Source organism: Pseudomonas sp. NBRC 111132, from assembly GCF_001320565.1.
GTDB lineage: Bacteria > Pseudomonadota > Gammaproteobacteria > Pseudomonadales > Pseudomonadaceae > Aquipseudomonas > Aquipseudomonas putida_P.
Genome location: NZ_BCBI01000022.1, coordinates 1 through 85,351, shown reverse-complemented (window position 1 = coordinate 85,351; position 85,351 = coordinate 1). Strand labels below are relative to the sequence as shown.

Annotated in this window: 75 protein-coding genes, 5 tRNA genes and 3 pseudogenes; 33 read left to right on the top strand and 50 right to left on the bottom strand. The window is 61.8% G+C overall.

The window, feature by feature from the left end:
* Nucleotides 1-69: 69 nt before the first annotated feature.
* From APH35_RS13110 to dapA, 5 genes are all read right to left on the bottom strand, one after another.
* A tRNA-Ser gene (locus APH35_RS13110) sits at nucleotides 70-159 on the bottom strand.
* 91 nt (nucleotides 160-250) lie between these two features.
* Nucleotides 251-961: a phosphoribosylaminoimidazolesuccinocarboxamide synthase gene (purC, locus tag APH35_RS13105; RefSeq protein WP_012273747.1), complete on the bottom strand. Its 711-nt coding sequence runs from the start codon at nucleotides 959-961 to the stop codon at nucleotides 251-253.
* A gap of 30 nt (nucleotides 962-991) precedes the next feature.
* Complete coding sequence (locus APH35_RS13100; RefSeq protein WP_012273748.1) at nucleotides 992-1,750, bottom strand: MBL fold metallo-hydrolase; 759 nt, start codon at nucleotides 1,748-1,750, stop codon at nucleotides 992-994.
* Nucleotides 1,751-2,872 carry an outer membrane protein assembly factor BamC gene (bamC, locus tag APH35_RS13095; RefSeq protein WP_012273749.1) on the bottom strand — a complete coding sequence of 374 codons (1,122 nt, stop codon included), beginning with the start codon at nucleotides 2,870-2,872 and terminating at the stop codon, nucleotides 1,751-1,753. It abuts the gene before it with no gap.
* Nucleotides 2,873-2,887: 15 nt separating this feature from the next.
* On the bottom strand, nucleotides 2,888-3,775 hold the full coding sequence (dapA, locus tag APH35_RS13090) for a 4-hydroxy-tetrahydrodipicolinate synthase (RefSeq protein WP_012273750.1): 888 nt from the start codon (nucleotides 3,773-3,775) through the stop codon (nucleotides 2,888-2,890).
* A gap of 259 nt (nucleotides 3,776-4,034) precedes the next feature.
* On the opposite strand from dapA, the gene APH35_RS13085 reads away from it, so the two are divergent.
* Both APH35_RS13085 and APH35_RS13080 read left to right on the top strand, forming a co-directional pair.
* Nucleotides 4,035-4,595, top strand: coding sequence for a glycine cleavage system protein R (locus APH35_RS13085; RefSeq protein ID WP_003254741.1), 561 nt, complete (start codon nucleotides 4,035-4,037; stop codon nucleotides 4,593-4,595).
* Nucleotides 4,596-4,606: 11 nt separating this feature from the next.
* Nucleotides 4,607-5,080 carry a peroxiredoxin gene (locus APH35_RS13080; RefSeq protein ID WP_060514943.1) on the top strand — a complete coding sequence of 158 codons (474 nt, stop codon included), beginning with the start codon at nucleotides 4,607-4,609 and terminating at the stop codon, nucleotides 5,078-5,080.
* A gap of 35 nt (nucleotides 5,081-5,115) precedes the next feature.
* Here APH35_RS13080 and APH35_RS13075 read toward each other — a convergent pair whose 3' ends face one another.
* Both APH35_RS13075 and APH35_RS13070 read right to left on the bottom strand, forming a co-directional pair.
* Entirely contained in the window at nucleotides 5,116-6,186 is a 1,071-nt protein-coding gene (locus APH35_RS13075; protein ID WP_012273751.1) for an AI-2E family transporter, read from the bottom strand.
* 20 nt (nucleotides 6,187-6,206) lie between these two features.
* The gene (locus tag APH35_RS13070) at nucleotides 6,207-6,446 is read right to left on the bottom strand and encodes a sulfurtransferase TusA family protein (RefSeq protein ID WP_012273752.1); all 240 of its coding nucleotides are present in this window, start codon (nucleotides 6,444-6,446) and stop codon (nucleotides 6,207-6,209) included.
* Nucleotides 6,447-6,567: 121 nt separating this feature from the next.
* Here APH35_RS13070 and APH35_RS13065 point away from each other — a divergent pair, with 121 nt between their 5' ends.
* A complete protein-coding gene (locus APH35_RS13065) occupies nucleotides 6,568-8,004 on the top strand; it encodes a M48 family metalloprotease (RefSeq protein WP_012273753.1) in 1,437 nt (478 codons plus the stop codon).
* 31 nt (nucleotides 8,005-8,035) lie between these two features.
* On the opposite strand, the gene nadA is transcribed toward APH35_RS13065, so the two are convergent.
* Nucleotides 8,036-9,094, bottom strand: a complete 1,059-nt coding sequence (nadA, locus tag APH35_RS13060; protein WP_012273754.1) for a quinolinate synthase NadA — start codon at nucleotides 9,092-9,094, stop codon at nucleotides 8,036-8,038.
* Between the two features lie 235 nt (nucleotides 9,095-9,329).
* Entirely contained in the window at nucleotides 9,330-10,838 is a 1,509-nt protein-coding gene (locus APH35_RS13055; RefSeq protein WP_060514942.1) for a YdgA family protein, read from the bottom strand.
* A 444-nt stretch (nucleotides 10,839-11,282) separates the two neighbouring features.
* Between APH35_RS13055 and APH35_RS13050 the strand changes: the two genes are divergently transcribed.
* The 4 genes and pseudogenes from APH35_RS13050 to APH35_RS13040 all read left to right on the top strand — a co-directional run bounded on the left by APH35_RS13050 (nucleotide 11,283) and on the right by APH35_RS13040 (nucleotide 15,810).
* Nucleotides 11,283-12,635, top strand: coding sequence for an APC family permease (locus APH35_RS13050; protein WP_012273756.1), 1,353 nt, complete (start codon nucleotides 11,283-11,285; stop codon nucleotides 12,633-12,635).
* Nucleotides 12,636-12,701: 66 nt separating this feature from the next.
* Nucleotides 12,702-13,910: pseudogene (locus APH35_RS29730) on the top strand (PDC sensor domain-containing protein); the annotation flags it as partial.
* 102 nt (nucleotides 13,911-14,012) lie between these two features.
* A complete protein-coding gene (locus APH35_RS29725; protein WP_370739335.1) occupies nucleotides 14,013-14,768 on the top strand; it encodes a methyl-accepting chemotaxis protein in 756 nt (251 codons plus the stop codon).
* Between the two features lie 82 nt (nucleotides 14,769-14,850).
* Nucleotides 14,851-15,810 carry a cation diffusion facilitator family transporter gene (locus tag APH35_RS13040; protein ID WP_012273758.1) on the top strand — a complete coding sequence of 320 codons (960 nt, stop codon included), beginning with the start codon at nucleotides 14,851-14,853 and terminating at the stop codon, nucleotides 15,808-15,810.
* Between the two features lie 74 nt (nucleotides 15,811-15,884).
* On the opposite strand, the gene APH35_RS13035 is transcribed toward APH35_RS13040, so the two are convergent.
* From APH35_RS13035 to APH35_RS12950, 18 genes are all read right to left on the bottom strand, one after another.
* Nucleotides 15,885-15,960 (bottom strand) — tRNA-Lys (locus APH35_RS13035).
* Nucleotides 15,961-16,009: 49 nt separating this feature from the next.
* Nucleotides 16,010-16,714, bottom strand: a complete 705-nt coding sequence (gene queC, locus APH35_RS13030; protein WP_071984792.1) for a 7-cyano-7-deazaguanine synthase QueC — start codon at nucleotides 16,712-16,714, stop codon at nucleotides 16,010-16,012.
* The gene (gene queE / locus APH35_RS13025; protein WP_060514945.1) at nucleotides 16,714-17,361 is read right to left on the bottom strand and encodes a 7-carboxy-7-deazaguanine synthase QueE; all 648 of its coding nucleotides are present in this window, start codon (nucleotides 17,359-17,361) and stop codon (nucleotides 16,714-16,716) included. Before queE ends, queC begins: the two co-directional genes overlap by 1 nt.
* A gap of 167 nt (nucleotides 17,362-17,528) precedes the next feature.
* Nucleotides 17,529-18,335 carry a tol-pal system protein YbgF gene (ybgF, locus tag APH35_RS13020; RefSeq protein ID WP_012273761.1) on the bottom strand — a complete coding sequence of 269 codons (807 nt, stop codon included), beginning with the start codon at nucleotides 18,333-18,335 and terminating at the stop codon, nucleotides 17,529-17,531.
* 6 nt (nucleotides 18,336-18,341) lie between these two features.
* Nucleotides 18,342-18,842, bottom strand: a complete 501-nt coding sequence (pal, locus tag APH35_RS13015; protein WP_012273762.1) for a peptidoglycan-associated lipoprotein Pal — start codon at nucleotides 18,840-18,842, stop codon at nucleotides 18,342-18,344.
* A 54-nt stretch (nucleotides 18,843-18,896) separates the two neighbouring features.
* Complete coding sequence (gene tolB, locus APH35_RS13010; RefSeq protein WP_012273763.1) at nucleotides 18,897-20,168, bottom strand: Tol-Pal system beta propeller repeat protein TolB; 1,272 nt, start codon at nucleotides 20,166-20,168, stop codon at nucleotides 18,897-18,899.
* A 26-nt stretch (nucleotides 20,169-20,194) separates the two neighbouring features.
* Nucleotides 20,195-21,313: a cell envelope integrity protein TolA gene (gene tolA, locus APH35_RS13005; RefSeq protein ID WP_012273764.1), complete on the bottom strand. Its 1,119-nt coding sequence runs from the start codon at nucleotides 21,311-21,313 to the stop codon at nucleotides 20,195-20,197.
* Nucleotides 21,313-21,765, bottom strand: a complete 453-nt coding sequence (gene tolR / locus APH35_RS13000) for a protein TolR (protein WP_012273765.1) — start codon at nucleotides 21,763-21,765, stop codon at nucleotides 21,313-21,315. Before tolR ends, tolA begins: the two co-directional genes overlap by 1 nt.
* Before the next feature lie 14 nt (nucleotides 21,766-21,779).
* Complete coding sequence (gene tolQ / locus APH35_RS12995) at nucleotides 21,780-22,475, bottom strand: protein TolQ (protein WP_010952367.1); 696 nt, start codon at nucleotides 22,473-22,475, stop codon at nucleotides 21,780-21,782.
* A gap of 2 nt (nucleotides 22,476-22,477) precedes the next feature.
* On the bottom strand, nucleotides 22,478-22,930 hold the full coding sequence (gene ybgC / locus APH35_RS12990) for a tol-pal system-associated acyl-CoA thioesterase (protein ID WP_012273766.1): 453 nt from the start codon (nucleotides 22,928-22,930) through the stop codon (nucleotides 22,478-22,480).
* A 125-nt stretch (nucleotides 22,931-23,055) separates the two neighbouring features.
* Nucleotides 23,056-24,102, bottom strand: coding sequence for a Holliday junction branch migration DNA helicase RuvB (ruvB, locus tag APH35_RS12985; RefSeq protein WP_012273767.1), 1,047 nt, complete (start codon nucleotides 24,100-24,102; stop codon nucleotides 23,056-23,058).
* Complete coding sequence (gene ruvA / locus APH35_RS12980; RefSeq protein WP_012273768.1) at nucleotides 24,099-24,716, bottom strand: Holliday junction branch migration protein RuvA; 618 nt, start codon at nucleotides 24,714-24,716, stop codon at nucleotides 24,099-24,101. The genes ruvB and ruvA overlap by 4 nt, the downstream gene beginning before the upstream one ends.
* Nucleotides 24,717-24,825: 109 nt before the next feature.
* The gene (gene ruvC / locus APH35_RS12975; RefSeq protein ID WP_012273769.1) at nucleotides 24,826-25,350 is read right to left on the bottom strand and encodes a crossover junction endodeoxyribonuclease RuvC; all 525 of its coding nucleotides are present in this window, start codon (nucleotides 25,348-25,350) and stop codon (nucleotides 24,826-24,828) included.
* Nucleotides 25,351-25,476: 126 nt separating this feature from the next.
* Nucleotides 25,477-26,223: a YebC/PmpR family DNA-binding transcriptional regulator gene (locus tag APH35_RS12970; RefSeq protein ID WP_060514940.1), complete on the bottom strand. Its 747-nt coding sequence runs from the start codon at nucleotides 26,221-26,223 to the stop codon at nucleotides 25,477-25,479.
* A 114-nt stretch (nucleotides 26,224-26,337) separates the two neighbouring features.
* Entirely contained in the window at nucleotides 26,338-28,113 is a 1,776-nt protein-coding gene (gene aspS / locus APH35_RS12965; RefSeq protein WP_012273771.1) for an aspartate--tRNA ligase, read from the bottom strand.
* Nucleotides 28,114-28,206: 93 nt separating this feature from the next.
* Nucleotides 28,207-28,428 carry an FmdB family zinc ribbon protein gene (locus APH35_RS12960; RefSeq protein WP_012273772.1) on the bottom strand — a complete coding sequence of 74 codons (222 nt, stop codon included), beginning with the start codon at nucleotides 28,426-28,428 and terminating at the stop codon, nucleotides 28,207-28,209.
* Nucleotides 28,429-28,520: 92 nt separating this feature from the next.
* The gene (locus tag APH35_RS12955; RefSeq protein WP_060492656.1) at nucleotides 28,521-28,850 is read right to left on the bottom strand and encodes a ribbon-helix-helix domain-containing protein; all 330 of its coding nucleotides are present in this window, start codon (nucleotides 28,848-28,850) and stop codon (nucleotides 28,521-28,523) included.
* A 137-nt stretch (nucleotides 28,851-28,987) separates the two neighbouring features.
* Nucleotides 28,988-29,461, bottom strand: a complete 474-nt coding sequence (locus tag APH35_RS12950; RefSeq protein WP_003254783.1) for a Dps family protein — start codon at nucleotides 29,459-29,461, stop codon at nucleotides 28,988-28,990.
* A gap of 281 nt (nucleotides 29,462-29,742) precedes the next feature.
* Between APH35_RS12950 and APH35_RS29580 the strand changes: the two genes are divergently transcribed.
* On the top strand, nucleotides 29,743-30,336 hold the full coding sequence (locus tag APH35_RS29580; RefSeq protein WP_060514939.1) for a cold-shock protein: 594 nt from the start codon (nucleotides 29,743-29,745) through the stop codon (nucleotides 30,334-30,336).
* 61 nt (nucleotides 30,337-30,397) lie between these two features.
* Here APH35_RS29580 and APH35_RS12940 read toward each other — a convergent pair whose 3' ends face one another.
* Both APH35_RS12940 and APH35_RS12935 read right to left on the bottom strand, forming a co-directional pair.
* A complete protein-coding gene (locus tag APH35_RS12940) occupies nucleotides 30,398-30,604 on the bottom strand; it encodes a SlyX family protein (RefSeq protein ID WP_012273775.1) in 207 nt (68 codons plus the stop codon).
* 1 nt (nucleotide 30,605) lies between these two features.
* Entirely contained in the window at nucleotides 30,606-31,025 is a 420-nt protein-coding gene (locus tag APH35_RS12935; protein WP_060492655.1) for an HIT family protein, read from the bottom strand.
* A 691-nt stretch (nucleotides 31,026-31,716) separates the two neighbouring features.
* On the opposite strand from APH35_RS12935, the gene APH35_RS12930 reads away from it, so the two are divergent.
* The 3 genes from APH35_RS12930 to APH35_RS12920 all read left to right on the top strand — a co-directional run bounded on the left by APH35_RS12930 (nucleotide 31,717) and on the right by APH35_RS12920 (nucleotide 35,850).
* Nucleotides 31,717-33,000: an OprD family porin gene (locus APH35_RS12930; RefSeq protein ID WP_012273777.1), complete on the top strand. Its 1,284-nt coding sequence runs from the start codon at nucleotides 31,717-31,719 to the stop codon at nucleotides 32,998-33,000.
* Between the two features lie 160 nt (nucleotides 33,001-33,160).
* A complete protein-coding gene (locus APH35_RS12925) occupies nucleotides 33,161-34,876 on the top strand; it encodes a proline--tRNA ligase (RefSeq protein WP_060514938.1) in 1,716 nt (571 codons plus the stop codon).
* Nucleotides 34,877-34,896: 20 nt separating this feature from the next.
* Complete coding sequence (locus tag APH35_RS12920) at nucleotides 34,897-35,850, top strand: hypothetical protein (RefSeq protein WP_060514937.1); 954 nt, start codon at nucleotides 34,897-34,899, stop codon at nucleotides 35,848-35,850.
* 26 nt (nucleotides 35,851-35,876) lie between these two features.
* Here the strand turns inward: APH35_RS12920 and dinB are convergent, their stop codons facing one another.
* On the bottom strand, nucleotides 35,877-36,935 hold the full coding sequence (gene dinB / locus APH35_RS12915; protein WP_177335372.1) for a DNA polymerase IV: 1,059 nt from the start codon (nucleotides 36,933-36,935) through the stop codon (nucleotides 35,877-35,879).
* A 221-nt stretch (nucleotides 36,936-37,156) separates the two neighbouring features.
* On the opposite strand from dinB, the gene APH35_RS12910 reads away from it, so the two are divergent.
* The 5 genes from APH35_RS12910 to APH35_RS12890 all read left to right on the top strand — a co-directional run bounded on the left by APH35_RS12910 (nucleotide 37,157) and on the right by APH35_RS12890 (nucleotide 41,850).
* Nucleotides 37,157-37,233 (top strand) — tRNA-Met (locus APH35_RS12910).
* 134 nt (nucleotides 37,234-37,367) lie between these two features.
* Nucleotides 37,368-37,444, top strand: a tRNA-Met gene (locus APH35_RS12905).
* Between the two features lie 133 nt (nucleotides 37,445-37,577).
* Nucleotides 37,578-37,654: transfer RNA gene (locus tag APH35_RS12900), tRNA-Met, on the top strand.
* Nucleotides 37,655-37,915: 261 nt separating this feature from the next.
* Nucleotides 37,916-40,558 (top strand): bifunctional lysylphosphatidylglycerol flippase/synthetase MprF, encoded by a 2,643-nt coding sequence (gene mprF, locus APH35_RS12895; RefSeq protein ID WP_012273781.1) that lies wholly within the window; start codon nucleotides 37,916-37,918, stop codon nucleotides 40,556-40,558.
* Nucleotides 40,558-41,850, top strand: a complete 1,293-nt coding sequence (locus tag APH35_RS12890; RefSeq protein WP_060492652.1) for a virulence factor family protein — start codon at nucleotides 40,558-40,560, stop codon at nucleotides 41,848-41,850. Before mprF ends, APH35_RS12890 begins: the two co-directional genes overlap by 1 nt.
* A gap of 34 nt (nucleotides 41,851-41,884) precedes the next feature.
* Here the strand turns inward: APH35_RS12890 and APH35_RS12885 are convergent, their stop codons facing one another.
* Nucleotides 41,885-43,795 (bottom strand): potassium transporter Kup, encoded by a 1,911-nt coding sequence (locus tag APH35_RS12885; protein WP_012273783.1) that lies wholly within the window; start codon nucleotides 43,793-43,795, stop codon nucleotides 41,885-41,887.
* Between the two features lie 235 nt (nucleotides 43,796-44,030).
* Here APH35_RS12885 and rimO point away from each other — a divergent pair, with 235 nt between their 5' ends.
* Entirely contained in the window at nucleotides 44,031-45,362 is a 1,332-nt protein-coding gene (gene rimO, locus APH35_RS12880; protein WP_060492650.1) for a 30S ribosomal protein S12 methylthiotransferase RimO, read from the top strand.
* Between the two features lie 71 nt (nucleotides 45,363-45,433).
* Here rimO and APH35_RS12875 read toward each other — a convergent pair whose 3' ends face one another.
* The 4 genes from APH35_RS12875 to APH35_RS29575 form a co-directional block, all read right to left on the bottom strand.
* The gene (locus APH35_RS12875; RefSeq protein ID WP_060514935.1) at nucleotides 45,434-46,183 is read right to left on the bottom strand and encodes a hypothetical protein; all 750 of its coding nucleotides are present in this window, start codon (nucleotides 46,181-46,183) and stop codon (nucleotides 45,434-45,436) included.
* Between the two features lie 54 nt (nucleotides 46,184-46,237).
* Nucleotides 46,238-48,007 (bottom strand): DUF5666 domain-containing protein, encoded by a 1,770-nt coding sequence (locus tag APH35_RS28335; RefSeq protein WP_082425793.1) that lies wholly within the window; start codon nucleotides 48,005-48,007, stop codon nucleotides 46,238-46,240.
* Complete coding sequence (locus APH35_RS12860; protein ID WP_012273787.1) at nucleotides 48,004-48,849, bottom strand: DUF6502 family protein; 846 nt, start codon at nucleotides 48,847-48,849, stop codon at nucleotides 48,004-48,006. Before APH35_RS12860 ends, APH35_RS28335 begins: the two co-directional genes overlap by 4 nt.
* An 84-nt stretch (nucleotides 48,850-48,933) precedes the next feature.
* The gene (locus APH35_RS29575) at nucleotides 48,934-49,662 is read right to left on the bottom strand and encodes a hypothetical protein (protein WP_374701332.1); all 729 of its coding nucleotides are present in this window, start codon (nucleotides 49,660-49,662) and stop codon (nucleotides 48,934-48,936) included.
* 203 nt (nucleotides 49,663-49,865) lie between these two features.
* On the opposite strand from APH35_RS29575, the gene APH35_RS12850 reads away from it, so the two are divergent.
* The 4 genes from APH35_RS12850 (at nucleotide 49,866) to tsaA (ending at nucleotide 52,361) form a co-directional block, all read left to right on the top strand.
* On the top strand, nucleotides 49,866-50,321 hold the full coding sequence (locus tag APH35_RS12850) for a GNAT family N-acetyltransferase (protein ID WP_060514932.1): 456 nt from the start codon (nucleotides 49,866-49,868) through the stop codon (nucleotides 50,319-50,321).
* Between the two features lie 119 nt (nucleotides 50,322-50,440).
* Complete coding sequence (locus APH35_RS12845) at nucleotides 50,441-51,151, top strand: rRNA pseudouridine synthase (RefSeq protein WP_012273790.1); 711 nt, start codon at nucleotides 50,441-50,443, stop codon at nucleotides 51,149-51,151.
* A gap of 49 nt (nucleotides 51,152-51,200) precedes the next feature.
* Nucleotides 51,201-51,662, top strand: a complete 462-nt coding sequence (locus APH35_RS12840; RefSeq protein WP_012273791.1) for a DUF1456 family protein — start codon at nucleotides 51,201-51,203, stop codon at nucleotides 51,660-51,662.
* Between the two features lie 6 nt (nucleotides 51,663-51,668).
* Nucleotides 51,669-52,361: a tRNA (N6-threonylcarbamoyladenosine(37)-N6)-methyltransferase TrmO gene (tsaA, locus tag APH35_RS12835; protein ID WP_060514931.1), complete on the top strand. Its 693-nt coding sequence runs from the start codon at nucleotides 51,669-51,671 to the stop codon at nucleotides 52,359-52,361.
* Between the two features lie 63 nt (nucleotides 52,362-52,424).
* On the opposite strand, the gene APH35_RS12830 is transcribed toward tsaA, so the two are convergent.
* From APH35_RS12830 to APH35_RS12815, 4 genes are all read right to left on the bottom strand, one after another.
* Nucleotides 52,425-53,747, bottom strand: a complete 1,323-nt coding sequence (locus APH35_RS12830; protein ID WP_012273793.1) for a dicarboxylate/amino acid:cation symporter — start codon at nucleotides 53,745-53,747, stop codon at nucleotides 52,425-52,427.
* Between the two features lie 317 nt (nucleotides 53,748-54,064).
* Complete coding sequence (locus APH35_RS12825; RefSeq protein WP_012273794.1) at nucleotides 54,065-55,411, bottom strand: ATP-binding protein; 1,347 nt, start codon at nucleotides 55,409-55,411, stop codon at nucleotides 54,065-54,067.
* Nucleotides 55,408-56,085 (bottom strand): response regulator, encoded by a 678-nt coding sequence (locus APH35_RS12820; RefSeq protein ID WP_060492645.1) that lies wholly within the window; start codon nucleotides 56,083-56,085, stop codon nucleotides 55,408-55,410. Before APH35_RS12820 ends, APH35_RS12825 begins: the two co-directional genes overlap by 4 nt.
* 130 nt (nucleotides 56,086-56,215) lie before the next feature.
* Entirely contained in the window at nucleotides 56,216-56,821 is a 606-nt protein-coding gene (locus APH35_RS12815) for an outer membrane protein (RefSeq protein WP_012273796.1), read from the bottom strand.
* Nucleotides 56,822-56,951: 130 nt separating this feature from the next.
* On the opposite strand from APH35_RS12815, the gene APH35_RS12810 reads away from it, so the two are divergent.
* Both APH35_RS12810 and APH35_RS12805 read left to right on the top strand, forming a co-directional pair.
* Entirely contained in the window at nucleotides 56,952-57,743 is a 792-nt protein-coding gene (locus tag APH35_RS12810) for a dienelactone hydrolase family protein (RefSeq protein ID WP_060492644.1), read from the top strand.
* Nucleotides 57,744-57,817: 74 nt separating this feature from the next.
* Nucleotides 57,818-58,519, top strand: a complete 702-nt coding sequence (locus APH35_RS12805; RefSeq protein ID WP_060492643.1) for a 4'-phosphopantetheinyl transferase family protein — start codon at nucleotides 57,818-57,820, stop codon at nucleotides 58,517-58,519.
* Between the two features lie 3 nt (nucleotides 58,520-58,522).
* On the opposite strand, the gene APH35_RS12800 is transcribed toward APH35_RS12805, so the two are convergent.
* Nucleotides 58,523-60,130 carry an ATP-binding protein gene (locus tag APH35_RS12800; protein ID WP_012273799.1) on the bottom strand — a complete coding sequence of 536 codons (1,608 nt, stop codon included), beginning with the start codon at nucleotides 60,128-60,130 and terminating at the stop codon, nucleotides 58,523-58,525.
* On the bottom strand, nucleotides 60,127-60,825 hold the full coding sequence (locus tag APH35_RS12795) for a response regulator transcription factor (protein WP_012273800.1): 699 nt from the start codon (nucleotides 60,823-60,825) through the stop codon (nucleotides 60,127-60,129). The genes APH35_RS12800 and APH35_RS12795 overlap by 4 nt, the downstream gene beginning before the upstream one ends.
* Before the next feature lie 782 nt (nucleotides 60,826-61,607).
* Between APH35_RS12795 and APH35_RS12790 the strand changes: the two genes are divergently transcribed.
* The 10 genes from APH35_RS12790 (at nucleotide 61,608) to APH35_RS12740 (ending at nucleotide 75,046) form a co-directional block, all read left to right on the top strand.
* Nucleotides 61,608-64,487: a ribonucleoside-diphosphate reductase subunit alpha gene (locus APH35_RS12790; RefSeq protein ID WP_012273801.1), complete on the top strand. Its 2,880-nt coding sequence runs from the start codon at nucleotides 61,608-61,610 to the stop codon at nucleotides 64,485-64,487.
* Nucleotides 64,488-65,257: 770 nt separating this feature from the next.
* Nucleotides 65,258-66,508, top strand: coding sequence for a ribonucleotide-diphosphate reductase subunit beta (locus tag APH35_RS12780; RefSeq protein WP_003254823.1), 1,251 nt, complete (start codon nucleotides 65,258-65,260; stop codon nucleotides 66,506-66,508).
* A 546-nt stretch (nucleotides 66,509-67,054) separates the two neighbouring features.
* A complete protein-coding gene (locus APH35_RS12775) occupies nucleotides 67,055-68,293 on the top strand; it encodes an OprD family porin (RefSeq protein ID WP_012273803.1) in 1,239 nt (412 codons plus the stop codon).
* Between the two features lie 251 nt (nucleotides 68,294-68,544).
* Entirely contained in the window at nucleotides 68,545-69,351 is an 807-nt protein-coding gene (locus tag APH35_RS12770; RefSeq protein WP_012273804.1) for an NAD-dependent epimerase/dehydratase family protein, read from the top strand.
* Nucleotides 69,352-69,377: 26 nt separating this feature from the next.
* On the top strand, nucleotides 69,378-70,259 hold the full coding sequence (locus APH35_RS12765; RefSeq protein WP_012273805.1) for a glucurono-1,5-lactonase: 882 nt from the start codon (nucleotides 69,378-69,380) through the stop codon (nucleotides 70,257-70,259).
* 64 nt (nucleotides 70,260-70,323) lie between these two features.
* Nucleotides 70,324-71,295 carry a TRAP transporter substrate-binding protein gene (locus APH35_RS12760; RefSeq protein WP_012273806.1) on the top strand — a complete coding sequence of 324 codons (972 nt, stop codon included), beginning with the start codon at nucleotides 70,324-70,326 and terminating at the stop codon, nucleotides 71,293-71,295.
* A gap of 66 nt (nucleotides 71,296-71,361) precedes the next feature.
* On the top strand, nucleotides 71,362-71,889 hold the full coding sequence (locus APH35_RS12755) for a TRAP transporter small permease (protein ID WP_012273807.1): 528 nt from the start codon (nucleotides 71,362-71,364) through the stop codon (nucleotides 71,887-71,889).
* Nucleotides 71,890-73,170 (top strand): TRAP transporter large permease, encoded by a 1,281-nt coding sequence (locus APH35_RS12750; RefSeq protein WP_012273808.1) that lies wholly within the window; start codon nucleotides 71,890-71,892, stop codon nucleotides 73,168-73,170.
* A gap of 57 nt (nucleotides 73,171-73,227) precedes the next feature.
* A complete protein-coding gene (locus APH35_RS12745) occupies nucleotides 73,228-74,151 on the top strand; it encodes an EamA family transporter (RefSeq protein ID WP_012273809.1) in 924 nt (307 codons plus the stop codon).
* 25 nt (nucleotides 74,152-74,176) lie between these two features.
* Nucleotides 74,177-75,046 (top strand): aldose 1-epimerase, encoded by an 870-nt coding sequence (locus tag APH35_RS12740; RefSeq protein WP_060514929.1) that lies wholly within the window; start codon nucleotides 74,177-74,179, stop codon nucleotides 75,044-75,046.
* A gap of 49 nt (nucleotides 75,047-75,095) precedes the next feature.
* Here the strand turns inward: APH35_RS12740 and APH35_RS12735 are convergent, their stop codons facing one another.
* The 9 genes and pseudogenes from APH35_RS12735 to APH35_RS12690 all read right to left on the bottom strand — a co-directional run bounded on the left by APH35_RS12735 (nucleotide 75,096) and on the right by APH35_RS12690 (nucleotide 85,226).
* Nucleotides 75,096-76,391 (bottom strand): MFS transporter, encoded by a 1,296-nt coding sequence (locus tag APH35_RS12735; RefSeq protein WP_060514928.1) that lies wholly within the window; start codon nucleotides 76,389-76,391, stop codon nucleotides 75,096-75,098.
* Nucleotides 76,392-76,548: 157 nt separating this feature from the next.
* Nucleotides 76,549-77,445: a LysR family transcriptional regulator gene (locus tag APH35_RS12730; protein WP_012273812.1), complete on the bottom strand. Its 897-nt coding sequence runs from the start codon at nucleotides 77,443-77,445 to the stop codon at nucleotides 76,549-76,551.
* Nucleotides 77,446-77,517: 72 nt separating this feature from the next.
* Nucleotides 77,518-79,554, bottom strand: a complete 2,037-nt coding sequence (locus APH35_RS12725) for a pyridoxamine 5'-phosphate oxidase family protein (protein WP_060514927.1) — start codon at nucleotides 79,552-79,554, stop codon at nucleotides 77,518-77,520.
* Nucleotides 79,555-79,581: 27 nt separating this feature from the next.
* Nucleotides 79,582-80,211 (bottom strand): glutathione S-transferase family protein, encoded by a 630-nt coding sequence (locus tag APH35_RS12720; protein WP_012273814.1) that lies wholly within the window; start codon nucleotides 80,209-80,211, stop codon nucleotides 79,582-79,584.
* 136 nt (nucleotides 80,212-80,347) lie between these two features.
* A complete protein-coding gene (locus APH35_RS12715; protein WP_060514926.1) occupies nucleotides 80,348-80,899 on the bottom strand; it encodes a UPF0149 family protein in 552 nt (183 codons plus the stop codon).
* Between the two features lie 92 nt (nucleotides 80,900-80,991).
* A complete protein-coding gene (locus tag APH35_RS12710) occupies nucleotides 80,992-81,981 on the bottom strand; it encodes an asparaginase (RefSeq protein ID WP_060514925.1) in 990 nt (329 codons plus the stop codon).
* A pseudogene (locus APH35_RS28315) lies at nucleotides 81,978-82,639 on the bottom strand (hypothetical protein). Before APH35_RS28315 ends, APH35_RS12710 begins: the two are co-directional and overlap by 4 nt.
* 10 nt (nucleotides 82,640-82,649) lie before the next feature.
* Nucleotides 82,650-83,546, bottom strand: coding sequence for a nitrilase family protein (locus tag APH35_RS12695; RefSeq protein ID WP_060514922.1), 897 nt, complete (start codon nucleotides 83,544-83,546; stop codon nucleotides 82,650-82,652).
* 145 nt (nucleotides 83,547-83,691) lie between these two features.
* Nucleotides 83,692-85,226, bottom strand: a pseudogene (locus tag APH35_RS12690) (FAD-dependent oxidoreductase).
* Nucleotides 85,227-85,351 lie beyond the last annotated feature (125 nt).

Genomic DNA, 85,351 nt, shown 5'->3' with positions numbered 1-85,351 from the left:
GAATGATGCAAAACAAGGCACAACGAAAAAGCCCCTGAAAGCTTTCGCTTCCAGGGGCTTCATCTTGTATGGCGGAGAGATAGGGATTTGAACCCTAGGTACTGTTGCCAGTACAACGGATTTCGAATCCGTCCCGTTCGACCACTCCGGCATCTCTCCAATGCCGCGCATCATACCAGCGTTCTTTTAAAACGCAAACCTTTTTTTAAAAAAAATCGCGTGGTATCAGGCGCTTGCGTGAACGCGCCGCTTACAGCGGCACGCCCAGGCGCTTGGCAACTTCTTCGTAGGCTTCGATCACGTCGCCCAGGCCCTGACGGAAGCGGTCTTTGTCCATCTTCTTGCGGGTTTCCTTGTCCCACAGGCGGCAGCCGTCCGGGCTGAACTCGTCGCCCAGCACGATTTGGCCGTGGAATACGCCGAACTCCAGCTTGAAGTCGACCAGCAGCAGGCCGGCGTCATCGAAGAGCTTGCTCAGCACTTCGTTGACCTTCAGCGACAGCTTTTTCATTTCGACCAACTGCTCGGCGGTGCCCCAGCCGAACGCGACAACGTGGGATTCGTTGATGAAGGGGTCGCCCTTCTCGTCGTTCTTCAGGAACAGTTCGAAGGTGGACGGCTCCAGCTTGATGCCCTCCTCCACGCCCAGACGCTTGACCAGGCTGCCGGCGGCGTAGTTGCGCACCACGCACTCGACCGGGATCATGTCCAGCTTCTTCACCAGGCACTCGTTGTCGCCCAGCAGCTTGTCGAACTGGGTCGGCACGCCGGCTTCTTCCAGTTTCTGCATGATGAAGGCGTTGAACTTGTTGTTCACCATGCCTTTGCGGTCGAGTTGTTCGATACGCTTGCCGTCGAACGCCGAAGTGTCGTTACGGAACAGCAGGATCAAGCGGTCGGCGTCGTCGGTCTTGAAAACCGATTTGGCCTTGCCGCGGTAGAGTTCGTCGCGTTTTTCCATGATTGGGCTCCGCTTGCTTGAGGTGTTGGGCTAGGCGATTTCGCGCCAGTCGAGCCCGTGTTCCTGATTCGCCACCTGGAGCCAGTCCGGGTCGCACCCGAGGGTATCGACGAAGCACTGGCGGGCCAAGTGTGGCAGGTTGTTCTTGCTGCTGAGGTGGGCCAGCACCAGGTGTTGCAGGTTGCTCCAGCCCAACTCGTGCACCAGGCGCGCGGCCTGGTGGTTGTTCAAATGCCCTTGCATGCCCCCTACCCGCTGCTTCAAAAAGGCCGGGTAGTGACCGCGCGCCAGCAGGTCGCGGCAGTGGTTGGCCTCGATCAGCAGTGCATCCAGGCCCTGGTAGCGCTCCAGCAGCAACGCGTCGTACGAGCCCAGGTCGGTAAGCATGCCGAAGCGTCGCTGGCCGTCACTGACCACGTATTGCAATGGCTCGTAGGCGTCGTGCTCGACCCGCGCCGCAGTCACTTCCAGGCTGCCGATGCGCAGGCTTTCGCCACAAGCGAGAAAACCGGCCACCTCCACCGGCTTGCGCATGCCGCGCAAGGTCCCTTGGCTGAGGTAGACCGGTACATTGTAGCGCCGTGACAGCAAGCCGACCCCATGCACATGATCAGCATGTTCGTGGGTGACCAGTACTGCGCTGAGCTGGGCCGCCGACACACCGAGCAGCGCCAGGCGCCGCTCGGTTTCGCGCAGGGAAAAGCCGCAATCGACCAGGATGAACGTGTCACCACTGGCGATCAGCGTGCCGTTCCCTTGGCTACCGCTTCCGAGTACCGCGAAGCGCACTTAGCCCAGGTGGTCCTGAATGGCGCTCAGCACGCGGCGGGCGACATCGGCCGGAGCCACGGTGTTGATGTTTTTCTCGACCGTGACCTGCACGCTCTCACCCACCTTGCTCAGGCGAACCTGGTAGCGCTCGGCACGGGCTTCACGCTCTTCCTTGGTCGGCTCGCTGCCGAACATGCGGCTAAAGAAGCCAGGCTGGTTCTGCTTGTCGTCAGGCTTTTCGGACAGGTTGATGTAGTACAGGCCCAGGCTCCGGTTGATGTCTTCGACACGCCACTCGCCACCCTGTTCCAGGGCACGGCCCACGCCAGACCAGGCGCGGTCCAGGTCAGAGCCCAGGTACAGCACCGGGTTGCCGCTGCCGTCTTCGCTCAGGCTGACGCGGCTTGGCGCGTCGAAATCGCGCGCGGCCAGCAGCGACACCGAACCGCCTTTCTCGGCGCTGCGGTTCATGCTGGCAAGCATTTCGTCGACCAGCAGGGCATCGGCACCGGTGTTGCTGGACGAGGACGGGAACGCAGGGTCGGCCGTGCTGCCAGCCGGGCGCTCGACGCTGACCACGTACACTTCGGAGGTGTTGCGCTGCACGCCAGGCTCCATGCGCACACGTACGCGCACTTCGCTGTCACCGCTGCTGGCAGTGCTGGCCAGACGCTGGCCAAGCGATGCCGACAGTTCATCGAAACGCTGCCAGGTAGTGTTGAACTCACCCGTCTGTGGGCGTTCTTCGGCAATGCGGAAGCCGTTGTCCTCGAAGAACTGGCGCGCTACCGGCCACACTTCGGCTGGCGAATGCTGGGCCAGTACCCAACGGCTGCTGCCACTGCGTTGCAGGCTGTAGTCGGTGACCTGGGCGGCACCGCCGGTCAGCGGTTGCGGGCGCGGCACTTCGAACTCGCCAGCAACATTATCGTCGGCAACGTTACGCGGAATCGGCAGCAGCGGGTCAAGACGCTTGACGTTGCTGGCGTCCGGCGGCAGCTGCATGGGCGCGGTCGGGTGCGCCTGCAGGTAGTCGCTGCCACGGTCGCGGAAATAGCCATCCTCGCCCCACAGCCAACCACACCCACTGGTGCTGGAAATGATCAGGGCAAGGGCGGAAAGACCAGCCAGTCGCTTCATGCGGTGTACTTCCTCTTAAACCAGTACGCCGGACTGGCGCAAGGCAGTACGGACTTTTTCGTGGCAGCCTTCGCTCAGCCAGGTCAGTGGCAGGCGAATGCCTTTGTGCATCAGGCCCATTTCAACGAGCGCCCATTTCACCGGGATCGGGTTGGCTTCGCAGAACAGGTCTTTGTGCAGCGGCATGAGTTTTTCGTTGATTGCGCGGGCCTTCTCGGCATTGCCCTCAAGGGCGGCCTCGCACAGGTCGGCCATTTCGCGCGGGGCGACGTTGGCGGTGACCGAAATGTTGCCCTTGCCGCCCATCAGGATCAGCTCGACGGCCGTCGGGTCGTCGCCGGACATGACGATGAAGTCCTTGCTGACGCCATCGAGGATGGCCTTGGCGCGAACCAGGTCGCCGGTGGCTTCCTTGATGCCGATGATGTTCGGCACGGTCGACAGGCGGATCACGGTCTCGGCCTGCATGTCGCAGGAGGTGCGGCCGGGTACGTTATAGAGGATCTGCGGAATGTCGACGGCTTCGGCAATGTGCTTGAAGTGCTGGTACAGGCCTTCTTGCGTCGGCTTGTTGTAGTACGGCACGACCAGCAGGCAGGCGTCAGCGCCGGCATTCTTGGCGTTCTGGGTCAGGTGCACGGCTTCGGCGGTGGAGTTGGCACCGGTGCCGGCGATGACCGGAATCGGCTTCTTGCTGTGCTTGACGCGCTCGACCACGTGCTTGATGACCAGGATGTGTTCTTCGACATCCAGCGTGGCGGACTCACCGGTGGTGCCGACAGCGACGATCGCATGGGTGCCGTTTTCCAGGTGGAAGTCTACAAGTTTGTCGAGGCTGCCCCAATCAAGACGCCCTTGTGCATCCATGGGTGTGACCAATGCCACCATACTGCCCGCAATCATGTAACTGCTCCTGCCGGAAAAAGAGAGCGGTAATGGTACTGGGGGCATCGGCCTTGCACAAGCGAAGCAGGCGGGCGGAGCATTCCCCTCGGCGCCTTATTTCGCTACCCTTGATCCTTTGATCGGTGCAGCGCGGCCCGCCGGGCCGTCGACCTTGCTCCCCGCCAGCGTCCAAGACCTCGCATGCGAGCCCCGGGCACTGCCGACAGGAGGCTTTTGCCCGTCCTGTGCCGACCGCTCATCGCTTTAGGAATGCTGCATGTCCACCCCCACCGTCCGCGAACAATTCCTTGTCATCAGTGCCTTGGGCCCAAACCCCATGGAGCTGGCCAACGTCCTCAGCCGCGCTGCCTTCGAAAACCGCTGCGCGGTGGTCACCTCGCGCCTGAGCCGCCACGGCGAGACCAGCGCCCTGGTGCTGCAGGTGGGCGGTAGCTGGGACGCCCTGGCGCGCCTGGAGTCCACCCTGCCAGGCCTGGGCAAGAAGCACGGCCTGACCCTGGACGTGGTGCGCAGCGCCGACCAGGAAGTGCGCCCACAGGCCCTGCCATACGTGGCCTACGTCAGCGCCGCCTACCGCCCGGACATCATCAATGAGCTGTGCCAGTTCTTCCTCGATCACCGCGTCGAGCTGGAAGCCATGACCTGCGACACCTACCTGGCGCCGCAAACCGGCAGCAGCATGCTCAACGCCCAGTTCACCGTGATTTTGCCGGCCGGCACGCAGATCAGCTGGCTGCGCGACCAGTTCCTGGACTTTGCCGATGCCCTGAACCTCGATGCGTTGATCGAGCCATGGCGTCCACAGAACCCAATGTAAGGAAACCGACCATGGCTGTAGCACTCGACCAACCCGTTGCCGACTTCCAGGCCCAGGCTACCAGCGGGCAAACCGTCAGCCTGGCCGAACTCAAGGGCCAGCAAGTGGTGGTGTACTTCTACCCCAAGGACAGCACCCCAGGCTGCACCACCGAGGGCCAGGGCTTTCGCGACCAGCATGACGCCTTTGTCGCAGCCAACACCGTGGTGTTCGGCGTATCGCGCGATGGCATCAAGTCGCACGAAAACTTCAAAGCCAAGCAAGGCTTCCCCTTCGAGCTGATCAGCGACAAGGACGAGGCCCTGTGCCAGCTGTTCGACGTGATCAAACTGAAGAAGCTGTACGGCAAGGAATACATGGGCGTAGATCGCAGCACCTTCCTGATCGACAAGGACGGTGTGCTGCGCCAGGAATGGCGTGGGGTGAAGGTGCCCGGGCATGTGGATGCCGTGTTGGCCGCTGCCCAAGCCTTGAACAAGGCTTGAAATTGAATGGGGCTGCATTGCAGCCCCATTCACATTCAAAGCATCGGTGACACACTCGGCTCATGTCGCGGCCAGGCATCCAGCACAGCCTTGATCAACGTCGCCAGCGGAATCGCGAAGAAGATCCCCCAGAACCCCCACAACCCGCCAAACAGCAATACCGCGCAAATGATCGCCACCGGGTGCAGGCTCACCGCCTCGGAGAACAGCAGCGGCACCAGCACGTTGCCATCCAGCGCCTGGATGATCGCGTACACCGTCATCAGGTAGATGAACTGGTCGCCCCAACCCCACTGGAACAGCGCGATCAGCGTTACCGGTACGGTCACCACCACCGCCCCCACGTAAGGCACCACCACCGACAGCCCCACCAGCAACGCCAGCAGCGCGGCGTAGTTGAGCCCCAGGCTGATGAAGGCGATATAGGTGGCGATGCCGCAGATCAGGATCTCGATACCCTTGCCGCGAATGTAGTTGGCAATCTGCCGGTTCATCTCGCTGCCCACCCGGTTAAGCAGCGCGCGCTGGCTGGGCAGGTAGCCGCTGACCCAGCGGCCGATCAGTTCGCGATCCTTGAGGAAGAAGAACACCAGGATCGGCACCAGCACCAGGTAGATCATGGCATTGACCAGCAGCGGCAGGCTGGACAGCGAAAAGGTCAGCGCCCATTGGCCAAACTTGCCGATTTCACCGCGTACCGATTCGATGGCATGCAGCACCTGCTCGTCCGACACCAGATGCGGGTAGCGCTCGGGCAACAGCAGCAACAGCGACTGCCACTTGCCGAGCATGCCCGGCAACTCGTTGAACAGGGTGATCAACTGGTGCCACAGCAGCGGCACCAGCACCAGCATGAATACCGCCAGCGCGCCCATGAACAGGGCGAACACCAGCATCACCGCCAGCCGCGTAGGGACTCGCACACGCTCCAGGGCGTTGACAAGCCCTTGCATCAGGAACGCCAGCACCATGCCGGCCAGCACCGGCGCGAGCATACCGCCCAGGGTCAGTACCGCAGTAAAAGCCAGGAACAACAGGACCGCCAGCACCACCGCTTCTTCATCGGAGAAGTAGCGCTGCATCCAGTCGCGAAGCACTTTGAACATTGACGATCCTTGGAAAAGACTCAGGCCTTGCGCAGCCAGTAAGTGTAGGTGCCGGCCTCGGCCGTTTCCTGCAGCAGGGTATGACCGGCCAACTGGGCGAAAGTGCGGAAGTCGCGCTGCGAGCCTGCGTCAGTGGCGATCACCTTGAGTACCGCACCGCTAGCCAGGCGGTTGAGCTCCATCTTTGCCTTCAACAGTGGCAAAGGGCAATTCAGCCCGCTGGCGTCCAGTTCGGCGTCACAGGTCAGGGTGTCACTCATCGCGGGGTCTCCAAAGGCGTTGCCAGACTGCTTGCTGACAGGGCCGGCTAGAATAGCGCCACTGGTCGCCAACGTGTGAGCCCGCTACAGTAGGTATCTTTGACCGACGCGAGCTTCATGCATGAATCTACTGCGCCCTACCCTGCTGACGCTGGCCTGCCTGATGGCCCTTCCCGGCCATGCTGACGACCTGCCATCACTGGGGGATGCCAGTTCCGCGATCGTTTCGCCGCAACAAGAGCACCAACTGGGCCGCGCCTGGCTGAGCCTGCTGCGCGGCCAGGTCAACCAGCTCAACGACCCACAGCTCAAGGACTACGTCGAAACGAGCGTGTACAAGCTGGCCGAGACCAGCCAGCTGCAGGACCGGCGCCTGGAGTTCATCCTCATCGACAGCCGCGAGCTCAACGCCTTCGCCGCGCCGGGTGGAATCGTCGGGGTCAACGGTGGACTGTTCCTCAACGCTCAGACCGAAGGGGAATACGCCTCGGTTCTGGCCCACGAACTGGCGCACTTGTCGCAACGCCACTTCGCCCGCGGCGTCGAAGCCCAGCAACGCATGCAATTGCCGATGATGGCTGCACTGCTGGCCGGCATCGTGCTGGCCGCCGGTGGCGCTGGCGATGCGGGTATCGGCATGATCGCCGGCACCCAGGCAGCGGCCATCCAGGAACAACGGCGCTTTTCGCGGCAGAACGAACAGGAAGCCGACCGCATCGGCATCCAGAACCTGGAAAAGGCCGGCTACGACCCGCGCAACATGCCGACCATGTTCGAGCGCCTGGCACGCCAGTATCGCTATGACGCCAAGCCGCCGGAGTTCTTGCTGACTCACCCGGTGACTGAATCGCGTATCGCCGACACCCGCAACCGCGCCGACCAGGCGCCCAAAGGCGGCATAGAAGACAGCATGCGCTACCAGCTGATTCGTGCTCGGGTGGCGCTGACCTACGAAGGCACCCCAGGGCTTGCCGCCAAGCGCTTTCGCGCCCAGTTGGACGAAGACCCGAAACTGGACGCCGCGCGCTACGGCCTGGCCCTGGCACAGATCAAGGGCGGCCAGCTGAACGAGGCGCGCGAGTTGCTCAAGCCGCTGCTGGCCAAGGCGCCGAACGACATCACCTACAACCTGGCACAGATCGACCTGGACATTACCAACAATCGCCTGGCCGATGCACAACAGCGGGCCGAGCGAATGCAGGGGCTGTACCCGGGCAACTACCCGCTGAAGCAAGTGCGTGCCGACCTGCTGGTAAAGCAGAACAAGCCTGCCGAGGCGGAGAAGGTGTTGAACGAGCTGGTCAAGAGCCGACCGGACGACCCGGATGTGTGGTACGACATGGCCGAAGTACGCGGTTTGTCGGGCAATACCATTGGTTTGCACCGGGCGCGGGCCGAGTACTTCACCTTGGTTGGGGACTTTGACCAGGCGATTCAGCAGCTGGACTACGCCAAGCGCCGGGCGGGCGGCAACTTCCCACTGGCCTCGCAGATCGATCAGCGCCAGCGCGAGATCATGGAGCAGCAGCGCATGGTTCGGGAAATGATGGGGCGCTGAGAATCCGGGGGCGCTTTGCGCCCCAGCATTTTCAGGCGTTACCAGACAGCTTCAGGCGTGCCGCCTGGGTAAAGTCCAGCATGCGGTTCAGCGGCTTGATCGCCTTGGGCACCAGCGCAGGGTCGACGAAAATCTCATCGCCGCCCTTGCGCAGGCAGTCCAGCACCCGCTCCAGGGTGTTCATCGCCATCCACGGGCAGTGCGCGCAGCTGCGGCATGCCGCGCCGTTGCCGGCGGTAGGCGCTTCGACGAACTCTTTATCCGGACACAACTGCTGCATCTTGTAGAAGATGCCACGGTCGGTGGCGACGATGAAGGTCTTGTTCGGCAGCGTCTGAGCAGCCTTGATCAGTTGGCTGGTGGACCCGACCGCGTCGGCCAGCTCGATCACCGCTTCCGGCGACTCGGGGTGCACCAGGATCGCAGCATCCGGGTACAGCGCCTTCATGTCGGCCAACTGACGCGACTTGAACTCCTCGTGAACGATGCAGGCACCGTCCCACAGCAGCATGTCGGCACCGGTCTGCTTCTGGATGTAACGGCCCAGATGCTGGTCCGGCCCCCAGATGATGGTTTCGCCGTTGTCCATCAGGCTTTCGACGATTTCCAGCGCACAGCTCGACGTCACCACCCAGTCGGCACGTGCTTTCACCGCAGCGGACGTGTTGGCGTAGACCACCACGGTGCGCTCAGGGTGCTGGTCGCAGAAAGCCGAGAATTCTTCTACCGGGCAGCCCAGGTCGAGCGAGCAGGTGGCCTCCAGGGTCGGCATCAGCACGCGCTTTTCGGGGGTGAGAATTTTCGCCGTCTCGCCCATGAAACGCACACCGGCCACGATCACGGTTTCGGCCGGGTGGTTCTTGCCAAAACGGGCCATTTCCAGCGAGTCGGACACGCAGCCGCCGGTTTCTTCGGCCAGCGCCTGGATAACCGGGTCGCAGTAATAATGGGCAACCAGCACGGCATTCTGGGCTTTGAGCTCGGCAGCGATGGCCGCACGGTATTCGGCCTCCTGCTCGGCTGTCAGCGGATTGGGCTGCTTGGCGTCGAGGTGGGCCTGAACCAACAGGCGTTCGGAAATCTGGGTCATGATCGCTGGACCTGCAGGCGCGCGTGCGCGTCAAATCGAGTGTATCACCCGGCCCTGGCAGATCGGCTAAGGGTGCCGGACGGCACACTGGCCGCCACGGCCCTCTGCGGGCGCGGATTATTATCGGAGGCCGAAGGCTACAGACAATCCAGCGATTTCTAAAGTGGTTTTTGTTTTGCCTGCACAGGCCTCTTCGCGGGCTCGCCCGCGAAGAGGCCTGTGCAGGTTCAATCGATCACTCCTGCGGCGACAATGCCGCCAGGTGTGCGGCCATGAGCATGGCGAATTCTTCCACAGTCATCTTCTTGCCGTTGAAATCGACCATGCCATCGGCATAGTGCAGGCTGCTCACCACATCGTTGCCTTCGACAGTCGCCATGCCGCTCTGCAGCGCCATCATGCCGACCATCTCCCCCGCCTGGCCCGACTGCATGGCAATCGCCTGGGCGTCGGTCTGGCCGTCCAGCAGTGCCTGCAGGGTCGCCAGGTCACCGATCATCGGCTTGGACAGCGACAACTTGCTCTTAACCTCGGTGATCATCTGCTTGCTCAACTGGTCCGACGGCAGGTCGAAGCTGGCCGGGGCGGTGAAGCCCATCGACAGATTGAAGCGGCTCTCGCCATTGGCCGTTTTGAACGACAGGTTTTCTACCGCGACCTTGGGCTTGGCAGCCAGGAGTTTCTGCAAGTCGCCCTGGAACCTGGCTTTTTCGGCGTCGTCCATCTGGATTTGCGGTACTGGCTGGCCGGCTGCGGAGGCGGCCTCGAATTCCGGCAAGTGTGCCTGGTACCACTTCGACAATGCCTGCAGCGCCGGGGCGTTGACCGAGGAAGCGCTCACCGCCATCTGCGCCTTGCCTACCGCACGGCCATCCCAGGTGATGTCGCCGACCTTGTACTCCACGCGGCCACCCACGGTGTCCGGGCCGTCGAGGCTTTGCACGGCGTTCTGCTCCAGACCCTTGATCAACAGCACCTGCTGTTTCGGCCCCAGGGTCACCTTGGTTTCGGCCAGCGCCAGGTCGACGTTACCCACGTAGATGGCGTCGTGCTCGGTGGCGGCAAGGTTGCCACCAACCGTCAGGCCGTTGAGTTCGAATGTGGCAGGCGGCTGATCATCGCGCACAAGTTTCATCACGAAACGGTCGGCCTGCCCGTGGAATTTCGAAGCCTTGCCTTCCTTGTCGCCACTGGCTTCAAACTGCATACCCGAGAAATCGAGGCTATTGCCATCTGCTTCGTCGAGCTTGATCGGTGCCAGTCGGACCTGGCTGACCACATTGCCGTCGTATCCCAGGCTCGTCTGTGCACTGACCGGGGCCTGCTCGCCTGCGGCGGCAAACCACGGCGCGGTGGCATCGTCCTTTTGCAAGGTGCTGTTGCTAACTGCCAGTACAGGCATCAGCTTGAGCGCCTTCACCCGCGACCAGGGGAACGGGCCGTGCTCGATCTGATCGGTCACACCTACGTCGAAATTGATCACCTCGCCCTCACCCACGTTGATGTCGCGGGCCTTGAGCCGGTATTGGGCGGTACTGCTGAAGAAATGCTGCTCCAGCGACACCCGCTCGATGCTCATGCTGCCGCCGGTGCTGACCAGGGCCTTCTTGAGGTCGGCGTTGCTGCGGGCAAGGGCGTTGTCCAGCTCGGCAGGCAGCTGCTTGCCGGTGTACCAGGCGCCAGCAGTGGTTGCGACGGCAATGGCGATCGCCAGGCCGGAAAGGATGCCAACTGATTTCTTCATGAATAGAACCGATTGCTGTCCGTAAGGGCTTCGATGGCGACCAGAGGCCACGCAGAAAGCGAAGAGTACCACTGCGGTAGAAGTCGAGGGCCGGCCCGGATCGAGAAAAACCATTTCCGGAAGCATCTGACCACTCTGCCAGAAGGGCAACATTCGTTAATTTTTACGAACATTCAAATTGATCAAAACCGCAAAAAACCGCGCAAAAACCGAACAAACACCCTTAAAAATCGATAAATATTTCAATTCAGTAACATCTTGTCATGTTTAACTTGACACCCACCTACCCATCGTTTTTTATTTTCACCACTTTGCGCGCTCCCCCCGCGCCTTCCGCCGCTCCAACATAAAAGGTGAACAATATGGAGCCCACCCGCTCGCCCCTGCCGCATGCGCAATACACCGTGCCCGCCGTTTACGCCCAGCACCAGGAGCCATGCCAGCATGCAGCCTGACCACCGCGCTACCGGCAACGGCCAACTCCGCAAAACCCTGCGCCTCTGGCACGTGATCATCATCGGCCTGGCCTACCTGACCCCGATGACCGTGTTCGACACCTTCGGCATCGTCAGCGGGATTACTGCCGGCCACGTACCCAGCGCCTACATTCTGGCACTGGCCGGGATCCTGTTCACCGCCGTGAGCTACGGTACCCTGGTCAAGCGCTTCCCGCAGTCAGGCTCGGCCTACACCTACACCCAAAAGGCGATCAACCCGCACGTGGGCTTCCTGGTCGGCTGGTCGTCGTTGCTGGACTACCTGCTGTTGCCGATGGTCAACGCGCTGCTGGCCAAACTGTACCTTTCGGCGATGTTCCCGGAAGTGCCGGAGTGGATGTGGGTAGCAGGCTTCGTCACCCTGATCAGCCTGATCAACATGCGCAGCGTCAACCTGGTGGCGCACTTCAACCTGCTGTTCGTGGGCGTGCAGGTGGCGATCATTGCCGTATTCATTTACCTGTGCGTACGCGGCCTGGACCACGGTGAAGGGCTGGGTACCGCCTGGAGCCTGATGCCGTTCGCCGACAGCCAGACCCAATTCAGCGCCCTGGCCGCCGGTGCGACCATCCTGTGCTTCTCGTTCCTGGGCTTTGACGCGGTCACCTGCCTTTCCGAAGAAACCCGCGACCCGGCCAAGACCATCCCCCGTGCGATCTTCCTCACCGCACTGATCGGCGGCGTGGTGTTCATCACCGTTTCTTACTTCATCCAGGCCTACTTCCCGACCATGGCTCGCTTCCACGACCAGGAAGCGGCCCTGCCGGAAATCGCCCTGTACGTCGGCGGCAAGCTGTTCCAGTCGATTTTCATCGCCTGCACCGTGATCAACACCATCGCCTCGGGCCTGGCCTCGCAAACCAGCGTGTCGCGCCTGCTGTACGTGATGGGCCGCGACAACGTCATCCCGGCCAGCGTCTTCGCCCGCCTGCATTCACGCTACAAGACGCCAGTGCTGAACATTGCCGTGGTGGGGATCATTTCCCTGTCGGCGATCTTCTTCGACCTGGTGACCGCCACCTCGATCATCAACTTCGGCGCCCTGGTCGCGTTCAGCTTCGTCAACCTGTCGGTGATCAACCACTGCTACCTGCGCGAAGGCAACCGCAAGGGGCTGGCCAACCAGCTGAAGTACCTGGTGCTGCCCACCATCGGCTTCTGCATCATCGTCTCGCTGTGGCTGGACCTGAATGCGCACTCACTGATGTTTGGCGGCATCTGGGCCGCGCTTGGCCTGATCTACCTTGGCTGGCTGACCAAAGCCTTCCGCGCGGCACCGCCCAACTACATCGCCGAATGAACCATGCTGCTGACAACGCCCGCGCCTGATCGCGGGCGTTGTACTTGATCGAAAAGGAAAGCCCTCATGCCGCTGCGTCGCCTCTCCATCCAATGGAAGATCACCTTGCTTGCCGGCCTGTGTCTGCTGGCCATCGTCGCCTTGCTGGTGGCCACCTCGCTGACCCAGGCGCAACGCAGCGCTGCCTTGGTCAACCAGGCCAACACCGCCATGCTCGACAGCAGCGCCCGCCTGCGCCTGCAGGCCCATGCGCAAACCCAGGCCCTGCGAATACAGCGCTACTTCATGGACGCCTACCAATACGGCAATGGCTTTGCCCGCCTGGTACAGGTACTGAAGGCCCGTGGCGGCAGCGACCTGCGCGCCGAACTGACCCGCCAGGCGCGTGCCAGCCTGGCCGGCAACCCGGATGTGATCGGCCTGTACCTGGTATTCCAGCCCGATGCCCTGGACCAGCAAGACAGCCAGTACCTCGGCCAGGACGCCATGGGCAGCAATGAGCGCGGACGCTTTTCGCTTTACTGGTCGCAACCAACCCCCGGCACCCTGGAACTGGAAGCCATGCCGGAAACGATGCTTGGCGATGCCAGTATCGGCAGCAACGGCGCAGCGAAAAACCGCTGGCTGACCTGCCCGCAGGACACCGGCAGAACCTGCATGCTCGAACCGTACCTCGACGAGGTCAACGGCCGCCAAGTACTGATGACCAGCATCGCCTTGCCGCTGCTGGAGCACGGCAAGGTGGTCGGCGTGGTCGGCCTGGACATCGGCCTGGCCAACCTGCAGCAACTGAGCGTGGACGGCCGCCGCGAGCTGTTCGATGGCCAGGGCCAGGTGAGTATCGCCAGCGCCGCCGGCCTGCTGGCCGGTAACAGCCGCGACGACACGACGCTCGGCAAGCCCATGGACAACACAGTAGCCGACGGCCTGCTGCGCGTGGCCCACCCTTTCACACCAATACCTGACGCAGCCCCATGGCAAGTGTTGCTGGAGCTGCCGGAAAGCGTGCTGCAGGCCCCTGCCGCCGCACTCAACCAGCGCCTGGACGCGCACAACCAACGCGCCAACCTCACCAGCCTGCTGATCGGCCTGGGCGCAGCCGTGGTCGGCTTGCTGCTGGTGTGGCTGACCGCACGCGGCGTTACTCGGCCAATCCTGGCCGTGGCCGCACGCCTGGAAGACATCGCCAGCGGCGAAGGCGACCTGACCCGTCGCCTGGACTACGCCCGCCAGGACGAACTGGGCCAGCTCACCGGCTGGTTCAACCGCTTCCTCGACAAGCTGCAGCCAGTCATCGCCCAAGTCAAAGGCTCACTGCAGGAGGCCCGCGGCACCGCCGACCAGTCGGCCGCCATCGCCAGCCAGACCAGCAACGGCATGCAGCAACAGCATCGCGAAATCGAACAGGTGGCCACGGCGGCCAACGAAATGAGCGCCACCGCCCTGGATGTCGCCCATAACGCCTCGCAGGCGGCCCAGGCCGCACGCGCCGCCGACCAGGCCAGCCAGGAAGGCCTGCAACTGATCGACAGCACGCGTCAAGGCATCGATCGACTGGCCGCCGGCATGAACACAGCCATGGACGAAGCGCGTGCGCTGGAAGGCCGCAGCGGGCAGATCGGCTCGGTGCTGGAGGTGATCCGTACCATTGCCGAGCAGACCAACCTGCTGGCACTGAATGCCGCCATCGAAGCGGCTCGTGCCGGCGAAGCCGGGCGTGGCTTCGCCGTGGTCGCCGACGAGGTGCGCGGCCTGGCCCAACGCACGCAGGTGTCGGTGGAGGAAATTCGCCAGGTCATCGAAGGCCTGCAGCAAGGCACGCAGGATGTCGTCGGTGCCATGCATGAAGGCCAGCGCCAGGCACAGGACAGCGCCGCGCGCATGGAGCAGGCGCTGCCGGCACTGCAGCGAATTGGCGAGGCGGTGGCGGTCATCAGCGACATGAACTTGCAAATTGCCTCGGCGGCTGAGGAGCAGAGCGCGGTGGCCGAGGAAGTGAACCGCAACGTGGCCGGCATCCGTGATGTGACAGAATCACTGGCTGGCCAGGCTGACGAATCGGCGCGCATCAGCCAGGCGCTGAACCGGCTTGCCAATCAGCAGCAGGCGCTGATGGAGCAATTTCGCGTCTAGCCTGTAGGGTTTCTTGGCGGGTTTGCCCGCCAGCAAGCCCTTACAGGCGCCACAGCACTATCGTTTTTACTGAGCACAACTCATGCAAACCGCAACCAGATCCACCTTTTTTGACATCACCAGCGAACAGGGCCTGTTACGCACCTCGATTGCCGTCACCCTGTTCATCGCCACCATCGGCATCGCTTTCGGCCTGGCCTCCGGCTCGTTCTCCATCGTGTTCGACGGCGTGTACTCGCTGGTCGACGCCAGCATGAGTGGTCTGTCGCTGGTGGTGGTCAAGCTGATCACCTCGCACACCACCAGCGTGCAAATGTCGCGCAAGCTGCGCGAGCGCTTCACCATGGGCTTCTGGCACCTGGAACCGATGGTGCTGGCACTCAACGGCATCCTGCTCAGCGGCGTAGCCATCTACGCACTGATCAACGCCGTCAGCAGCCTGCTGCAAGGCGGCCGTCACCTGGAGTTCGGCATTGCCATGGTCTACGCGGTGTTGACGGTGATCACCTGCGTGACCATCGCCGTCGTCGAGGCGCGCGCCAACCGCAAGCTGCAATCGGACTTCGTGCGCATGGACGTCAAGGGCTGGGTGATGTCGGCCAGCATCACCGCCGCCCTGCTGATCGCCTTCTGCTTTGGCTACGCGGTGCAGGGCACCTCGCTGGAATGGGTGTCGCCGTACATCGACCCGGCGGTGCTGGCGCTGGTGTGCCTGGTGATCGTACCGCTGCCCTTGTCGGTGGTGCGCCAGGCGCTATCGGAAATTTTTCTGGTCACCCCCGGCGACCTCAAGCTGCATGTAGATGAAGTGGCCAAGGCCTTCGTCGCCCGCCACGGGCTGCAGTCTTACCGCGCCTATGTCGCCAAGGTCGGGCGCTCGCGGGAAATCGAGCTGTATTTCATCGTGCCAAAAGGCATGGCTGCGAAGACCATCGAAGAATGGGATGCGTGGCGCAACGAGATTGGCGATGCGGTAGGTGGCGAAGGGCCTGACCGTTGGATTACGGTGGTGTTTACCGGGGACCCGGAATGGGCTGAGTAAGCCAGCTGAACAAGGCCTGCGAAAACGAAAAAGCCCGCGACCATTACTGGTAGCGGGCTTTGACGTATTGCGTGTGGTGGGTCGTGTAGGATTCGAACCTACGACCAATTGGTTAAAAGCCAACTGCTCTACCAACTGAGCTAACGACCCATTTGATGGCGCGTATAATACTGATTTCTAACGAGAAATCAACACCCTATCAAAAAACCTTTGAAAAATACCGCGTTGGGTCTTCGACACCGGCGGCCTTGAAGCCGTCGGCGCGCAGGCGGCAGCTGTCGCATTTGCCACAGGCACGGCCGTCATCATCGGCCTGGTAGCAGGAAACGGTCAGGCTGTAATCCACACCGCGGGCCATACCGGCCTGCACGATCTGCGCCTTGCTCATGTTCTGCAGCGGCGCCTGGATGCGGAAACCCTGCCCCTCTACACCGGCTTTGGTCGCCAGGTTTGCCATGCGCTCGAAGGCTTCGACGAACTCGGGGCGGCAATCCGGGTAGCCGGAGTAATCCACGGCATTGACGCCAATGAAAATATCACGCGCCTCCAACACTTCGGCCCAGCCCAGGGCAAGCGAAAGGAACACGGTGTTGCGCGCTGGCACATAAGTGACCGGGATGCCCTCACTTGGGGCTTCCGGCACATCGATGTTGCTGTCGGTCAACGCCGAACCGCCAATGCCGTCAAGGTTCAGCCCGATCACCTTGTGCTCCACCACTCCCAGGTCACGGGCCACGCGGGCAGCGGCATTCAACTCGGCACGATGGCGCTGGCCGTAATCGAAGCTCATGGTGTAGCAGCTGTAGCCTTCGGCCTTGGCCATGGCAACTACGGTGGCCGAGTCCAGGCCCCCGGACAACAGGATTACTGCGCGTTTATCGGTCATGTGTAGGTGCTCCTCAATCAACGTCCGGGTTCGTCGTTCCACAGCAGCTTGTGCAGCTGCAGCTGGAAGCGTACGGGCAGGTTGTCGGCAACGATCCAGTCCGCCAGGTCGCTGGCTTTCACCTGGTGGTGGCTCGGCGAGAACAACACCTCACCCGCACGCTCGGAAAGGTTGTACTGGATCAGCTTGGAAACTGCCCAGTCGTAGTCCTCGCGGGAACAGATGACGAACTTGACCTGGTCGTTACGGGTCAGCTGCTCGATGTTCTCGTAGCGGTTACGGTGCGATTCTTCGGAACCTGGGGTTTTCAGGTCGACCACACGGCTGACGCGGGGGTCGGTACCGGTAATGTCCAACGCACCGCTGGTTTCCAGCGACACTTCGTACCCGGCATCACACAGCTGCTGCAGTAACGGCAGGGCGTTGGGCTGGGCCAATGGCTCACCACCGGTGACACAGACGTAGCGCGGTTTGAAACCGGCCACCTGCTCAAGGATCGAATCGAGGGTGCGAAGGGTACCGCCACTGAAGGCATAGGCACTGTCGCAGTACTGGCAGCGCAGGGGGCAACCTGTGAGGCGCACGAATACGGTGGGCAACCCAGCCGTTCGCGTTTCACCCTGCAAAGAGTAAAAGACTTCGGTGATGCGTAATGTGTCTTGCATGCTCGCCACGGGCGTGACAGCTAAACAGGCTGCCCGCCTCCTCAGGCACTGTTGCGGACTCGACATAGCGTTATCCGCAGCAGCGTGTTTACGAAAAAAGGGCAGTGATTCTAACGAAAAAACCCGCGACTGGCGCGGGTTTCTTTCGAGCGGTGCAACTACGACACTCAGAGCTTCTGCAGGTCACGCTGAGCCAGTTGCGCGGCCGAGGTGCCGGGGTACTGGGTAATAACCTGCTGCAGGATGCCCTTGACCTTGTCGGTATGCCCCATACGGCGCTCGACATCGGCCAGTTTGTACAGCGAATCGGGCACCTTGCTGTGCTTCGGATACTTCTGACTTACTTGAGCGAAGGCCTGGCTTGCGCCTGGCAGGTCACCCTTGGCCAGGTTCACTTCACCCAACCAGTACTGCGCGTTGCCGGCGTACTGGCTGTTTGGGTACTTGCGCAGGAATGCGTTGAACGCCTGGCTGGCCTTGTCGAAGTCTTTCTGTTTGATCAAGTCGAAAGCAGCATCGTAGTAAAGCTTTTCTTTCGCCGGATCACCGGGCTCGCTACTGGCGGCCGGTTGTTGCGCAGCAGCACCTGCTGCTGCATCCGGGGCGGCATTGGACGCACCACCACCGGTGGAATTGTCAGGGGTTGCGGCAGGCGCAGCGCCACTGTTGATGCGACGGTCCAGGTCCTGGTAACGCTCCAGGTTTTCCTGCTTCATGCGCGACACATCGTTTTGCAGCTCTTCGATGATGCCTTGCTGGCGGGAAAGCTGATCCTGCATCTGTTGCAGCTGCATGAACAGCTGGCCCTGTGCAGAGGCAGGGGCCGAAGCCCCTGACCCGGCATAGGCGCCGCTCGTGCCATAACCCGCAGGCGGATAGCTGCCTGCGTTGTCATCTACTACAGGGACCTCAGCCCAGGCCGCGAGCGGCAGGCTGAGTGCGAGGACGGTTACTACACGGCGGCACATACGCATAAGAACTTACTTACGCAGTTCTACGCGACGGTTCTGAGCCCAGGACTGCTCGTCGTTGCCGGTGGCAACTGGACGCTCTTCGCCGTAGGAAACCAGTTCCAGCTGAGCAGGGGAAACGCCCTGCAGAACCAGGTAGCGCTGAACGGCTTTCGCACGACGCTCACCCAGAGCCATGTTGTACTCGCGGGTGCCGCGCTCGTCGGTGTTGCCTTCCAGAACAACGCGGTTGCCGTTGGACTTCAGGTCCTTGGCGTGAACGTCCAGAGCGCGCATGGCTTCTGGCTTCAGGTCCGAGCTGTCGTATTCGAAGTAGAAGGTGGTGATTGCGCGCAGGGCGGCTTCTTCGCTCAGGGAACCGTCAACAGCGCCAGTGTTGGCACCGTAGCCAGCGTTAGGATCTACAGCAGCGCCTTCGCCTGCGTTATCACCGCCCTTCGAGGAGCAACCTACAGCTACAGCCATGGCCAGAGCCAGCGCAGCAAATTTACCAAACTTCAGCATTTCCATCGTGAAACTCCTAATGAAACCCCAGTGTGTTAAGCAAAACGTATTACGCCGCAATCAGTTCAGGTAAGGGGACCAGGACGGTTCTCTGACTTCGCCTTGAGCGGTAGGAAGTGGGAGCCTCACGCGGCCATTAAGCGACACGAGCATCAAGACTCCCCGGCCCTGCTGGCGGGTGGCGTAGATTAGCATGGTGCCGTTTGGCGCGACAGTGGGAGACTCATCAAGACTTGTTTCAGACAGAATCTTTACACTTCCGCGCTGCAAGTCCTGTGCCGCCACTTTGAAGTTGGTAAAGCCCTGTTGGCGATGGATCATCACCAGGGTCTTTTCGTCTGCCGAAAGTTTCGGGTTGGCGTTGTAGTTACCCACGAACGTTACACGCTCGGCACCGCCACCACTGACCGACTGTTTATAGATCTGCGGTTTGCCGCCACGGTCGGAAGTGAAGTAAAGGGTGTTGCCATCCTTACCCCAGAACGGCTCGGTATTGATACCTGGGCCGGCAGTGACACGGCTGATCTGGCGCGAAGCCACATTCATCACGTAGATGTCCGGGTTGCCGTCCTTGGACAGCACGAACGCCAGGCGCGAACCGTCCGGCGACCAGGCTGGCGCGCCGTTCAGGCCTTCGAAGTTGGTCACCTGCTCGCGGCGACCGGTATCGATGTTCTGAATGAAGATACGCGGGCGCTTCTGCTCGAACGAAACGTAGGCGATACGCTTGCCATCCGGCGCAAAGCGCGGTGACAGGATTGGTTCACGCGACTGCAGCAGGGTTACCGCACGCGCACCGTCGTAGTCCGAACGCTGCAGGGTGTAACGGGTGTTGTTGGTGGAGAAGCGCTCGGCCGTCACGTACAGCATGCGGGTAGAGAACGCCCCCTTGATGCCGGTGAGCTTCTCGAACGACTGGTCGGCAATGTAGTGCGCCATGTCGCGCAGCTGGTCGGTGCTGCCCGCCACGCTACCGGTCAGCACTTGCTGCTCGGTGGCGACGTTGAACAGCGCGTACTGCACCTGCAGGCGACCGCCCGACGGCACGATGCTGCCGACCATCACGTACTGGGCACCCAGCGCTTTCCAGTCACGGAAGATCACTTCGCTGGCCTGCGATGGCTGGCTGATCATGTTCTGCCGCGGAATCGGCGAGTAGTAACCAGAGTTGCGCAGGTCGTTGCCGATGATGTCGGCGATGTCTTCGGGCAGCACGCTGCCGCCCTGCAGGCCGAACGGCACTACCGCGATGGGTGTAGCCCGGTCACTGCCACTGGTGACCAGGATGTTCTTTTCCTCTGCCACCGCCATGCCTGCCACGCAGCACAGCATGACCAGCAGTCCTCTCAGACGTTTAATCACAACGCTAGATCCTCAGGTGTAAATGTCATCTTGAACGAACGATATTGGTTGAAATCGCTCGGCTTCATACCCTGCATCTCGGTCAAACGACCAATGTTCTTCACCGCAGCCACCGCCGAACTGTCATACGGGCCGTCACCACTGGAACGGGCCACGCTGACACTGGTGATGGTACCGTCCGGCAACATGTTGATCTGCAGGACCACCGTCATGCCCTTGCGCGCGGAAGGCGGACGCGCCCAGCCCTCGGCCGCGCGCATGCGGATCAGGTCGTCGAAGTCGCCGGCCACCTGGTCACCCTGCTCGTCGGCCAGCGCCTGCTGCCGCTCGGTGGTGTCGGACAACAGCTCGGCCAGGGCCTGGGCTTTCTTGTCTTCTGCCGCCTTGCGGGCCGCTTCCTGTGCCTTCTTTTTCTGGGCGTCTGCAGCGGCCTTTTTCTTGGCCTCTTCAGCTGCCTTCTTCTTAGCGTCCTCGGCCGCCGCCTTCTTCTTGGCGTCCTCGGCTGCTTTCTTCTTGGCCTCCTCGGCTGCCTTTTTCTTGGCGTCCTCGGCGGCTTGTTTCTTCGCCTCTTCAGCGGCCTCTTTCTTGGCCTCTTCTTCGGCTTTTTTCTTGGCTTCGTCCTCGGCCTTCTTCTTGGCGATGTCGGCCTGCTGCTTCTCGGCAGCCTTCTTCGCCTCGTCGGCCTTCTTGGCTTCGGCAGCTTTCTTGGCTTCGGCAGCCTTGGCGGCTTCTGCGGCCTTGGCAGCGTCTTCGGCTTTTTTCGCCTCGGCGGCTTCGCGGGCCTCCTCGGCCTTTTGAGCAGCGTCGGCTTTCTTTTGTTCCGCAGCCTTCACTGCTTCCTGCTCGACCTTCTTCTGCTCCAACTGCTCGACTTCGGTCTGGCGCGAAGCGGTTTTCTTCGCCTCCCCGGCAATCTTCTGATTGGTCTGGGTGGTCGCCTGGCTCTTGGACTTGAGCTGGTACAGGGTAGCCTGAACGATCGGCTTGGAAGGCGGCAGCTCAGGCGTCATGGCAAAACTGACGAACAGCAGGGCGAACACCAGCACATGCAGGCCGATGGCCCAGACACTGGGCCAGAAGTAGCTTTCCGAGGCGGATGGCTCTCGCTGTTGCATCAGGGCGCCTCGGTAATCAGGCCAACGTTACCGACACCGGCCTTCTGCAACCCGCCCATGGCACCCATGACCGCGCCATAGTCGACAGCCTTGTCGCCACGAATGAACACCTGGGTTTGCTTGCCCTGGTCACGGCCGGCAGCAATGATCTTGGTCACTGCATTGGTCATGTCAGGCAAGGTCATGGCCTTGTCCATCTGCTTGTCGGTATCGACTTCGCTGCCAAGGTTCCAGTAGTAGGTTTTATCGGCCTTGATGGAGATGGTGAGGATCTGGACGTTGTTGTCCTGCGGCAAGGCTTCGCTGGAAACCTTGGGCAGGTCGACCTTCACGCCCTGGTTGAGCATGGGCGCCGTCACCATGAAGATGACCAGCAGCACCAGCATCACGTCGATGTAGGGCACCACGTTCATCTCGGCGACGGGCTTGCGTTTGTGGCGAACTCGGGCCATGGGCTTCTACCTGATTACTCTTCGCTGGTGTGCACTTTGCGGTGCAGGATCGCCTGGAACTCGTCGGCGAAGGTGTAGTAACGACCGATCAGCACTTCACTGCGCGCGGCGAAACGGTTGTAGGCGATGACCGCCGGGATCGCTGCGAACAGGCCGATGGCGGTGGCGATCAGCGCTTCGGCGATACCTGGGGCGACAGTGGCCAGGGTGGCTTGCTGGGCGCTGGCCAGGCCGCGGAAGGAGTTCATGATGCCCCATACGGTACCGAACAGGCCGATGTACGGGCTGGTGGAACCAACGGTGGCCAGGAACGGCAGGCTCTGTTCGAGTTTTTCTTCCTCGCGAGAAATGGCCACGCGCATGGCACGGCCAACGCCTTCCATCACCGCGTCCGGGTCAACGCCCGGTTGCTGGCGCAGGCGCGAGAACTCCTTGAAGCCGGCACGGAACACCTGCTCCACGCCAGAGTCCGGGTCTGGGTTGCTGCCTGCCTGGCGGTACAGCTTGGACAGGTCGATGCCCGACCAGAAGCGCTCCTCGAAGGCATCCAGCGCACGACGACCGGCGCGCAGCATGGTGCTGCGCTGGAAGATCATGATCCATGAGGTGACCGAGGCGGCCACCAGGGTCAGCATTACCAGCTGTACCACCACGCTGGCATTGCTGACCAGACTCCACATGGAGGTATGGTCGACGACGTTAGCTTCCACGCTTATTCTCCTGCATTCGATTGATTACCCGAGCCGTCCGCCATAAAGGCTTCGCGCAGCTGGGGGGGTATGGCTCGGGGTTTGAAAGTGTCGGCGCGCACGGCGGCCACCAGGAACTGCCCTTCGCAAAGCAGCGTGTCATCCTTTTCCCGCCAGACCTGCTGCACGAAGCGCAAGCTGGCGCGATTGAGTTCAAGTACTTGCGCGGTCACCCGCAGTTCGTCATCAAGCCGCGCCGGCGCGTGATACCGCGCTTCGCTGGAATGAACCACGAACAGCAGGTTGTCTTCGGCCAGTTGCGACTGGGAAAAGCCCAGGTGCCGCAGGCGTTCGGTGCGCGCGCGCTCCATGAATTTCAGGTAGTTGACGTAATACACCACGCCGCCCGCATCGGTATCTTCGTAATAGACGCGACAACGGTGTGCGAACGGTTCGAGCTGATTTTGCGCGCGCATACTCTAGTGCTTACTCCTCAGCTTGCCAATCCGCTGTGGCAACTGTTTTTTCTTCATTGATGTCTTATTGCCAGCGCACTTTGGGCATGCCAGCGTTAGGACCACGAAAAGTCGCTTTCGATCTGTCATTCATCGCCTGGCTCGGAAAAATCACCACCCTCCCCCAAGCGCCCGGGAATATTCAGGCCAAAGTGCAGGTAGGCATGCCGGGTGACCACGCGGCCGCGCGGCGTACGCATGATGTAGCCCTGCTGGATCAGGTACGGCTCAAGCACATCCTCGATGGTATGACGCTCTTCGCTGATGGCCGCGGCCAGGTTGTCCACGCCCACCGGGCCGCCATCGAATTTTTCGATCATGGTCAACAGCAGGCGGCGGTCGGAATGATCGAAACCACGCTCGTCCACGTCCAGCAGGTTCAGCGCCATGTCGGCCACGGCCTTGGTGATCTGGCCCTTGCCGCGTACTTCGGCGTAGTCGCGTACCCGGCGCAGCAGGCGGTTGGCGATACGCGGCGTACCCCGAGCGCGGCGAGCGATCTCGTAGGCGCCGAGGTCTTCGATGGCCAGGCCAAGGATGTTGGCCGAACGGCTGACGATGGTGGCCAGGTCCTTGTCGCTGTAGAACTCCAGGCGCTGGACGATACCGAAGCGGTCACGCAACGGGTTGGTGAGCATGCCGGCACGGGTGGTAGCGCCCACCAGGGTGAACGGTGGCAGGTCCAGCTTGATCGAACGCGCCGCCGGGCCTTCGCCAATCATGATGTCGAGCTGGAAATCCTCCATGGCCGGGTACAACACCTCTTCGACGACCGGCGACAGCCGATGGATTTCGTCGATGAACAGCACATCGTGCGGCTCGAGGTTGGTCAGCATGGCTGCCAGGTCGCCAGGGCGTTCCAGAATAGGCCCCGAGGTGCTCTTCACCGACACGCCCATTTCATGGGCGATGATGTTGGCCAGGGTGGTCTTGCCCAGGCCTGGCGGGCCAAAGATCAGCGTGTGATCGAGCGACTCGCTGCGGCCACGCGCCGCCTGGATGAACAGCGCCATCTGCTCGCGCACCACCGGCTGGCCGATATAATCGTCCAGGCTCAGCGGGCGAATCGCACGGTCCTGGACCTCTTCGCGGTCGCGGCCACTGGCGGCGATCAGGCGGTCGGCTTCGATCACTTGGTTATCATCCCTTTCAGGCTGCGGCGGATCAGTTCTTCACTGCTCAAGCCGGCCTTGTCCTTGATCGCAGCGATTGCCTTGCTGGCTTCCTGCGGCTTGTAGCCGAGCGAGACCAGGGCACTGACCGCATCGGCCTCGGCGCTGGACTCGCTGGCGACCGGCAACGGCCCGTCGGACACCAGGGTGAACATGGCCGGTGACGTCTCCCAGGCTTTGAAGCGGTCCTTGAGCTCGACCAGCAAGCGTTCGGCGGTTTTTTTGCCAACACCGGGCACGCGCACCAGGGCCGAGGTGTCCTGGGCTTGCACGCAGCGCACCAGTTCGTCCACTTCCAGCCCGGACATCAGCGCCAGGGCCAGCTTCGGCCCCACGCCGTTCAGGCGGATCAGCTCGCGGAACAACTCGCGCTCGCGCTTTTCGGCAAAGCCATAGAGCAGGTGGGCGTCTTCGCGCACGACCAGGTGGGTATGCACGGTGACGGCTTCGCCCACCTTGGGCAGACGGTACAGCGTGGTCATGGGAACTTCCAGTTCGTATCCCACGCCGTTGACGTCGATAATCAGGTGCGGCGGCTGTTTTTCCGCCAGGGTGCCGCGCAAACGTCCAATCACGTTCCGATCCTTCCTCTCGGGGAGCCGGTCAAAGACCGCTCAACCCTATCAGCAAATGCAGCGGGTGAACGCATCACCCGAACAAAATATGTATCAGCGCATGAAGCGCCTACAGACGCAAGCGCCCGCCGCGTCGCCGTGCCGTGGCCAGGCCATGTGGTACCAAGCTGGAACGGGTGTGAGCGTGGCACAGGGCGATGGCCAGGGCATCGGAGGCATCGATCTGTGGCTTTTGCGTCAATTTCAGCAGGTGCATGACCATCATCATCACCTGCTCCTTGTTGGCCCCACCCGTGCCGGCCACGGCCTGCTTGACCTGGGTGGCGCTGTATTCGGCGATTTCCAGGCCGGCCTCGGCGGCGGCGACGATGGCCGCGCCACGGGCCTGGCCGAGCTTTAGCGCCGAATCGGCGTTGCGGGCCATGAACACCCGCTCGATACCCATGGTCACCGGGCCGTGCTGGGCGATGATTTCACTGACACCCCGAAAAACAATCTGCAGCCGCTCGTGCAGCTCGCCGCTGCCGGTGCGGATACAACCCGATGCCACGTACTCGCAACCACGGGCGGTCTGACGGACCACACCGTAACCGGTGATGCGCGAACCGGGGTCGATACCAAGAATCAGAGTCATAACACCTGCGGAGTTTTACCAATTTCACCGGTCTATTCGCGGGCAAGCCCGCCCCTACAAAGACCTCGCAGTCCCTGTAGGAGCGGGCTTGCCCGCGAATAAACCCTCAAGGCGAACGAAACAACCTTAGCCGAGGTTATCCATGATCTCATCGGAAATCTGGGCGTTGGAGTAGACGTTCTGCACGTCGTCCAGGTCTTCGAGCATGTCGATCAGCTTGAGCACCTTTTCCGCACCGTCCTGGTCAAGTTCGGCGCTGGTGGTCGGCTGCATGACGATTTCCGCGTCAGCGGCCTTGAAGCCAGCCTCTTCCAGCGCGTTACGCACGGCATAGAAGCTATTGAACGAAGTGAACACCTCGAACGAGCCGTCATCGTTGGCCACCACGTCGTCGGCATCGGCCTCCATTGCCGCTTCCATCAACGCGTCTTCTTCAACGCCCGGGGCAAAGCTGATCTGCCCCTTGCGCTCGAACAGGTAGGCCACCGAACCGTCGGTGCCCAGGTTGCCACCGCACTTGGTAAAGGCATGGCGCACGGCGGCGGCAGTACGGTTGCGGTTGTCGGTCATGGCTTCGACCATGATCGCCACGCCACCGGGGCCGTAACCTTCGTAGCTGAGCTCTTCGACGTTGTCGCTTTCATTGGTGCCAGCGCCACGGGCCACGGCGCGGTCGATGATGTCGCGACTCATGTTGGCGCCCAGCGCCTTGTCCAGCGCCAGGCGCAAGCGCGGGTTGGATGCCGGGTCAGGGCCGCCTTGCTTGGCAGCTACCGTCAGCTCACGGATCCACTTGGTGAAGACCTTGCCTCTCTTGGCATCCTGGCGCTCTTTGCGGTGCTTGATGTTCGCCCACTTGGAATGACCAGCCATAACGACTCCGAATCCTTTGAATCACAAACAGCCCCGCCCCATGACGGGGCGGGACGGAAGAATACCTGCGCCGAAACGCAAAGGCGCATCCATATGGATGCGCCCGGGGACTGCTTACTCGACCTTGGTCTGTTCGCGCAGTCGGATGTGCAGCTCGCGCAGGGCCTTGGCGTCGACCAGGCCAGGGGCCTGGGTCATGACGCATGCAGCGCTCTGGGTTTTCGGGAACGCGATCACTTCACGGATCGACTGGGCGCCGGTCATCAGCATGACCAGGCGGTCCAGGCCGAAGGCCAGGCCGCCGTGGGGCGGGGCGCCGAATTTCAGGGCGTCGAGCAGGAAGCCGAACTTCTCTTCCTGTTCTTCTGCCTCGATACCCAGCAGGCGGAATACCGCCTGTTGCATCTCTTTACGGTGAATACGGATCGAGCCGCCACCCAGCTCGGTGCCGTTCAGGACCATGTCGTAGGCACGGGACAGGGCCGTGGCCGGGTTGGCCTCCAGCTCTTCCGGGGTGCACTTGGGCGCGGTGAACGGGTGGTGCAGCGCGGTGAAGCTGCCGTCTTCGTTCTCTTCGAACATCGGGAAGTCGACGACCCACATCGGTGCCCACTCGCAGGTCAGCAGCTCGAAGTCGTGACCCAGGCGGATACGCAGCGCGCCCAGGGCTTCGCTGACCACCTTGAACTTGTCGGCGCCGAAGAACACGATGTCGCCATCTACAGCACCCACGCGGTCGAGGATGTTGTTGAGGTTGGCTTCAGGGATGTTCTTGACGATCGGCGACTGCAGGCCTTCGACGCCCTTGGCACGCTCGTTGACCTTGATGTAGGCCAGGCCCTTGGCACCGTAAATGCCGACGAACTTGGTGTACTCGTCGATCTTGCTGCGCGGCATGCTCGCACCGCCTGGCAGACGCAGGGCGGTAACGCGGCACTTCGGATCGTTGGCCGGGCCGGCGAATACTTTGAAGTCGACATCCTTCAACTGATCGGCAACGTCGACCAGTTCCAGCGGGTTACGCAGGTCTGGCTTGTCGGAGCCATAGCGGCGCATGGCCTCTTCGAAGGTCATGTGCGGGAATTCGCCGAACTCCAGGTCCAGCACTTCCTTGAACAGCTTGCGGATCATGCTTTCGGTCAAGCCCATGATCTCGCTTTCATCGAGGAAGCTGGTCTCGATGTCGATCTGGGTGAATTCCGGCTGGCGGTCGGCCCGCAGGTCTTCGTCACGGAAGCACTTGGCGATCTGGTAGTAGCGGTCGAAACCGGCGACCATCAGCAGCTGCTTGAACAGCTGTGGCGACTGCGGCAGAGCGAAGAAGCTACCGGCGTGGGTACGGCTTGGCACCAGGTAGTCACGCGCACCTTCCGGGGTAGCACGGGTGAGGATCGGGGTTTCTACGTCGAGGAAACCATTTTCGTCGAGGAAGCGACGAATGCTGCTGGTGATGCGCGAGCGCAGGCGCAGCTTGTCAGCCATTTCCGGGCGACGCAGATCGATGAAGCGGTAACGCAGGCGGGTTTCCTCGCCGACGTCGGAGTATTCGTTCAGCGGGAACGGCGGGGTTTCTGCTTCGTTGAGCACGTTCAGCTGGTAGCCGAGGATCTCGATTGCACCGGACGCCATGTTGGCATTCACCGCACCGTCAGGGCGCTTGCGGACCTTGCCGGTGATCTGCACGACGTATTCGCTGCGCACACGGTCGGCAGCGGCGAAGGTTTCGGCGCGATCCGGGTCGAACACGACCTGGGCCATGCCTTCGCGGTCACGGATGTCGAGGAAGATCACCCCGCCGTGGTCGCGGCGACGATGGACCCAGCCGCAAAGGGTGACTTCCTGGCCGTCCAGGCTCTCGTTCAGTTGGCCGCAATAATGGCTGCGCATCATGATGGTGGTTTCGCTTCTCGTGATTCGTGTATTCGGTGGAGGCCTTGGCCGCCCGGAGGGCTAATACTGCAAGACCCGGTCACAGCATTCAACTCAGTCGGCCTTGTCGCCGCCTGCCAGATTCTTTTTCGCCCCGGTCTTGAAGTCGGTTTCGTACCAACCATTACCGCTCAGGCGGAAGCCTGGCACCGACAGCAGCTTTTTCAGTGCTGGGGCCTGGCAGGCCGGGCAATCGACCAGCGGCGCGGCGCTGATCTTCTGCAGCACTTCCATGCGGTGCTCGCAGGACGCACATTGATAGTCATAAAGGGGCATGGGTGTCTCTCGTCAACCACAACGCTGGCTGCCGGGGCAGCAAAAAGCGGGATTATATATGGTTAGCAAGCACTGCGCAGCCCGCCAGGCGATCAGCGCGCACTTGGCGGGTTCAGAAGCCACGCCACGCAGATGACCCGGATCAGCCCGCTGAAGTTGCGCACCCCACCCTGGCGCAGGTGCACTTCGCGGTCCACGTAGGACAACACGGCACTGACCGAGCAGCGGTTGGCAGCGGCGATGCGCTCCAGGATACCCCAGTAGACGGCCTCCAGGCGCAGACACGTGGAAAAGCCGTTGAGCCGCACCGAGCGCGACACCGGCTGGGCCTGCAACATGTCGAAATCCGCCTTGAACGGATCGATGCATTGTTTTGCGGGCCAACTCCCCTGGCCAATACTACGTTTGCTCGCTTGCATCATGCGCCACACTTCCTCGTCACAGGTACCAGGCGACCTATGAAGCGCTGATGCGCGAGCTTAAAGCAGCGGCAAAATCTTCCTGCACAACCTCTAGACCCCGGCCGGGCATGCCGACCAGGGCTTTTGCACGATGGCCGTTACTTGCCGTCGAGCAGCACCCGCAGCATCCAGGCGGTTTTCTCGTGCACTTGCATGCGCTGGGTCAGCAAGTCGGCGGTCGGCTCGTCACTGACTTTGTCCACCACCGGGAAAATACTGCGCGCAGTACGCACCACGGCCTCCTGACCCTGCACCAGCTGACGGATCATTTCGTCCGCAGGGGGCACGCCTTCCTCCTCCTTGATCGACGAGTGCCGCGCGTAGAATGCATACGACCCCGGCGCCGGGAAGCCCAGGGCACGGATGCGCTCGGCGATCGAATCGACTGCCAGCGCCAGTTCGTTGTACTGCTCTTCGAACATCAAATGCAGGGTGCGGAACGACGGACCGGTGACGTTCCAGTGAAAGTTATGGGTTTTCAGATACAGCACATAGGTATCCGACAACAGACGGGACAGCCCATCGACGATGGACTTGCGATCTTCTTCACTGATACCGATATCGATTGCCATGAAGTTCCCCTTTCCATAAGGCTTGAGACTCAAGCGGGCGCCGACCACTGTAGCAACACTTGGCGCATGCCGCATGTGACATGGCGCAACACATCGCCCGCCGGGCGGCCTGCGGTTTGAGTAGGCTGCGGCTTTACTGTTAAATAGGCACGGTGCCACCCGTGCGGACTGTCATTGCCGGGTGCATAGGCTGGCCTGTCACGTGTTCGCGCTCTACACCTCATGCGCACCGTGCTACCAGCTCTTCCTGTGATCGGCCTTATCAACTGTGAGCCAACCCCATGTTCAAGATCGTCCATCTGGTGACGGGCGTGGCAGCTTTGCTGCTATCGCTCATACCCAGCCTGAAAACCGATGCGACACCCTTCCTGCAGCAACCCGACGCGGTCTACCTGGCGCTGCTCGGCCTGCTCAACCTGGTACTGGCCCCGGTCGTGCCACTGTATTACCGCGGCACGCGACAACAGCTGCAGCATCTAGCCTGCGCCCTGCTGGTGGTAGCCGTGGTACTGCAGACCCTGACGTTGCTGGCTCGCCCGGAAATGGGCAACCTGGCTGCCCTGGTCTGTGCGGTGCTGGCCGTAGCCCTGCACCTGGCCGTGGGCTTTGCCCGCACCCCGCGTAAAGCGCGCAGCAGCCAACACGCGGCACAAGATGTCGGCAGCCGTGATACCGGCACCGTCAAGTGGTTCAACACGTCGAAAGGCTTCGGTTTCATCTCCCGCGATTCGGGTGATGACATCTTCGTGCACTTTCGCGCCATTCGCGGTGAGGGCCACCGCATCCTGGTCGAAGGCCAGCGCGTGGAGTTTTCGGTGATGCACCGCGACAAGGGCCTGCAGGCCGAAGACGTGGTTGCAGTAACCCGACGCTGACGCCGCCTTCTCCGTGAGCGCGGGCTTGCCCGCTCTCACGGAGAGCATGCCCAAGCAGTAGTCAGTAATGCGGCGGCGGCGCCTCTTCCCCTTCGCTGCCGTACTGGCCAACCATCTCTTCATGACGCTTGATCAGCTCGGCCATCTGCAATTGCAGCCGGTCGATCACCCGCCCTTGCTCGACGACCACGTCATTCAGCGCCTGAATAGTGTCATCCTGAAACGCCTGACGGGTTTCCAGTTCCACCATACGCATTTCCAGTGTCATTTCAGGCCTCCTGGTAACCAGCCAATTGCAGCCCGCGCAGGCGCTGGCGAACGGCTTGCAGCTGATCATCGGTGTACGCCACCGACGGGCACTTGCCCCAAACCGGGGCCGGCCAGGCAGCATCGTCGCGCCGGCGCACGATCACATGCATATGCAGCTGGCTGACCACATTGCCCAACGTTGCCACGTTCATCTTGTCAGCGCCGTAGCTGGTCTTCAGCGCTTCGGCCAACACGGTGGTTTCCTGCCACAACTGTTGCTGCTCTGCCGCATCCAGCTCGAACAGTTCGCTGATGCCGGCGCGCTTGGGCACCAGGATGAACCATGGGTAATTGGCATCCTTGCTCAGCAGCAACTGGCACAGCGCAAACTCCCCCAGCACCAGGGAATCCTGCTGCAAACGTGAATCGAGGACGAACACGGCATATCTCCTTCAGGCAAAACCATCCCGCATCGAGCGGAAAACAGGCCTGCAAGGATACCTTGCACATTCCCGGTAACACAGCGCTACTTTTCGCACCAAAATGAGGCCGCCTGTCCGCCCTTCCCACACTTGCCACCCCACAAACGACTCTGGATGAACAAGTTGCGGTAACACATTGACTTTCATGACAGCTTTTTAAATTTTAATGATTCTCGACTCCAATATCTCATCAACCCGCCTTCGGCCCGTATTTACGGCACTTTCCGACCCTCGGTAGCAGGTTTTGTGAAAATTTCATGAAGTGTTGTGAATTTTGAGCACGCTTGTTGCATTCACTTCACGCCAAGTCGGCACGACATCTGCAACGGCAGGTGTACGCGACAAATAACAACAGCGGCATTGGTTACCAGGGAGTTTCCTCAACCAGAATCGGTAGTTACCGATTTGTTACGGTGACAGGAACAGCGCTGGCGTTGTACGGCCCTTAAACCGGGGCGTGATTTGCGACATGGAAATATCTAAAAGCGACATGGCGAAAAAGTTCCGCAAAGAGTGCTTATAGCCATATCGCCAACAACAGTCAGCGTGCTATACATTTTCGCCGACATAAAAAGAAAGAGCTGCCCCATATAACTAAAACACATGGACGCAGCGGTACTCTTCCTAAAAACCAAAGGAGCAAATCACGATGCGCGTGATGAAGTGGAGCATGATCGCCCTGGCCGTTGCGGCAGGGACCTCGCAGTTGGCAATGGCCTCGGCACAAGACGAGTCCAAAGGTTTCATTGAAGACAGCAAGCTGAACGTCAAAACCCGCATGCTGTACTTCAGCCGAGACTTCCGCAACGTCCCGTCTGGCTCCCAGAGCCGCGTTGAAGAAACCGGCCTCGGCTTCCTCGGCACCTTCGAGTCGGGCTTCACCCAAGGTACCGTCGGCTTCGGCGTCGACGCCATCGGCATGCTCGGCATCAAGCTGGACAGCGGCAAAGGCCGTGCCGGCACCGGCCTGTTCCCGGAAGGCTCCGACGGTCGCTCGCAGGATGACTACTCCGAAGGCGGCGGCGCAGTGAAAATGCGCATTTCCAACACCGTGCTGAAGTTCGGCGACCAGTTCACCGCACTGCCAGTACTGGCTACCGACGACAGCCGACTGCTGCCGGAAGTTGCCGAAGGCGGCCTGATCACCAGCAACGAAATCGATGGCCTGACCCTGCACGCCGGTCACTTCACCGCGCTGAACGCACAGGCTCAGACTTACCACGACAGCCTGAACCTGACCGAGGCCAACGTCTTTGGTGGCACCTACGCCATCACCGAAAACCTCAGCACCAGCGTTTACTACTCGCGTGTCGAAGACCACTTCCGCAAGTGGTACGGCAACATCAACTGGGCGCTGCCGATCAGCGACAAGCAAGGCCTGGTGTTCGACTTCAACATTTACGACACCAAGTCGATCGGCGACAACCTGACCGGCGCATTCGTCAGCAAGTCCGACGGCAGCAACGAACTGGACAACATTGCAGCCAGCCTCTCGGCCGCCTACAACATTGGCGCACACACCTTCACCCTGGCCTACCAGAAAGTCAGCGGCGACGGTGACTATGCCTACGGCGTGGACGGTGGCGGCACGATCTTCCTGGCCAACTCGGTTGCCCGCTCCGACTTCAACGCCGAAGACGAAAAATCCTGGCAAGCGCGCTATGACCTGAACTTCGCCGAGTTCGGCGTACCAGGCCTGACCTTCATGACCCGTTACGTGCGCGGTACCGGTGCCTCCACCCGCACCACCGACGACGGTAAGGAATGGGAACGCGACATCGACGTCAAGTACGTGATGCAAAGCGGCCCGGCCAAGGACCTGAGCTTCCGCGTACGTCAGGCCACCTACCGTTCGGGCGATGGCGTGTACTACGGCTCCCCATCGATCGACGAACTGCGTCTGATCGTGGAGTACCCGCTGAGCATCCTGTAAGCCTGGCTTGCAGTGCCCCGCACTTGAAAAAGCCCGGCGATCACGCCGGGCTTTTTCTTGGCTGACAAGTGCCACGCCCTGGGGCATCCTGTACGCCTTCGTTTCGCCCCCGTACAATGCGGGGCTATTTCAACGTCTTAGGCAATCGACACGGCTAACCATGCGCACCAGTCAATATTTGCTCGCCACCCAGAAAGAAACCCCTGCCGACGCAGTGGTCATCAGCCATCAGCTCATGCTGCGTGCCGGCATGATCCGCAAACTGGCCTCCGGCCTGTACACCTGGCTGCCGATGGGCCTGCGGGTAATGCGCAAGGTCGAGGCCGTGGTGCGTGAGGAAATGAACGCCGCCGGCGCCCTGGAAGTGCTGATGCCGAGCATCCAGCCCGCCGAACTGTGGCAGGAATCCGGTCGCTGGGAGCAGTATGGCCCTGAGCTGCTGCGCCTGAAGGATCGCCACCAGCGCGACTTCTGCGTCGGCCCTACCCACGAAGAAGTGATCACCGACCTGGCCCGTAACGAGCTGTCCAGCTATAAACAGCTGCCGCTCAACATGTACCAGATCCAGACCAAGTTCCGTGACGAGATCCGCCCACGCTTCGGTTTGATGCGTGGCCGTGAATTCATCATGAAGGACGCCTACTCGTTCCATGCCGACCAGGCTTCCCTGCAGGAAACCTACGACCGCATGCACCAGGCGTACAGCAACGTGTTCACCCGCCTGGGCCTGGACTTCCGGCCTGTACAGGCCGACACCGGCTCGATCGGCGGCAGCTACTCGCACGAGTTCCACGTGCTGGCCGAGTCTGGCGAAGACGACGTGATCTTCAGCGACAGCTCCGATTACGCCGCCAACATCGAAAAGGCCGAGGCCATCCCACGTGAAACCGTGCGCCCAGCCCCTACCGAGGAACTGCGCCTGGTCGACACTCCAGACGCCAAGACCATCGCCCAACTGGTGGAAAACCACGGCCTGGCGATCGAGAAAACCGTCAAGACCTTGATCGTACGCGGCGCCGAGGAAGGCAAGCTGGTGGCCCTGGTGGTACGTGGCGACCACGAGCTGAACGAAATCAAGGCCGCCAAGCTGGAGCAGGTTGCCGACCCGCTGGTCATGGCCACCGACGCCGAACTGCGCGACGCCATCGGTGCCGGCGCCGGCTCGCTCGGCCCGCTGAACCTGCCGCTGGAGGTGGTGATCGACCGTTCGGTTGCACTGATGAGCGACTTCGGCATTGGCGCCAACATCGACGACAAACACTACTTCGGCGTGAACTGGGAGCGTGACCTGCCGGTTCCACAGGTCGCCGACCTGCGTAACGTGGTTGAAGGCGACCCGAGCCCGGACGGCCAGGGTACCCTGGTGATCAAGCGCGGTATCGAAGTGGGCCACATCTTCCAGCTCGGCACCAAGTACAGCGAAGCACTGAAGTGCCAGGTACTGGGCGAGAACGGCAAACCGGTCGTTCTGTCGATGGGTTGCTACGGCATCGGTGTGTCCCGTGTGGTCGCAGCTGCCATCGAGCAGAGCTATGACGACAAGGGCATCATCTGGAACGACGCCCTGGCGCCATTCCAGATTGCCCTGGTACCCCTGCGTTATGAAACCGACGTGGTCCGCGAGGCAACCGACAAGCTTTACACCGAACTGACCGCCGCAGGCTTCGAAGTGCTGCTGGACGACCGCGACAAGAAGACCAGCCCAGGCATCAAGTTTGCCGACATGGAGCTGATCGGCATCCCGCACCGCATCGTCGTCAGCGATCGCGGCCTGGCCGACGGCAACCTGGAGTACAAGCACCGCACCGAGCAGGACGCCCAGGCGCTGCCGCTCAATGAAGTGCTGACCTTCCTGCAGGCCCGCGTTCGCCGCTGATAACCAATGCACGAGTGATCATGTTCAAGCGAAGTACCTTTACCCTGGGGGGCGCCGCACTGTGCGGCGCCCTGCTCGTCAGCGGTTGCGCCAATCAGATGTCCCAGCGCAGCGACCATGAGGAGCGCGTCGAGCGCAAACTGCTCGAGCACACCCTGCAGATCGATGTCGGCGAGCCGAAGGTGATGGAGCTCCCGCAGCGACGTGTGCGCGTGCATGAGCAGAAGCGCTTCGAGGTCACCGAGTTCGAAGTCACCCGTCGCTATGACCGCTATACGCCTTACCAGCCCTGGCGGGAGATCTACGAGATCCCGCTGGGTGCAGTGGCCGTGGTGGCTGGTGTCGGCGCCAACGTGGTCAATGTCTTCACCTTGGGCAATCTGCCGCAAAGCATCACCCACGACTGGCTCAGCTACGGCGTGGACGGGCTCAACCCGTTCATGAACGTGCCTTCCAACGGCCGTGCGCAGCAGAACCTGGCGGGGATCAGCGAAGTGCAGAAAAGCCAGCGCGAGGAATCTACCAGCGTGCCCTGGAGCGAACGCCTGGTCGAGGTCAAGGCCGGCAAGATGACCCACGAGCTGACCACCGACAGAAATGGCGTACTGCGCCTGAACCTGCTCGACAGCCCGTTTTCCGAGCAGAACCTCAACCACGTCGGCACCCTGCACCTTCAGGTACTCGACGAAGACAATGCTGTGCGAGGTGATGCCAGCCTGCTGGTCAGTGCCACCCTGCGCAACAAGCTGCTCGAGGCTCATGAGCTGATCTTCGATGACCTCGAAGATGACGATGTCGGTCAGTGGGTACATCGGGTCAAGCGCCTGTCCGAGCTGGGCCTTGAAGAGGAGGCCAGCGAAATGGAGCAGAGCCTGATCGAGCTGACCCGCAACGATCCAGAGCTACAGCAGGAGTTTCTGCAGTCGCTGACCAAGGCCACCGGCCGGTTGGTGGCTGATCCAGGCGTGCAATAACAAATGGGGCTGCGTTGCAGCCCCATTCATTTAGGCGGGAACAGCTCCAGCTGTTCATGCGCCCCGCGCAAGTCGCGCAACCTCACCCCTACCCCTAGCAAGCGCACCGGCTTGCTACCTCGGGCGAACGCCTGCCCCAGCAACTGCCGATAACTCTCCAGGTCCCGGCCCGCCCCCGCCTGTTCCATGGTGGTCTGGCTGAAGTCATGAAACTTGACCTTAACGAACGGTTTGTCCGGCCGGTAACTGTTGTCCATGCGGGCAAGACGTTCGTTCAGGCTATCCAGCAGCTCTGGCAGCCGCGCCAGACAACTGGCCAGGTCTGGAAGGTCGGTGTCGTAGGTGTTTTCCACGCTGACCGACTGGCGTCGGCTGTCGTTGTGTACCGCACGCTCATCGATACCCCGCGCCAGCCCCCACAATCGCTCACCAAAACTGCCAAACTCGCGCACCAGCGCCAGCCGTGACCACTCACGCAACTCCAGACAGGTTTCGATACCCAGTCGCGTCAGCTTGTCGGCCGTCACCTTGCCCACCCCATGCAACCTGGCCACCGGCAAGGCTGCAACGAACGCCTCCACTTCAGCCGGGGTAATCACGAACAGCCCATTGGGCTTACGCCAGTCACTGGCGATCTTGGCCAGAAACTTGTTCGGCGCCACCCCCGCCGACACGGTGATATGCAGGGTGCGGGCAACACGCCGGCGAATATCCTCGGCGATGCGCGTGGCACTGCCCGAATACCACTGGCTGTCGCTCACATCCAGGTAGGCTTCGTCCAACGACAAAGGCTCGATCAGCTCTGTGTAGTCGCGAAAAATGCTGTGAATTTCCCGCGAGGCCTCACGGTAGGCTTCAAAGCGCGGCTTTACGATCAACAGATCGGGGCACAGCTTCAGCGCATGCCGCGACGACATGGCCGAGCGTACCCCATAGGCACGCGCTTCATAATTGCAGGTGGCAATTACCCCACGATGATCGGGCGAGCCCCCCACCGCCATGGGCCGCCCGGCCAGGCGCGGGTCGTCACGCATTTCGATCGCGGCGTAGAAGCAATCGCAGTCGACGTGGATGATCTTGCGCAAGGACATGGACGACCGTCAGCACTGTAAATTCATACAGATAGTATCGCATGCACCCTGCACTGAAACAGCTCACCCGCATCGCCACACGATAATCGGCCTGAAAGCCCCGCCGCGCCTGTGCCGAATACTGTTCTCAAGCGCTAAGGGTTTGAACAAAAAAGCTTTTTCCAAAACAATTGCTTGACACCAGGAAGTAAATCCGTAGAATTCGATCTCACAGGCGCGGGATGGAGCAGCCTGGTAGCTCGTCGGGCTCATAACCCGAAGGTCGTCGGTTCAAATCCGGCTCCCGCAACCAGATTCGAGAAAAGGCCACTGTTAACGCAGTGGCCTTTTTCTTTGCCCGCTGAAAAGCGTTTTCGAAAAAATCTCGAGAAATCAAAGCTTAGCGCTTGACATACCCCCCACAAGCTGTAGAATCCGCCCCACTGACGCGGGATGGAGCAGCCTGGTAGCTCGTCGGGCTCATAACCCGAAGGTCGTCGGTTCAAATCCGGCTCCCGCAACCAGATTCAAGAAAAGGCCACTGTTTACACAGTGGCCTTTTTCTTTGTCCGCGAAAAAGTGTTTGCGAAAAACTTCGTAAAATCAACGCTTGGCGCTTGACACCCAACCAGCAAGCTGTAGAATGCGCACCTCTGACGCGGGATGGAGCAGCCTGGTAGCTCGTCGGGCTCATAACCCGAAGGTCGTCGGTTCAAATCCGGCTCCCGCAACCATATTCGTCAGAACAAACCCCGCCTGTGTAACAGCAGCGCGGGGTTTGTTGCTTTATGCCTCCCTGTTATTCGTCGCCTCGTTTCCCCCTCCCTTCAAGCCAACCCGCAGGCTTGATGCGTTGTGCCCAGGATGAACTATCTTTAACCCTGCCAGGCCGCTGAAAGCGCATGAGGCCGGAGTAACATTGGATACGTTTTCCTAAGGGACTTCCACTTGGCCGCACCTTTCCTTTACCTCGCGCAACTCGCCCGGGGTTGTTCATGACTTCGCACAATCCCGAACCTCCGGTGCCGCTCGCCTCGGCGCTGCCCGGTGCCGTGCAGCGTCTGCCTTTGCTTGAGCGCCTGAGTCGCTACCGCCAGCCCATTGGCCTGGTCGTGACCCTGTTGCTGTTCACCATGGCCTTGATCGCCTGCCGCCACTTGCTCAGCGAGCTGGACATCTATGCCTTGCACGATGCCATGCTCAGCGTGCCAACCCAGTCTTTGCTGGGTGCCTTGCTGGCAACGGTTGTCGGCTTCGTGATTCTGCTGGGCTACGAGTGGTCGGCCAGCCGCTATGCCGGCGTGAAGCTGCCAGCACGCAGCCTGGTACTGGGCGGTTTCAGCGCCTTTGCCATCGGTAACGCCATCGGCCTGTCGATGTTATCCGGCGGCTCGGTTCGCTACCGCCTGTATGCACGCCAGGGGCTTGGTGCTGGCGAAGTCGCCCGCATGACCGTGTTTGCCAGCCTGTCACTGGGCTGCGCGCTGCCGCCCTTGGCCGCTTTGGCGACCTTGAGCAACCTGCCGGCGGCTTCGACTGCACTGGGGTTGGCGCCCGGGCTGCTGGCAGGTATCGCCAGCGCGGTGCTGATAGCGTCCGTCTTGCTGGTCATTGGCTTATACCGTCGACGGCTGGCCGAGCAACCGCTGGCCAACAACCTGCTCGTTCAACTGGGCCGGCGTACACTTCGCCTGCCTGATGCTCGCCTGGCCGCCCTGCAACTGCTGATCACCGCGCTGGATGTGGCGGCGGCCGCCACCGTGCTGTACCTGCTGCTGCCCGAAGCGCCCCCTTTCGGCGCATTCGTGCTGGTGTACCTGCTGGCCCTGGCTGCGGGTGTGCTCAGCCACGTACCGGGCGGCGTCGGGGTGTTCGAAGCGATTTTGTTGGCGGCCTTTGCCGACCAGCTCGGTGCCGCACCGCTGGCGGCTGCCCTGCTGCTGTACCGGCTGATCTATGTGGTCCTGCCACTGCTGCTGGCCTGTGTGCTGCTGTTGGCCAATGAAGCCCGACGCCTGCTGTTCGCGCAACAGGCCATCAAGGCCGCCTCGGGGCTGGCCGCACCGATCCTGTCGATCCTGGTGTTCCTGTCTGGCGTGGTGCTGCTGTTTTCGGGTGCCACACCCGAGATCGACACGCGCCTGGAGCACATGGGCTTTTTGGTCCCGCACCGGCTGATCGATGCCTCGCATTTCGGCGCCAGCCTGATCGGCGTGCTGTGCCTGCTGCTGGCACAGGGCTTGCGCAGGCGCCTGTCCGCCGCCTGGCTGCTGACCACCGTGCTGTTGCTGGTCGGCGCCCTGCTGTCACTGCTGAAGGGCTTTGATTGGGAAGAGGCCAGCCTGCTGACCTTCACCGCCACCCTGCTCGCCCTGTTCCGTCGCTCGTTCTACCGCCCCAGCCGTCTGCTGGAACTCCCCTTCTCGCCGGTGTTCCTGGTGGCCAGCGCCTGTGCGGTAGGTGCATCGGTGTGGCTGCTGCTGTTCGCCTACCAGGATGTGCCCTACAGCCATCAGCTGTGGTGGCAGTTCACCCTCGATGCCGACGCCCCGCGGGGCCTGCGCGCCGCCATGGGCAGTGCATTGCTGCTGGCTGCCGTGGCGCTGACTTGGCTGCTGCGCACCGCGCCGCCAGTGATCCACCTGCCCGATGAAGAAGAGCTGCAACGCGCCAACCGTATCCTGCTGGCCTCCGATCAGCCCGACGGCGGCCTGGCACTGACCGGCGACAAGGCATTGCTGTTCCACCCGCGTGACAATGCATTCCTCATGTACGCCCGGCGCGGCCGCAGCCTGGTGGCGCTGTACGACCCGATCGGCCCGGCTCAGGAACGCGCCGAGATGATCTGGCAGTTCCGCGACCTGTGCGACCTGCACCACGCCCGGCCGGTGTTCTACCAGGTACGTGCGGAAAACCTGCCGTTCTACATGGACATCGGCCTGACCGCCCTGAAGTTGGGCGAGGAAGCCCGGGTCGACTTGCGCCGCTTCGACCTTGAAGCCAAGGGCAAGGAGATGAAAGACCTGCGCTACACCTGGAACCGCGGCGGGCGCGATGGCTTGACCCTGGAAATCCATGAACCCGGCCACGCCCCGCTGGCTGAGTTGAAGGAAATTTCCGATGCCTGGCTCGGCGGCAAGAACGTGCGCGAGAAAGGCTTCTCGCTGGGGCGCTTCAGCCCGGACTACCTGCAGCATTTCCGCATAGCACTGATCCGCTTCCAGGGGCGCCCGGTGGCTTTCGCCAACCTGCTGGAAACCCATGGCAACGAACTGGCCAGCCTCGACCTGATGCGTGCGCACCCCGAGGCGCCAAAGCTGACCATGGAATTCATGATGATTGGCTTGATCCTGCATTACAAAAGCCATGACTACGGGCGTTTCAGCCTGGGCATGGTACCGCTGTCCGGCCTGCAACCACGGCGTGGCGCGCCTTTGACCCAGCGTTTGGGCTCGATGGTGTTCCGCCGTGGCGAGCAGCTTTACAACTTCCAGGGGCTTCGCCGCTTCAAGGACAAATTCCAACCGGATTGGGAACCCCGCTACATGGCCGTGCCGGCCGGGCTCGACCCGCTGGTGGCACTGGCCGACACCGCCGCCCTGATCGCAGGCGGCCTGACTGGATTGGTGAAACGTTGATGACCCGACGCTTTTGGCTGTACCTGCTGGTTCCCTTGCTGCTGGCCGCCCTGGGTGGTGCGCTGGCGTTCTGGCTGTGGACGCGCCCGGCCCCCGAGGCGCGCCTTGAGCAATTGAGCATCAATGACACCAGCATCACCCGGGCTACCCCAGGCGTGCACCCCAAGGCCCGGGTGGCCATCGGCGTGCCACAGGATCAGGCACTGACCGACAAGCAACTGCTGGACCTGAGCCAAGCCGGCGAAGCCCAGCTGGTGCAGGTGATCTTGCCGCCTAACGACTGCAGCAAGCAGCAACAGGTCATGGATCAGGCCCTTGCCGCGCTACCAGAAAAACCGACGCTGGTAGCCGGTATCGGCCCTGGCGCCGCCCAGGCCTGGCGCTGGCTGGCCAGCCAGAACGATGACAAGGCCCGGGCAATTTCCGTGGACTTCACCGTCGAACAACCCGGCTGCCAGGCACCGCTGCCTAAATCGGCTGCCCATGGCCACTGGAGTGTCGCCTGGAACGACAACCCGGATGACGCCAGCGCCGCCTTCGTGCGCGACCAGGCCAATGCCGAAACCAGCATCAGCGACTACGACATCCACCTGCCACAAGTGCTCAAGGCGCAACTGACCCAAGCCCTGGTCGGCCACGACGGCAATGCCCTGGCCATCCCGGTGGTCGAGGTACCGGCTGGGCAGACCACCGACACGGTCACCCTGTTCCTCTCCGGTGATGGTGGCTGGCGCGACCTCGACCGCGACGTGGCCGGGGAAATGGCCAAGCTGGGCTACCCGGTGGTGGGCATCGACACGCTGCGCTACTACTGGCAGCACAAGACTCCGGAGCAAAGCGCCGCCGACCTGTCCGAACTGATGCAGCACTACCGGCAGAAATGGGGTACCAAGCGCTTCGTGCTGACGGGTTATTCATTCGGTGCTGACGTGTTGCCAGCCATCTACAACCGCCTGCCACCAGAAGACCAACAGCGCATCGATGCCGTGATGTTGCTGGCGTTTGCCCGCAGTGGCAGCTTCGAGATCGAGGTCGAGGGCTGGCTGGGCAAGGAAGGCCAGGAAGCGCCAACCGGGCCGGAAATGGCCAAGTTGCCAGCATCCAAGGTGGTGTGTGTGTATGGCGTCGAGGAAACCGACGAGAGTGGCTGCACGGAGAAGACCGCAGTAGGTGAACGCCTGAAACTGCCAGGGGGGCACCACTTCGACGAAAATTACCCGGCGCTGGCCAAACGCCTGATTGGCGAGATCGAGACCCGCCAGGGCAAATCGAGCGTGGCTGAGCAGAACTGACAATGATTGGGGCCGCTTTGCGGCCCCTTGGCATTCAGATCTCGACCTGAGTTCCCAGCTCGATCACTCGGTTGAGTGGCAGGTTGAAGAAGCGCAGGTTGCCGTTGGCATTCTTCAACAGGAACGCAAACAGGTTGCCTCGCCAGCGCGACATCCCTTCCAGCCGCGACGCGATCACCGTCTCGCGGCTGAGGAAGTAGGTGGTGCGCATCGGCGTGAAGTCCAGGTCATCCAGATGACACAGCTTCAACGCCGCCGGCACGTCCGGCTCATCCATGAAACCGAAGTGCAGCAACACGCGGAAGAATCCGTCGCCGTAGGCCTCTACCTCGAAACGCTCATGCTCTGGCACCCGTGGCTGGTCTTCGCTGACCACGGTCAGCAGCACAACCTGGCTGTGCAGCACCTGGTTGTGCAGCATGTTGTGCAACAGTGCATGCGGCACGGCATCGGAACGTGCGGTCAGGAATACCGCCGTACCTTCAACCCGGTGCGGCGGCTGAATGCGGATACTGCTGATGAACAGCGGTAACGGCAGTGCGCCTTCGTCGATGCGCTCCACCAGAATCTGCTTGCCGCGCTTCCAGGTGCTCATCAGCAGGAACAGTACACCGCCAGCCAACACCGGGAAGGCACCGCCCTGGACGATTTTCGGCACGTTGGCGGCGAAGAACAGCCCGTCGACGAACAGGAAGCCCATCAGAAGCGGCACGGCGAGCACCGGCGGCCACTTCCACAGCAGCAGCATCACCGCCGACACCAGGATGGTGGTCATCAGCATGGTACCGGTCACCGCCACCCCGTAGGCCGCAGCCAGAGCGCCTGACGACTCGAAGCCGATCACCAGCAACACAACACCCACCATCAGCGTCCAGTTCACCGCGCCAATGTAGATCTGCCCCTGTTCGTCGCTGGAGGTGTGCTGGATCTGCATGCGCGGGATGTAACCCAGCTGAATGGCCTGGCGAGTCAGGGAAAACGCCCCGGAAATGACCGCCTGCGAGGCAATCACCGTGGCCATCGTGGCCAACCCGACCAACGGCAACAGCGCCCAGCTCGGTGCCAGCAGGTAGAAGGGGTTACGTGCTGCCTCCGGGTTTTGCAGCAGCAGTGCACCCTGGCCGAAATAGTTGAGCACCAGCGCGGGTAGCACCAGGATGAACCAGGCCCGGGCGATCGGCTTGCGGCCAAAATGCCCCATGTCGGCGTACAGCGCCTCGGCACCGGTCAGCGCCAGCACCACCGCGCCGAGAATGGCCACGCCCATGCCGGGGTGCACCACGAAGAAGTTCACCGCCCAGCCTGGGTTGAAGGCCTTGAGCACTTCCGGGCTCTGCGAGATGCCATGCACACCGAGCGCGCCCAGCACCACGAACCAGGTGACCATGATCGGGCCGAACAGTTTGCCGATCGTCTCGGTACCGTGCTTCTGCACCAGGAACAGTGCCACCAGTACCACCAGCGAAATCGGCACTACCCAATGGTCGATACCGTCAAACGCCAGGCCCATGCCCTCCACTGCCGACAGCACCGATACTGCCGGGGTGATCATGCTGTCGCCATAAAACAACGAAGCGCCGATCAACCCGCAAATCACCATCAGCGTGCGCAGCCGCGGATAGGCCGCCGTGGCCCGTCGCGCCAGCGCGGTCAGGGCCATGGTGCCGCCCTCGCCCTGGTTGTCGGCGCGCAGGATGAACATCACGTACTTGAACGAAACCACCCACAGCAGCGACCACAGGATCAGCGACAGGATCCCCAGCACACCATCATGGTTGACCGGCACCCCATAACCGCCGGTAAAAACTTCCTTGAGGGTATACAACGGGCTGGTGCCGATATCGCCATAAACCACCCCGACCGCCGCCACGAGCAGGCCCAGCGACCGGGCTGCCCCCTGCTTGCCCTCGTGCCCGCCCTCAGCGTGACTGCTTGCCTGAACCATCGACCACTCCCGCACACGGCCATCACGGCCCTTGGTAATCACTCTGCTACCAGGCCCATGAAGGTACGCTGGCGCAACGGCGCGAAGCATAGCGCAGCGTTCGTCGTATTTCTGCTGGTCAAGCGCTCTTGCGCTCGCTAGAATTGCGCACTTTTTGATCAGAGGCGCCCAAAGCGCCCGTCAAGATCGCCCGCGATTCCGGCCGGGCGACCTGCATTCAATACCGAGGTTAGTCATGTCCACCACGCCCGCCACCCCCAAGGTAGGTTTCGTAAGCCTGGGTTGCCCAAAAGCCCTGGTCGATTCCGAGCGCATCCTGACCCAGCTGCGCATGGAAGGCTATGAAGTCGTGCCCACCTACGAGGACGCCGACGTTGTGGTGGTCAACACCTGCGGCTTCATCGACAGCGCCAAGGCCGAGTCGCTGGAAGTGATCGGCGAAGCGATCAAGGAAAACGGCAAGGTCATCGTTACCGGCTGCATGGGCGTAGAAGAAGGCAGCATCCGCGACGTGCACCCGAGCGTGCTGTCGGTCACCGGCCCGCAGCAGTACGAGCAGGTAGTCAACGCCGTGCACGAAGTGGTGCCGCCGCGTCAGGACCACAACCCACTGATCGACCTGGTGCCGCCACAGGGTGTCAAGCTGACCCCGCGCCACTATGCGTACCTGAAAATTTCCGAAGGCTGCAACCACAGCTGCAGTTTCTGCATCATCCCGTCGATGCGCGGCAAGCTGGTCAGCCGCCCGGTGGGCGAAGTGCTGAGCGAGGCCGAGCGCCTGGTGAAGGCTGGCGTGAAGGAGATCCTGGTGATTTCCCAGGACACCAGCGCCTACGGCGTCGACGTCAAGTACAAGACCGACTTCTGGAATGGCCGCCCGGTCAAGACCCGCATGCTTGAGCTGTGCGAAGCGCTGAGCAGCCTGGGCGCCTGGGTCCGTCTGCACTACGTGTACCCATACCCGAACGTGGACGACGTGATCCCGCTGATGGCCGCCGGCAAGATCCTGCCGTATCTGGACATCCCGTTCCAGCACGCCAGCCCGAAAGTGCTCAAGTCGATGAAGCGCCCGGCCTTCGAAGACCGCACCCTGGCGCGCATCAAGAACTGGCGCGAGCAGTGCCCTGAGCTGGTGATCCGCTCTACCTTCATCGTCGGCTTCCCGGGCGAGACCGAGGAAGACTTCCAGTACCTGCTGGACTGGCTGACCGAGGCCCAGCTCGACCGCGTTGGCTGCTTCCAGTACTCACCGGTGGAAGGCGCCCCGGCCAACGACCTGGGCCTGGAAGAAGTGCCGGACGACATCAAGCAAGAGCGCTGGGACCGCTTCATGGCCCACCAACAAGCCATCAGCACCGCCCGCCTGCAACTGCGCATCGGTAAGGAAATCGAGGTGCTGATCGACGAAGTCGAGGAGCAGGGTTCGGTTGGCCGCAGCTTCTTCGATGCCCCGGAAATCGACGGCAGCGTGTTCATCGACGGTGACCATGGTTTCAAGCCAGGCGACAAAGTGCGTTGCCGTGTCGTGGATGCCGACGAATACGACATGTGGGCAGAGCCCATCTAAAACGCCTGAAACATGAAAAGCCCCTGCCCCGGCATTCCCCACCAGGAACTACCGGCGCAGGGGCTTTTTTGTCAGAACGAGTGAAAAAGCATCAGGCCGCCCTCGGCATCCGGGCTGGCATCCGAGAAGCCTTTGACCGCGTAGAGTTGTACTTTCCACTGCTGGTTGAGCTTGTGGGTGAGGAACAGCGTCAGTTCCTGGATCTGCGATCCGGTCGAGACCACTTTTTGCCGCCAATCATAGGAAGCACCTGCCGAAGTGCCCGCAGCCACGGGTAGCGCAAAGCCAAGGCTGGCAAATACCGGGTCGTCGAAGTTGCTGTCGGGTGGGTCACCGAACTTCTTCCAGCCCAGCGTGGCGAACCCGGTGACCAGGCCAAAGCCCTTGGTGATGTCGACCTGGGCGGTGTAGTCGTACTCACCGGTGCCCAGGCACTGGTCTTCATCGGCGGTGGGGAATTTGACCTTGCCGATCAGGTCCAGCATCAGGCCACCGTCACTGCCATCGAGCAGCGCATAGCCGGCGCTGGCAACCGTGTCGCCTAGCCCGCTTTCCACGTCCCGGCAACCGCCAGGCAAGGGGTCACCACTGGGGCCGACTTCGGGGTTGGTGATGCGCAACCAGGGCACAGTTACCTTGTAGGTCATAGGGCCGGTCTCGTACTTGCCGACCACCGGCATGTACCAGATTTCCGACGTGGTGCCGGTGCCATAGTCGCCACTTGAATAGTCCATGCCGATGGCGGCACTGAAGGTATCGGCCAAGGCCGAGGCACTGGTGCATGACAGCAAGCAAGCGAAAAGAGGGAGCGCTGGTCTCATCTGCACCTCAGTACCCTTTTGGGAAGTGTGGTCGGACTTACCCAGCCTAGTTGGCTAACGCCCGGATCGCTCTGGATGCTCGACTTTTTCGGCAGTCTCGACCTTTTCCGGCTTTTCGACTTTCTCGATTTTTTCTACTTTCTCCGGCAGCTCAACTTTCTCTACCTTTTCGACTCTTTCTACTTTCTCAACCTTCTCAACTTTTTCAGGCTTTTCGACTTTCTCTACCTTTTCTACTTTCTCTACTTTCTCTACTTTCTCTACTTTCTCTACTTTCTCTACTTTCTCTACCTTCTCTACCTTCTCTACCTTCTCTACCTTCTCTACCTTCTCTACCTTCTCTACCTTCTCTACCTTCTCTACCTTCTCTACCTTCTCTACCTTCTCAGGCTTTTCGACCTTTTCGCCCTTATCGACCTTCTCGACCTTTTCGACTTCGACCTTTTCCACCCGATCAGAACTTCCGCTGTTACTCCGCTCGGCCTGCTCCACAGCGTCGAGGTGTTCCGACTTTCCAGATTTTTCCACGCCACCCCCGCTGCCATGGCCACTGGAGTCGTCAACGGCACTGCGCCCACGGTGATCATCACTGGCTTCATTGCGCACGCTGGTCGCATCGCTTGCGCCATGATCACTGTTGCTGGAGCCGCCGGAGCTGCTCCTTTCCTGCTCGCCATCGTGCCCCGAATGGCTTCTGTCCGGATTGTCGATACGGTCTCCCTGGAACTCCACACGGGTTGCCCGCAACTCGTGAGTACCACTGAGTACCCCGCTTACCCGCACACGTTGATCAAGCGCCAACGTCGCAGGCTGCCTGCCAACAATTACAGTGCCTTGCCCCAACGTCACATTGATGCCTGCAACCACCAGTTGCCGTGCCTGAGTGCGCTGCACCAAACCTTCGACCACTGCCTGCTGGACTCGGCCAGCAAAAGGCAGGCTCGGGTCGGGGCGGGTTTGCGCCACTTCCAGCTGGCGCCCGGTCCACTGGCCGCGCACCAGCACTTCCCGTGCAGGTGCCACACGGGTACCCAGCTTCAACCCCTGAAGGTTGCCAGCACGATCTACCGCACCGATGGCGCTGGCCTCCCTCAACCCCGGAGCCCGTTCGATACGGGTCGCCACCACTTCGCCCCGGGCATCGCGCAGGCCGCTGACCCTCACGGGCTCGCCCGGGCGCAACCCTTCAGCCACTCGCGCGCCAGCGGCAAGCCGCACAGGTTGGCCCATGACTCGCAGGGGGGCCGAGGCATTGGGCAGCGCCGTTAGCGGCCCTTCGAAGACGTTGAGGATCGAAATGCGCCCTGCTTGCAGACCACGCTGTGTGGCGAACGCCTCCACCGCCACCACTTGCCCGATCGCCAGGTGACCACTGCTGGCAGGCGCCCCGTTTTCACTCACCGGTACGTCCTTGCCATAGTGCACCTCCATGCCATTGACGCAGATCGAGGCGAACCCGGTGATAGTGCCGACAATACCTGTGCCGCCCGTACCGCCCGGGCGCTGGATCGGCGCACCGGTACCGCCTACCCCACCGTGGCTGTGATCGAAGTAGGTACCATCCACACCTTCCGCCACCGCCCCAGTACCACCCGTGCCACCGGGGCGTTGCTGGAGTGGCGCGCCGGTACCACCGACACCACCCGCCCTGGCCCCGGTACCGCCCACGCCGCCGGGAAACTGCATACCTGCAGCACCGGCCATACCCACCTCGTCCCGGCTGACACACACCGGCGCCGCAACCACCTCGGCAGGCGCTATCAGGTTCAACCCGAAAACCAGGGCGAACGTGACAGCACTGAGGCAGCGCGCAAGAAGAGTCATGGGCCGGGTGTCTTCGACGAATCGGGATCGGTAGCTTCAGTGTAGAAATAAAGCCCGACAGTGATGCGCTGGCGTTGCTCGGCACTGGGCTCATCGACGCTTTCCAGCTCGGCTGCAAGGTGGCTGAAGGCAAGCAGCGTCTGCATGCCATCCTTGGCGACCACCTCACGCACATGCTCGACACTTGCCAGGCTCAGGGCGTCGTAGTGCACGCTACGTTCAAAAAATGGTTGGCCGTCGTCACTGAGGTTGTGCACTGCTGCGCAGGCATGGTCATGCAGGTTGTGGCCGAAGTAGGCGGCTTTTTCATCAAAGCCCTTTTGCGGCACGAATGCCTGAGCTTGCAGGTGAACGCAATCCTGCTCGTCGAGCCGCACCACACCCAGGCGCAACCATTCATCCAGCACCACCCGGCCGCGGATATCGGTGCTGACCTTGGCCACCAGGGCATCAAATGAGCAATCCCCCCCCACGCTGGCCAGCCTCGGCAGCGCCAGTGCCTGACCAGGTACGGAACAGAATGGCGCAGTGGTAGTCCAGACGCTGACCAGCTGTGCGCCTAGCGTGATATTCGCGGGCAGGGCCGCAAGCACCGTATCGCCCTCGCTGCGCAGCCGTCGAACATCTTTACGATGTACGCCTGTAAGCAGGCTGATGCGGCTGTCACTTGGTGCGGTGTCGTTCAGACGAAACTCGCGATGCGCAACCTCGACGAACACTTCCTTGAGCAGGTCGGCGAACATCGTGTAGGTCACCCCCTTGCGTAGCATCAAACGCACCAAAGGGCGCATGACACGCCGCAGCGCGCTTAACATCGAGGGGGGTAAGGCGGGCGATTGCATTGAGCGCATTCCTTGACATATGAATCCTGCTCATACAAAACCCGTCCGCTGGGTTTTGTACGGGCCGCTTCGAATCAGCGCCAATCAGCTTCTGCTGTTGTCATCACCCGGTTCGCCACCCACATGGTTGCCGTGATCATCGCCAGGTTCACCACCAACATGATTGCCGTGATCATCGCCAGGCTCGCCGCCGACATGATTGCCATGATCATCCCCGGGCTCACCGCCAACATGGTTGCCATGATCGTCACCGGGCTCACCGCCAACGTGGTTGCCGTGATCATCACCGGGCTCACCACCCACGTGATTGCCATGATCGTCACCTGCTTCAGCATGACTGCTGCTGCGCCCAGAGTTCGAGTTGCCGTCGTGGCCCTGGCCATCATGGCCGCTGCCACTGTTGCCGTTGCCGGCATGGCCGCCGCCGTCGCCTCCACTGCCGTGGCCGCCGCCACTGCCACTTCCACCGCCACCACCGTGGCCACCGCCGCCGCTTCCGCCGCCACCACCGTGGCCACCGCCGCCGCTTCCGCCGCCACCACCGTGGCCACCGCCGCCGCTTCCGCCGCCACCTCCGTGACCTCCGCCGCCGCCGCTTCCGCCGCCACCTCCGTGACCTCCGCCGCCGCCGCTTCCGCCGCCACCTCCATGGCCACCGCCACCGCCGTGGCCACCACCGCCACCACCGCCGTCTTTGGCGTAGGCACTGGAGCCATGAGTAATCGAATCAGGGATCAAGACAATGGATGTCGACAGCACGCCCGCTACGGCAGCCGCGAGTAAAGCCTTCTTGAACAGCAGGTGGATTTGCATAGTCCGTCTCCAGGTCTTCGCCACGAGAACGCCAAATCAGTCAGGAATTCTGCTTTCGGTTTTTTCTTTTCTTTTCTTTGCGTGGGATTTTTTCCCACGTTTAATTAATAGACCTCCATACCCCGAGCTTCAAGCGCTGCGCGAACCAGCCGACCGGTGGTTGGCCTGCTATGTTTTCCCTACCGTCACGGAGGAATACCGGTATGCCTGCGCTACTGACGCTGCAAACCCCGCGCTTGTGCGACTACAGCGAATTGGTACAGGTATGGGAGGATTCGGTACGCGCCACCCACGACTTCCTGCCAGAGAGCTACATCCTGCTGCTGCGCGAACACGTGCTGCGCCGCTACCTCGACGCAGTGATGCTGATTTGCTGCAAGGACCGCCAACGGATCTGCGGTTTCGCCGGGGTCGCCAACGGGCGGGTGGACATGCTGTTCGTCGCACCTACCCACCGTGGCCAGGGTGTTGGCAAGCGCCTGCTGCGCTATGCCATCAACGAACTGAATGCCGAGTGCCTGGACGTCAACGAACAAAACCCGCAAGCGCTGGGCTTCTACCTGCATGAAGGATTTGAAGTCATCGGCCGTTCGCAAACCGATGGCTTGGGCCAGCCCTACCCTCTGCTGCACATGAGGTTGGTGCGAAGCGTACCTTGAGGTGGCGCCTGAATGTGCCGCGCCAAGTGTCCAAAATGGCGCATCTGACACAGATTCCCATCATCAATCGCGCACGGGCAGGTACAATGGAGGTCTTTCCCTGCCTTGCGAATTGCCCCATGTCCGAACCCGTCCGCCTGTCCAAACGCCTCATCGAGCAGCTCGGCTGCTCCCGCCGCGAGGCCGAGCAGTACATTGAAGGAGGCTGGGTTACTGTCGATGGCGTGGTGGTCGAGCAGCCGCAGTTCAAAGTCGAACAGCAGCGCGTCGAGCTGCTGCCGGGCGCCCGTGCCGAAACCCTGGAGCCAGTGACCCTGCTGCTGAATCAGCCGGCCGGCGTGGACAGCGAAACCGCTCGTGCCAGCATGAACATGGCTAGCCTCAGCGAAGCCCACCGCGAAGGCGTGCGCGCCCTGCACGGGCATTTTGCCCGGCAGGACTGCGTGGCACCGCTGGAGCGTGGGGCCAGCGGCCTGCAGGTGTTCACCCAGGACTGGCGGGTAACCCGCAAAGTCGAGGCGGACCTGCGTCGCCTGGAGCAGGAATTCATCGTTGAAGTGCGCGGCGAGACCACGCCTCAGGCACTGGAGCGCCTGGCGCGCGGGGCCACGCGCAATGACCGCGAGCTGCCCAAGGCCAAGGCCAGTTGGCAGAACGAGACCCACCTGCGCATGGTGTTGAAAAACCCACAACCAGGGCAGATTTCCGAGCTTTGCGCCTACCTGCGCCTGGAGCTCATAAGCATGCGCCGCATTCGCCTGGGTGGCGTGTCCATGGGCAAGCTGCCTTTGGGCCAATGGCGCTACCTGGCCACTACCGAACGTTTCTAAGCAATGCGCCGCGCTGGAACGCGCGGCACCTGAACAGGATTCTGCAGCAATGAACCACAACGACGTCCTGCGCAGCCTGCGCTACATGCTCAAGGTGAACGACGCCAAGATGGCCGAGATCATCGGCCTCTCTGGCCTCGAAGTGAACCCGCTGGTGCTGGCCACCTACCTGAAAAAAGAAGAAGAGGAAGGCTTCGTGCGCTGCCCTGAACGGGTGATGGCGCACTTTCTCGACGGCCTGGTAATACACCGCCGTGGCAAGGACGACAGCCGCCCGCAGCAGCCGGTCGAGCTGCCGGTGACCAATAACCAGATCCTCAAAAAACTGCGGGTGGCCTTCGAGCTCAAGGAAGAGGACCTGCACGCGATCCTCAAGTCGGTCAACTTCCCGGTCAGCAAGCCTGAGCTCAGCGCACTGTTCCGCAAGGCTGGCCACGATAACTACCGCCCTTGCGGCGACCAGTTGCTGCGCAACTTCCTGAAGGGCCTGACCCTGCGCGTGCGCGGCTGAGTGGCCATGCAGCATACGGTTGCCCCGGTCGGCATCGTCCGCTCCTGTTTCAAGGAGAAGTTCGCCATCCCGCGCCAACCCCAGCTGGCGCCTGCCGCGCGTGGTGTACTCGAACTGCTGCCACCGTTCGACCAGGGTGATGCGGTCGAGGGCCTGGAGCAGGTCAGCCATGTCTGGTTGCTATTTCTGTTCCACCAGGCCCTGGAGGACAAGCCGCGCCTGAAGGTGCGGCCACCGCGCCTGGGCGGCAACAAAAGCATGGGGGTGTTCGCTACCCGCGCCACCCACCGGCCCAATGGTATCGGCCAGTCGGTGGTGCGCCTGGACGGCGTGGAGCCCGGGCGCCTGCTGCTGTCAGGCATCGACTTGCTCGACGGCACGCCGGTGCTGGACATCAAACCCTATGTGCCCTACGCCGACAGCATCGCTGGCGCCAGCAACCAGATGGCCAATGCAGCGCCTGTGGCAATTGCCGTGCAGTGGGCCGACAACGCCCTGCCCCAGGCCCGCGAGCATGCCTTGCGCCTGGGCGAGCCGCTGGTGGAGCTGATCGAGCAATGCCTGGCGCAGGACCCACGGCCGGCTTATCAGGTACCTCCGGCCGAGCGGGTTTACGGGGTGAGGTTCTGGGACGTGCAGGTGAGGTGGCATTACCCGCAGCCGGACTCGATCCGGGTGCTGGAGGTTGTGCTGGCCTGACGCGAAGACCGCGCATGAAAAAGGCGACCCTGGGGTCGCCTTTTTCGTTTTACCGCAGCGCGATCAGCGAGCCGGGCCTTCGGCCACACCCAGGTCGTCGGTCGGACGCGCATCGACCAGCGGCGCACCACCGGAAGCCAGTTCCGAAGCCAGCTTGTCGTTGTCCATTTCCTTGACCCACTTGGCCACTACCACGGTAGCAACGGCGTTGCCCACCAGGTTGGTCAGGGCGCGGGCTTCGGACATGAAGCGGTCAATGCCGAGGATCAGCGCCAGGCCGGCAACCGGCAGGTGGCCAACGGCCGACAGGGTTGCGGCCAGGACGATGAAGCCCGAACCGGTAACGCCGGCAGCACCTTTGGAAGCTACCAACAGCACCAGCAGCAGGGTGATCTGGTGAGTGATGTCCATGGTGGTGTCGGTCGCCTGAGCGATGAACACCGCAGCCATGGTCAGGTAGATCGAGGTACCGTCCAGGTTGAACGAGTAACCGGTCGGGATGACCAGGCCCACCACCGACTTCTTCGCGCCCAGGCGCTCCATCTTGGCCAGCATGCGTGGCAGGGCCGACTCCGAGGACGAAGTACCCAGTACGATCAGCAGTTCTTCACGGATGTAGCGGATCAGCTTGAGTACGCTGAAACCGTGGGCACGGCAGATACCGCCCAGCACCACCAGCACGAACAGCAGGCAGGTGATGTAGAAGCAGGCCATCAGGTAGCCCAGCTGCACCAGCGAGCCAACGCCGTACTGGCCGATGGTGAAGGCCATGGCACCGAAGGCGCCGATCGGGGCAAGCTTCATGATCATGTTGATGATGTTGAACATGACATGGGCGAAGCGGTCGATCATGTCCAGCAACGGCTTGCCGTAGCTGCCCAGGCGGTGCAGGGCGAAGCCGAACAGCACCGAGAACATCAGCACTTGCAGGATGTCGCCGTTGGCGAAGGCGCCGACCACGGTGTTGGGGATGACGTTGAGCAGGAAGCCGACGGTGGTCTGCTGCGCGCCGGCGGCGGCATAGGCAGCCACGCTGCTGGCATTCAGGGTGCTGACGTCGATGTGCATGCCAGCGCCGGGCTTGACCACGTTGACGACGACGAGGCCGATGATCAGGGCGATGGTGGAGACGATTTCGAAATACAGCAGCGCGTAGCCGCCAGTCTTGCCGACCGACTTCATACTCTGCATGCCGGCGATGCCGCTGACCACGGTACAGAAGATGATCGGGGCGATGACCATCTTGATCAACTTGACGAAGCCGTCACCCAGGGGTTTGAGGGCGACGCCCGTTTCCGGGTAGTAGTGGCCGAGCAGGATGCCGATGGTGATGGCAATGATCACCTGGACATACAGGGATTTGTACAGCGGCTGACGTGTCGTCATGGCTCATTTTCCTCAAGTGTGCCGGTTCACCCTTCCCAGGGTGGTGGGGCACCTGAATCGCTAACCCTCCTGCACTTGGAGGGATTTGTCGTTGTGTTCGAGCTGCCTGGGCAGGCCTCTGCGAAGTTCAATAGCAAGGGTGGTGCCAAAATGCCCACGAAGGGTGCAAGGGCCGTATTTGCTAGGGATAAATGCCCAACGACAGGGCGATTTGGCGGAGGAAGGCTGGCGGATTTCCGCCCGATGGCGGGATTTGTACAGGGGGGCTGGCGGAAATCCGCCCTTGCTGGGCCGCCCTTGGTGGGAGGCCAGCGAAATCAATCGAGATTGAAGGTGATCCTGAACGCCGCGCCGCCCAAAGGCGAATCCCCCAGGCTCAGCTCGGCGTCATAGCTGTCGACGATATCCTTGACCACCGCCAACCCGATGCCCTGCCCCGGGTGCTGGCTGTCCAGCCGCTCCCCGCGCTCGAGAATACGCTCACGCTGGTCGGCGGGCACCCCCGGCCCATCGTCCTCGATGCACAAGGTCAACTGCCCTGGCGTCTGCTCCAGGCTCACCCGCACCTGGCCCAGACTCAGCCGGTAGGCGTTTTCCAGCAGGTTGCCGAGCATTTCCAGCAACGCACCCTGCTCCATCGGCACCTGCGCCGCATCGGGCAACGCCAGCACCACGCTCACCCGTTTATCCCGGTAAACCTTGGCCAAGGTGCTGCACAGGCTGTCGAGCAGCGGCCGCAACCTCACGCTGTGGCGTACCAGGCCACTCTTACGCAGGCTGGCACGTTGCAGTTGGTAGTCGATCTGCTGGCTCATGCGCTCGATCTGGCTTTGCAGCACCCGCGCCTGCTCGCGCTCGCCGCTGCGTTGCTGCAGGCTTTCACCCACGCCCTGCAGCACTGCCAGCGGCGTCTTCAGGCTGTGTGCCAGGTCATCCAGCGAGTCACGGTAGCGCGTGCGTTGCTCACGCTCACTGCGCAACAGGCGGTTGAGCGAGCGGGTCAGGCGCAGCAGCTCGCGAGGGTGCTCGCCGCTCAGGCCCTCGCGCACGCCCGATTCCACCTCGTCCAGCTCATGGCTTAGCCGGCGCAACGAGCGCAGGCCCCAGGTCAAGCCAGCCCACAGCAGCACCATGAGCGCCAGCAATGCAGCGCCGAACCCCAGGTAGAGCTTTTCGCGCAGGCCATTGAGGGTAGCCTTGTACTCACTAAGCGGTTGCAGGGCGACAATGCTGTAAGCGGCGCTCTGACCACCCAGCAGCTTGATCTCGACGTCGTACACGAAGAACTCTTCGCCGTCGGACTGGTGAATGCGGGCGAACTCGTTGCCGCGCCCGTCATAGCGCGGGCGGTAGTTGATGTGCCGGTCAGCGGTGGCACGCGACTGCCAGACCAGGTTGCCATCACGGTCGAAAATATAGCCAAGCAGCCCGGTGTACGGCAGGTTATAGCGCTCGTCCGGGAGCAACGCAGGCATCTGCAACTGCCCATGTTCGATACGCGCAGCGGAAATCAACGTGGTCACATCCGAAGCCAGGCGCTGCTCGATCGATTCCTGCAGGGCCAGGCTGAAGGCCTTTTGCAAGGCCGGCAGCAGTGCCAGCATGAACAGCAGTGCCAACACTGCGGCAGCCAGCATCAGGCGCACCCGCAGCGAGCGGATCATCGGCAGCGCTCGGTGAACAGATAGCCCAGGCCACGCACCGTGTCGATGGGTTTGAAGCCGTGCGCGCCTTCAAGCTTGCGGCGCAGGCGGCCAACCAGCACTTCTATGACATTGGGGTCGCGCTCCTCATCCCCAGGGTACAGCTGCTCCATCAGTCGGTCCTTGGCCACTACCTGCTGATGATGGCGCATGAGGTATTCGAGAATGCGGTATTCGTAGGCGGTCAGTGCCAAAGGCTGTTCGTCGAGGGTGGCCTGCTTGCGGTTGAGGTCGAGCACCAAGGGGCCTGCGGCAATGGTTGACTGGGTAAAGCCACTGGAGCGGCGCAACAGGGCATTGAGCCGCGCTTCGAGCTCTTCGAACTGAAACGGCTTGACCAGGTAGTCGTCGGCACCGGCGGCCAGGCCTTCGACCTTATCCTGCCAGTTGCCTCGAGCGGTAAGGATAAGAATGGGGAAGGTCTTGTCCTGGCTGCGCAGGCGCGTGATCAGCTCCAGTCCACTGATACCAGGCAGGCCCAGGTCGACGATGGCCAGGTCGAAGTGGTATTGCCCAGCCTGGTACAGCGCCTCCTCGGCGTCGGCAACGGCTTCGACCACATGGCCACTTTCGCCCAGGCGGGTGTAGAGGTGATGGCGAAGCAGGGCTTCGTCCTCGACCACCAGCAGTTTCATGTGCAGCTCCTTGTGTGTATTGCCTATACCGGCCTCTTCGCAGCACAAGGCTGCTCCTGCAGAAACATCACCCCTGCAGGAGCAGCCTTGTGCTGCGAACGGGCCGGTACAGGATAACGCGGCTCGCCGATCAGAACTTGTAGCTTGCTGCCAGATAGGTCTGCGCGCTGCTGGTCAGGCGCAGAGTGCCGTCCTTCGGCCCGCCATGCGCACCCACTTCGGTTGCAGCATTGGTGCGCAGGTAACGGTAGCCCAGTTCGACCGAGGCCTTGTCGGTGATGTCCTGAATCACGCCGGCCTGCAGGCCGTAGGCATAACCGTAGTCGGTATCGCGGCTGGCGCCTGGCGACTCCTGGCTGAGCTTGGTCATGCCCAGGCTGCCACCGCCGAACAGTTTGGTGGTATCGCCCACCGGCAGGAACAGGTCATAGCTGCCCAGCAGGTTTTCCTGGCGCAATTTCAGGCCGCTGTGGTCGCCCGAGACATTGTCATAGGTCATGTAGTAGCGGCCTTGGTCGTTGATCTTGCCCACACGCACACCCCAGGTGTTGTCCTTGCCAATGATACCGTCGGCGTTGAGGTGGTCGGTGTTGCGCTGCAGCAGGCCGGATTTGCGAACTTTGTCGCTGGTCTGGCCGTAGGTCAGGCTGGCGAAGTTATCGTCTGCGGCCTGGGCGGAGGTGATGCCAGCGGCGCAGACGGCCATGGCGGCAAGCAGGGTATTGAAGGTTTTCATGGCTGGATACTCCAGTTGGGTGCGCTGTTTCGGTCTGGAAGCTAGAGTAAGCAGGGCACCCTGAACCGCGACTGAACCCTGGCTGAACCCCGGCTGAACGAACCGATTGCAGAACAAGGAGTAGTGACCCATGCGTGCCCTGCTGGCCTTGACCCTGATGTGCAGCGCCGTCCTCGCCCAAGCGGCGGTACAAACCCGCGAAATCCCCTACCAGGATGCCGACGGCAACCGCCTGGTCGGCTATTACGCCTACGATGATGCCGTCGAGGGCAAGCGCCCCGGCATCGTCGTGGTGCATGAATGGTGGGGGCTGAACGACTACGCCAAGCGCCGTGCCCGCGACCTGGCAGCACTGGGCTACAACGCGCTGGCCATCGATATGTATGGCGACGGCAAGCACACCGAGCACCCGCAGGACGCCCAGGCGTTCATGGCCGAAGCGATGAAAGACCCGGCAGCGGCAGCCAGGCGCTTCGACGCCGGCCTCGAGCTTTTGAAGCTGCAACCGAACACCAACAAGCATGAGCTGGGTGCTGTCGGCTATTGCTTCGGTGGCAAGGTGGTCCTCGATGCCGCGCGGCGCGGCGAAAAACTGGACGGTGTGGTGAGCTTTCATGGCGCCCTGGCCACCCAGACCCCGGCAAAACCTGGCGTGGTGCGGGCCGATATCCTGGTCGAGCATGGTGCGGCGGACAGCATGGTCACGCCGCAGCAGGTTGAGGCGTTCAAGGCCGAGATGGATGCTGCGAAGGCCAACTACCAGTTCGTCAGCATTGAAGGCGCCAAGCACGGGTTTACCAACCCCGATGCTGACCGGCTGAGCCATGGCGACCATGGTGGGCCCGACATTGGCTATAACAAGGCGGCGGACGAAAGCTCCTGGGCGGATATGCAGGCGTTCTTCAAGAAGGTATTCAAATAAAGATTGTCGCGGGCCGCTTGCGGCCCCAGCAATCCCACCTCCCACACCGCCGCTGCGGCTGGCACAATAGCGCCATGAACACTCTCCCAGCCTGCTGCGCCCCACTCCAGCACCACTGGCCCTTGCCCCGCCCGCTGCCCGGCGCGGTGCTGGTCAGTTGCACGTTCGACCCTACCCGCCTGGCACCCGACGATTTCCAGCGCGCCGGCATCGTGCCAAGTGCCAGCCTGCAACGCTCGGTGGCCAAGCGCCAGGCCGAGTACCTGGCCGGTCGCGTATGTGCCCGCGCCGCGCTGCAGCGCCTGGACGGCCGCGACTACGTACCGGCTACCCATGAGGACCGCTCGCCCATCTGGCCAGCCGGCATTCACGGTTCGATCACCCATGGCCAGGGCTGGGCCGCCGCAGTGGTCGCCGCCGAAGGCAGTTGCCAAGGCCTTGGGCTGGATCAGGAAGCCCTGCTCGATGACGAGCGTGCCGAGCGGCTGATGGGCCAAATTCTCACCGCGGCCGAGCTGGAGCGCCTGGACAGCCACCAGCTCGGCCTGACGGTAACCCTGACCTTCTCGTTGAAGGAAAGCCTGTTCAAGACCCTCTACCCGCTGACCCACCAGCGCTTCTACTTCGAGCACGCCGAAGTACTCGACTGGTCCGCCGAAGGCCTGGCGCGCCTGCGCCTGCTCACCGACCTGTCGCCGCAATGGCGGCACGGCGCTGAGCTTCAGGGCCAGTTCTGCCTGCAGGACGGCCACTTGCTGAGCCTGGTCAGCGTCTGACCTTCACAACGGTGCCTGCTGCCGGGGCCAGTTGAGGCTGAAGCAGGCGCCACCCAACGCGGCACTGCGCCCAACCGAAGCCCTGCCCGCGTGCCAGTAGATGATCCGCCGTACGATCGACAAGCCCAGGCCATGCCCGCCCGAGGCACGGGTACGGCTGTCATCAAGGCGGGTAAATGGCGTGAAGATGCGGTCCCAGACACCCTCGGGGATCCCAGGGCCGTCATCTTCCACGTCGATACGGCAGCGTTGCTGCCCCAACTGGTAGCTCAGACGCACTTCAGACTCGGCATGGCGCATGGCATTGCCGACCAGGTTCTGCAGGGCCCGGTGCAGGTAACGCGGCTCGGCTTCGACCCAGGCGCCCTCGGCATCCGCGCCCTGGCAGTCACCGCGCACCACCCGCACCTCGGCACGCAACGGCGCCAGCTCTCCGATCACCCGATCGAGCAAGGCATCCAGGTCGACCCGCTGGAACTTCAAGGCTGGCGCGCCCTGCTCCAGACGGGCGTAGGTCAGCATCTCGTCCACCAGCTTGTCGAGGTCCTGAATGTCGCCGTCCATGCCGGCCAGGTGTTTGGCCCGGGCCTGCTCAGTCGTGGCGCTTTCGATCATTTCCAGGCCAAAGCGCAGGCGTGCCACTGGCGTGCGCAGCTCATGGGACACCGCCCGTACCAACTCGCGCTGCATGGTCAGCGAGCGCTGCAGGTGTTCGGCCATGCCATTGAAGGCAGCGGCCAGGCGCCCTACCGAGTCGGCATCGCCAGCCGGTACGCGGGTATCCAGGCTGCCTTGGGCAATGCGCGTGGCCGCAATCTCCAGCCCTGACACCCGGCGCTCCAGCTGACGCACCAGCAGGTATACCACCAGGCCGATCAAGCACAGGCCTAGGAAGGCAATCAGGATCAGCAACTGCGGCGGGTACGGGTTGAGCTGATACAACGGGCCGATTTCCAGCACCCAGGGAGAGCCCGTCAGCCCGGCGAATACACGGATCGAGTCGCCATCCTTGCCCAGCGCCATCACCGTGTCGCCCTCCTCGACCCGGCGCCGCTGGTCATCGTCCAGGCTGACCCGCTCGATACGCTGCAGGGCGACACCAAAGCCAAAGCCCTTTTCCAGCTTGATCTGGGCCAGGCGCTGCTGCTGTTCGGTTACCGGGTAGCGCACCAGTTCGTCAGCCAATAGATAGAGTGTGGCGCGCGCCAGCTGCTCGCTGATCTGTTTGATCTGCGCGACCAGCATCAGGTCTTCCTGGCCGACCTTGCGCAGTACTTGCGCCGCATGTGGCCCCGTCTTCTCGACTACCACCAGGCCACGGTACAGGCGCGCCCGCTGGCCACCGTCAAGGCTGCGCGCGGTCATTGGCTGCAACGTCAAAGGCACACCAAGCAGGCGCTCCCAGATCAGCAGCGAGCGCTTGCGTTCGGTTTCATTCTGCGTCGCCAGGTTGTCAGCCATCAGGCTGAAGGTTCCCTGGGCCAAGCCCTCGCGGTGCTGTGCGGCGCGCACTTCATTGACCAGGTGCAGGCTGAGCACGCCAAGCAAGGCCACCAGCACCAACACGGCCAGCATGCCGCCGTAGACGCGCAGGAAGATCGAATTGTTCATGGCGCCTCGCCGACAAACAGATAGCCCTTGCTGCGCAGGGTCTTGATCAACCGTGGCTGCAGTGGGTCATCGCCGATCTTGGGGCGGATTTTAGAAATGCGTATATCGATGGAGCGGTCCTGGCCGTCGTAGCCCACGCCCCGCAGTGCGGTGAAAATCTGCTCGCGCGTCAGCACCCGGCCGGCATTGCTGGCCAGCAGCCAGAGCAGGTCGAACTCGGCGCCGGTCAGCTCGATCAATTGTTCGCCCAGGCGCGCCTCGCGCAAGCGGTTGTCGATGTGCAGCGCACCGAAAGCCAGGTCTTGACGTTTGCTGTCCACGGTCTCGCTACGGCGCAGCAGGGCCTGAATGCGCGCCAGCAGCAGGCGTGGGCGCACCGGTTTGCAGACATAGTCGTCAGCCCCCAGGTCCAGGCCCTGGACCTGGTCCAGTTCGTCGCTGCGGGCGGTGAGCATCAGGATCGGGCCAAGGTACTGGCTACGCACACGGCGGCAGATGCTCAGACCGTCCTCGCCGGGGAGCATGAGGTCGAGAATGACCAGGTCGGGCTGGCTGTCGACGATGCGCCGCGCGGCGCGGGCCCCATCACCCTCGACACTGACCTCGTAGCCGTTGGCCTGCAGGTACTCGGCAGTGAGGTCGGCCAGACGCTGGTCGTCTTCGACAATGAGGATGCGTGGGGTGGGGTGGTCCATGGCCTCTGCCTTTAATTGTTGTTTTTCTGTTGCCAGTGCGGGCCGTTTCGCAGCTAAAGCCGCTCCCACAGGGACCGCGCCGCTTTCGAAACCTGCGCACTGCCCCTTTAACCTAAAAGCAATATCACAGCCGGATACTACGTCCCGCCCCCGGCACTGCCAACCCACCCACAGCCCCTCGACTGAACCGTTTTTTGTGATAGGGTTCGCGCCCGAAAAAAACTGCCCCGGGGCATCAAGGCGCAGAAAAATACTGCAAACCACTTGGCACAAGGCCTACAGCGAATACCCACCATTCACTCACAAAGTACACACACGTTATCCACAGGCGCTCGCCTTGCAAAGCCCCCAATACCGCATTATCTTGTATCCCGATCGCAGCGAACCACTAGATATAGGGGTTCGTGCAAAATCACACACAAAAGTCAACCCGCAAGATCAAGCGATTTTCCGGGTGGAACTTCAGGTGATTTCAGCAGCCGAACCGCTCCTGCGGAGGCGACCGAGGCAAGCCCTTCCAGGGCCTTGTTCGGGTATGGGTGTTGCAGGCCAGGCCTGGCATCCATCAGCAACAGTTTTTGGGCCCTGCCCAGAACCTTTGACTTCGGCCAGGGAGCGGCAAGCCATTGCCCCTTATTCCTGAGTCTGTCCCGAAGTCGGTACGCCCGCGCGGGCGGACGCGCATGCATTGCGCATCCCCGCCAGGCCATCGAGCAAGTGGACGGAACGGTGGGCGCCCAAAAGGCGCCTGAACAATATAGAAACTGTGGAGACACCCACCCATGCAAACCGACACAACTCGCGAGAACCCGCAGGCCAAGGTGCCGCAGGCCGCCGATTCCAACCAGGATCTGGCCGCCACCGCCCCCGGCCAACTGCGCGTGATCAAGCGTAACGGCACTGTCGTCCCTTACACCGACGACAAGATCACCGTGGCCATCACCAAGGCGTTCCTCGCAGTTGAAGGCGGCACCGCCGCCGCTTCGTCGCGCATCCACGACACCGTCGCGCGCCTGACCGAGCAGGTTACCGCCACGTTCAAGCGTCGCATGCCATCGGGTGGCACCATCCACATCGAAGAAATCCAGGACCAGGTCGAACTGGCCCTGATGCGCGCCGGCGAGCAGAAAGTTGCCCGCGACTACGTGATCTACCGCGACCAGCGTGCCAAGGAGCGTGCCACCCGCGCCAACACCGACGCCGTGGTCGAGCCGCACCCAAGCATCCGCATCACCCTGGCCGACGGCAGCCTGGCTCCGCTCGACATGGCCCGCCTGAACACCATCATCAGCGAAGCCTGCGAAGGCCTGGCCGAAGTCGATGGCGACCTGATCCAGCGCGAAACCCTGAAGAACCTGTACGACGGCGTGGCCATCAAGGACGTCAACACCGCCCTGGTGATGACCGCCCGTACCCTGGTAGAGCGCGAGCCCAACTACTCGTTCGTTACCGCACGCCTGCTGATGGACACCCTGCGCGCCGAAGGCCTGGGCTTCCTCAACGTAGCCGACAGCGCTACCCACCACGAAATGGCCGACCTGTACGCCAAGGCCCTGCCAGCCTACGTCGCCAAAGGTATCGAGTTCGAACTGCTGAACCCGGCGCTGGCCGACTTCGACCTGGAAAAACTGGGCAAGGCGATCAACCACGAGCGCGACCAGCAGTTCACCTACCTGGGCCTGCAGACCCTGTACGACCGCTACTTCATCCACAAGGATGGCGTGCGCTTCGAGCTGCCGCAGGTGTTCTTCATGCGTGTGGCCATGGGCCTGGCGCTGGAGGAGAAAGACAAGGAAGCCCGTGCGATCGAGTTCTACAACCTGTTGTCGTCGTTCGACTACATGGCCTCGACCCCGACCCTGTTCAACGCCGGCACCCTGCGCCCGCAGCTGTCCAGCTGCTACCTGACCACCGTGCCGGACGATCTGTCGGGCATCTACCACGCGATTCACGACAACGCCATGCTGTCGAAATTCGCCGGTGGCCTGGGCAACGACTGGACCCCTGTGCGCGCACTGGGCTCCTACATCAAGGGTACCAACGGTAAATCCCAGGGCGTCGTACCGTTCCTGAAAGTGGTCAACGACACCGCCGTTGCCGTCAACCAGGGTGGCAAGCGCAAGGGCGCCGTGTGTGCCTACCTGGAAACCTGGCACCTGGACATCGAAGAGTTCATCGAGCTGCGCAAGAACACCGGTGATGACCGTCGTCGTACCCACGACATGAACACCGCCAACTGGATCCCCGACCTGTTCATGAAGCGTGTCTTCGATGACGGCAAGTGGACCCTGTTCTCGCCTTCGGAAGTGCCAGACCTGCACGACTTGACCGGCAAGGCCTTCGAAGAGCGCTACGAGTACTACGAAGCCCTGACCGAGTACAACAAGATCAAGGTGTTCAAGACCATCCAGGCCAAAGACCTGTGGCGCAAGATGCTGTCGATGCTGTTCGAGACCGGCCACCCATGGCTGACCTTCAAGGACCCGTGCAACCTGCGTTCGCCGCAGCAGCATGTGGGCGTGGTCCACAGCTCCAACCTGTGCACCGAGATCACCTTGAACACCAACAAGGATGAGATCGCGGTCTGCAACCTGGGCTCGATCAACCTGCCGAACCACATCGTCGATGGCAAGCTGGACACCGCCAAGCTGCAACGCACCGTCAACACCGCTGTGCGCATGCTCGACAACGTGATCGACATCAACTACTACTCGGTGCCGCAGGCGCGTAACTCGAACCTCAAGCACCGCCCGGTCGGCCTGGGCATCATGGGCTTCCAGGACGCACTGTACCTGCAGCACATCGCCTACGGCTCCGACGCTGCCGTCGAGTTCGCCGACAAGTCGATGGAAGCGGTCAGCTACTACGCGATCCAGGCGTCCTGCGACCTGGCCGACGAGCGTGGCGCCTACGAGACCTTCCAGGGTTCGCTGTGGTCCAAGGGCATCCTGCCGCTGGATTCGCAACAGATCCTGATCGAAGCCCGTGGCCAGAAGTACATCGACGTCGACCTGAACGAAACCCTGGACTGGGCGCCGGTACGTGCCCGCGTACAGAAAGGTATTCGTAACTCGAACATCATGGCCATCGCGCCAACCGCGACCATCGCCAACATCACCGGCGTGTCGCAGTCGATCGAGCCGACCTACCAGAACCTGTACGTGAAATCGAACCTGTCGGGCGAGTTCACCGTGATCAACCCGTACCTGGTCCGCGACCTGAAGGCCCGCGGCCTGTGGGACTCGGTCATGATCAACGACCTGAAGTACTACGACGGCTCGGTGCAGCAGATCGAACGTATCCCGCAAGAGCTGAAAGACCTGTACGCCACCGCGTTCGAAGTCGAGACCAAGTGGATTGTCGACGCAGCTTCCCGTCGCCAGAAGTGGATCGACCAGGCTCAGTCGCTGAACCTGTACATCGCCGGCGCCTCGGGCAAGAAGCTGGACGTGACCTACCGCATGGCCTGGTACCGTGGTCTGAAAACCACCTACTACCTCCGTGCCCTGGCCGCGACCAGCACCGAGAAGTCGACCATCAACACCGGCAAGCTCAACGCCGTTTCCAGCGGTGGCGACAGCGCCCCGGTTCAGGCAGCCGGCCCTGCGCCAGTGCCAAAGGCCTGCGCGATCGACGAGCCTGACTGCGAAGCCTGCCAGTAAGGCCTGAATGCCGCGCGGGGTGCCTACGGGTGCCCCGCGCGGCATTTTTGTATCCGCGCATCAGAGAAATCTTGCCCTTTGCCCACCGCTCGCGCGGCTCGGTAAAAGAACAAGACCTCTCGAACAGGACATTAGCCCATGGCGCGGAAAAAAAAGACAACTCGCAAGATTGGTCGCAATGCTGAAACCGGGCGTTTCACCACGGTCGCAGAAGCACGCAACAACCCCAGGACACACATTGTCGAAACGCTGCACACCCGTGGCAGCGGCCTCGTGTCGCATGGGGGTGTGAAGCGCCCCCAGGATTGCAGCAGCGCCGCATGATCACCGGGGCCGCTTTGCGGCCCTATCGCGACACAAAGCCGAGCTTACAAAGATCGCGCCAACACCACATAATGTGTGAAAAAAATAAAATGGCACAATATGTAGTGCCATTCGCATTTTGCCGCTACACTCCCTCCCCGTAGCAAACGACACGAACCAGGTGAACGGACGCACGCAATTCCGGTCGAAATAGTTACGCTCGCCCGCAAGAGACGCGCCCCGATCGAAGGCGAAATCCTATATACTTCGCCCCCTCTGAAAAGAGCACCTTTCAATTGTCCTGGCCCCTCCCAGAGGCCTGGCCAGGTACAAGCCAGAACACATTCAGATGTAAACGAGAGTCAGCCTCTCGAGCTGTCCATTCGCCGTTACGGCCTTGCGTCAGGCATCACATTCTTAAAATCCAACCGGTTGCCCCAGGGCGACCCTCAAGCAGGAGCCAAACCATGCTGAGCTGGGACGAATTCGACAAAGAAGACGGCGAAGTAGCCGCCAAAGGCAATACCCCTGCGCAGGCCGCTGCCGCCGCCACTCTCGACAAGCTCGACAGCGCCGGTGGTGCCGCCGCCCTGGAAGCCCGTGCGGCCACCGCTTCTGACTCCGAAGCCGTCAAACGTGCCAAGGCTGCCCTGGATGCCCTCGACGTTGCCGAAGGCCTGGCCGAGCTGGAGGGTTCCTCGGCCCGTGTTGCAGTTGACGAAAAACGCATGATCAACTGCCGCGCCGACCTCAACCAGCTGGTACCGTTCAAGTACGACTGGGCCTGGCAGAAGTACCTGGACGGCTGCGCCAACCACTGGATGCCGCAAGAGGTCAACATGACCGCCGACATCGCCCTGTGGAAGAGCCAGGACGGCCTGACCGAAGACGAGCGCCGCATCGTCATGCGCAACCTGGGCTTCTTCTCCACCGCCGACTCGCTGGTTGCCAACAACCTGGCCCTGGCGGTGTACCGCCTGATCACCAACCCCGAGTGCCGCCAGTACATCCTGCGCCAGGCCTTCGAAGAGGCGATCCACACCCACGCCTACCAGTACTGCATCGAATCGCTGGGCATGGATGAAGGCGAGATCTTCAACATGTACCACGAGATCCCGTCGGTCGCGAAAAAAGCCGCCTGGGGCCTGAAGTACACCCGCGCCATCTCCGACCCGGAATTCAACACCGGCACCGTCGAAACCGACAAAGAGCTGCTGCGCAACCTGATCGCCTACTACTGCGTGCTGGAAGGCATCTTCTTCTACTGCGGCTTCACCCAGATCCTGTCCATGGGCCGCCGCAACAAGATGACCGGCGTGGCCGAGCAGTTCCAGTACATCCTGCGTGACGAGTCGATGCACCTGAACTTCGGTATCGACGTGATCAACCAGATCAAGATCGAAAACCCGCACCTGTGGGACGCGGCGATGAAGGAAGAAGCGACCCAGATGATCCTGCAAGGGACCCAGCTGGAGATCGAATACGCCCGTGACACCATGCCACGCGGCGTGCTGGGCATGAACGCGGCGATGATGGAGGATTACCTCAAGTTCATCGCCAACCGCCGTCTGACTCAGATTGGTCTGAAAGAAGAGTACCCAGGGACTACCAACCCGTTCCCTTGGATGAGCGAAATCATGGACTTGAAGAAGGAGAAGAACTTCTTTGAGACGCGCGTGATCGAGTATCAGACTGGTGGTGCACTGAGCTGGGACTGATCGTCCGGGCTGAGCATCGAGAAGGCTGCCGAATGGCAGCCTTTTTTTTTGCTGGAATGGCTTGGCAATGTGCTCTGTGAGATGACGCTGAGCCCTTCGCAGCAACTGTCCTGCATCATCGCTCAGGCTGCCCCTTCAGGGACTGTGCAAGCCTTGGAGCTTAAGCGAAGTCATCGTATGTCTTTGTAGAAGGCATGATAGAGCCGCTACACCTCATTATTCGAGTGCCGGGCCTATAATCAATAGGCCATTACACGTTGACAGCCTACCTCGGCCTTGCTAATAATCGCCCACAGTTGTACGACAACACATAACAAAAACAACAATCAGTGGACGATCCCATGTCGACACCCATCCCGCTGCATCCACGTCTGTTGCACATCCCTCTACCCCCAACTGGCTGGCGTACGCCCATCAGTACCTAGCGGCCCGTTTCCGCGCTTTCACCCCTGGCCCTGACCGGCCCGTTACCTACCCGCCCCTGCCGCAGGCCGCTCGCGCGTGCCCGGTGGACGGGCTGCCATACCCTTCGGGAGCACAACAATAATGAGAGTCTGCCATACCCTGCCTTTCGCCCTGTTGGGCGCCGGTGTCATCGCTGGCCTGCCGGGCACCAGCCTGGCTGCTGGATTTGTCGAAGACAGCAAGGCTACGCTCGGGCTGCGTAACTTCTACATCAACCGTAACTTCACCAACCCCAGCAACCCGCAAAGCAAGGCCGAGGAATGGACGCAAAGCTTCATCCTCGATGCGCGGTCGGGATTCACCCAAGGGCCGATCGGGTTCGGGGTGGATGTGCTGGGGCTATGGTCGGTAAAGCTCGATGGCGGCGGCGGCACTTATGGTACAGCGTTGCTCCCGCGCCACGACGATGGCAAGCCAGCAGACGACTACGGGCGCCTGGCAGTCGCAGGCAAGGCACGGATCTCCAAGACCGAACTGAAAATCGGCGAGTGGATGCCGGTGCTACCGATTTTGCGTTCGGACGACGGGCGCTCGCTGCCGCAGACGTTCCGTGGCGGGCAAGTCACCTCCAACGAGATCGCCGGGTTGACGTTGTATGGCGGCCAGTTCCGCGGCAACAGCCCGCGTAACGACGCCAGCATGGAAGACATGAGCTACGGCGGCGGGGTGTCAGACCGCTTCAACTTCGTCGGTGGCGAGTATAAATTCAACCAGGACCGCACGCTGGTGGGGTTGTGGAATGCGGTACTGAAGGACGTGTATCAGCAGCAGTATCTGCAAGTGAGCCATAACCAGCCAGTGGGTGACTGGACCCTGGGCGCCAACCTGGGCTACTTCCAGGGCGATGAGGATGGCTCCGAGCGCGCCGGGCAGTTGGACAACAAGACCTACTCGGGGATGTTCTCGGCCAAGTACGGCGGCAGCACGTTCTGGGTGGGGCTGCAGAAAGTTGATGGCGATACCTGGATGCGGGTCAACGGCACCAGCGGCGGGACCCTGGCCAACGACAGTTACAACTCCAGCTTCGACAATGCCAACGAACGCTCGTGGCAGGTGCGCCATGACTTCAACTTCGTGACGGTCGGGGTGCCGGGGTTGACCTTGATGAACCGCTATATCAGCGGGCGCGATGTGCATACCGGGTCGGTCACTGATGGCAAGGAGTGGGTGCGCGAGACGGAGCTTGCGTATGTGATCCAGAGCGGGGCGTTCAAGGACTTGAGTGTGAAGTGGCGCAACTCGTCGATTCGGCGGGATTACAGCAACAACGAGTTTGATGAGAACCGGTTGATCTTCAACTACCCGTTGTCGTTGCTGTAACCCGCTCAACACGGGCCCTTGTAGGAGCGGCCTTGTGTCGCGATCGGGGTGCGAGGCGCCCCCAGGGTCTTGGCCTCACCGCAAAATTGCCGGGGCCGCTTTGCGGCCCTTTCGCGACACAAGGCCGCTCCTACAAGTACCGCACATAACGCTAATCAGTCACTGAGTTGTCATTGACAACAACCGAACCCACCGCCAATAATCAGCTAAGTCATACGACAACCTACAACAATTAACAACAAGAGCCGGCCATGACCCCTACTCCCCTCAATCGCCTGCTGCTCACCGGAGCCGCAGGCGGCCTGGGCAAGGTCCTTCGCGAACGCCTGCAAGGCTACGCCGAGGTCCTGCGCCTTTCCGATATCAGCCCTATGGCACCTGCTGCCGGGCCGCACGAAGAAGTGATCACCTGCGACCTGGCCGACAAGGCTGCGGTCCACGCCCTGGTCGAAGGCGTGGACGCCATCATTCACTTCGGCGGCGTGTCCACCGAGCATTCCTTCGAAGACATCCTCGGCCCCAACATCTGCGGTGTGTTTCATGTCTACGAGGCAGCACGCAAGCATGGGGTGAAGCGCATCATCTTCGCCAGCTCGAACCACACCATCGGCTTCTACCGCCAGGATGAGCGCATCGACGCCCACTCCCCGCGCCGCCCCGACAGCTACTACGGGTTGTCCAAGTGCTACGGCGAGGATGTGGCCAGCTTCTATTTCGACCGCTACGGCATCGAGACCGTCAGCATTCGCATCGGCTCGTCGTTCCCGCAACCTCAGAACCCGCGCATGCTCTGCACCTGGCTGAGCTACGACGACCTGGTGCAACTGATCGAGCGTGGGTTGTTCACGCCCGACGTTGGCCACACCATCGTCTACGGCGCCTCCGACAACCGCACCGTGTGGTGGGACAACCGCCATGCCGAGCACCTTGGCTATGTGCCCAAGGACAGCTCCGAAGCCTTCCGCGCCGCCGTTGAAGCCCAGCCGGCGCCCGCCGCCGATGACCCGAGCATGGTCTACCAGGGCGGCGCCTTCGCCGTGGCCGGCCCATTCAACTGAACCCACACGCGCCAGGAGGCACGGCCATGAATTGCGAACTGATTGTCGACGCCCGCAACGGCACTGGGGAAAGCCCCGTGTGGCACGTCAGCGAACAGGCTCTGTACTGGGTCGACATTCCCGCCCGCCAGCTGCACTGCTGGCAGGCGGCCGATGGCAAGCACCAGGTCTGGCAGGGCGACGAGATGCTGGCCTGCATCGCCCGCAGCGCTCAGGGCTGGGTAGCAGGCATGGAAAGCGGCATCTTCCAGATCCAGGCCAAAGCCGACGGCAGCCTGGACAGCCGTTTGCTCAGCAGCGTCCAGCACGCCCAGGCCGGCATGCGCTTCAACGATGGCCGCTGCGACCGCCAGGGCCGCTTGTGGGCCGGGACCATGCTGCTGGACATGCAGCAAGGCGCCCATGTCGGCGCGCTGTACCGGCATGACAGCGAAGGCCACCTGCACCTGCAGCAAGACGGCATGATCGTGCCCAACGGGCTGGCCTTCAGCCCCGACGGCACGCGCATGTACCTGTCCGACTCGCACCCCAGCGTGCAAAAGGTCTGGGCTTTCGACTATGACATCGACAGCGGCACACCGCACAACAAGCGGCTGTTCGTCGATATGCGCGGCTACCCCGGCCGCCCCGATGGCGCCGCCATCGACCAGGATGGCTGCTACTGGATCTGCGGCAACGATGCCGGGCAGATCCACCGCTTTACCCCCGACGGGCGCCTCGACCGCTCACTCAGCGTGCCGGTGAAAAAGCCGGCGATGTGCGCCTTTGGCGGCGCCAGCCTGGACACCCTGTACGTCACTTCGATCCGCCCTGCGGGCACAGACCTCAGCGACCAGCCCCTGGCCGGCGGGGTATTTGCCCTCAACCCTGGCACCAAGGGCCTGGAAGAACCTGCCTACCGGGGCTGACGCCCCTTGCCGCCCCCACACTTGCACACACGAAACCAGATAATAAAAACCACGGAGTTTCATCATGACGTTCAAACGCAAGCTGCTCCTTGCCGTACTCCCCTTCGCCTTCAGCGTCGCCACACCCGCCTCGGCACTGGACATCAAGTTCGCCGAAATTCACCCGGCCGGCTACCCGACCGTGGTCGCCGAGCAAAACATGGGTAAAAAGCTGGAAGAAGCCAGCAACGGCGACATCACCTTCAAGATGTTCGCCGGCGGCGTGCTGGGCTCGGAGAAGGAAGTGATCGAACAGGCGCAGATCGGCGCCGTGCAGATGACCCGCGTCAGCCTGGGGATCGTCGGCCCGGTGGTGCCGGATGTAAACGTGTTCAACATGCCGTTCGTGTTCCGCGACCATGAGCACATGCGCAAGATCATCGACGGCGAGATCGGCCAGGAGATCCTCGACAAGATCACCAACTCCGATTTCAACCTGGTGGCCCTGGCCTGGATGGATGGCGGCTCGCGCAGCATCTACACGAAAAAACCGGTACGCAGCCTGGAAGACCTCAAGGGCATGAAGATTCGCGTACAGGGCAACCCGCTGTTCATCGACATGATGAACGCCATGGGCGGCAACGGTATCGCCATGGACACCGGGGAAATTTTCAGCGCCCTGCAGACCGGCGTGATCGATGGTGCCGAGAACAACCCGCCCACGCTGCTCGAGCACAACCACTACCAGAGCGCCAAGTACTACACCTTGACCGGGCACCTGATTCTGCCGGAGCCGGTGGTAATGTCCAAAACCACTTGGAACAAACTCAGCCCCGAGCAGCAAGCACTGGTGAAGAAGGTCGCGCGTGAAGCGCAGATGGAAGAACGCGCACTGTGGGATGCCAAGTCCGCCGCCAGCGAAGAGAAGCTCAAGGCCGCCGGTGTCGAGTTCATCACCGTGGACAAGAAGCCATTCTACGACGCCACTGCCTCGGTACGCGAAAAATACGGCGCGCAGTACGCCGACCTGATGAAGCGCATCGACGCCGTCCAGTAACAGCGCCCCCTACCCAAACGACCTCGGCAGTGCGGCGCCCGCCGCCCTGCCGCTTTGGTGATGCCCATGAAGAACCTTTTTCTGCGTGCGAACGACACGCTGTACCGCGGCTGCATCTGGATCGCCGGCCTGTCGATCCTGGCCATGTCGCTGATCATCCCTTGGGGCATTTTCGCCCGCTACGTGCTCGGCACTGGCTCAAGCTGGCCGGAGCCAGTGGCCATCTTGCTGATGGTGGTGTTCACCTTCGTCGGCGCCGCAGCCAGCTACCGGGCTGGGGCGCACATGGCGGTGGCGATGATTACAGACCGCCTGCCACCACTGCAGCGCCAGTTGGTTGCGCTGCTGGTGCAAGTGCTGATGATTCTGGTGTGCGTGTTCATGACTTACTACGGCACCAAGCTGTGCATCACTACCTGGAACCAGTCTCTGGCGTCATTGCCTGGGGTGCGGGTTGGCATGACCTATGCGCCGATTCCGCTCGGTGGTGTGCTGACCCTAGTGTTCGTACTGGAAAAACTCCTCTTGGGCGATCAGAGCCACCGCAAGGTGGTGCGCTTCGACCACGTAGAAGAAAGCGAAGGAGCGGCGTAAATGGATGCGTTCATTCTGTTGGGCAGTTTCATCATGCTCATTCTGCTGGGCATGCCGGTGGCCTATGCCCTGGGCCTGTCAGCGCTGATTGGCGCCTGGTGGATCGATATCCCGCTGCAGGCAATGATGATCCAGGTGGCCAGTGGGGTTAACAAGTTCTCGCTGCTGGCGATTCCGTTCTTCGTGCTGGCCGGCGCGATCATGGCCGAAGGCGGTATGTCACGGCGGCTGGTGGCATTTGCCGGAGTGCTGGTGGGCTTCGTGCGCGGCGGGCTGTCGCTGGTCAATATCATGGCCTCGACCTTCTTCGGCGCGATTTCCGGCTCGTCGGTGGCCGACACCGCCTCGGTGGGCTCGGTGCTGATCCCAGAGATGGAGCGCAAGGGTTACCCGCGCGAATTCTCCACTGCCGTGACCGTCAGCGGCTCGGTACAGGCGCTGCTGACCCCGCCCAGCCACAACTCCGTGCTGTATTCGCTGGCGGCGGGCGGCACGGTGTCGATTGCCTCGCTGTTCATGGCGGGAGTCATGCCCGGTTTGCTGCTGAGTGCGGTGATGATGGGCCTGTGCCTGATCTTCGCCAAGAAGCGCAATTACCCCAAGGGCGAAGTGATCCCGATGCGCCAGGCGCTGAAAATCGCCGGTGAAGCGCTGTGGGGCCTGATGGCCATGGTCATTATCCTTGGCGGCATTTTGTCGGGCGTGTTCACCGCTACCGAGTCGGCGGCAGTGGCGGTAGTGTGGTCGTTCTTCGTGACCATGTTCGTCTACCGCGACTACAAGTGGCGCGACCTGCCCAAGCTGATGCATCGCACGGTGCGCACCATCTCGATCGTGATGATTCTGATCGGCTTTGCCGCCAGCTTTGGTTACGTGATGACGCTGATGCAGATCCCGTCGAAAATCACCACGGCGTTTCTGACCCTGTCGGACAACCGCTATGTGATCCTGATGTGCATCAACTTCATGCTGTTGCTGCTGGGCACGGTGATGGACATGGCGCCGCTGATCCTGATCCTTACGCCGATCCTGTTGCCGGTAATCACCGGTATCGGCGTGGACCCGGTGCACTTCGGCATGATCATGCTGGTGAACCTGGGAATCGGGCTGATCACCCCACCGGTGGGCGCCGTGCTGTTCGTCGGTTCGGCCATCGGCAAGGTGAGCATCGAGTCGACGGTGAAGGCGCTGCTGCCGTTCTACCTGGCGCTGTTCTTGGTGCTGATGGCGGTGACCTACATTCCGGCCATTTCGCTGTGGCTGCCTAGCGTGGTGCTGTAAATAGAATCGGGGCCGCGTTGCGGCCCCTTTGGCTCTATCTGCAAACGGATCCTGCACATGGCTGTCCCCTCCTCTGTTTCCCCCTTGTTCCCACGCAAGCTGGCCATTGCCCTGCTGGCTTTGCTGGCCTGCTCATTCGCCGGCAACCACATTGCCGCACGCATCGCCTTCGATGACGGCACCGGCGTGTTGCTGGCGATCCTCTGCCGCTCAGGTATTACCTTGCTGGTGCTGGCCGGCCTGCTGGTGTGGCAACGCCAGGCGCTGGGCCTGCCTGCCGGTACCCGGCACTGGCAACTGCTGCTCGGCCTGTTGATCGCCACCCAGAGCCTGTGCCTGTATTCGGCGGTAGCGCGCATCCCGGTCGCCCTGGCGCTGCTGGTGGGCAACACCTTTCCGATGCTGCTGGCACTGCTCACTTGGGCACTGGGTGGCGCACGCCCCACCGGCCGCACGGTGCTGTTCATGGGCCTGATCCTGTGCGGTCTGGTACTGGCACTGGATGTGCCGGCACGCCTGGCCGACAGTGGCGCGGCCAACCCGCACTGGGCAACGGGCATCAGCCTGGCCTTTGGCGCCGCCTGTGCCTTTGCCTGCGCCTTGTGGATCACCGACCACAAGTTGGCCAGCGTGCGGGGCCCCGTGCGCAGCCTGCTGACCTTGCTGATCGTGTTCTCCAGCATGCTGATTGCAGGCGCAAGCGGGGTGATGCCGTCCGGCCTGTCACTACCAGGCAGCAGCAGCGGCTGGGCGGCCCTGGCCAGCCTGGTGGTGTTATACGGCCTGGCCTTCACCTTGCTGTTCGTTTGTGTACCTCGCCTGAACATGGCGCAGAACGCGCCAGTCATGAACGTTGAACCCATCGCCACCTTGCTGCTGGGCTGGGCCTTGCTCGATCAGCACCTGAGCCCCCTGCAACTGGTCGGGGGCGCCGTGGTGGTGTGCGGCATCGTGCTGCTCACCTACCGTCGGCCCCATTGATCGATCACCCAGAAAGGAGCCTTGCATGGCTGTGACCGAGCTGCACCTGCAGGACCGCCTGACCCGTCTGAGCCTGGCACCGGAGCTGGGCGCCAGCCTGGTGAACTGGGAAGTGAAGGCAACCGGCCAGCCGTTGCTGCGCCATTCCGACACGGCTGCGCTGGCCAGTGGCACCCCGAGGCGGCTGGCCTGTTACCCGCTGGCACCGTGGTCCAACCGCATTGCCGAGGGTGGCTTTGCCCAGCCCGAGGGCTGGCAGGCACTGACACCGAACACCGAGCATGATCCATACCCGATTCATGGAAGTGCCTGGCAGCAGGCCTGGCAGGTAGAGCACCACAGCGAACGACGTGCGCGGCTGAGGCTGGACAGTGCCGTGCCGTTTGCCTACCAAGCCACGCTGGATGTGCACTTGCATGAGGGCTGCCTGAACCTGGACCTGCATGTGGTGCACCTGGAAGCGCTGGCGACCTGGTATGGGCTGGGTTTGCACCCTTACTTTCCGCGCTATCCCGATACCAAGCTGTACGCGGCGGCGCGCAAGGTGTGGCTGGCCGAGGATGGGCGGTTGCCGTCGTATCAGGCCGAAGTGCCTGAACCGTGGCGTTTCAATGCCATGGGGCTTTTGCCTGAGAGCGTCGTCGATCATGCCTTCAGTGGTTGGCCGGGGGAGTGTGTGATTGAACAGCCAAGCGCGGGTCATCGACTGACGTGCAGTGCCAGCGGGGCTGAGCACTTCTTGCTGTTCTGCCCGCAAGGGCAAGGCTTTTTCTGCTTTGAGCCGGTAAGCCACCCGGTCAATGCGCATCACTTGCCAGGGCGGCCGGGGTTGCGGTTGCTGCAGCGTGGGGAAGCGACGAACCTTGGGTTCAGGATGCAGTATCAGGCGCTGTAAGGGAGCTGCCTGGAATTGGGGCTGCAAAGCGGCCCCAAAATCTCAAGCCTTATGCCAGTGCCTCGGTCGAGCCTGCCATCTTCCTGACAGAAGACTCGCCACTCACTTCGCGCGCCACCTTCCACACCAGCACCGCCGCCACGATATCGAACGCTGCCAGCACCACGAACAACGGGCTGTAGCCAATCTGCGTGACCAGCACGCCGAACACCAGGGTGAACACCGCCGCCCCCAGATAGCCGCACATGCCACCCATGCCGGTCGCCGTGGCCACCTGGTCCTTGCTGAACGAATCCGAAGTGATCGAGTACAGCGCCCCCGACAGCGTCTGGTGGGCAAAGCCGCCAATGCACAGCAACAGGATCGCGGTGTACGGGCTTTCCACCAGGCCGATGCAGGCCGGGCCGATCATGCAACTGGCACCGAACACCAGCACCATCTTGCGCGAGGTGAACAGCGACACCTTGAAGTAGCGGTGGAACAACGGGCTTAGGTAACCACCCAGCACACAGCCGATATCGGCCGCCAGGAACGGCAGCCAGGCGAACATCGCCACTTCCTTGATGTTCATGTGCCGCTCGGTCATCAGGTACAGCGGGATCCAGGCATTGAAGGTTTGCCAGGCGGGCTCGGAAAGAATTCGCGCCGATGCGATGGCGTAGAAGTTGCGGGTCTTGAAGATGCGCTTCCACGCGCCCTTCTCGCGGGTGCCCTGTTTGAAGTGCGCTTCCTGCCCGGCAAGGATGTAGTCCCGTTCCTCATCGCTCAGGCGCTTCTGGTCACGCGGGTGCTTGTACAGCAGCATCCACAGCAACGTCCAGACAATGCCTGACGCGCCAACAATGACGAACGCCAGTTGCCAGCCACTGTGCAGGATCGCCCACACCACCAGTGGCGGCGCCAGCAAGGCGCCAAGCGACGAGCCGATATTGAACCAACCGATCGCCACCGAACGCTCCTTGGCCGGGAACCACTCGGTAGTAGCCTTGACCCCGGCCGGCAAGCCCGCGGCCTCGGTCATGCCCAGCAGCCCGCGCATGAATGCCATGCTCTGCCAGCCTGTAGCCAAGGCCGCGCCGGCACAGGCCACAGACCAGGCCATGGCGAACACGGCAAAGCCCAGCTTGGTGCCGATGAAGTCGATGAACCAGCCGGCCACCGGCTGCATGAGGGCGTAGCACACCTGCCAGGCGGCGACGATCTTGGCGTATTGCTCGGTACTGATGGAAAGGTCGGTCATCAAGGTGGGGGCAGCCACCGAGAGGGTATTGCGGGCGAGGTAGTTGACGACGAGCCCGGCCGTGACAAGGCTGACCATCCACCAACGGATGCCTTTCATCTTCATGGTTCACCTGAATTTTTGTTTTTAGAGTTGCGGGTGATTGGCGCAAAGGCCGACGGGGGCTATTTGCGACAAATTGTTTCAGGCGGAAGATTGCCACGTCATAGGTCGTCGTACAACACTTATTATTTATAGCAGTTTGTAGCTATGTTGTACGACCTCAATCGAGCTGCTGGGCTCGCAGGGCCTGCGCCAGCATGTCGATAAAGGCCCTGACCTTGGCCGAGCCGTACTTGCTTTCGCGGTGTAGCACATGAATGGGCCAGGGCGCCTCCTCGTACTCGGCCAGGATCACCTGCAGTTGCCCGCTGGCCAGCTCTTCTGCCACTTGGTACGACAGCAGCCGGGCAATCCCCAGCCCGCCGCTGGCCGCTGCGATTGCCCCATCATTGCTGGTTACCGTCAGCCGCGGCTTCATGCGTACCAGCGTCGGCTCATCGGTGACCCCAAAGCGCCAACCGGCCCGTGGCGAAAGGTTGGTGGTGCCGATCACCGCATGCCCTGCCAGGTCCGACGGGTGCTCCGGTACGCCATGACGCGCCAGGTAGTCGGGCGAGGCACACAACATGCGACGCACCCTGCCCACCCGCAACGCCTTCAACCCGGAGTCGGGCAAAGGACCGATGCGCACGGCCACGTCCATGCCCTCCTCGACCATGTTCACAACACGGTCGAGGAAGTAGGCGGAAACATCGACTTCCGGGTACTGCTGCAAGTAGCGGACGATGCACGGCATGACGAACTTCTTGCCGAACAGGATCGGCGCGGTCACTGCCAGGTCGCCCTTGGGGGTGGCGTTGATACCGGCAGCCGCCTCGTTGGCTTCGTGAATGCTGGCAAGGATATGCCGCGTGTCTTCCAGATAGCGCCCGCCGGCCTCGGTCAGGCGCACGCTGCGGGTGGTACGCAGCAGCAGCTTGACCCCCAGCTGGTCTTCCAGAGCGCTGACGGCGCGGGTGACGGCGGCTGGCGAGATGTCCAGGCGGCGAGCAGCGGCGGCGAAGCTTTCCAGTTCGCCGACGGCAACGAACACCTTCATCAGGTGGATCTGGTCCATGCGAGCTCCTGGCATCGGAGGGGGTGGAGATTATCGGATATCCGGGCGTTTTATGCTTGCAGGACAGGCATATCAGATTTCCAGCACCAGGGCCTGTGCGCCCTCTTCCTGATGTGCCGGCACCGCACAACAGATCAGTACCGAACCCGACTCCGGCAGCTCTGCCGGTAGGTTCGGGTAATGCACCTGGCCACTGACGAGCTTGGTCTTGCAGGTGCCGCACGAGCCGCCCCGGCAACTGAACTCCGGCGCCAACCCACGCGCCTCGGCCAACTCCAATAACGTACCGCTACCGGGCGTCCAGCGTGCCTCCTTCGCCGAAGCCGCAAAATACACCGGCACCGGCTCGTTGGCAGCGGGTGGCTGTTGCACGGTGGGCCGCCCGTCATCCGTGTGCCGGCGCAGCGTCGACGGGCCAAAGGCCTCGGCGTGAATCCGCGCATCCGGCACATGCACCCCGCGCAGCCCTTCATACAATGCCTGGGTAAAGCTGCCTGGGCCGCACAGGTAGAAGTCATAGTCGTCCAGCGCCAGCGTCGCCTTGACCTGCTCGATGCCCAATCGCCCGATAAACTCGAAATCGCGACCGACCCGCGCATGCCCTTCCGGTTGGCTGAGGGCACGGTGCACGCGCAACAACCCAGCGGCCTGCTGCTGCAAACTCGCCAGCTCCTGCTGAAACGGCAATTCGGCCAGGCTGCGCGCGCCATGAAATAAATGAATTCGCCGGGCCTGCCCCGTGCTCACCTGCTCACGCAGCATGGCCAGCAAGGGCGTAATACCCACACCTGCACCAATCAGCACCAGCGGCCGTGTGCTTTGCTGGTCGAGCGTAAAGCTGCCCATCGGTGGGCGCACGTTCAACACATCACCCGCCACGATGCGCTCGTGCAAGTAGCGCGAGGCCGGGCCCTGGGCCTTGACGCTGATGCGCAGGTAGCCATCAGCGGGTGCACTGGACAGGCTGTAGGTGCGGATCAGCGCAGCCTCGCCATTACGCTGCACTTGCACAGGAAGATGCTGGCCTGGCGCGAAGGCCACATGGCTACCGGCCGGTGGCTCAAGGTAGAACGAGCGGATATCACGGCTTTCCTGCTCCACCCGCAGCACACGCCAGGCTTGCCATTGGCGCTGTTGCCGGCGTTGCTCCAGGCGCGCGTCGGCCTCGGCCCAGGTACCCGTCATCAGGCTGGTCGGTGCGTACGCCTTGAAGGCCCAGCGCAGTGAGACCGCAGCCGGGCGCCACACCACCTGCTCGACCTGCAGCGTCCATAACCGCTCGGCACCTTCAAAAGCCTGGATGGCAGGGCTGTCCAGCAGCACCTCGGCACGCCCGCATACCTGCAGAACATTACCGTTATTGAAATCGATGAACAGCAAGCCTGCCTGCGGGTTGACCAGCAAATTGCCCAAGGTGTTGAAGTGCAGGTTGCCAGCGTAGTCGGGAATGGTCAGAAGGCTGCCTTCGACCTTGATGAACCCTGGCCGACCACCCCGATGGGAGACATCCACCGAGCGCTGGCCATTGCCGTGCTCGACATAGCTGGCGACGAAGAAGGTATCGGCGCCCTCGATCATGCTGGCAGTCGTGGCATCCAGTTCAGGGGCGTCAACGCGCCCCTGGGGGGGTTGGTCGACACGGGTGTAATCACGCAACTGAATGTACTGCGGGCAGTTGCCGAACGACTGCTCCACGGCCACCTGCAGTTGCCCTTGTGCAGCCTGACGGATTTGCCCATTGATGCGATTGCGCCGACGGGTGTGCAACTCGATACCCAACAGGCCGACCGCCTCTCCTGCTGCCAGCCCAGGGGTGGCGGGGTCGTCCGCTGGCAACGTGGTATCGATGGTCAGCAGGCGAGGGTCGGGCGAGCTGACAAACCCTTCTGGCCCCTCCAGCAGGGTGGCCCACGGCCGACCCAGGGTATCCACGCTGGCGGCGATCATGAAAGGTAACTGATGATAGAAAGTACGGTGCTGGTCGGGCATGTAGTCACGAATGACCTTTTGCCCGAACGCCTCCATGCGCTCTGCTACACCGACCTTTTCCTGCAGGGTCTTCTCGCCCGCATGCCAGGGCGAGGGGCGATGGTCCGGGGGCTGTTGCATGGCGGCGTTCCTCCCGATGGCGGGGTGTCAGGCGCTGGTCTGCAGCCCGATCACTGTGCGTGGCATGGGCACGAAGCCTGGCAGTGACTCGATCCGTGCCAGCCAGCTGCGCACGTTGGCATAGGGCTCCAGCGACACGTTGCCTTCGGGCGCGTGGGCGATGTACGAGTAATTGGCAATGTCGGCGATGGTGGGCGTGCTGCCCGCCAGGAATGGCGTCCTGGCTAGCTCTGTATCGATCACCTTGAGCAGGGTGTGGGCACGGCCAATCACTTCGTCGGTATTGAACGAAGCCCCGAACACCGTCACCAGGCGGGCCGCAGCCGGGCCGAAGGCCAGCGGACCGGCAGCGACTGACAGCCAACGTTGCACACGGGCAGCGGCAGCAGGCTCTTCGGGCAACCAAGTGCCGTTGTCATACTTTTTCGCCAAGTAGACAAGGATGGCATTGGAATCGGCGATTACCGTACCGTTGTCATCGATGACCGGGACCTGGCCAAACGGGTTGAGGGCAAGGAAGTCCGGCTGCTTGTGTGCACCTTTGGCCAGGTCGACGAACACCAGCTCTGTGGGCAGGTTCAGCAGCGAGAGCATCAGCTCGATGCGATGGGCGTGGCCAGACTTGGGGAAGTTGTAGAGCTTGATCGGGTTCGACATGGGCTTGGCTCCTGGTCAGCACCGGGATGGGCTGATGGAGCACATGCTGCACTGGATCGGCTGGCAGCAGAATCAGTGCGCAGGGGAAACCATAATTTCGCGCAGCGGAATAATGGTTTCCAGAACGTGCAGGTGGTCAGTTCAGTTTCTTGAAATAGCGGAACAACCCGCGCGAAGCCTCGACAACCTTCGGTACGCAGGCCTGGATATCCGCTTCGCTCATCTGGTCCAGCAGTTCGAAATTGTCCTCCAACCCATGCAGCGAAATCGCCTTGAGCAGTTGGTCCTGCTCCTGCGGCAACTCGCCCCAACCGGCAATCTGGGTACCGCGCATGTAGCCGAAGCACCATTCCTCCATCACGATCACAGTGCCCTGCTCGTCTTCCCTTTCTTCGAACAGCGGCTCGAACTGGTCGACATCATCGCTCAGCTCTTCCGCCACTTGGCTGGCATAGCGCAGCATCAACGCCACATAAGCCTCTTCATGTGCCGGCTTCTTGAACTTTGGCACCTTGCCACCGGCAGCGGCTGGCAACCAATGTTCCGGGGTCACGGTTACCGGTGAACTGGCCAGCGCGGTGAAGAAACCATTGAGCTCGGCCAGGTTGAGTACCGAGTAGTCGTTGCCATAGGTGATCAGCAGGTCTTCGAGGCGGTCGAGTTCTTTTTCGCTGAGTACGGGGAGCATGGGGTGAAAATCCTGGGAAGCAAAAGTGTGTGCACCCTAGCACAGCAACGGCGCAAGGGCTGCCCGCGAGCACCACTGCGCGGGCAGATTCCTCAGATGGCCAACCAGCCCTGCAACTCATGCTGCCGTTCGGTGCCAATCAGCAGCCAAAGCAAGATGCGGCACTTGCGCGGGCAGAGGTGCCCGGCCATTTGCACGCCTTTGCGCTGCAGGTCGATCTCGGAGCCTGCAAACCCGTATGTTGTCCGGGCTGTAGGGCCTCTACCTGTGCGGGTGGCTACAATGACCGGCAAGGTGGGCGCCAGATGCTCCAGCACATCGGACCAAGTACCGGAAACGTGCCCAGCACCGAAACCAGCAATGACCAGCCCTTCATAGCCCAATGGAGCCACAGCCTGCAGCAGCGCTGTGTCCACATCCAGACAAGCCTCCAGAAGGGCAACGCGCTGGTCGGTTCGGCCCGGTAACGGCAGCACAGCCCGACGACCTGGCGGATGGCGATAGACCACAACACCCTCTACAACTTCCGCCGAAGGGCCGAAGCCTGGTGACTCGAAAGCCGCCATCGCCAGGCTGGCCATCTTGCGAACCCTTGCCGCGCAATGGACCTGATCATTCATCACCACAAGTACACCACGCCCTCGGCTGCCTTGTGCCAATGCAACCTGTGCCGCAGCCAGCAGGTTGGCCGGGCCATCGTTGCCCGCCTGGCTGGCCGAGCGCATGGCACCGGTCATCACCAACGGTGCATCGAATGACCAGAGCAGATCAAGGAAATAGGCCGTTTCCTCAAGGCTGTCGGTGCCTTGGGTCAGGATCACGGCCTGGGCACCGCGCTCTACCTCGCTGCGGGCCCAGACCAGCACATCCAACAACGCCACGAAGCCCAGCGATGCACTGGGGAGCAGGGATAATGAAGCAACGTTCAACTGCGCCATTTCGCGCAACTGTGGGACTTGCAGCAGTTGCTGCTCACAATCCAGGGCTGGGGCCACGCCACACCCAGCAGCCCCGGCCTGCATACTGACAGTGCCCCCTAAGCTGGCGATCGACAGCCTGGGCAGGCTTGAATGCTCAATCATGCGTCTCCTCCCACAAGTAACCCGATCAACGGCACAATTCCCAGCGTGCTGATGGCCATCGACATCACGTTGCCAATGTAGCCATGCACATAGGCCGGCAACCGGCGCGTGATCGCCACCGCCAGCGGCGGAGCAACCAGCGCCCCCAGCACAGCACTGGTCACCACGACTTCCCAGCTGCCGCCATGCGTCAGCACCGCGGCCGGAACGATCGAGACAATCGGAATGTAGGTAGGGTACCACCCACGGGCTTGCCACTGGCTACGCCAGATGACGACACCAACGAGGGACGCCAGGGCCTGCCCTGCCACAATGTGCATCACCAGCATTGAACCGTATGCCGGTGCAGCCGGGGCCACAGCCCGCTGCCATAGCAGATGGCAAAACCTTGCCATCGATACCCGCGAACATGGGCCCAATGCGCCAGGCAAGCCCCTAGCAACAAGCCCAGAGCAGGCAGTTCATGTTTGTAGAATGCCACCTCGCTGATATCACCCACTATCCAGCGCAAGCGGCTTAGCGGCTGATCGAGTGTCGCCGCCAGTTGCGCGTAGTCCGGCCATTGGCCCAGCGCTAGGCTGGCTACCAGCAGCATCAACAAGCAAATGAAGAGCAACACAGGGGAGCGCTGCCGACTGGACAAACGTAATGCCTTCATACGCGCCCCCTCAGCGTGGCATAGGCGTATGCAGGCGATAGCCAAGCGACGCATCATAGAGATCGGTGCGGCGGTCACGCTGCAGGTCGTTGAGGCTGTTCCAAATCGGTGCTGAACGCGCGCTGCTAAGGTCGACGTCGGCATACAGAATGGCCTCCTCCTGCGCACTGGCAACCTCCCCGATAGGCCAACCATTGGTACCGGCGATCAATGAACAACCGAGAAAGCGCCCTCCCCGTTCATTGCCGATACGGTTGGCGGCGGCAATGTAGACATTGTTTACGTGCGCGGCGGTCATGGTCAGGTACGAGGCCATGCAACGACCTGCTTCGTCGAACAGGGGGGGTGGAGTCCACACCCAATTGTTCAAACTGCAAATGATGTCGGCGCCTTGTGCGGCCATAAGCCGCGGCACTTCAGGGAACCAGATATCCCAGCAGATCAACAGGCCTATACGGCCGATAGGTGTCTCGAACACAGGGAACCCGAGGTTGCCCGGGGTGAACCAGAGCTTCTCCTGGTTCCATAGGTGAGCCTTGCGGTAATGCCCTAGCAGGCCGTTGGGGCCGAACAGTGCGGCACTGTCGTATAGCTTCAGTCCATCACGCTCGGTGAAACCCGCTGCCAGATACACCCGGTGCTCTCTGGCGAACGCTGCCCAGGCTTTCAGGCTGCGGCCCTCCTGCAACGTCTCGGCATGGGCGTAGGCCTCGGCACGGGAGTGGAAGGTATAGCCGGTGTTGGCCAGCTCGGGCAGCACGATCAGATTGGCGCCTTCACGCGCCGCGCGTCGAGCCAGTGCCAAGCCTTTGCTCAAATTGCCGTCGCTGTGTTCGACCCCGACCTGAGGGTCGTACTGGATGACGGCAATACGGACAGGGCTGACGGGGGTGCTGTGTTCAGACATGGCGGCTTCCTTCTTGTGGTTGTTTTGGAAGGTCGCCAGTAGAGCGGGGTTCGGCTTGGCGGGGACAGTCGGGTGAGTCCTATGGGGTCGACAGACAAGCGAATAATTGCAATAGGAAAAGTCTCACAGAAACGCTCGGGCGCCGCTATTTCCCAACTTGATAATGGGGGTAGTCCTCAAGGGTGAAGCCACCATTGAACGCCGCTGAAGTTCGATGGCAGAGGTTGATGACTGCATCCAGCGCGGTACGCAAACACGGCTCGGTCCAGCCGGCGTCAACAGAGAAAGACTCTCCAGCCAGATACAGCCCTGAGCGGGCTGAAATCGCGGTTGTATTTCATCAGCCCGACCGCGTCATAGTAGGTACCTGCTCGATACAGCTTCGCGCAGCCGAGCGCATTTTTGTCCGTCATCCAGCGCTGTATGCAAATGTTTCGGGTATCGATATAAGGCGATATGGCTTCATGCAGTCATCGGCGTAATGGTCGTTGTATCGGTAGGCATAGACGTCGTGGACAAAGCTGTCGGTGACGAGAATCTGCGGTAGCGCCGAGTTGCGGTCCAGATAGTGCTTCTTCAGTGGCGCATAGACCTTGCAGCTGGTTTCCCAATGAGCGTGGTTCCATGCGTCCATAATCGACTGCGGGAGTGCCCAATATAAGCCGGCCCGTTGAACATCAGCCCTCTGCTATCAGGCACAGTGCTGGCCTCCAGATACGGTGCAGCATATGGCACACCTTCCTTATCGACACGGCCATGCACCAGCTGCAAATGGCTGCTGAAACCAAAAATTGCTGTACGTAGTGGGTAAAGGCAGCAGACGTCATAGAACGCTCCCCAGCTCCCATCACCAATGCCGATGGAATAGAAAATGGCCGACTCTTCACGGCTCATGCCCAACCCACCGAAATCACCAGGGTTGGCGGGGTCCCACGCTGTCAGCATCGGCAAATGTACCAAATCCCTGAATGACATCAGGTGATAGCGCTCGACAACACTCTGCCATATCGACGCCCAGCATTGCGTGCCATATACCACAGCGATGCGCTCGGCAAACTGCCCGGCGAAGCGGTACCATTTTTCATAGACCTTTTGCAGTGTGGCTGTAGGTTGAGGGGTATTCCCTTCTGGATTTCGCCAAATCAGCAGCTCTGGCTTCCCCTCTCCTTCTAGTTGTCCATTCCGAAGATAGATACCCGTTGCATTCACCCAGGGTGTCCCAGGGTTTGGAAATTCGGAAAGCCGTAGCTCGAACAGCTTGGCGTAATAGGCCATAAGCGAGCGTCCATCTTTAGGCGGTTCGCCTGTCCTGCTGAACAAAGGTATACGCATGGCCCCCATCTCGAATGGCGTTGAAGGCTGCTTGTGATTACCGCCTTTGTTCACCACAGTCAGGTGGCGACCGCCCACACGCTGCGACTGCTCTATCAAGGTGATGCGGGTGAAACCACAGCGTAGCAATTCCCGAGCAGCAGTTAACCCTGTGACACCAGCACCGACAATGCAGATCCGATGTTCCGGTTGGGCGGCACTTGCAACGCCTCCCGGTTGTTCAACCAGACGTCGGTAATCGAAGCAGAGGTCTGGTGGATTCGGAAACCGTGCGGCCCACGGCTGCAAGGGCAAGGATGGCTCAAGGGCCAGATCAGCAGGATAGTTGTGGGTCGAACCGATGGTCATGTTCTCGGGCGCTCCATGAATTGAGAAGCCTGAGCATGATCGAGTTGAGATGTGCGGAGTGTTGGTTATGTGTCACCAACACCCACAGAATCGAGAAAGGCCTGTGGGTGTTGGCTTGCGTTGGA

Coding starts and splice junctions, on each gene's coding strand:
- tolB (WP_012273763.1), bottom strand. CDS start 20,168: ATGCTGTGCTGCGTGGCAGGCATGGCGGTGGCAGAGGAAAAGAACATC.
- APH35_RS12875 (WP_060514935.1), bottom strand. CDS start 46,183: ATGAGACCAGCGCTCCCTCTTTTCGCTTGCTTGCTGTCATGCACCAGT.
- APH35_RS13080 (WP_060514943.1), top strand. CDS start 4,607: ATGGCTGTAGCACTCGACCAACCCGTTGCCGACTTCCAGGCCCAGGCT.
- APH35_RS12830 (WP_012273793.1), bottom strand. CDS start 53,747: ATGACGACACGTCAGCCGCTGTACAAATCCCTGTATGTCCAGGTGATC.
- APH35_RS12800 (WP_012273799.1), bottom strand. CDS start 60,130: ATGAACAATTCGATCTTCCTGCGCGTCTACGGCGGCATGCTGGCCGTG.
- APH35_RS12860 (WP_012273787.1), bottom strand. CDS start 48,849: ATGCAATCGCCCGCCTTACCCCCCTCGATGTTAAGCGCGCTGCGGCGT.
- APH35_RS12840 (WP_012273791.1), top strand. CDS start 51,201: ATGAACCACAACGACGTCCTGCGCAGCCTGCGCTACATGCTCAAGGTG.
- APH35_RS12790 (WP_012273801.1), top strand. CDS start 61,608: ATGCAAACCGACACAACTCGCGAGAACCCGCAGGCCAAGGTGCCGCAG.
- pal (WP_012273762.1), bottom strand. CDS start 18,842: ATGGAAATGCTGAAGTTTGGTAAATTTGCTGCGCTGGCTCTGGCCATG.
- APH35_RS12725 (WP_060514927.1), bottom strand. CDS start 79,554: ATGCAACAGCCCCCGGACCATCGCCCCTCGCCCTGGCATGCGGGCGAG.
- APH35_RS12805 (WP_060492643.1), top strand. CDS start 57,818: ATGAACACTCTCCCAGCCTGCTGCGCCCCACTCCAGCACCACTGGCCC.
- APH35_RS12815 (WP_012273796.1), bottom strand. CDS start 56,821: ATGAAAACCTTCAATACCCTGCTTGCCGCCATGGCCGTCTGCGCCGCT.
- tolR (WP_012273765.1), bottom strand. CDS start 21,765: ATGGCCCGAGTTCGCCACAAACGCAAGCCCGTCGCCGAGATGAACGTG.
- dapA (WP_012273750.1), bottom strand. CDS start 3,775: ATGATTGCGGGCAGTATGGTGGCATTGGTCACACCCATGGATGCACAA.
- APH35_RS13055 (WP_060514942.1), bottom strand. CDS start 10,838: ATGAAGAAATCAGTTGGCATCCTTTCCGGCCTGGCGATCGCCATTGCC.
- queE (WP_060514945.1), bottom strand. CDS start 17,361: ATGCAAGACACATTACGCATCACCGAAGTCTTTTACTCTTTGCAGGGT.
- APH35_RS12970 (WP_060514940.1), bottom strand. CDS start 26,223: ATGGCTGGTCATTCCAAGTGGGCGAACATCAAGCACCGCAAAGAGCGC.
- APH35_RS12745 (WP_012273809.1), top strand. CDS start 73,228: ATGGCTGTCCCCTCCTCTGTTTCCCCCTTGTTCCCACGCAAGCTGGCC.
- bamC (WP_012273749.1), bottom strand. CDS start 2,872: ATGAAGCGACTGGCTGGTCTTTCCGCCCTTGCCCTGATCATTTCCAGC.
- APH35_RS12740 (WP_060514929.1), top strand. CDS start 74,177: ATGGCTGTGACCGAGCTGCACCTGCAGGACCGCCTGACCCGTCTGAGC.
- APH35_RS13065 (WP_012273753.1), top strand. CDS start 6,568: ATGAATCTACTGCGCCCTACCCTGCTGACGCTGGCCTGCCTGATGGCC.
- mprF (WP_012273781.1), top strand. CDS start 37,916: ATGACTTCGCACAATCCCGAACCTCCGGTGCCGCTCGCCTCGGCGCTG.
- APH35_RS12770 (WP_012273804.1), top strand. CDS start 68,545: ATGACCCCTACTCCCCTCAATCGCCTGCTGCTCACCGGAGCCGCAGGC.
- APH35_RS12850 (WP_060514932.1), top strand. CDS start 49,866: ATGCCTGCGCTACTGACGCTGCAAACCCCGCGCTTGTGCGACTACAGC.
- tsaA (WP_060514931.1), top strand. CDS start 51,669: ATGCAGCATACGGTTGCCCCGGTCGGCATCGTCCGCTCCTGTTTCAAG.
- APH35_RS12720 (WP_012273814.1), bottom strand. CDS start 80,211: ATGTCGAACCCGATCAAGCTCTACAACTTCCCCAAGTCTGGCCACGCC.
- APH35_RS12930 (WP_012273777.1), top strand. CDS start 31,717: ATGCGCGTGATGAAGTGGAGCATGATCGCCCTGGCCGTTGCGGCAGGG.
- APH35_RS13050 (WP_012273756.1), top strand. CDS start 11,283: ATGCAGCCTGACCACCGCGCTACCGGCAACGGCCAACTCCGCAAAACC.
- ybgC (WP_012273766.1), bottom strand. CDS start 22,930: ATGCGCGCGCAAAATCAGCTCGAACCGTTCGCACACCGTTGTCGCGTC.
- APH35_RS29575 (WP_374701332.1), bottom strand. CDS start 49,662: ATGCAAATCCACCTGCTGTTCAAGAAGGCTTTACTCGCGGCTGCCGTA.
- APH35_RS12845 (WP_012273790.1), top strand. CDS start 50,441: ATGTCCGAACCCGTCCGCCTGTCCAAACGCCTCATCGAGCAGCTCGGC.
- APH35_RS29580 (WP_060514939.1), top strand. CDS start 29,743: ATGTTCAAGATCGTCCATCTGGTGACGGGCGTGGCAGCTTTGCTGCTA.
- APH35_RS29725 (WP_370739335.1), top strand. CDS start 14,013: ATGCAGCAACAGCATCGCGAAATCGAACAGGTGGCCACGGCGGCCAAC.
- APH35_RS12810 (WP_060492644.1), top strand. CDS start 56,952: ATGCGTGCCCTGCTGGCCTTGACCCTGATGTGCAGCGCCGTCCTCGCC.
- APH35_RS12940 (WP_012273775.1), bottom strand. CDS start 30,604: ATGACACTGGAAATGCGTATGGTGGAACTGGAAACCCGTCAGGCGTTT.
- APH35_RS12950 (WP_003254783.1), bottom strand. CDS start 29,461: ATGGCAATCGATATCGGTATCAGTGAAGAAGATCGCAAGTCCATCGTC.
- nadA (WP_012273754.1), bottom strand. CDS start 9,094: ATGACCCAGATTTCCGAACGCCTGTTGGTTCAGGCCCACCTCGACGCC.
- APH35_RS13070 (WP_012273752.1), bottom strand. CDS start 6,446: ATGAGTGACACCCTGACCTGTGACGCCGAACTGGACGCCAGCGGGCTG.
- APH35_RS12955 (WP_060492656.1), bottom strand. CDS start 28,850: ATGATGCAAGCGAGCAAACGTAGTATTGGCCAGGGGAGTTGGCCCGCA.
- rimO (WP_060492650.1), top strand. CDS start 44,031: ATGTCCACCACGCCCGCCACCCCCAAGGTAGGTTTCGTAAGCCTGGGT.
- APH35_RS12735 (WP_060514928.1), bottom strand. CDS start 76,391: ATGAAGATGAAAGGCATCCGTTGGTGGATGGTCAGCCTTGTCACGGCC.
- APH35_RS12795 (WP_012273800.1), bottom strand. CDS start 60,825: ATGGACCACCCCACCCCACGCATCCTCATTGTCGAAGACGACCAGCGT.
- APH35_RS12780 (WP_003254823.1), top strand. CDS start 65,258: ATGCTGAGCTGGGACGAATTCGACAAAGAAGACGGCGAAGTAGCCGCC.
- APH35_RS12820 (WP_060492645.1), bottom strand. CDS start 56,085: ATGAAACTGCTGGTGGTCGAGGACGAAGCCCTGCTTCGCCATCACCTC.
- APH35_RS12730 (WP_012273812.1), bottom strand. CDS start 77,445: ATGGACCAGATCCACCTGATGAAGGTGTTCGTTGCCGTCGGCGAACTG.
- APH35_RS12960 (WP_012273772.1), bottom strand. CDS start 28,428: ATGCCCCTTTATGACTATCAATGTGCGTCCTGCGAGCACCGCATGGAA.
- aspS (WP_012273771.1), bottom strand. CDS start 28,113: ATGATGCGCAGCCATTATTGCGGCCAACTGAACGAGAGCCTGGACGGC.
- APH35_RS12715 (WP_060514926.1), bottom strand. CDS start 80,899: ATGCTCCCCGTACTCAGCGAAAAAGAACTCGACCGCCTCGAAGACCTG.
- ruvC (WP_012273769.1), bottom strand. CDS start 25,350: ATGACTCTGATTCTTGGTATCGACCCCGGTTCGCGCATCACCGGTTAC.
- APH35_RS12885 (WP_012273783.1), bottom strand. CDS start 43,795: ATGGTTCAGGCAAGCAGTCACGCTGAGGGCGGGCACGAGGGCAAGCAG.
- APH35_RS13040 (WP_012273758.1), top strand. CDS start 14,851: ATGCAAACCGCAACCAGATCCACCTTTTTTGACATCACCAGCGAACAG.
- ybgF (WP_012273761.1), bottom strand. CDS start 18,335: ATGCGTATGTGCCGCCGTGTAGTAACCGTCCTCGCACTCAGCCTGCCG.
- APH35_RS13075 (WP_012273751.1), bottom strand. CDS start 6,186: ATGTTCAAAGTGCTTCGCGACTGGATGCAGCGCTACTTCTCCGATGAA.
- APH35_RS12755 (WP_012273807.1), top strand. CDS start 71,362: ATGAAGAACCTTTTTCTGCGTGCGAACGACACGCTGTACCGCGGCTGC.
- purC (WP_012273747.1), bottom strand. CDS start 961: ATGGAAAAACGCGACGAACTCTACCGCGGCAAGGCCAAATCGGTTTTC.
- APH35_RS12710 (WP_060514925.1), bottom strand. CDS start 81,981: ATGATTGAGCATTCAAGCCTGCCCAGGCTGTCGATCGCCAGCTTAGGG.
- APH35_RS12695 (WP_060514922.1), bottom strand. CDS start 83,546: ATGTCTGAACACAGCACCCCCGTCAGCCCTGTCCGTATTGCCGTCATC.
- APH35_RS12775 (WP_012273803.1), top strand. CDS start 67,055: ATGAGAGTCTGCCATACCCTGCCTTTCGCCCTGTTGGGCGCCGGTGTC.
- APH35_RS12920 (WP_060514937.1), top strand. CDS start 34,897: ATGTTCAAGCGAAGTACCTTTACCCTGGGGGGCGCCGCACTGTGCGGC.
- APH35_RS12825 (WP_012273794.1), bottom strand. CDS start 55,411: ATGATCCGCTCGCTGCGGGTGCGCCTGATGCTGGCTGCCGCAGTGTTG.
- APH35_RS13085 (WP_003254741.1), top strand. CDS start 4,035: ATGTCCACCCCCACCGTCCGCGAACAATTCCTTGTCATCAGTGCCTTG.
- tolA (WP_012273764.1), bottom strand. CDS start 21,313: ATGCAACAGCGAGAGCCATCCGCCTCGGAAAGCTACTTCTGGCCCAGT.
- APH35_RS12750 (WP_012273808.1), top strand. CDS start 71,890: ATGGATGCGTTCATTCTGTTGGGCAGTTTCATCATGCTCATTCTGCTG.
- APH35_RS12925 (WP_060514938.1), top strand. CDS start 33,161: ATGCGCACCAGTCAATATTTGCTCGCCACCCAGAAAGAAACCCCTGCC.
- APH35_RS12765 (WP_012273805.1), top strand. CDS start 69,378: ATGAATTGCGAACTGATTGTCGACGCCCGCAACGGCACTGGGGAAAGC.
- APH35_RS12760 (WP_012273806.1), top strand. CDS start 70,324: ATGACGTTCAAACGCAAGCTGCTCCTTGCCGTACTCCCCTTCGCCTTC.
- APH35_RS28335 (WP_082425793.1), bottom strand. CDS start 48,007: ATGACTCTTCTTGCGCGCTGCCTCAGTGCTGTCACGTTCGCCCTGGTT.
- APH35_RS12890 (WP_060492652.1), top strand. CDS start 40,558: ATGACCCGACGCTTTTGGCTGTACCTGCTGGTTCCCTTGCTGCTGGCC.